Here is a 115343-nt window from a genome sequence, read left to right as displayed (position 1 = left end):
GCCTTTCCACTCTCTGGATGTGGTGTACAAGTGGTACCCTGATTTTAATACCACTGTCACATTGAAAGTGCAGAATATGCTTGATCAGGAAAAGAAAATTGAGTTTGAGGACACACTCCTAAGGTCCGAAACCGTAGGAACGTCTTTCAGTCTGGCTTATCGCTACGACTTCTAAAATCAACTCAAAAAGAGCCGCATCAGCGGCTCTTTTTTCGTCACCTCCCGTCGGATTATGACAGAGGAAATATGACAGTCATGTAATAAAACTGTCATAGAAAGTTCCTATCCTACGCGCAGAAATTTACGCTCGGTTAAATCCGATTCCTTTTAACAGTAAGGTTTGAATGTATGAAGCTTTTCAACTCGTTGCTGCTGGCGAGCGCCCTGACGGCCACTACCGCCATGGCACAAGACGATAGCGTCTTGAAACCCGTTGTCGATGAGGCTGCAAAAATCAATGAAAGTGCAGCTAAATCACAAGACAAAATCAACAATATCGCTGACCAAATCGATAATAAACTTCAAACGTTCAAAACGTTGAATAAAGAAATCGAAGGGCTGGAAGTTTACAACAACCAGCTGCGCAAACAGATTGCCAACCAGGAACAGGAAATGGCTGATCTGAACGCATCAATCGACGAAGTTTCGGTTATCGAGCGTCAAATTACGCCGTTAATGATTCGCATGATTGACGGTCTTGAGCAATTCGTTGCCCTGGACGTTCCTTTCCTGGAAGAAGAGCGTGCCAAGCGTATCGCTGACTTAAAAGACATGATGGACCGTGCCGATGTGTCTGCCTCTGAGAAATTCCGTCGTGTAATGGAAGCCTATCAGGTTGAGATGGATTACGGCCGCACCATGGAAGCTTACACCGGTATCCATGAAATTGACGGTACAGAGCGTGACGTTGAGTTTTTACGTCTTGGCCGTACTGCACTGATTTACCAAACCCGTGACGCTGGTAAGCAAGGTGTTTGGAATAAACAAACACGTCAGTGGGAAGAACTGGACAGCAGCTACCGTACACAGATCACTAAAGGTCTGCGCATGGCGAAGAAACAGCTTGCACCAGACTTGTTAATGCTGCCTGTTGCAATCACGGACTAAGAGGTATTGACCATGTTAAAGCAGATTAAATTTTTAGCAGCTGGTCTTGCCGCTGCAACATTAAGCTTCGGTGCACTGGCGGAAAACGACCGCGCACTGGACCTTGATGCCCTGTTGAAGCAATTGGAAGAAGGCCAGTTCGCTCAATCACAACAGAATAAGCAACGTGAACAGGAATTTACTCAACAGCGTGCTCAGCAGGACCAGATCCTGGCTGATACCCGCAAGAAGCGTGATCAGGCGCTGGCGAATTCAGAAAGTCTGGAAACTCAGTTTGAAGAAAACGAATTTAAACTGGCCGACCTGAATGCCGCTCTGGATACCCGTTTAGGTTCATTGAAAGAACTGTTCGGTGTACTGCAGCAGGTTGCCGGTGATACCAAGAGCAAATTCCAGAACTCTGTTGTTTCTGCTCAAATCCCCGGCCGCGCTGAGTTTCTTGACAACATGGCACAGTCAATGGGTAAGAGCTCAAAGTTAGCTTCTATCGAGGAAATTGAGCGCGTATGGTTTGAAATGCAGCGTGAAATGACTGAGTCAGGCAAAGTGACTAAGTTCGACACGTCTGTTGTTGAAGCCGGCGGCGAGAAAGTTAACAAAGAAATCGTACGTGTTGGCCCGTTTGCACTGGTTGCTGACGGTAAATACCTCGACTTCAACGGCATCACCGGCACTGTAGCTGAACTGGTTCGCCAGCCGGCTGACCGTTACGGCGATTCTGCACAGGCGCTGCAAAACTCAAACGGCGAACTGGTTGAGTTTGGTATTGACCCTACAGGTGGTTCTATCCTGGGTCTGCTGGTTCAGGCTCCTGATCTGAAAGAGCGTGTAGAGCAGGGCGGTGAAGTGGGTTATATCATCCTTATCGTAGGTGCTATTGGTCTGCTTCTGGCGATTGAGCGTCTTATCAGCCTGACGCTGATTAACGCGAAAGTACAAAAGCAACTTAAGCGTAAAGAAATCAAAACTGACAACCCGCTGGGCCGTGTACTGAAAGTTCGTGAAGATCACCCTAATGCGGATGTTGAAGCGCTGGAACTGCACTTAACAGAAGCGATTTTAGGTGAAGTACCAAAACTGGGTCGTAACCTGACCATTATCAAGATCATCTCAGTGGTTGCGCCTCTGATGGGTCTGTTAGGTACAGTAACCGGTATGATTAACACCTTCCAGGCAATTACACTGTTTGGTACCGGTGACCCGAAACTGATGGCAGGTGGTATTTCTACCGCACTGGTAACTACAGTACTGGGTCTGGTTGTAGCAATTCCTATGACATTGTTATACGCCATGCTGAATACCCGTAGTAAGAATATCGTGTACGTGCTGCAAGAGCAGGCGTCTGGTGTTATCGCAGAGCGCGCTGAGCGGGGCTAAGCCATGATCGCATTTCTCGAAGCCATTCGTGATTTTACAGAGACAGGGGGCCAGGTTCTCCTGGTCATCGGTCTGCTGATTTTCATCATGTGGTTACTTATTCTCGAGCGTGCGATGTACCTGCTGATTTGGCACAAGAACTTTAAGAAACAGGCCGTAGCTGAATGGAAAGCCCGCAGCGATCGTTCCTCCTGGTTTGCTGAGCAAGTACGCCAGAAAACGATTTCTGCACTGACCATTCGTTTACGGGGCAGTATTCCGATTATTCAGGCGCTGGTGGCATTGTGTCCGCTGTTGGGCCTGATGGGTACGGTTACTGGAATGATTGAAGTTTTTGATGTAATGGCCATCTCCGGCTCGGGTAACGCCCGCTCTATGGCATCTGGTGTATCTAAAGCCACTATCCCGACAATGGCGGGTATGGTTGGCGCGTTGTCAGGCGTATTCGCCTCGACCTGGCTGAACCGTATGGTGAAGACCGAGCGCACACACTTAGAAGACGCCTTGATTATTGATCGCAAAGGCTAAGCCTTTCTGTCAGGAACCTTATTATGAAGCAGCATTTTCAAAATCTGATTGACGAAGAAGAAGCCACAATTGATATGACGCCCATGCTGGACGTTGTTTTCATCATGCTTATCTTCTTCATTGTAACGGCGTCTTTCGTGAAAGAAGCCGGTATCGATGTAAACCGTCCTGAAGCGGCCACCGCAGTAAAACAGGATCGCGCTAACATTCTTATCGCGATTTCTGATACCGGTGAAATCTGGATCAACAAGCGTCGTGTTGACGTACGTGCGGTACAGGCCAACATCGAGCGTCTGCATGCTGAGAACCCGCAGGGTACTGTGGTGATTCAGGCAGATCAGAAGGCCACCACCGATACGCTGATCAAAGTTATGGATGCCTCCCGTGCGGCGGGTGTTTACGAAGTTTCAATCGCAGCACAAGAGCCTTAAGCCATGCCACGATTTATCATCGCATTTGTCATTTCGCTGGCGATTACGCTTGGCCTGTTCTTCTTGATGCAATCACTCATCAAGATGGGCGGCAGTGCGTTAACAGAGCCACCAAAAGGCAGTGTGCTTGACTTTGTGCGGGTGAAGAAAGAGGAAACGGTTGAACAAAAAGACCGTAAGCCCCGTAAGCCACCACCGCCAAAAGAGCCACCGCCGCAAATGAGTTCACCGCAAATGGATTCGCCTTCGCCTGACGCCAATGGTACCTCTATGGACTTCGGTGGTGATGTTGGCGCTGACGTAGCCCTGGACGGCGGCTTAGCACTTGAATCCGGAGACGGTGAGTATCTGCCTATCGTTAAAGTTGCGCCGGTCTATCCCCGTCGTGCATTGCAGCGTGGTATCGAAGGTTTCGTTATTGTGGAGTTTACGGTAACTAAGCAAGGCACAGTGCGCGATCCGATAGTGGTAGAAGCGAACCCTTCGGGCATATTTGAGCAGGCTGCGATGGATGCCGCCATGAAGTTTAAATATAAGCCCCGTGTTGTTAACGGTGAAGCGACTGAAGTGTCCGGCGTGCAGAACCGAATCACCTTCCAGATTGACGGGTAAGTACTATGAAGAATCATTTATCCAAACGTTTGGTTTGCGCTTTTTCACTGGCCTTAAACCTGGCTGTTGTACCCGCCGTTGTTATCAGCGCGCAGGCACAGGAAGTGAAAGCCAGTGAAAAGAAAACCCGCAAAGTACCGACTTTGCGTGGCAAAGTTTACGAACAGTTAGCCCGCGCTCAGGCGGCCGGCGATGAAGGAAATATTCCTGAAGCCATTGCCATCCTGGACGAGGTGAAAGACAAAGACAGTTCGATGAACAGCTACGAAAAAGCCATGATGTATAACTTCTACGGCTTCATCTATTACAACGATGAGCAGTACGATAAAGCATTAGACAGCTTTGCGCAGGTGGTGGAGCAGCAGCCGATCCCTGAAAAGTTTGAGATGACGACCTTGTTCAGTCTTGCTCAGTTAAACCTGATGCAGGGTAACTACGACAAGAGTATTGCCTATCTTGAGCGCTGGGAAGCATTGAACGACGGCGTCGTTCCGCCTAAGAATCTGATTTTAAAAGCTCAGGCTTATTATCAGAATAAGGAGTACGCTAAAGCCGAACCGTTCATCACTAAAGCGATTGCCGATCATGAAGCTGAAGGCATGCTCCCTGATGAGAACTGGCTGATTCTGCAGCGGGCCATTTACTATGAACTTAAGCAACCTGAAAAGGTGAAGAATGTTCTGGTTAAACTGGTGAAGTTGTTTGACGAGCCCAAGTACTGGATCCAGCTTGCCGGCATGTACGGTGAACTGGGTGAAGAACGCAAGCAACTGGCAATCATGGAATCAGCTTATCAGCAAGGTTACGTGGAATCGTCTGCCGACATCTTCAACCTGGCACAGCTTTATTACTATCACAAAGTCCCCTATAAAGGTGCTTTGCTGATGGAACAGGCGATGAAAGACGGTACGCTGGAAAAGAACCTGCGTAACTTACGTTTCCTTGGCCAGAGCTGGACCCTTGCCAAAGAGCAGGATAAAGCCATTCCGGTGATGCAGTCTGCCGCTGAATTGTCAGAAGACGGTGAACTGGATGCCCAGCTCGCACAGGTATTGCTGAATGCTGAGCGCTGGGATGATGCCATTACCGCTGCTGACCATGCTATTGAAAAAGGTCAGTTACGGAATCCGGGTATTGTGTATCTGATTAAAGGCATGGCGCTGTACAACAATAAGCAGTACGCCAAAGCACTGGATCAGCTTGCTGAAGCTGAAAAGCATCAGAAGAGCAAAGCAATGGCACAGCAGTGGAAGCGCTTTGTACAGTCTGAAAAGACTCAACAGGAAGCGATGGCTGAAATTTGATAAGTGTTAAATGCTAAGCCCTTTGCCTGCCTGATGGGCACAAAGAGGCCGGTTTTCCTGGTAAAAAAGGGATAACCGGCCTTTTTTATGTTTGTAAGATGTCATTTTACTTTCATTTACATAGCGCATGTCAGCGACTATGCTCATGGCTCGTGATTCCGGCTGTCCGGCATAGTATTTACTCTGCGTATTGCGGATTCATTCCTATGTATATGTTTGGTATACGTAGTTTTTTCTCCACCTGATGTATAGTTTTGTAAAGCGTGGATAGTAGCCCGTGTTCGTTAGCAGGGCTGTCTGTCGTCATGATAGCTGAATATGAACGGCAGTTTTTTGAAAGAGGGCATTTTGTCATGTCAGATGAAAGTATCATTAATGAAAACAGTTATAACCTGACGCCGATGCTTTATGACGTCCGTGGTTTTTTTATTCTGACCCTGGCGTACCGCAATACCTTATCTTCTCAGGTCCGTTTTTTTGCCGAGAACCTTAAAGGCAAACATCTTGAATGTGCTATCGGTACCGGTACATTCACCCAAATTTGCATGAAACATGCGCGAAAAAAACAGAAAGAACAGCCATTTTCACTGGTAGGTGTAGATTATTCCAAAGCCCTGATGGGGGGCGCGAGGAAGAAGCTGAAAGGGGCTGAGCTGGCCATCGAAGATCTGAGAAATATGAGCTTCGAGGACGAAACGTTCGATACTGCGAACCTGCCAAATGGTTATCACACCATTGGCGGGATTGAAAAGGCCATGCATGAAATTGTCAGAGTGCTGAAAAAAGGCGGTACCCTCTACATGAACGTGCTGCTATATCCCGGTGAAGGGTTTATGAATAAAATCAGTACGAAGGTGAACGATTACGGACAATCTATCGGTATCCTTAACCGTCCTTACACACGGGAAGAAGTGCTGGCCAGTTTACCTGAATTCGGACTGCGTCTTGACAGTGAGCACATCAGCCAGAATTGTATTTTCCTTAAAACCACAAAAATCTGATATTCCCTTCCAACAAACCCGGCCAGCAAGCCGGGTTTGCTTTTACTGCATCATTTCACTACAGTGAAAACTCACTAATGAACAAGGATGCTGTCATGAGTGGTCTTAAACGACTCGCACAAATCACACTTTTCTCTTCTTTGCTTTCAATGTCTGCTGCGGCTGATGAATTCAGTGAGGTCTACCGTGCGTTTAAGGAGGCGGTGGAAAAAGATGACATCGTACTGAGTACGGCGCTGGCGAAACAAGCCTGGCAACTGGGTCAGCAAAAATACGGTGCTGACAGCGAAAATGCGGTGAAGCTCAGGCATTCGTACGCCAATATGCTCGCACAGCAGGATTATGTGGATGAGGCTGTCAGCCAGTTCAAAGCTGTACTGGAGCAATATGATTCGCTGTATGACGAAAATTCCCCTGCGTTACTGAATATGCACATCGATATCCTCAGTGCAGTAAATAAGCTTAAGGGCATGGATAAAGCTAAGGTCAGCTTTTCACAACGGTTGAGTCGTTACATCATTCTCAACATGGACGACATCCAGTTTGAAGATGACGCTCAGAAGGTTACGACGCATTACCTTGCTGCCACAGTAGTTATCAATTCAATCTTAGGAGTGACCAACAACGCAATATTGCGTTTCTATAAAGACAACCTGAGTATCGTCGATGGCTTTTGGGGGGATAAAGATTTACGGACTCTGGAATCCCGCTTATTACTGGCACTGGTCTACGAACGCTTTAATCATTCTTCTAAGGCCATCGGGAACTATGAAGTCGTTGCTGATACCTTCGACAGTAATCTTGATTTCTCCCATCCGTATGCACTGAATGCCCATGCGAAACTGGTCGGGTTGTATGAGAAGAAAGGAGAGTCAGATAAGGCTACAGAGCACTGCCGGGCGATTGGAAAAATGAAGCCGTGGTCTGATGATCAGGAGCCCGAACCGCTTTATCGTGTAAACCCGGATTATCCGGTGTCTTATGCAAGGCGGGGCAAAGACGGCAGTGCAGTCCTGTCATTTACTATCGATGATGAAGGTTTTGTCCGTGATATTGAATTGATAGAAACTGACGGTGGCAGCATGTTTGGTACCGCAGCCATAAAGGCGCTGGAACACTGGCGTTATGCTCCCAGATTTGTCGGTGGTAATGCGGTTGCAACGAAATCGCGCATGGTCAGAATGGATTTTAAACTGGGCTGAGTAGGATTCGGCGGGGTTATTTCTCTTCCACAAATCCGGCGTAAAAGACTGATTCTTCATTCTCAGAAGAGGCATTATCCGCTTTTTCTTTAATGCTGATAATGTCATCTTTTATGGTCAGGAATTTCTCTGCCAGTGCCGGATCAAAATGATAACCTGCGTTATCGCGGATGTAGTCAAAAGCGTCGCTGATGCTCCATGCTTTTTTGTATGGTCTTATCATGGTCAGCGCGTCGAACACATCAGCGATAGCAACGATACGGCCTGACTCGGGTATATCCGTCCCTTTTAGTTCATTCGGGTAGCCAGAGCCATCCCAGCGCTCATGATGACTCACCGCCACTTCAGCAGCCAGTTTGAACAACGGTGAATGGCTGTTAGATAAGATATCGTGACCGATTTGAGCATGGGTCCGCATGATCACCATTTCTTCGTCTGTCAGCCTCCTGGGCGCTTTCAGAATGCTGTCGGGAATGCCTATTTTTCCCGTGTCATGCATAGGAGCTGCATGTTCCAGCAATCTGGCTGCTTCCACAGACCATCCCGCGGCAGTGGCCAGCCTTCTCGCATAAGCCGCCATCCGCCAGATATGCAGTCCCGTGTCGGTATCGTTATAGTGACCCGCTGCAGCAAGCATACTGATAGCACTCAACTGACTTACCTGAAGTTCTTTTGTCCGTTCCTCCACTTCCTGGCGGGTGACCCGTTGCTGATGGGCGAGTGAAATATGGGTTTTTACCCGGGCCAGCACAATGGCGGGTACAATAGGCTTGGCAATATAGTCCACTGCACCGGCGGCGAATCCGCGCTCTTCATCTTCACCTTGCCCGAGCGCCGTGACAAAAATCACCGGGATGGAGGCCGTGGCCGGATCCGCTTTCAATCTCCGGCACACTTCCAGACCATCCAGATGGGGCATCATGACATCAAGCAAAATAAGATCGGGCGGGGCTTTACTGACAATTTTCAGTGCAATTTCCCCCGACGGTGCCACCTTTACCTGATATTGATGGATCAGTATATCTTTGAGAATATCAATGTTTGCCGGTTCGTCATCAACGATTAAAACACTAAACGCTTTCACATTACGCCCACAATTATTGCCCGTTTACTAATGGCTGCAAGAGCACAGCCGCAGCTTCAAAATCGTATTGAGATACTTTCTGTATTGCCTGTTGCAGCACCCAGCGATGGGGAGACTGCTGATGTTCACTATAGAGTTGTTGCAGGTTGTCCGATGCTTTTGCATCGTAGTCTTCCAGTAAGTTTAGTATAAATTGAACTTGTGACGTGAAATCCTGTTCATTTTCTTGTTTTTCCTCAACATTGCTCAGTGCGTCCAGACTGGCGACGACTTTCTTCAGCGTCATATCCAGCTCTCCGGCAAGTTTGGGAATGGCGGCCTGAACCAGTTCAGCGGGAGTATCCTGCTGCAGCAATGCGCCGAGCATTTTCTTCAGTGGCTTCGCGCCAATCGTTGAGGCATCTTTTCTGATCCCTGCAAGAATTTCCACCGGCACTGATGACTGTTGCTGCAAACCTTCAACAAGGAAGTCAAAGGGGGTATTTCCGCTGACACTGTATTTCCGGTAAAAACTCTGAAGCAGTGACGCATAGGGATCTTTTATGCCGTCGAAGTCATCGCCGGCGTGTTCTGCTTCGCCGGTATAAATCATGTAGTTATCGAGAGTACGGAGCAGATCATCATTACTTACCGGCTTGGTGAGCAAGGCACACATTCCGGAATCACTGATTAAATCTTCAATGGCAGAGGCATCTTCTGTGGAAGTACAGATAATCGGGGTGGTCAGGCTGTTACCAAATACAAGACTTTCAGCCACTTCCCAGCCGGGAATGTCGGGTAATTTATTGTTCAGAATAATGGCGTCAAAGGTCAGTTGTTTACACAAGGTGATACAGTCTGCACCGGAAGAGACACTGGTGGCTTTAATACCGGCAGAATTAAGTTGTTGGGACATAACGGTCTGACTGATGTCGTCGCTGTCAGCTATCAGTACGTGTTTGCCGCTTAGCCTGCGCTCAACCAGGCCAATGTCGTCCAGTGAAGTGAAACCTGTTTGAGTGTCCTTAAGCATTGCTCCCTGATTGAGGAAGTCGTGCATAGAACGCTGGGTAAACGGAAGTTGCATCACGGCGGCATCAGACAATCCGTGACTCACCAGAAGATGACGCATCTCCTCCTGATTGCCCGGGGTGAGGATGCGCAGGTGAGAATAATCCAGTTGTTTCGAGCGGAATGCCTCAGCAAGTTGTTTCATCCGCTCTTCCGTAATTTTATCTGCAACCACCAGCAGGTGGGTGGTTTGTTCCGGCAGAGATTCAGCACGGTGAGTTGTGCAGTGTTCATGAGGAACCATCAGCGTCGATAACGTTTTTTCCACCAGTCCCACTACCGGTAAAAGGGCATCGTTCAGACAGCAGAGTGTAAGAAACTGATGTGCACCTAAAGGCGGCATTGTATTGCTGGTTCCGGCCAGAGGTAACAACAGTTCAATATTGAACTTACTACCTTCACCGGGTGCGCTTTCAACCGAAATGGTGCCGTTCATCTGTTCGACCAGGTGGCGCGTAATACTCATGCCCAGACCGGTGCCGCCGTATTGTCTGGATATAGACGCGTCGGCCTGAGTAAAGGGGTCAAACAGCTTTTGTTGATGGGCATCACTGAGACCTATACCGGTATCTGTAACGCTTAATTTAACCGATACCTGTTGTCCCTGACGGGGTTGTAATTCAACCGACACAATAATTTGACCCTGCCGGGTGAATTTGACGGCATTACTGACCAGGTTATTAAAAATCTGCATCAGGCGGTTTTCATCGCCCAGCAGGGGCAGACTCATATCGCCGCCCATATCAAAAAGCAGTAATAACCCTTTGCTGACAGCTCTGTCCTGAAACAAATTCGACACTTTCTCCAGTAAATCATCGAAGATGAATGGCTGAATATCTAAATCCAGCTTACCCGCTTCAATTTTTGAATAGTCCAGAATGTCGTTAATGATGCCCAGCAGAGTGTTGGCACTGTTGGTGGCCTTTTGCAGATAATCTTTCTGTTGAGTACTAAGAGACGAGTTCAGCACCAGATGAGTAAGGCCCAGTACGGCATTAAGCGGCGTACGGATTTCGTGACTCATGTTTGCGAGAAATTCACTTTTCGCGTTATTTGCCCGCTCAGCCTGAGAGAAGGCGTCCCGCATGGCTTGCTCAATATTCTTACGTTCGCTGATATTCCTGAACACACCGACGTGTCCCCGTATGTTACCCCTGTCATCCTCCAGTGGCACGGCAGTGATAGATACCGGAAACATAAGCCCGTTCTTATGGGTGAAATAAGTTTCTTCAGAGAAATAGATTTCACCTTTCTTAATGGTTTGAATAAGAGGGCTTTGCTGTACCGGAATGAACTTTTTATCCGGTGACTGGAACTGCACGGTGTCGTGGAAACGTCTGTTTTTCAGTCCATCCATAGTCCAGCCGAGCAGACGACTGGCCTCCGGATTAAGAAATTCAATAGTACCGCTGCGGTCAACTGCGAAAATGCCCTCACCGATAGAGTCGGTAATACTCTGATAAAAACGCTGACTGTCGGATATACGTTCCTCCAGCAGTTTCTGATGGGTAATGTCTGTCATGATGGCGACGTACCGCTCCGCTTGCCCGGTATTGCCTTCGATTGGCACAATGGTGGAGGACACCCAGAATGTCTCGCCGTTTTTTCTCAGATTGTGCACTTCGCCGTGCCACACCTCGCCAGCCCGCACCGCGCGCCAGATTGGTGTATAGAAACTTTCATCGTGATAACCGCTGCGGATAATTTCGAGGCTTTTGCCGTTAAGCTCCTTCTCCTCATAGCCTGAAATCTCACAGAACTTACTGTTGGCGAAGAGGATTTGCTTTTCATTATCCACCACCACAATAATCGCATGCTGGTCGATGGCACGGCGCTGAACTTCTACTTCATGCAGTGCTTCATTACGTTCTCTGGCGAGGTCAGCCATCAGCTCTGCCAGTCCGTTCAGTGAGTCTGTATCTTCTGATAATTCCGGCTTGGACAGGCCTTTCAGCAAGTCATTTGCCGCTATTTTCAGTTCCCGTACCGCCTGCTTTTGCTTAACCGCATCACGGCGGGCCAGCTCCAGTGATTCAGTGAGTTCCTGAGAGCTTAAGCGGATACTGCGGTCGCGGATTTCCATGTCTCTTTCATGGGATTTGTAACTGCTGTCGACCCTGTCGACGAAAGGCATCAGACCTTGTAATAACGTCTGAACTGCCGGTGGCAGTGAATCGTCAAGGGCATGCTCCAGCAGCGTATCAAGCCATTGTTCAGCCTCTTCAATGGTCTGAAAGCCCATGGTTTTCTTGATTTGTCTGAACAGCAGCCTGTGCATCAGTCCGTCGTTCCGAAAAGCGTGACAATCATTGTCTGGTTATGCAATTTGCAGGGGCCCGGGGCCGTGAGGGGGCCAAACTCGCCGTTTGAATAGAATCCGCAAACCGGCAGGTCCTGCCCGAGCGCACTGGTGATGGCCTCTACTTCTTCTTCCACCTGATCACCCATGACAATTTTGCGGGCAAGACAACTGACTACCAGCGCAAAAGCCGGCTTAAACTGATTTTCAACACTGAGACTGAAGGACTGCGCTGCATCTTCCACACCGCTTATCAAATCATTTGTGGAAGCATGCATGAGTCTGAGATAGGCACCCTGTTCAATCTTTCCTCCCAAAATCAGGCTGCCGTCTGATTCGTCGACATCATAGAGAGCGCGGAGCAATCCGGAAGGCTCGTCGTAGCTGTCCATCATCTCCAGGGGGAAAAGCAGCCCTGATACGGGCAGGCGACTGGCTGAACGGCCCAGGTATTTTTTGTAAATATCCAGAGCCGGTGTGCCGTCCAGTTCATACAAAATGTTATTTTCACTGCGGGTAACCTGACGGATCGGACCGAAAGACTGCCACCCTCCGATAACGGCCTGGCTGACGGCAAGATTGTCTCCGTAGAGCCCGGCTGCAACCACATCATGATCACTGATCCCTTGCGGAGAGAGTGTAAAGGTCTGCACATAACTGGCGTTGTCACCGGCCATGCCGCCACTTATCAGCAAATCTGTTCCGAGCACATGGTGTAAGCCGTCGAACATTTCACCGGGTACGAAGTCGATTCCGCGGGTAAAAATAATAACGGCTTTTAGGTCGTCGCCACGAAGCGATTCGCCAAGGGCTTTACCGCAGTTAAAATAATCTTCTTCATGCACCTGACTGACGGCAATGCGGGCAAATCCTTTACCCTTAAGATCGATGCGGGTGAAAACTGCGCTCTGTTCGCGCACATCGCCGGCGGTAATTTCTCCGCTGGTACCACAACCTGCCACCGGTATGCCCGAGGCGATGATGTCAGTGAGCAAAGATGATGAGGAGAAAAATGCAGGGCTTGCGAATACCAGCAGTAAATCGCAGGGCGCTTTAATTGCCTGCAAAATAGCATCATCTTCCGTTTGGGTACTGCGAATAATATGTTGGGTAACTTCCATTCCGCAACATCCGTGGCTAACATAAAAAATATAAGATAAATCTAGCGCGACCTTACAGGTAACGCCATAAATTTACTGAAATTTAATGCGCAGGATCAACCGGGACGGAATATTCGCAGGAAGACAAGTCCGCCAAGACAACCCGCCAGACATTGTAAAGCCAGGCCGGCAGCAGAACGGGCGCCGGCGATAAGTGTGACATGCATTACCGGATACATGGCCATCAACAGCACCAGCATCGCCACGCCACCGGCCAGCGGCAGCAGCCACCTCCGACGGGTGAAGTTTCCTGTCAGCCAGCCGCACAGGGAGAAAGCGATAAACAGGGCGGCGGCCGTGGCAGAACCATACACAGGTAACAGACCAAAGATATCTTCGAATGTTGTTTGTAACCAGAGCGGGAGAGGAATGACTACGTCTAACCGGAGCAACTCAAGCAGTACCATTTGCGTATGGAAAACGCTTGCCAGGCAGTAACAAAGCAGCCAGGCGGGGAAAAAAGCCAGTGAAAACGATTTTGCAGTTGCTAACGGCATGTTGTTCAGACGATTTTTCGATGTATAGTGCGAAACTGATTTACCGCATCTTTTCACGCCATGCTACAGATCACAAGAGGAACGATACAATTCCATGTTTAAAAACACGCTCGTTGCTATCACTCTGACCATCTTTGCTTTGCCCGCATTTTCTGAAGACATTCGTTATCAGGCAAAGCGTATTGCACCATGGACATTACACTATCCCAAAGCGCTGGAATCTTTGCCTGATGGCAGGTTACTGGTCACTGAGCGTGAAGGCAATGTGGTGATCCTCGGGGGAGAATCCCGGCTGGTCAGGGTACCGCTGGCATTGCCCGACCTGTACGTAGCCGGGCAGGGGGGGCTGCTGGATATTGCGCTGGCGCAGGACTTCGACTTGTCCGGACGTATCATGCTGACATTTTCTCAGGGAACGGAAACGGCGAATCATCTGGCAGTGGCCACAGCAACGCTTCAGAACGATACCATTACCGGTATCAACGTCGTGTTTACAGTATCACCGGATAAAGACACGCCGGTTCATTATGGTGGCCGTCTGGCAGTGCTGAATGACGGCACCTGGCTGGTGTCATCCGGTGACGGTTTTGATTACCGTGAGCATGCACAGCGGACTGACAGTCAACTGGGGAAAATTCTGCGAATCCGCGAGGATGGCGCTGCGCCGCTTGATAATCCTTTTTATGACACTGCGCCCTATATTTATTCAACGGGCCACCGCAATCCTCAGGGACTGGCTATCGATGAAGAAGCCGCAGTCATCTATGAACACGAACATGGTCCCGACGGAGGCGATGAGATAAACATACTCCGCCCGGGACTCAATTATGGCTGGCCGGTAGCGACATCAGGCAGAGACTATTCCGGTGCCCGTATTTCACCATTTACAGAATATGCCGGCATGGAGTCTCCGCTGGTTGACTGGACTCCTTCTGTTGCGCCGTCTGCCATGGTTTTTTATAACAGTGATCTGTTTCCGGGTTTGAAAGGCCAGTTGCTGGTGACTACGCTGAAAGACCAGTCCGTCATCGCTGTGGATATGTCAACCACGCCTCCCCGCAAAACAAAATTGTTTGCTACTATTAATCAGCGTTTGCGGGACATTGAAATTGATCGTAAAGGCGCAATCTATGTACTAACCGATGGTGAAAACGCCACCGTTTTGCGAATTGCACCCCTCTGAATCTAATAATCATTATTTTTGTAGCTCCATATATTTATAAGTTTTGTGAATGGTGGTAACAGGCGTAACAAGGGTGCAGTCCGGTGTTATTTTATACTGTGCGCCGATATAATTCCGGCGTCGATAACGTGTAGTCAGGCTCAGGACCGTTGAATCCTTCCAGCCTGAGTAACAAGGAGGAAGCAATCGTGTTAAGTGAATATCGTAAACATGTTGAAGAACGTGCTGCTCAGGGCATCCCCCCTAAACCCCTGAATCCGGAGCAGGTTGCCGGTCTGGTCGACTTACTGAAAAATCCGCCTGCTGGTGAAGAAGAGACGTTATTAGAACTCATTTCTGAGCGTGTTCCTCCGGGCGTTGACGAAGCGGCTTACGTTAAGGCCGGTTTTCTGAGTGCCATTGCGAAAGGCGAAGACAGCTGTCCCCTTATTGATAAAGAAAAAGCGGTTGAACTGCTGGGTAACATGCACGGCGGTTATAACATCGCTACACTGGTAGAGCTGCTTGATGATAAAGAACTGGCTCCGCTGGCGGCGAAAGAACTTAAACATACCTTGCTGATGTTTGATGCTTTCCATGATGTGGATGAAAAGCGTAAAGCGGGCAATGAATATGCTGCTGATGTGATGACATCATGGGCAGAAGGCGAGTGGTTTACTGGCCGTAAACAAATGGAGGACAAGATCACTTACTCTGTCTTCAAAGTTACCGGCGAAACCAATACTGACGACCTTTCTCCGGCCCCGGATGCATGGTCACGCCCTGATATCCCTTTGCATGCCCTTGCGGCTTATAAAATGACCCGTGACGGTCTTGAACCGGAAGAGCACGGCGTGAAAGGCCCGATGAAGCAAATCGAAGAGGTAAAAGCCAAAGGTTATCCGGTCGCTTTCGTCGGTGACGTTGTGGGTACCGGCTCCTCACGTAAGTCAGCCACCAACTCTGTTTTGTGGTTCTTCGGTGAAGATCTGCCGGGTGTGCCTAACAAGCGCGGTGGTGGTGTCTGTATCGGTTCTAAAGTAGCACCAATCTTCTTCAATACCATGGAAGATGCCGGCGCACTGGTATTCGAAGCCGATGTAGAAAAAATGAATATGGGTGATGTTATCGACATCTATCCCTTCGAAGGCAAAATCACTAATCACGAAACCGGCGAAGTGCTGGCAGAGTACAGCTACAAATCTAAGGTAATTCTGGATGAGGTACGTGCCGGTGGCCGTATTAACCTCATCATCGGTCGCGGTTTGACTGAGCGTGCCCGCGAAGCGCTGGGTATGGGGCCTTCTGATCTTTTCCGTAAGCCGGAGCAACCAGCAGACACAGGTAAAGGCTTCTCCCTTGCACAGAAAATGGTTGGCAAAGCTTGTGGCGTGGAAGGTATCCGTCCGGGTACTTACTGCGAACCCAAAATGACCACTGTGGGTTCTCAGGATACTACAGGCCCGATGACCCGTGACGAACTGAAAGACCTGGCCTGTCTTGGCTTCACGGCGGACCTGACCATGCAGTCTTTCTGTCACACCGCGGCTTATCCTAAGCCGGTAGACATCGAAACTCAGCACACCCTGCCTGACTTTATCATGAATCGCGGTGGTGTCTCCCTGCGTCCCGGTGACGGTATCATTCATAGCTGGCTGAACCGTATGCTTCTGCCTGACACTGTCGGTACCGGCGGCGACTCGCACACCCGTTTTCCTCTGGGAATTTCCTTCCCTGCGGGTTCCGGTCTGGTTGCTTTTGCTGCGGCTACCGGTGTGATGCCGCTGGATATGCCTGAGTCAATCCTGGTTCGTTTCAAAGGCGAGCGTCAGCCTGGTATCACTCTGCGCGACCTGGTACACGCGATTCCTCTTTACGGTATCAAGCAGGGCCTGCTGACGGTAGAGAAGAAAGGTAAGATTAACGCATTCTCCGGCCGCATCCTTGAGATTGAAGGTCTGGAAGACTTAACGGTAGAACAGGCCTTTGAACTGTCTGATGCCTCTGCAGAACGTTCTGCTGCCGGTTGTACTATCAACCTGTCTGAAGAGTCTATCGCTGAGTACCTGAAGTCTAACATCACCATGCTGCGCTGGATGATCAACGAAGGTTATGGCGATCCCCGTACGCTTGAGCGTCGTGCGCTGAAGATGGAAGAGTGGCTGGCGTCACCTTCTCTGATGCGTGCTGACGCAGATGCTGAATACGCAGAAGTGATTGAAATCGACCTGTCAGAAATCAAAGAACCCATCGTGTGCTGCCCGAACGACCCGGACGATGCGAAAACACTGTCTGAAGTTGCCGGCGACAAGGTGGACGAAGTATTCATCGGTTCCTGCATGACCAACATCGGACACTTCCGTGCCGCTGGTAAACTGCTGGAGCAGTACAACAAAACCATTCCAACCCGCCTGTGGATTTCTCCGCCCACTAAGATGGATAAAGCCCAGTTGATGGAGGAAGGTTATTACAACATTTACGGCCGCGTGGGTGTTCGTACCGAAATGCCTGGCTGTTCACTGTGTATGGGTAACCAGGCACGTGTTGATGCCGGTGCCACGGTACTGTCTACATCGACCCGTAACTTCCCTAACCGTCTTGGTGATGGCGCCAACGTATACCTGACTTCTGCTGAACTGGCAGCTGTCGGGGCGATTGTTGGCAGGATTCCCACGGCGGCAGAATACATGGAATATGCCGGTAAAATCGACTCCATGGCAGCCGATGTATACCGCTATCTGAACTTCGATAAGATGGAAAGCTTTAAGAAAGCAGAAGAGGATGCAAAGGCTAAGATCATTCCGACATTGAATGTTGCCTGACTTGAGTTATAAACTATCGGGCCGGGTACCTCAGGGACCCGGCTTTTTTTGTCTTTGCAAGGAAGAAATAATGAAATCATTCATGGTGCTGAGAAATTGCCTGCTTATCTTGTGTGTTGCCCTTGCTGCATGTCAGAGTGCTGCGCAGGAGCCGGTTGAATTTGACACTGCCGCCATTGAAGTGGCAGGTAAGTCGCTGCCGGTGGAGTTTGCAAACACACCAGAGCAACGGGCACGTGGCCTCATGTATCGCCAGTCTCTATGCGAAGATTGTGGCATGCTGTTCAGGTTTGTGCCGGTGAGGCAAGCCAGTATGTGGATGAAAAATACATTTGTACCGCTGGATGTGGCATTTATCGACGGGAATGGCGTGATTACAGATATAAAACCGCTGATGCCGCATGACTTAACGTCTGTGGGAGCATCGAAAGCGGTGATGTACGCGCTGGAAATGAATCAAGGGTGGTTTGCGGCAAATAATGTTCGTGTCGGCGACCACATTAGTATCAAAATTTAACACATCAACGTGTTGGGAAAACCGGAGAATACCGTGACGAATCCTCTTAATATCGCCAAATTTGGTGGTACGAGTGTTGCTACTTATCAGGCTATGCAAAACTGCGCCAGAATCGTGGCTGGCAATGAAGCGACACGCATTGTTGTCGTCAGTGCTCAGGCAGGCGTAACAAATCACCTTGTCAGCATTGCGCACACAGCGTTGACCAGCGAGCAAATCAAGGACACCTGCCAGGCTATCATCGACATCGAAATGGCTGTGCTGGCACAAATTAAAAACAAAGATTCGGTCAGTGACAAACTGGAAGACTTGTTTGAAGAACTTCGCGGTCTGGCGAATCATGAAGAAATTTTGCACCGCGACGATTTAAAAGATCAGCTGCTCTCTATGGGCGAACGTATGTCGTCGTTGTTGTTCAGTGCGGTTCTGGCAGAACAGTCGGTGACTACTCTGAACTTTGATGTGCGTAAAGTACTGCGTACTGACAGTGAATTCGGGGAAGCGGTTCCGCAACTGGAAGACATTGAGCAGTTAGCTGAACAACTGCTGCGCCCGGAAATTAAAGACGCAATCGTAGTGACTCAGGGATTTGTCGGTGCTAACGAAGAAGGCAAAACAACCACATTGGGTCGCGGAGGCTCAGATTTCACGGCTGCCTTACTGGCTGAAGCACTGAAAGCTGATACCTGCGAAATCTGGACCGATGTAACGGGGGTTTACACCACGGATCCCCGTATTGTTTCTGCAGCCTATCCGTTACCTGAACTGAGCTTTGAAGAAGCGGCAGAGATGGCCACATTCGGTGCCAAAGTTCTTCACCCGGCCACTATGGAACCGGCGCTGCGTAAAGATATCAAAGTGTTCGTGGGTTCCAGTAAAGAGCCTGAAAAAGGCGGCACATGGATCATGCGCGACTGCGAAGTTGAGCCTCCGTACCGTGCGATCACCCGCCGTAAAGAGCAGGTGATGGTAACGGTTAAAACGCCGAAGATGATGTATGCTCAGGGCTTCCTGCAACAGGTTTTTGCTATTATTGCCAAGCATAAACTCAGCGTAGATCTGGTAACGACTTCAGAAATTTCTGTGTCATTCACGCTGGATAACCCGGCTAACTCTGTAGCATCCCGTTTGAATAAAGAGACCATTGCAGAGCTGGAAACGATTTGTGATGTCACCGTTGAGAAAGGTTTCGATCTGGTTACTGTGGTCGGCAATCACATGCAAACAGCGAAAGGTGTATCCAGCCGTATTTTCGCGGCTGTACATGATTACAATTTGCGGATGATTTGCTTCGGCGCAAACCCCCACAATTTGTCGTTCCTGGTGAACGAAGAGAACAGCACTGACATCGTGCAGAAACTGCATAAAGAGTTGTTTGAATAATAAGAGGAGGGCAGTCATCAGACTGCCCTTTTTAATGCATGCCTGATTCCCTTTCAATCCGTTCTTACAGCAAGCAAACAACGGGTCACAGTCACGACTTTCATCAGCTCGTGCTGCCCCTCAGTGGTGTTATCAATATTGCCGCAGGGGATATAAAGGGGAAGGTCGCGCCCGGTGAATGTGTAGTAATCCGGCGTAACACCCTGCACATATTTACTGCCGAAGAACAGGCCCGTTTTGTTGTGGCAGACTTGTGTCAGTTACCTGATAACCTCTCAGACGCAGTAGCCAGTGTTTTTGCTGTCAGTAAGCCCATGACATCCCTTTTATCTTTTATCGCAACTCAGCTTGAACGCAGGGTCAGCTGCGAGGTGGAAACACTGATGCTGCAAACTTTTCTGGCAGTGCTTGCAGAACAGGAGCTGGGTGTTGCACTAGACCCGCGGATCAGGAATGTGGTGGAGTTTATTGAAATCCGGCTCAGTGAGTCTCTCACCATTGAGGAATTGGCTTCTGTGGCGTGCATGAGCGCGACCCAGTTCAAAAAGATTTTCAGGGCACAAACGGGGAAAACGCCGGCACGGTATATCACGGCATTAAGAATGGAGAAGGCGAGAGCACTGCTTATTCATACCGATATGCCGGTACAGCGGGTGGCTGAAGAAGCCGGTTATCAGGACCTTTCTGCCTTCAGCCGTCGTTTCTCTGCCTATTTCGGACTTCCCCCGTCTAAAATGCTGCAATAATAAATGCCTTTAATTGCGTCTTTGCAACACCATGAAGCGTCCTTTCAGCAAAGTGCTCTTCAATTCGCCTGTTTATACTGTCTTTAAATTCATCACTCATTAAATTTTTCATGTCTGAACAGCAACACCTCTTCCGCTGCGTGCTGGCTATAATCATCGCCAGTTTTTTATGGGGAACCACAGGGACCGCCGCCAGCTTTGCGCCGGATGTCAGCCCCCTCGCCATTGGCGCTGTGGCAACGGGTGGTGGCGGTTTTCTGATGCTGTTGAAATCCTCCGGTCCGCTGCTCAGGCAACGGGGTTTATTGTTTTCTCAGTTTAAATACGTTTTCTGGGGAGGCCTTAGCGTGGCCGTCTATCCACTGGCCTTTTACTCTTCAATGCGTCTGGCCGGCGTCGCCATCGGTACAGTCATATCCATTGCCAGTGCTCCGTGCTTCGCAGTCTTAATGGAGCGGTTTATTAACGGCAGGCCTGTAACGGCAAAATGGATGCTGAGTTTTTTGCTCGGGTTTGCCGGGATCTTGTGCCTGGTCATGGCTAAGCCACACGCTGAAACTGCTGTAGCCGGTGATCAACGGGAATGGGGAATTCTGCTCGGATTGTTGGCAGGCTTAACCTATGCCGCCTACTCATGGACGGGTAAAAGTATGATAGTCAACGGCGTGCGTTCAGATGTTGCCATGGCAGTTCAATTTGGTGTTGCTTCCTGTCTTCTGCTGCCCTCATTGTTCTTTACCGGAGATAATCTGCTCGCTTCTTCCGGTAATATTACGGTTGCCCTGTATATGGCTTTTATCCCTATGTTTGGCGGCTATCTGTTGTTCGGATACGGATTACAAAAAATAGATGCAAGTATTGCCACGCTGATCACGCTGCTTGAGCCGGTGGTCGCCACATTATTGGCTGTGTGGATGTTGTCTGAACGGTTTTCACTGACCGGATGGGGGGGCATTGGACTTATTGCGGGTTGTATTTCTGTGCAGATGATAAAGGGCGGACGGAAAGCTAAGCGCCGCCGGCACGCAGAGGTGCTTCAGTCTGATCCTCAGTAATAAAGCAGTCCCGTCCCGATGACTTCGCTCTGTACAGGGCGTCGTCTGCTTTCTTAAGCAACTTTTCCGGTAGCAGGGGTTCCCCCTCTGTTTGCCAGGCAATACCGGCAGACATAGTGATTATGTGCATACTGTCATCTCTGCTTTCATGGGGAATATTTCCCAGTCTGATCTCGTGCAGTAAGGTTTCTGCAACCTTGACAGCTCCCTGCGCAGAGGTTTGCTGAAGCACGATAAGAAATTCTTCTCCGCCGTAACGGACAACGATATCTGTGCCGGTGCGTGTATTTTTACGTAGTAACGCGGCAACCTGTTTTAATACTTTGTCACCGCCTGCGTGGCCATAGTGGTCGTTATAACGCTTGAAATAATCTACATCGGCCAGGATAACGGCAATATTACCGCCTCCTGCTCTGACCGGCAGAGGGAGGTTTCTGAAATAACAGTCCAGGTGCCTCCGGTTCGCAAGCCCTGTCAGGGGATCGGTATTGCTGATCTTTTCCAGTTGTTTGTTATGCTGAAGAACTTCGTTGCGCTGATGATTTATCAGGGCGAACATCTCATTGAGTTTACGACCCAGCCGGAAAGCTTCATTACGGCCTCTGTATGGCGTCTGACGGGAAAAGTCCCTGCTACGCATAGCGAAGCTCACGTTATCGTGAATACTGGCTATCGGCGCGATAAGTTGCCGGTTTACCCATAAATAGAACACTGCAATCACAGTCAGCGTGATCACAATGCCTGCAATGAGGCTGGCATCAAACAATGAATCATCATATTGCCTTGGTCTGGGTTGGATAGACAGAGCAAAAAGCGGAGTGTTCTGCAGACTATTGATGACCAGATACAGTCTGCCTTTAAATGGCTGTGCATGCACCGGGCTGCCGGACGCAACGTTGAGTGAAAACGCTTCAGGGTTATCAGGCAAAGTTTTTTGCGAATGAAAGATAATGTCACCTGCCATACCCGGCGTAAGTGAATCGACAAACTGTTGATCGATAAAGCGCCACAGCACCAGTGTACCGGCTGGTTCGCCATTTTCATCAGAAGGTAACACGGGATGAAAAATTGCAACCGCAGGATTCCCGGCAATGCGGGTGAAAAGAGTGTGGGCAGATGGCTGTGCCGTTGCTTCATTACCAGCTCTGTTCAGATTCAATTTTGTAGAAGATGACAGGTTCTCCGGCACTAGTTCTGTGCCGTCGTCACGATAACTTCTGCCACTGATTAATTCACCGCTACTGTCATAAAGATACCAGCCATTGATATGAATACGCCGGTAGGATTCGGGGATAAGATAATTTTCTTCAAACCAGTCACTGTCTTTGTTCATGGCGGCGTTATACATTGCATCCCATACGGCACTGTCGTAGACCAGTTTGTGCAGGGACTCCAGTTCCTGCCGAACCTGAGAGGCAACCCTTTCAAGGTCCTGACGATCCCCCTCCTGCGCCATCGTTTCAAATACTGGCAGGATGTAGTAATAGCGGATCAACGCTTGAGCAGTGAGAATAGTCAGGCACGCCAGAAGGATGCCCAGCATAAGCTGGGTGCGCAGCGTGTTGAATTTAATCATTCGTCGGAGCAGCATTGGTCGTTTTGCATATTTACAGTATAAACGCTGTCAGCAGCTTTGCCTGAAAGGCAGGCTGAAAATAAAAAAGGCGCGTCCTTGCGGACGCGCCTTTGCATTGAAAAATGTGAAAAATTACACTTTAAACTGTCGGATAGATTGCTGCAGTTCTTCAGCCAGACGGGCCACCTCTGAGCTGGACTCAGACGTTTGCTGTGCACCGATAGTGGTTTCTTCAGCAATGCCGACGATGGTTTCCAGTTTTTCACTGATTTCCTGGGAAACTGTGTTCTGTTCGCGGGCTGACTGCTCAATTTGCGTACTGACATCATAAGCCTTGCGAACCGCATCTGAAATCACGTCCAGCGCTTTCGTTGCATTATCTGTTTGTTCAACACACACAGCCGTCTGCTCTTTACCCTGATTCATGACTGACACGGCTTTTTCTGCTCCGGCCTGCAGCATTTCGATCATAGAATTAATTTCCTGCGTCGATTGCTGCGTGCGTGAAGCAAGGGTACGCACCTCGTCAGCAACAACCGCGAAGCCACGACCTTGCTCACCGGCACGGGCAGCCTCAATAGCTGCGTTCAGAGCAAGCAGGTTGGTCTGATCAGCAACACCACGGATAACATCCAGAATGCCACCGATGCTTGCACTGTCCTGATGCAGTTTATTGATAACTTCAGCGGCCTGCTGAACGTCCTGGGCAAGTACTTCAATAGTGCGTTTGTTTTCCAGTGAAATAGTACGCACTTTTTCGGCTTCGCTGTCCGCGTGACGGATTTCGTTCAGCGTGTCTTCCGCACTCTGACTGACCAGTTGAGAAGTGCTGTGCATCTCTGTCGTTGCTGTTGCCACCTGGGCGATTTGCGACTTCTGGTTCTGAATAGAATGTGTCGTTTGCGTTGTTACCGTTGATGTTTGCTCGGAAGCTGCAGCCAACTGCTCTGCACGGGTATTGATACCGGTGATTAATGACTTCAGATTGGCAATCAGCTTGTTACAATTCTTCGCTAACTGACCAAATTCGTCCTCAGCAGTGTCATCCAGACGGCGGGTTAAATCACCGGAAGATGCTACGGTCAGCAGTTCGTTCACGCGGTTTAACGGACGGGTAATGGCAATCACGGTCCAGTATCCGATAACAATGGCTGCTGCAAGCGATGCAAGAGCGACAATGATAACGATGGTATTACCTGAGGTAACTTTCGAAGATACCTGCTCATCTATATCATCTGCTTTCTTGTTTGCCTGCTTAAGTAAGGCTTCCAGAGCAGCAATACCTTCCTGACCATTTTTGTCAGAACGGGCCAGTGCCTGTTCGGCGGCATTGCGGAATTCCAGACGCGCTTTTTGTAACTGCAGCACACCGTCTGAGCCTGTGATGGCATCAATGGCGTCGTCCACCAGGCCTGAGATTTCATCCAGCGTACCTGAGGTGTCACTGCCGGCTGCCGTCGCCTGCATATTGTTCATGAGTTCGCGGACTTTACCCACGGTGAGTTCTACTTCATTGCCTAACACCTGTGCCCGCACCAGCGTCTGGGTTTTGGCATATTCGTTAGCAACGGTAATAAGACCAAGCAGAGTGCTCTCCAGCTCACCACCGATATCTGAAGCCTGCTGAAGGGCGCGGTTTGCAGCGACTGCGTCAGACTCAGAGAAATCCAGCAGGTAGGTAGAGGCGTCGTCGGCATTATCTTCAACATCGCCAACCTTGTCGAAAATAGCATTACGCATTTCCATAGACTCACGGTGATTGCTGTACATGGCTTCGACGTTAGTCACGTATTCATTATAAGATTCACGGACACCGGTAAGACTGCTCTGCATGGCACTGTCATCAGACAATACGGAATTCAGCGCTTTCAATTCAGCATCAAAGTCGGCTTTGCTGTCGGTAAACCGTGCATATTTGTTTTCCAGACCGGTGACCTGCTCTTCGATATAAGCTTCGAAGGTGACCCGGCTCATATTCAGAAAACTCGCTTTTAATGAGTTGCTGCTTGAAAGGGTAGGTACCGCGACCCGGTTAACCTCATCAACCGCTGATCCCACAGAGTTGAGGTTAATGAGTGACGACACACTGATAATAATTAACAACAGACTTATAGTAATAAATCCGCCGATAATACGCATTGCTACCGTGATTTTCATCCGAACTCCTGAAACACAGTTTTATTTATTGTTGTGGTCTATCAGTTGTGTTCTTTATGACTGATATTAAGGACGTGACATGACCTGCCATCTTTTAGTTACTCTCCGCAAGTTTTTATCGACAAAATATTCCTATACTTTAGTCGGAATTGTTGCGGTTTAAAGTGATTGTAAACAGATTTTGCACGTAAGAGCCATAACTATCGTATAAACCAACGTATCTTGCCAGTTTCTGAGGTATTCAGGCTGATACACTAACCAGTTCATTAGTTTCCAGTCGCAGCGCTGTCAGGGTATTGCCCCATACGTAGCCGGTATCAAGCCCGGTGATTTGTTCTGAACCGGTTTCTCCCTCTAGTGCCGCCCAGTGTCCGAAAATGATGCGTTGTTCAGCGCTTAATGCAGGGTTGGGGATAGAAAACCAGGGGGTGAGGTTGGCCGGAGCGTCATCCGGGTGATGCTTACAGGCAAAATCGAGATATTTCTGATCCTGTATAAAACGCATGCGGGTACAGGCGTTGATAATAAAACGCTGCCTCTGTACACCTTTCAATGTGTCTTTCCATTCGAAAGGACCATTGCCATACATATTTTCCAGCAACGTTTTCCAGCCGCTTCCTTTGAGAACCGTACTGATTTCATCACTGTAAGCGAGTAATTGGGCGGGAGACCAGCCGGGATAAAGCCCGGCGTGAACCATCGTGGTGTTTTCGCTGATAGCCAGGGCCAGCGGGAACTGACGAAACCAGTCAACATAGTCGCCCAGTTTTTTGCTATTTAACAGCGGGTCAATGCGATCGCTTTTTTTGGCCTTTTTAATGCCCTGAGACACGGCCAGGAAGTGCAGGTCGTGATTACCCAGCACCGTACGAAAGCGGTCGCCGAGATCCATCAGGTATTTTACCGTGGCATGGGAGTCTTCTCCCCGCGCGAGCACATCACCCACCGCAAGAAGTGTATCTCTTTGCTCATCAAAACCGGCTTTTTCTAAAAGGGCCATCAGGCCACCGAAGCAGCCCTGAATATCCCCGATAACGAGAGTTTGTGATTCACTCATGGCAGCATCCTGTCTTATTGATTACGGGCATGTGCCGGTATATCAGCTAGTTGAGCGCGTTCGGCACACTTAAGCTGAATATATGAATGGGCACACGAAAACGCTGACCGTTTTCATCTTCCATTTCGTAATGGCCCTGCATACTGCCCACCGGCGTATCCAGTAATGCGCCACTGGTATACTGATATTCACTTGCCGGGTCGATATGGGGCTTTTTGCCAACAACTCCTTCACCCTGAACTTCAGTATTCTTACCGTTACCGTCGGTGATAAGCCAGTAGCGGTTCAGCAACTGAACGCGGGCATCACTGTGGTTACGGATAGTAATGTGGTAAGCAAAGGCGTATTTGTCAGGCCCGCTGGCCGGGTGATCCGGCAGGTGCCGTGTGGAAACGGAGACGATAATGCCTGGCGATGCCTGCATATCAGCATTCCCCGTCCCGTTTCGCTACCAGGTTGGCGACGGCAGCAAAATCTGTCAGTGATAAGGTTTCAGCCCTGGCTGTCGGTGACAGTCCCAGCGCTACTAATTCTTCTTCGCTCACCCAGTCGCCCAGACTGTTACGGATAGTCTTCCTGCGTTGATTAAACGCTGCAGAACAGACTTTTTCCAGTAACGTGACTGATGTGACTTCTACAGGAGGCTGGCTGTGGGGGATTAACCGTACCACCGCAGAGTCTACCTTCGGGGGCGGCTTGAACGCACCGGGAGGTACATGCAGAACCGGTACTACTGCGCAGTAGTATTGTGCCATAACCGACAGGCGGCCATAGCTTTTAGACCCCGGGCCGGCGGCAAGGCGGTTAACCACTTCCTTTTGCAACATAAAGTGCATGTCCTGCACTTTTCCGGCAAAACTGAACAAGTGGAACATCAGCGGCGTGGAAATGTTGTAAGGCAGGTTACCGAATACTCTGAGTTTACCTTCCGGGTCGGGCATGTCGGGCAGTAACGTGGAGAAATCGAGTTTCAGCGCGTCTTTTTCTACGATCGTCAGTTTACTGCCATGAAAAGGATGATGACGCAGCCGTTCGGCAAGGTCCCGGTCCAGTTCAACGACGGTAAGCTTTGAAACTTCTTCACAAACCGGATCGGTCAGTGCACCCAGACCCGGTCCGATTTCAACCAGATTTTCGCCATCAACAGGGTTAATGGCGCTGACAATATTGCCAATGACATAATCGTCATGCAGGAAATTCTGGCCAAACCGCTTTCTGGCGGTATGGCCTAAATGTGTTTTGCTCATTGTTGTTTGTTCGCTAACTCAATAGCTTTTTGCATAGCTTTTCTGAAGCTGCCTGCATCTGCTTCACCGGTGCCGGCTAAGTCACAGGCAGTGCCGTGGTCTACCGACGTCCGGATAAAGGGCAGGCCCAGCGTGATATTGACCGATGCGCCAAATCCTTTGTATTTAAGCACCGGTAAACCTTGATCGTGATACATTGCCAGTACGACATCGGCATTGTCCAGATATTTAGGTTGGAAAATCGTATCGGCAGGTAACGGACCGGTAAGATCAAGACCTTCTTCCCGCAGTTCATCAAGGGCAGGGATGATGGTGATTAACTCTTCAGTACCCAGATGCCCACCTTCGCCAGCATGAGGATTCAGGCCGCAAACGTAAATTCGTGGCATCTGAATGCCGAATTTAAGTTTCAAATCCGTGTTGATGATATGAATCACTTTATTCAGGCGATCTTTGGTGATGGCTTTGGATACATACTCCAGAGGAATATGGGTGGTGGCGAGCGCTACATTAAGGCCGTCAGTAGACAACAACATCACCACATCCATCGTATTCGACTGATGAGCGAAGTATTCTGTGTGACCACTGAAGGAAACACCGGCTTTGTTGATGATACTTTTGTTTACCGGTCCGGTAACCACCGCATCAAAGCCTTCTTCCATATTCGCCTGACAGGCCTGCCGCAGGGTTTCAACTACGTAATGACCGTTGTCGCTGTTCAGCTCACCGGGAATAACAGCTGTCGCTGTATCAATTTGTTGTAAATACAGTGTGCCCGCCGGCTGGATGGCATTGTTGCCGGCATCATACGGTTGCAGCTGAAGGGGCAGCCCGAGCAGTTGTGCACGGGCTTTAAGCATGTCGCCATCACAGAACACTACCAGCTGGGCATCCCACTGCTCCTGTGCCAGAGCAATGATGAGGTCAGGACCGATACCTGCAGGTTCGCCGGGAGTGACTGCTATTCTGATTGGCTTCATTTAACTAACCTGTTTTATTCCAGTACTTCGATGTAAGCAGCATCACGCATTTCACGCAACCAGGCTTCTGACTCTTCTTTAAATTTACGGTTGTACAGCAACTGAGAAGCTTTATCTTCTTTGCGTTTTTCTGTTGCATCGTCAAAGCGGCGGTCTAGTAGCTGCATTAAGTGCCAGCCAAACTGCGAGCGCACAGGCTGGCTGTATTCTCCGGGCTCAAGGCCTGCCAGCGCTTCACGGAATGCCGGTACATAGATGCTTGGATCTGACCAGCCTAATTCGCCGCCTTTCAAAGCAGAACCCGGGTCTTCAGAGTATTCTTTTGCCAGCTCACCGAAGTCGGCTTCACCGTCGATAACTTGCTGACGGAATTTCACCAGCATCTCACGGGCTTTTTCATCGCTTAAAATGATAGACGGTTTTATCAGAATGTGACGGGCATTCACTTCTTCAATGGTCACTTTTTCAATACCGCGGGTATCGATGACTTTCAGAATATGGAAACCTGCACCACTGCGGATAGGGCCAACCAGTGCTCCTTTCTCTTTACCCTGAACCGCTTCGGCAAACAGGGTCGGCATAGAGTTAATGTTCAGCCAGCCCATATCACCACCTTCCAGAGCGTTAGAGCCTGAAGATGAAGTAATAGCTATTTTGGCGAAGTCTGCGCCACCTTCGAGGATTTCGATAACTTTGTCTGCACGGTCGCGGGCGCTGGCAACGTCTTCGTCAGTGGGGCTGGAAGGCAGGCCAATCAGAATGTGGCCAAGGTTATATTCAGCCTGCTCGGCACCCTGCTGGTCCATTAATTTCACCAGACCACTGATTTCCTGAGGTGTGATGTATACCCGGCGGCGAACGTTAGCACGGGTCACTTCGCCTACGATAAGCTCTTCACGCACATCTTCACGGTAATCGTCGTAAGCAATGCCCTGCTGACGAAGTTCGTTGCGTAAATCTTCTACCGACGCGCCCTGTTGTTGAGCGATATTGGCGATGGTTTGCTCTAGTTGGGGATCACTGACCTGTACACCCATCCGTTCAGCCATTTGCATTTGCAGACTTTTGGTGATCAGGCGTTCAATTGCCTGAGTACGTAAAACACGGTCTGAAGGTAAAGCTTGTCCCTGTGCTTCTGCGTTACGCTTAACATCTGCAATCAGGTCTTCTATTTCACTTTCCAGAATAACGCCCTGGTCAACGATAACCGCTACGCGGTCAAGTGAAACAGGTTGCGCCATGCTCATAAATGAAAACAGGGCACTGATACAGATAGCGCGGATAATGAACTTCATAATCACTCTTTTTATCGGTTTATGCTTTGCTGCCGGCTGCGTTTAACAGCCGGGCGCATTAATTTAAACTATATGGCTGCCGGTAGCCAAATAATCCGTTCGACAACATATTATTGCCGGTGCTTCCTGAACCCATTCCTTTGAAAATGAATTGCATGGAAATACCGGAATCGAATTCATCGACAGATTGCGCACCGTCGGCGGCATAACGGTTACTTAACTGACGCTGGGCAACAATCTGAATAGCCCAGCAACAGGATTCATACTGCACGCCGAAGTAGTTTTCCACACTCCGGTTCAGGTCTAAATCACGGTATGTCCGGCCGACAAGTTGCCAGCGGTCGGATAAAGGCCAGGCGGCAGACAGTCCTACTTGGTCAATGGTTTCGCCGGAGAGTTCCCTTACATAGCGGTGCGTCAGCTGAATCAGCTTACTGCTGCTTTCCCTGTATTCAAACGTGGTGCTTGCGCGCTCTACTTTATCGGTTTCTGTAGCGATTTGAAAATCAGTATGGAAGAACCATTCATCATTTACCCGCCAGTCCAGCTCTGCGGCCAGTGCTGAACGGTCACCTTCTTTTGTCGCGGCAATGACTTTGTTTTCATCGAGGTAGAATATCTGACCCACACTGAGTACGAATTGTTCCCTGTTAGTCTTATCCAGCAGGCGGCTGGTTAACGCCACGGTAACCTGATTATTGTCGCTGATACGGTCAAGACCGGTAAATTCCTGACCACGGAAAAGACCTTCAACGTCAGTCAGCCACAGGGTGGTGTCGTAGAATCCGATCCCCTTCTGATCTTCGTAACTGGTATACAGATACTGGATCCGCGGCTCAAGGGTCATCGACATGTCTTTACTGAACCAGCTTTCGTCATTCTCGAAATACAATGCGCCGTAAAGTTTTCCCTGTCCCAGCGTCCGGTTCACTTTCTCTTCCAGTCCGGTTCCTTCGATATTTTTCTGGCGATAATATGTATTCAGCATGCTGGCTTCTGCGGAAAATTCTCCCCACTGTCGCTGAAAAGGTATCGCCAGTGTGGGCGCAGCGTGGAATCGCATCGCCGTCGGCGCATCCGGTGAGGTATTGTCAAACCAGGCAAGCTCTGAATCCAGGCGGAACTCAAGATAACGGGCCAGCGGATGAACATAATTCAATTTGGCTTCAGGCAGTGCACGGTAGGTGTCTGTGTAATCACCAATAATTTCGAAGTCTCTCACGTTCACCGAGAAAAGCACTTCATCAGAACTGTAACTGACAGACCCTGTCCGGAACAGGTGAGTATCAGCCCGGTTATAAAAATCACTGCCTAAATCAACAATGTAGTTGTCGTCGCTCAGTCCGTTAACATTCACTGAGGCGGTCCAGTTATCTGCAAAGTTCCCTTCGTGGAATACGCGGTAGAAATAGCGGTCCGGATTCTCTACCATGTCATTGTCCTGTGGCAGATATTCCATATTCAGCTGGCTGTAACTGGCTGTTGACATATGACGGAATTCCGTTTTCAGCTGCACGCCACGGGCACTCATAACCCTGGGAGACAGCGTCATGTCATAGTTCGGTGCCATATTCCAGTAGAAGGGCTGTTCGTAATCAACGCCGGTATTACTGGAGTTAGACACCTTAGGAAATAGAAAGCCGGTCTGACGCTGATTTGTGATCGGGAAGGCAAAATAAGGCAGATAAAATACCGGCACATTGCCCAGATAAAAGCGGGTGTGCTTGGCTTCACCCCAGGCTTTGCCCCGGCGGATACTGATTTCAGAGGCGCGGATTAGCCACTCTTCTTCACCTTCAGGACAGGTTGTGAAACTCACATCACGCAGAACAAGGCCATCCTGAGTATTTAACGCAATGGTACTGGCATCGCCGTGGCCATTTGAACCGTTAAGATGATAAACCGTGTTTGACATAGTCAGGCTTTCATCTTTGGAATCAACATCCACGCTGTCAGATGCCACATGCAACTGCTTATCTGCGTATTCAACATCGCCCTTGGCATACAATTGCTGACCGTTGTTATTGATCTGCGCCTGATCGGCACGGATAGTGGCAGAGTCTGAAGTAATATCGACGTTGCCGGAAAACAGAGCAACTTCCCGTTCAATGATTTCAGCACGGTTAGCCTCAACTTTCACTTCACCGGCCGGCATCAGCTTTTTACTGGAAAAACTGACCGGTGGCACAGGGCAAAATTCGGGCGAATCGTCATTTTTTTCGGCCGGAGACCGTGATTCTTGCGCCAGCGCGGCGGTGCTGCTCAGTGCGACAAGCAGAAAGGAGGCACAGGTTTTTTTCATGCGTCTGTGGGAGGCCTGTTTCGTGATCACAATGATATGTGACGGTGTCCTGAATCGTGGGTTCACTAATGCTTTCGCCAGCGAACCATAAAGTAAGCAATTCTAAGCACTTCTGGTGTCTGAGCCAACCGTCAAAGCTAAAAAATTGAAAAGTTTTACAGAGTTTTTGTCAATTCAGTGTTTTTTGACTTTGATCTTTACGGTTTGACGCCATATCTCATCGTTAATGTCATAAATTCCGTTTACTGTGCCGTCAGGGCAGAGTATCAAGTCAGGCAGCATTGCTATACAGTATTCATCAGCTGCTTTACGTCAATCAGGAGAAAGGTTGTATGTCTTTTTGGGGGAAAATCCTCGGCTTTGTATTTGGTTTTATGTTCCTGAAAATACCGGGAGCGATTCTGGGTTTAATCGTGGGGCACTTCTTCGATAAGGCTTACAGTCAGGATTTTAATCAGTTGGGCGGATTTGGTCGTTTCTTTACTGACCAGTCCGGAATGAAGCAGCAGGCAGTATTTTTTCATGCGCTCTTTTCTTCACTGGGCCACCTGGCTAAATCCGATGGTCAGGTTACCGAGCGGGAGATAAAAATTGCTACAGTACTGATGGATGATATGCAGCTGACCGGCGATGCCCGCCGTGAAGCCCAGCAGGCATTCCGTGAGGGTAAATCATCCGCTTTTCCGCTGGCAGATACACTTAAAGGCCTGGTTGAGTCCTGCCATGGCCGCCGGGACATACTGCAAATGTTCCTGGAAATCCTGATTCAGGCCGCGTTTGCTGATGGCACGCTGTCCACACCAGAATACAAAGTGCTGGAAAAAGTCGCCATGGTGCTGAATTTCAAGCGAAAAGATCTGGATTTTCTGATTTCTGCTTATGAAGCGGAAATTCGATTCCGTCAGCGCGGCGGGCAGGGTGGTCAGCACGGTCATCAGCAACGGGCGCAGTCATATTCTGATACCCAGTCTCTGGACGATGCTTACAGTATTCTCGGTGTAACCGCGTCGGATGATGAGAAAACCATAAAACGTGCTTATCGCAAGCGCATGTCTGAGCATCATCCGGACAAACTGGTATCAAAAGGCTTACCGCAACAGGCGCTGGATATTGCCAAAGCCAAAGCGCAGGATATTCAGGCTGCCTATGAACTTATCAAAGAAAAGCGCGGGTTCTGATCCGACATGGCAAAAGAGGTACTGAGCGACAAAAACCGGGCGTTAATTGACGAGTTCACCGATATGCTCTGGTTAGAGAAAGGGTTGAGTGAACATACCCAGCAGAGCTACCGCACTGACTTATCAAAACTGGCTCTGTTCTGTCAGGCGAAGGAAAAGATAGACGATATCAGCCTGCTGTACACTGAATCAGTGCAGGCCTGGTTACAGTACCGTCATGAGGCCGGCCTGTCTGCCCGCAGTACCCAGCGGGCCATGTCTGCCATGCGGGCGTTCTATATTTACCTTATCGGAAAGCAGGTACGTACCGATAACCCGGTGACTCAGCTGGCTAATCCGAAGTTGCCGAAAAAATTGCCTTCGTCATTAAGTGAAGCTCAGGTGGATGATTTGCTCAATGCGCCAAACCCCGAAGATCCGGTAGAGTGCCGTGACAAATGTATGCTGGAAGTGCTTTATGCCACAGGGTTGCGGGTCAGTGAACTCATTGGCTTACGGCTGGATCAGGTGAGTATTCAGCAAGGTGTTGTCAGGGTGACCGGTAAAGGCAATAAAGACCGTCTTGTGCCGCTGGGAGAGGACGCTGTCGACTGGATTGAAACCTACTGTAAAACTGCCAGACCTGAACTGATAAAACACCAGACAGATGTACTTTTTCTCAGCCTGCGGGGCGTGCAGATGACCAGGCAGACGTTCTGGCACCGCATCAAGCACTACGCCTCTGTTGCCGGTATTACACAACATTTATCGCCGCACACGTTGCGCCACGCATTTGCTACACATCTGTTAAACCACGGGGCTGATCTGCGGGTAGTGCAAATGTTACTTGGTCACAGTGATCTCTCTACCACACAAATTTACACCCATGTTGCCACCGAGCGGCTGCAAAACCTTATTCATACCCATCACCCGAGGGGATGAAGGTATTCTCATACGCTTTCTGCGGTGAAAGAATGATCACGGACTTTCAGATAACTTTTGCCGTGGTGAGATTGTGATAGTATTGCATAAGAATCTGTTTACGTATTTACACATGCGGGCGACTGGCCTGCGTTCCGGGAGTTTTTGTGAAAAATATTCGTTATGCCGTAATGGTTGCGTTAGGTATTGTGCTTTCAACAGGGTGCTCGGCAGAATCTGATGCATCATCTGAATCCACCGGAAAGGCGGCAAGTCAGCCTGCGGCGACTGTAAACAGCAGTGCAGAGCAGGCGGTCAACGATAAAGTAAAAAGCATTGTGGGTGTGGAACCTGAAGCGATTGCAAATTCTCCTGTCGATGGTTTGCTGGAAGTGACTGCGGCGAATCAGGTGTTTTACGTAACAGAAAACGCAGATTATATGATGTTCGGTCACATGTACGATGTGAACGCGGGTATGAAAGATCTTACCGAAGTTGCGCTGGGTCAGGTTCGTCTTGATGCCATTGCACCGTTCGCTGATCAGGGCATCGAATTTAAAGCTGAAAACGAAAAACACGTGATGACAGTGTTTACCGACTACACCTGCGGCTATTGTAAGAAGTTACACCGTGAAGTAGATGAGTTAAATGAGGCCGGTATCACTGTACGTTATCTTGCCTGGCCCCGTGCCGGACTGGGTACAGAAAACTATGAAAACATGGTTTCTATCTGGTGCGCAAAGAATCCGCAGGAAGCGTTGACCCGTGCGAAATCAATTGCTAACCCGACCTTTGCAAAAGAAGATTGCGATAACACTGTCGCCGAACAATTTGTTGCCGGCCGTAAACTGGGGATCCGTGGTACGCCTGCCATCATTTTTGACAACGGTACCATGTTGCCGGGTTATAAGCCTGCAGACGTCCTGATCCAAGAAATCGCACAAACTGAATAATATGTCGTTACCCATTGTGAGACGGGAGCTTTGCTCTGACTCCCGTTTGAGTACACAACTGCACCCTGTACTTGACAGGGTGTACCGCGGCCGCGCTATCCGGAATATTGACGAGCTGGATAACGCCGTAAAACAACTCTCCCATTACAACCTGCTTAAAGGCATCGACGCTGCGTCGGCTTGCCTGGTTGATGCTATCAAAATGCAAAAGCGGGTCACAATTATCGGTGACTTCGATGCCGACGGTGCAACTTCCACCGCTGTTTGTGTACTGGCGCTGCGCCAGTTAGGCTTGCAGCAGGTGAACTATCTTGTGCCTAACCGGTTTGACTTCGGCTACGGCCTCAGTGAGCAGATTGTTGATGTCGCGTATGAGCAGGGTACCGATATCTTACTAACCGTTGATAATGGTATTGCCTGCCTTGCCGGTGTGAAGAGGGCGAAAGCGCTGGGACTCACTGTTATCGTGACGGACCATCATTTGCCGGGAAACACGCTGCCTGATGCCGATGCGATTGTGAATCCCAACCAGCCGGGCTGTGAATTTCCTTCAAAGAATCTGGCCGGCGTTGGTGTAGCCTTTTATCTGATGCTGTCTTTACGGGCAGCGTTACAGCAACAAGGCTGGTTTGAAGGCAAACAGCCGCCTAACCTGGCGACGCTTCTGGATATCGTTGCAGTAGGCACCGTTGCCGATGTTGTTGCGCTGGATAAGAACAACCGTGTTCTGGTGTATCAGGGCCTGCAACGCATTCGCAGCGGACATTGCCGGCCGGGCATTCAGGCTCTGTTCGAAATTGCTAACCGCAATAAGCCGCTGGCTTACCTCACCAGTACCGATCTGGGATTTGTTATCGGGCCCAGGCTGAACGCAGCAGGACGGCTGGACGATATGGCGCTGGGAATAGAGTGTTTACTTTGCGATGATCCGTTGCAGGCACGCCATATGGCAGCAGAGCTCGACCGTCTGAATCTACAACGGCGGGCCATAGAAACCGAAATGAAAGAAGAGGCCGAAGCGGCACTGGCTTCTGTTTCTGTGGGCGAGGACCTGCCTCCTGCACTGGTGATGTACCAGCCCCATTTCCATCAGGGCGTCATTGGCATTGTGGCCGGGCGCTTAAAAGAAAAGCATCACCGGCCGGTTATTGTCTTTGCCAACCAGGACGACAACACCATTAAAGGCTCTGCGCGCTCCATTCCCGGTTTGCATATCCGTGATATTCTCGATGAAGTGAATACCGGCTGGCCGGGTGTGATCGACAAGTTTGGCGGCCATGCTATGGCGGCGGGTTTAAGCCTGGCAACAGATGCGCTGGCTCAGTTTGAAAAGGCGTTTCATCATGTCACCCTGCGTCATCTGGCTAATATTGATTGCGAAAGAAAAATACTGTCTGATGGTGAGCTGGCTGCTGACGAAATAGATTTAAGCCTGGCCCATGCCCTGCGTCAGGCCGGTCCGTTCGGTCAGGGCTTTGATGCCCCTAAATTTGACGGTGTGCTGGATATTGTTGATCAACGCATGGTAGGCGAAAACAAAAATCACCTTAAGCTGGTATTCCGTAAGGCAAACGGCGAAGAAGTAGACGGCATTGCATTTGGTATAGACACCACAGTATGGCCAAATGCCGGGATCTTGCGCGCACAGGTGGTGTATCAGCTCGATATAAACACCTTCCGGGGACGGGAATCAGTTCAACTGCTTATTGAAGAGATCGTACCCGGTGAATGACGGTAAAGCACTCACAGAGAAGCACCAGGCGCTGACCCACAGTGAAAACTGTAAAGTCGTGTCTCACGTTCAGCGTGAAGAAGGCGAGTGGGTGCGTCATACGTTGATGCTCGAAGGCGTGGACGTACCCTTTATTTTCCGGCGTAAACAACAGTATCAGTCACTCAAAGGGGCCAGGGTCAACCTGACCTATTACCGTCAGCAGGAGGAAGTGGCGGGTATCCCTTTTGAAACAATGAAAGTGGTCCGGATCAAGCGGAGTTAACCCACAGATGAGTCAGCCAGACTGGTCAGATGCTTATGTGCTCCACCGCCGTCCGTACCGGGAAACGTCTTATATTGTCGATTTCTTTTCCTTGCAAACCGGTAAGGTCAGCGCGGTAGCGAAAGGCGTGAGAAGCAGCAAGAATGAGCGTAAAAGCCTGTTGCAACCCTTCCGTAAAGTGCGCATCCAGCTCAGCGGAAAAACCGATCTTAAAAACCTCAGACAAATTGAAAGTGGCGGGCCGGTGCCCATGCTGGCAGGGAACGATTTGTTTTGTGCCATGTATTTAAATGAAATACTTAACCGTATCATGCCGGCTGGCCTCGCCAGTGATACAGTGTATGCACAATATGAGCACGCCCTGAATTCCCTTATCGTTCAACCTGATATTGAAAAAACATTACGTGAGTTTGAGTTTTCTCTGTTAGAAGAAATGGGTATGCTCGCGGACTGGTTTACTGACGGGCTGAGCGGTGAAGCCATTGAACCTGATGGCTGGTATTTGTATTCGCCGGAACAGGGGTTTGTGGCCTGTCATCAGCCCGGACATAAACACCGGTTGCCGGGAACGGCGCTTATCGAATTAGGAAACGGTGAATGGACTGCGTTGTCGCGACGGGCTGCGAAACTGATCAACCGCCAGGCACTGCATCAATTGCTGGGCGGTAAACCGTTAAAAAGCAGAGAATTATTTCGCGCTTAAGCGGTGGCTGACGCCTATTTTCCTGAGTCAGCGGGGAACTTCTTTGCTACAATCTTCACACTTTATTGCCAGGGTTATCTATCCATGAACGACATCTTACTGGGCGTTAACATTGACCATATTGCCACGCTGCGAAACGCACGGGGTACGAATTATCCCGATCCTGTACATGCCGCTGATGTGGCAGAGCGGGCAGGCGCCGATGGGATCACTGTGCATTTACGGGAAGATCGCCGTCATATTAAAGATCGTGACGTGGATTTATTGGCACAAACGATCAACACCCGTCTGAATCTGGAAATGGCAGTGACAGACGAAATGCTGCAGATAGCGTTGAAAACACAGCCTGCTTTTTGCTGTCTGGTGCCGGAAAAGCGTGAAGAGCTGACCACAGAAGGTGGTCTGGATGTCGCCGGTAATTTTGAGGCAGTGAAAAACGCTTGTACCGTGCTGGGTGAAGCGGGTATTCAGGTTTCCCTGTTTATTGATGCAGATGAGAAGCAAATTGATGCGGCCATTGAATGTGGTGCGCCTTATATCGAAATTCACACCGGTCAGTATGCTGAAGCAAAAAATGAGCGTGAACAGGAAGTGGAACTGGCACGGCTTAAAAAAGGTATTCACTATGCCGCTAAAAAAGGCCTGAAAGTTAACGCCGGTCACGGCCTGCACTACCATAACGTGAAGCCTGTCGCCGCCATTCCTGAAATCATTGAGCTGAATATCGGTCACGCCATTATTGCCCGTGCGGCGTTTGATGGTCTGGCAAAAGCCGTCGCTGATATGCGTGCGCTGATGCAGGAAACCCGTGCAGGAAAAGCAGGCTGAGCATGGCCATTGTGGGAATGGGCACGGACATTGTCGAAATTGCCCGTATAGAAGACGCTCTGTCCCGTTCAGCGCGGATAGCCAGCCGTGTACTTACTGAGCAGGAAATGGTTATCTTCGGAGCGAGCCCTGAACCGGCAAGATATCTGGCTAAGCGGTTCGCGGTGAAAGAGGCAGCGGTCAAAGCATTGGGCACGGGGATTGGCCGGGGGATCAGCTGGCATCATATCTGTGTGAGTAACAATGAGTCCGGCGCCCCTTTTCTGACCTTTAGTGATGAATTTGCAAAACGCTGTAAAGAAAAGGGCGTTGTTCGCAGTCATGTCTCCATTTCTGATGAGCAGCATTACGCTACTGCTACTGTTATTTTAGAATCATAATTATGGTCAGTTTCTATAAGCCGGCAAAGTCGTCGAAAAAAACACAAACCGGTAAAACAGTCACCGTTCAACGTTGGGACATGACTGGACAAGGTGTGTGTAACGACAGCAAACCAGTACTGTTTGTAGATGGTGCGCTGCCCGGCGAAAAAGTTGATGTGCTGGTTACACAACAACAAAAGCGCTTCGCAAGAGCGTCGGTAAAAAAAATCCTCACGTCCAGTCCTCATCGGGTAACACCCTTTTGCGACCTCGCTGATCGATGTGGCGGTTGCCAGTTGCAACATGCAGATGCCGGTGCGGCACTCACATATCGTCAGGAAGCGCTGGATAGCTGGTGGAAATTACAGTTTGGGTTAGATCACATTCCCTGGACCGCAGCGGTTACCGGAGAACGTCGAGGTTATCGCCGGAAGGCCCGGCTCGCCACAGACGCACGAAATGACAAACAGTTTAAGTTAGGTTACCGGGAAGAGCAGGGTAAGCAGGTGGTGGATGTTGACCTGTGCCCTGTACTGCAACCCGGATTATCTGCGCTGATCGCGCCTTTAAAAGCACTTCTGTCGGGTCACTCTGCCCGTAAACATGTGGGCCATGTCACCTTACTTGCCGGCGATAATGTGAATGCTGTTTCTGTGCGGCTGACTAAACCCATGTCCCCGGCATTCGGCGATGCACTGATAGCATTTGCTGTTGAGCATAAAGTAAACATGACCGTGGAAGGACAGGAAGGCACGCTTACATTGCATAAAGAAGCGGAGCTGTATTGCACCACAGAACCCGGATTGAGTTTGTCTCCGGCGGCAGATGATTTTGTTCAGGTAAACGGGCCGGTTAACGCTATGATGGTGGCACAGGCCATGGAGTGGTTGAATCCGCAGCCCGGTGAAAAAATTGCCGACTGGTTCAGCGGGCTGGGTAACTTTTCCCTGTCGCTGGCAAAACGGGGAGCACAGGTGCAGGCCGTTGAGGGCGTGGCTGAAATGGTGCAGCGGGCTAAAGAAAATGCGTCAAAACAGGGCGTAGACAATGTGAACTGGTTACATCTGGATTTGTCTGATGAACAGGTGGTAGCTCAGGCTCTGAGCGGCGGTGTTGATAAACTGTTGCTGGATCCCTCGCGGGAAGGCGCGTATGCCGTATGTGAAATCCTGACACGACAACGGGTAAAATCAATTTTGTATGTTTCTTGCAATCCGGGTACTCTGACAAGAGATGCGCAGTGCCTTCTGGCGTCCGGGTATGCAATCGAGCGCGTGGGGCTCATTGAAATGTTTCCCCATACCCGACATCTGGAAGTCATGATGTTATTAACGGACCACAAGAACAAAGCATAAGCGAGTTGATGTTTTATGGTATCAACACGAAAAGTACATGAGCCTGACAGACCCTCATTTGAAGCCTGGTTAAATAGTCTGTCGTTAAGTGATACTACAAAAGAAAAATTAAAAGCAGTGTCCCATATGCCTGACCGTCTGCTGGTCGGGCAGGAAATGGTGGAAATTCTGCATCAGCTGAACATGGATGATGCCACGCTGCAGGCGGCACTGGTGTACCCGTATTGTGAAAAGCATAATCTCACCGATACTGACGTGCTGGCGGAATTTGGTGAAGAGATCAGCGATCTGATCAATGGTGTCCGCCGCATGGACGCTATCAAAACTCTGCACAGCCGCCGCCGGAACGAATCTTCCCTGTCTGTTCCTGACGAACAACATATCGACAGCATCCGCCGGATGTTACTTGCTATGGTGGAAGATGTCCGCGCCGTGGTAATTAAGATGGCTGAACGGATTTGTGCACTGCAACAGGTTAAAAAAGCCGACGAAGAGACCCGGGTGCTGGTTGCCAGAGAGTGTGCGACGATTTATGCGCCGCTGGCAAACCGTCTGGGTATCGGTCAGTTAAAGTGGGAGCTGGAAGACCTGGCTTTCCGCTACCTGCATCCGAAAACTTATAAAGATATTGCTCAACAGCTCGATGGTAAGCGCAAGGAGCGGGCAACCTACATTCAGAATGTCGTGTTTGACTTACAGGCACTGGTGGATAACGAGCACATCAAAGCGGAAGTCTACGGCCGCCCTAAGCATATCTACAGCATCTGGAAAAAGATGCAGAAAAAGCACCTTACTTTTGAGCAGCTTTTTGATATTCGTGCGGTACGCATCATTGCTGAACGGTTGCAGGATTGTTATGCCGCATTGGGTACCGTTCACGCAAACTATAAACATATTCCCAAAGAGTTTGACGACTATATCGCCACACCAAAACCGAATGGATACCAGTCTATCCATACGGTCATTGTGGGGCCGGAAGGCAAGCCCGTTGAAATTCAAATCCGTACTCAGCAAATGCATCAGGATGCAGAACTGGGTGTGGCAGCCCACTGGAAATATAAAGAAGGGTCTACCGGAAAGGCATCCGGTTACGATGAACGCATTAACTGGCTGCGCCGCATTCTTGCCTGGCAGGAAGAAGTGGCGGAGAGCGGCGACCTGGTCGAAGAATTACGTAGTCAGGTATTCGATGACCGTGTGTATGTGTTTACCCCTAAAGGGGATGTTGTCGACCTGCCACAGGGCGCAACGCCGCTGGATTTTGCCTATTACATTCACAGTAACGTCGGTCACCGGTGTATCGGCGCTAAAGTAAACGGGCGTATTGTGCCATTTACCTACCAGTTGCAAAGCGGAGACCAGGTAGAAATTCATACCGGTAAAGAGCTCAACCCGAGCCGTGACTGGATGCATCCCGGGCTTGGCTATGTGCACTCATCCAGAGCCAGAGCGACTATTCACTCGTTCTTTAAAAAGCAGGATAAAGAGAAAAACCTGCTGGCCGGAAAGGAAATGCTGGAACGGGAATTATCCCGTGCCCACTTGCCGGTGAAAGTTCCTGCCGAAGCGTGTGAGAAGTACAATCTCCAGCACGTGGACGATCTCTACGCCGCCATCGGTGTGGGTGACATCCGTGTGATGACGGTGGTGAATCATATTCAGCATCTGCTGGAGCCGGAGCCGGCAGAAGAGCCGGAAATCAGTCCGAAGGTGAAAACCCGCAAGAATGCCGGCTCTAAAGGCAAGCAGGATACGGTAGTCATTGAAGGGGTTGGTCACCTGATGAGTCAGCTGGCGAACTGCTGTAAACCTGTACCCGGTGAATCCATTATGGGTTATATCACGCAGGGCCGGGGTGTCAGTGTGCACAAAGAAAACTGCGATCAGTTGCAGCATTTGTTAGAACAACATCCTGAAAGGCAAATCGAAGTCAGCTGGTCGACACAGTTAAATGTGGGTTTTGAAACCGGTATCGATATTTTCTGTTCAGACAGGACCGGTCTGCTCAGAGATATCACTACTGTACTGGCAAACGAGAGTGTGGCACTGCTTGGTGTTAACAGTCTGAGTGATAAAACCCGCCAGACGGCGATGATTTCTATTTCGGTAGAAGTGCCGGACCGTCAGGTTTTATCAAAAGTGATGACCCGGCTGTTGCAGTTAAAAGGTGTGGTTGATGTCAAACGTAAAACCGGTTAACGGTAACGCTGAGGCGTTCTTCAAAGCCACCGATCCCGCATTGCCTGCGCTAAAATATGCGCAGGCCTTGCAGCAGCGCTGTCGGGACGTGGGCTTTGACTGGCATGAAACACAGCCGGTGCTGGATAAAATAAAAGAAGAAGTCGATGAAGTTCAGCAGGAACTGGATGCAAGCCCGGTGGACAAAGTCCGGCTTCAGGAAGAAATTGGCGATGCTTTGTTCGCCATCGTCAATTTAGCCCGCCATATGGATATTGATGCCGATCAGGCGCTGCGTGAAGCCAGTGAAAAATTCCGCCAGAGGTTCGAACACGTGGTTGCGCTGGCCAATGAAGAAGGCCGGGCGTTAGGGGATTACGACTTACCGTCTTTAGAAGCGTTTTGGGTAAAAGCTAAAGCGGCTGAGCTTGCAAAGCAGAGATCTCGTTAAGTAACTCATAAGGTGCTTCAATCCAGTCGGGGTTTTCAAAAGAGTATGACAACACATTTGATTCCAGCAGATGCACAACCCGCTTCCCCTTTTTTACCATGTCCCATGCTTTGCGGTGCTCAGGATAGCGGTTAAATATTGTCGCCAGTTCTCCGGATTTCAACAGCCTTGTCAGTCCGTCCTGCAATCTTTGTTGTAATTCGGGCGCATGGGGGGCGACAAAAAAATATTCGTAGCTGGGGTAAATGATCAGATGATTCTGCTCGATAGTCAGCTTATCGCTGTTGTGATAGGACAAATCTCTGTATACCTCCACCACATTACGGGGAAAATAATCGATGATCCCTTCTTCGAGACTGCGGTACATGGTGGTGTACCAGTCACTCCAACTGATACTGGCAACTGTAAAATCGTGATACTGCAAAATTTTGGTGTCCGGCCAGTCACTCCCCTGAACCGATGTCATCAACTTAATACCATCAAGGGTCTGTCCCGGGCCAAAGGCATTTTGCTTATTTTTATTGATTACGAAAATACGGTGACCGCCTAACCCTTGCAGTAAAGGGAACCTTACCGGCAGTAGTTGTTGTTCAAGTTCATCAGTGGTCACACTCCACATGATGTCGCTTTCACCCCGAAGCAGCGTGAGAATTTGTCGCCCCTGCGGCATGGGGAAAGGATGTCTCTCAAGGGTCACAGCACCGTAGTCTTTTTCAGTGACGCGCAGTGCCGCGCGCAGCACATCTATATGGTACACGCCGTAGGTCGGGCCGGCGAAGGATTGAGTAAAGGTATAAGTTTGAGACAACGCGGGAGCGCTGCACATGAAAGAGCACAGTAGAGTAATGCACAGAAGCAGCCTCTGGCAGATATATCGTATTTTTATAAGCAAAGTTTGTTGTCTGCCGGATGTGTGCGTAAACACTATTTAATCTAGCTTAATAATTGAGCAATGCCAATTTTTTATTTAATTGTCAGAAATTTCCCGTCAGGGGTTCGCTTTTTATTCAAATCCTGTATAATTCGCGCCCTGCCCAGTTACACCCACCTTTGGGAAGGTGGAAGAATCAATGGGCTCGAAGGGGTCCGGTCATTGATTTTAATTAGATTTCCGGCTGTTCCGGTAATCTGTAACGAAGAATTTTTCGGGTGATTTTGAAATGAAAACTTTTGTTGCTAAACCAGAAACGGTACAACGTGACTGGTACGTGGTAGATGCCACTGACAAAACTTTAGGTCGTCTTGCGACTGAAATTGCACGCCGTCTGCGTGGTAAGCATAAAGCTGAGTACACTCCTCACGTTGATACTGGCGATTACATCGTTGTTATCAATGCAGAGAAAGTGACTGTAACCGGTAATAAAGCGAAGGGCAAAATGTACTACGCGCACACTGGTTACCCTGGTGGTCTGAAAGAGACAAACTTTGAAAAGCTGATCGCTCACAAGCCAGAAATGGTTATTGAGAAAGCAGTTAAAGGAATGTTACCAAAAGGCCCTCTGGGTCGTGAAATGTTCCGTAAAATGAAAGTTTACGCTGGTGCAGAACACAAGCACGCAGCTCAGCAACCACAAGTTTTGGACATCTAAGGAGCATTTGACATGGCAGATACTCAATACTACGGCACAGGCCGCCGCAAAAGTTCTACTGCTCGTGTGTTCCTGCGTCCGGGTACAGGCAGCATCGTAGTTAACCAACGCGCGCTGGATACGTACTTTGGTCGTGAGACTGAGTGCATGGTTGTTCGTCAGCCTCTTGAGCTGGTAGAAATGACTGAGAAGTTTGACGTTTACGTTACTGTAAAAGGTGGCGGTTCAAACGGTCAGGCTGGTGCAATTCGTCACGGTTTGACTCGTGCTCTGATGGAGTATGATGAAGCGTTACGTCCTGCACTGCGCAAAGCTGGCTTTGTTACTCGTGACGCTCGTCGCGTTGAACGTAAGAAAGTTGGTCTGCACAAAGCACGTAAGAAGCCACAGTTCTCCAAGCGTTAATTCGCTTACTACTGTTATCAAAATCCCGGTCATCGACCGGGTTTTTTTATGCCTGTATTTTATTTACTGACAATTTTGTCCGGTGTTTCTGCTGCACGCTGAAACACCGGAAATACTCTGATTAGTCGCGCTAATCGCGGTAATTCAGCGCCGGCTTACGATCACCCAGCAGAGCTTCATATTCCACGTCTGATGCACGACGGTCGAATTCTGCTTTTGCTTCTTCAATGACCGCAGGTTGTTCGAATAATTTTATCGCAGTGAGAGCCAGTGTGCTGGCCGCAAGCGTCATACCTTTCTTACCGATGGACATGCCTCCGGCAGCAACCGCCTGCCAGCTGTGGGGTGGTGTACCCGGAACCCAGGTTGCTGCACGCAATCCGGCTGTAGGTACCTGCCAGCTTACATCACCCACATCTGTTGATGCAGACCAGACTGGGATATCCTCTGAAAACTCAGCAACCTCACTTTGCTGGCCTTTCGCTTTCATGGCCGGTTTACCCAGTGACGGACGAATTTTATCTGCGAAGTTCTCTTCTTCAGCGCTGTAACTGATCCCGCCGAATGCGTGCATACTGTTATCCATCTGGCGGGCCAGCGTCAGATTAGGCAGAATGTTCCATGTGCCGCCAACGACTTCCTCTTCCATTTCTGTTTCCGTTCCCAGTGCTGCGGCTTCTGCTATTTTCTCCAGACGTTCCCATAAAGACAGCACCACTTCAGGTTCGGGGGAGCGCACATAGTAATAGACTTCAGCAAAATCGGGCACGATGTTCGGAGCGGCACCACCATTTGTGATCACGTAGTGGATGCGGGTGCGGTCAGGTACATGTTCACGCATCATGTTCACCATCATATTCATTGCTTCTACTGCATCCAGCGCGGAGCGACCCCGTTCCGGCGCAGCCGCAGCGTGAGCCGCAATACCACGGAAGCGGAACTTTGCACTCTTGTTGGCAAGAGTGGAAGAAGCTTCGGCAGAGTTTCCGTCTCCCGGATGCCAGTGAAGTGCCACATCTACAGCATCAAACAAACCTTCACGTGCCATATACACCTTTCCGGAACCACCTTCTTCCGCAGGCGTACCATACACGCGGATTTGGCCAGCGGTACCGGTGGCTTCCAGCCAGTCCTTTACAACCAGCGCAGCTCCCACCGAACCACCGGCAAACAGGTGGTGGCCGCAGGCATGACCGTTGTGCATGCCGCTTTGTGGTTTTTTCTCAGGAATCGCCTGTTGAGACAGTCCGGGCAGAGCATCCATTTCTGCCAGCATGCTGATGACCGGACCATCGCGACCCCAGGTGGCTACGAAAGCGGTAGGCATACCAGCCACACCGGCTTCAACGTTAAAGCCGTGCTCACGGAGGACAGTCTGCATTAATGCTGAGCTTTGTGTTTCTTTATAGCCAACTTCGGCCCAGTTCCACAACGAGTCTGAAATGTTCTCCATTTGAGATTGATGATCAGCAATGGCGTTTTTAACAAACGTTGTGTCATCTTGCGCAGCAAAAGTGAAGTATGTGCAAAAGGGCAGGGTAACCCAGAGAATTTTACTGAGTGTTCTCATGATATTAGTGACGCTCCTTGCTTTAATTAACCGGTTAATTGTGCATTTCGGGGCTAAGGTTTAATTATTATTAAATTCCCGCCGGAAAAACGGTTTTCCGGAACTGATAGACTATACTGAAGTCCGGCTGAAGATTTGACTCCTGTTCCGGCTTATTATTGAAATTGAACGGCAATCCGTTCGGGTTTCATCATTGTGTGACAATCACCATACATCATGTCACTACAATGATAATAACAGGACAGGAATCATTAAATTTTTAAAAGGTCTTTGATTAAGCGCAGGTTATCGTTTTTTAATCGTTGATAAAACCTTGTAACAATAAGGGCTTTTCACTTATCATCTTTGGTCGAAATAATTATAAAGCATCGTGACGCTCACAGCAGACGGGCGCTGACAGTGCAAATCAAGACAGGCCGACTGATACCGGTACGTAACTTTAATGTTAAAAAGTTGCTCCGGTATCAAAATCCAAATCTGGAGAATTGTGGATGAGTAACGTATCAGTAGATGCAAAAGACTCTGCACTCAACGGAAGCCAACCGGACAACACCCGCCGCCGTTTTCTAACGGTAGCAACTTCGGTGGTTGGTGCTGTTGGTGTTGCAGGTGCAGCGGTACCTTTTGTTACTTCCTGGAACCCGAGTGCGAAAGCCAAAGCCGCCGGCGCAGATGTTGAGGTAGACATCAGTGCGATTGAGCCGGGACAGTTAATTCGTGTTATGTGGCGAAGCAAACCGGTCTGGATTGTACGCCGTACCCCGGAAGTGCTGGAAGAGCTGGCTACTCATGAAGACAGTCTTCGCGACCCTGAGTCTGAAACAGAGCAGCAACCTGCATTTGCTAAAAACCGTTACCGTTCTCTGAAAGAGGAATACCTCATTCTGGTAGGTATCTGTACTCACCTTGGCTGCTCTCCGCAATACTTGAAAGACGGTGCTTTCGAAGAAGCGGTAGAAGGTGTACCCAGCGGATTTTTCTGTCCTTGTCACGGTTCCAAATTTGATATGGCCGGTCGTGTATTTCAGGGCGTACCTGCACCACTTAACCTGGTGGTTCCGCCTTATCAGTATGTTAACGACACCACCGTTATCATTGGTTCAGAAGCGGAGGCAGTTTAATCATGAATGCTTTTTTAAACTGGATTGAAGAGCGTATCCCGATGATGCGTGTGGCAAATATGCACGCCATTCAATATCCCGCCCCCCGTAATATGAACTTCTGGTACGTATTTGGTTTTCTGGCCACCATCGTGCTCGTCAACCAAATCGTAACCGGTATCTGGTTAACCATGAACTTTAACCCGACGGCGGAAGGGGCTTTCTTCTCTGTCGAGTACATCATGCGAGAAGTCGATTTCGGCTGGATCATCCGTTATATGCACAGTACCGGCGCGTCTGCGTTCTTTATTGTGGTGTATATGCACATGTTCCGCGGCATGATTTACGGCTCCTATCAGAAACCCCGGGAGTTGCTGTGGGTTTTCGGTATGTTTATCTACCTCGCGTTAATGGCTGAAGCCTTTATGGGCTACGTACTTCCCTGGGGACAAATGTCATACTGGGGAGCACAGGTTATCGTGTCTCTGTTCGGTGCGATTCCGGTGATTGGTCCTGACCTGGTCATCTGGATTCAGGGCGATTATGTTATTTCCGGTGCTACGCTGAACCGCTTCTTTGCCCTGCACGTTATCGCCCTGCCACTGGTTATCGTCATTCTTGTGTTCCTGCATATCATTGCATTGCACGAAGTGGGCTCTAATAACCCTGACGGCGTGGCCATCAAACACAAGAAGGGTTCTCTGCCTGAAAGTGAAAAGACGAAATACGAAATCCACGAGTACTACACCAGTAAATACGACATCGCTGATGATGTGGTGCCCTTCTTCCCGCACATCGTGCTTAAGGATTTAGTGGCGTTCAGTATCTTCCTTTTCGTATTCTGTTACATCATGTTCTTTGCGCCGGAAATGGGGGGTAAGTTCCTTGAACATCCAAACTTTGAAATTGCTAACCCGTTGAAGACGCCGGAGCATATTTTCCCTGTGTGGTACTTCACACCTTTCTACGCCATCCTCAAAGCGGTACCGGATAAGCTGTTTGGTGTTATTGCTATGTTTGGTGCCATCGCGGCCCTGTTTGCACTGCCGTGGCTTGACCGTGGACGGGTGAAGTCATGGCGTTACCGCTGTGGCCTGCACAAAGTCAACTTGCTGCTTTTCGCTGCGGTATTCGTATTCCTGGGTTACCTGGGCGGTACACCACAGGAAAACTGGAAAATCATTGCTTCTCAGGTGGCTACCGTGTTGTATTTTGGTTTCTTCGTGGCACTGTTCTTATACAGTAAAAATGAAACGACGAAGCCTGTACCAGCGAGGATCCCGAAATGAGAAAACTAATGTTGTTACTGGCATTACTCGTACCGGGTATGGCGATGGCTGCCAGCGGAAATGTCCATCTGGACAAAGCGCCAGTTGATTTAACCGATAAAGCGTCGTTACAGCGCGGTGCCAAAATCTTTATGAATTACTGCCTGGGTTGCCACTCTATGCAATACCAGCGCTATCAGCGTACCTTCACCGATTTAGGTATTCCTGATGAGATTGGTCAGGAAAACCTGCAATTTACCGGTGAGAAGGTGACGGATTACATCACCCGCTCAATGCCTGAAGAAGCTGCAGCTACCTGGTTTGGTGCGGCGCCGCCTGACCTGACGCTGGTGAACCGCGTGAGAGGCTCCGACTGGATTTATACTTACCTGCGCAGCTTTTATGTTGATGAAAGCCGTCCGTTTGGTGTGAACAATGTGGTATTCAAAGATGTAGGTATGCCACATGTCCTTCAGCCGCTTCAGGGCACACCCCGTTTAACCCATGAAGAAACCATGGTTGACGGTGAAATGAAAGAGCAGTTTGTGGGTATTAAAACCGATGGTGACGGTGCGCTGAGCACAGAAGAGTATGATCAGGCGATTGCCGACCTGGTTAACTTCCTTGCATACAGTGGCGAACCGTTCCGCCTGCAATCCGAAGCTATCGGAAAGTGGGTACTGGTGTTCATTATTGTGCTGTTCATCTTCGTTTTCTTACTGAAGAAAGAATACTGGAAGGAAGTGCACTAATTTCTGTTAATTTGTGTATAATACGCAAGGGGGCATTCCGCCCCCTTTTTTAGCATTTGTTTCTGGTCGCAATACGGCCGGGCAAGGTAACACTCTCGACGGAGGAAAATGAATGGCCGTAGCCGCGAATAAGCGTTCAATCATGACGTTGTTCTCAGATACTATTGACATATATAGTCACCAGGTTCGTATTGTTTTGGCGGAAAAAGGTGTGGGTGTTGAAATTAGCTACACTGATCCAACTAACCTGCCTGAGGATCTGATTGATCTGAACCCCTACGGTACTGTGCCAACCCTCGTTGACAGAGAGTTAGTGTTATATAAATCCCATATCATCATGGAATACTTAGATGAGCGTTTCCCTCATCCTCCATTGATGCCGGTATACCCTGTTTCCCGTGGTCAGAGCCGCCTGATGATGCACCGTATCGAACAGGACTGGTATTCTCTGGCTGCACGTATTTTCCGTAATGAAGGTGATGTAGAAGCTGCCCGTAACGAATTACGTGAAGCGTTACTTTCATTAGGTCCTATTTTTGCTGAAATGCCATTCTTCATGAGTGAAGAGTTCAGCCTGGTTGATTGCTACCTGGCACCGCTGTTGTGGCGCTTACCTGCGTTGGGGATCACCCTGACCGGTAATGGCAGTAAAGAAGTGAATGCATACATGAACCGCATTTTCTCACGCAGTTCTTTCAAAGCTTCTCTGACTGATCAGGAACGCGAAATTCATAATCCGTTATGAGTAAAATGACATCCAATCAGCCGTATTTGCTGCGTGCATTTTACGAATGGATTGTAGACAACCAGTTAACGCCCTACATTGTAGTAGATGCCACGGTGGAGCGTGTTGATGTTCCGCAGGAATTCATTAAAGACGGCCAGATCGTGCTTAATGTTTCTCCCTCTGCGTGCGTTAACTTCTCGCTGGATCTGGACGCTATTTCGTTTCAGGCTCGTTTTGGTGGGCAACCCCGCCAGATCTATATGCCTTGTCATGCTGTACTGGCAATCTATGCCCGTGAGAATGGCGCAGGAACTGTTTTTGCTGTTGAAGATGAAATGCAGGCGCCTGAACAGTTGAGCGGTGACGATACTGACACGCTGAACGGACCGTCTTCCGACGTTACCGATGGCGATTCTGAGAACGCACCGGTGCCGCCGAAGAAAGGCAAACCTACGCTGAAAATCATTAAATAAAAAAATCCGGCCTGCGCGCCGGATTTTTTAATTCTGTTTAATACTGTTTCTTAAAAGTGCTGCTGTTGTGATCTGGCCGTGAGCAAACCGGGAGGATCCTGCGCCAGGATAAATGCTCCATACAACAACAGAGAGCTTTATCATGGCAAACAGAACCCTTCGCTACACAACCCTCTGCATGGCCACCCTGCCGGCATTTACTTTAAGCGCCGCTGAAGTAGAAATATCATTGGAAAACCTCACCCGGGGTATCGCATTCACACCTTTATTCATAGCAGCACACAGTAGCGACACCCATCTGTTCGTGACCGGTGAAACAGCAAGCACAGAATTGCAGGCTATGGCGGAAGGCGGTGATATCTCAGGGCTGGAAACAATGGCTGCCGGAGCATCTGCTGATATGGTCAGTAATCCCGCTGGCGGATTACTTATGCCGGCAATGACCACATCTGCCATGCTGACCACCACTGACGGCAATACCCAACTGAGTCTGGTAGCCATGTTGTTGCCCACCAATGATGGCTTTGTCGGTTTAGACAGCTGGACCATACCGGAAACTCCCGGCACCTACATGATTTACTTAAATGCCTATGATGCCGGTACCGAGGCCAATGATGAAGTTCGCGGGAGCGGCGTACCCGGTGAAGCAGGTATGCCGGTTCCTCCTCCTCTGGAAGCGTTAGTCGGTACGGACGGCACCGGGGTGAATGCCACTATCACCAATGCGACCGTTCATATCCATCCCGGCAATCTGGGAGACGATATGCTCAGCGGTGGTATGAGTGATGTTCAAAACACGGTACAGCGCTGGCTCAATCCCGTAGCCAGAGTGGTTGTTACGGTAAGTGAATAGGAGTGGATATGATGAATCAACGGATAATTCGCCTCAGCGCACTGACCGTCGCTTTATTCACCCTGGCGGCGTGTTCAGATGACGATGATGAAACCATCGTTGAACCCCCGGCACCTGAAATGCGGACTTATGAAATAACCGTAACCAATCTGACAGCTGCACAACCATTCTCGCCGGTCGCGGTGATTGCCAGTGACTCTGTGACTCTGTGGCAAACCGGCAGCGCTGCATCGGACGGGCTAGCCATGCTTGCTGAAGGAGGAGACAGCAGTGCACTGACAGCACAGGACGAGACGCTGGTTGCAGAAGCCGGTACTGAGCCATTGATGCCCGGAAGCAGCGAAACCTTTATGCTTACCATGGAAGCCAGTGATTCTGCTTTGTTGAGTGTGGTCACTATGCTGGTAAATACCAATGACGGATTCACAGGAATAACCGGGTTGGATTTATCTGCGCTGGTGACAAATGACACGCTTACCATGTTTCCCCATGTCTACGATGCGGGTACAGAAGAAAATACGGAGTCGGCGGGCACTATACCTGGTCCGGCAGATGGCGGGGAAGGTGTCAGCGACGGCAGAGAGGCCCTTGATGCTGTCACATTTCATGGCGGCGTTGTCAGTGCAGAGGGTGGACTGACAGACTCTGTTCTCGGTTCAGAACACCGTTTTGACAATCCGGTGATGAAATTAATTATCACCCGGATGGAATAAAATACAGGCACCTCCGGTCTGTTTCTATGCGAGTCATTGCATATGAAAACAGCCGGAGGGAAGATGATTTTGTTAACTCAGCATGATCAGGCTCAGTCACAGCGGATCCGCAAGTGTCTGGAGGCACTGGGACACCAGTGTGTGACAACGCTTAGCGACCCCTGTGAGGCAATCGCGGCAAATCAGTTTAGTCTGGTGGTTCTGGATATTGTATTGCCCGGCCGCTGCGGACTGGACGTCTGCCGTCAAATACGCCGGCAATACCCTCTGCTGCCTGTCATTATTGTTACCGCATCTCAAAGTGAAACTGACCATATCCTCGCGCTGGAACTCGGCGCCGACGATGTGGTGATGTTGTCGTGCCACGACAGGGTTTTACAGGCAAGAGTGAAAGTGCAGCTTCGCCGCTATCGTCCTGGACATGAGGAAACTACGCCGGGTTGCCATCTTTTGCAGTCTGGCAGGTTATCTCTGGACATCAGATCCCATCAGGCAAGGATCGGCGAAAGTACTCTGCCGCTTACCGCTACGGAATTTATGTTGCTTACGCATTTTGTCCGTCATCCCAATCAGGTATTCAGCCGTAATCAGCTACTGGAAACAGTGTGGGGTCATCAGCTCGACTGCTACGAACATACCGTGGTGTCACACATTAACCGGCTCCGAAGTAAGCTGGCTGCAGATAAGAGCGTGGCTGCTATGCTGGAAACCGTCAGGGGAGTGGGATACCGCTTTACGCCCCGGCCGCCGGTAAGTAGTCGCCGGCTGCATCATGTGCCGGCTGACAGATATCCGGCAGCCACATTTTAAGACGTGGCTGCCGGGGCGTGAATATGCTCAGGTTAAAAGCAGTGACGCAGTTCCCAGGAAGGCAAAGATACCCACTACATCGGTAATGGTTGTCAGAATAACGCTGCCGGCCAGGGCAGGGTCGATTTTCAGACGTTTCATGATCATGGGTAAGGTTGCACCGGATAGCGCAGCGGCAATCATATTGACGAGCATGGCGAAGGCGATAACGAGGCCAAGCATAAGATCCTGCTTCCACAGACCTATTACAGAAGCAATAAGTACTGCCCACATCACGCCGTTTAACAGGCCGATTGCCAGCTCTTTATTAACCAGCCACTTTGCGTTGCTGCCATTGACATGGCCCAGTGCCATACCACGGATAACCAGAGTGAGTGTCTGATTACCGGCTACACCACCCATGCTGGGAACGATGGTATTCAGGATAGCAAGCACGGCCATCTGGCTCAGTGTTGCTTCAAATAAGTCGCTGACCGCTGCGGCAAGGAGGGCGGTGACCAGATTCACAGCCAGCCATACGGAGCGGCGCTGGGTAGATTGTAACACCGGCGCGAAAGTATCTTCTTCATCATCCAGACCGGCCATACTCATCATCGAGTGCTCCGCATCCTCGCGGATAATGTCGACCACGTCATCAATGGTAATACGACCGGCAAGGCGGTTTTTTTCGTCCACAACAGGGGCTGACAACCAGTTGTAACGTTCAAACAGACTGGCAACCTCACCATCAGGCATATTAACAGGGATCGCTTCGGGATCATCATCCATCACCTCTGACACTTTATCGTCGGGATCCGCAGTCAGCAGGCGTGCTACCGGCACAATGCCAACCAGATTATCCGTGCGGTTGACCACGTAAAATGTATCCGTGTTTTCCGGTAGATCCCCTTTCAGTCTGAGATAGCGCAATACCACATCAACAGTTACGTCAGGACGCAACGTAATGGTGTCGGTGTTCATGATAAAACCGGCGGTTTCTTCACCGTAAGACAGTGCCTGTTCTGCCCGGTGTCTGTCCTGAGTATCCATGGACTGCAGAATGTCCTGCAATACTTCATCCGGCAGACTGCTTAAAGTTTCCGCCAGGTCATCGGTGTCCATTTCTTCAAGGGCATCAACAACCTTTTCGGGTACCATCTTGCTGATAATACCGTTACGTACATCTTCTGACAGTTCTTCTAAGATATCGCCGTGAAAATCGCCGTCTATGAGGTCCCAAAGTTCATCACGGGTTCGGGTCGGGCTGGACTCAAGAATCAGGGCAACATCGCTGGGTGGCAGCTCATGCAGCATTTTGCGCACAGAAACAAAACGGCCGTCATTTAACGCCGCATTAAGAGCCCATAGCTGGCTTTGTGCTGATTTGCTTTCGAGTGCTTCTGCCACGGAAATCCTTTGAGAAACAAACAGGGAGGTAAATAAAGAATACCTTACCCTCCGGAAACTGTCATCGGGAAAGCGGCGTATATCTGCCTGCGAATCGCCACAAACCGTCCGTTTGCGCAAATTGTGAGCATCGGGTCGATTTATTGCTGCTGCGCTTCGCTTTGCTCTCTGCGCATCTTTTCAAACAGGGAGGGTTCCCAGGGACGCATCGCCAGCAACATACCAATATGCGTTCGTTCTGAAACCGGTAAAGATGAGTCAGCATCGTTTAATTCTGCCGCTTCCGTTGACAGTTGCTTCAGGCGCTTTTCAATGATCCGGATGGATTCCTCTGAATAGCGGCCACGGATGTATAACCTGAACAGCCAGGGTTCACCCCGCTTCGGCGCCATGAACTTCACCATAACTTCCTGTTCCATAAACTGTGCTAACGGTCCTCCCGGGATCCAGCGGAAATTCTGGCCAATTCGCAGACGGTAGCGGTTGCCGGGTAAAAGTTCTATCAGCCTGAGTTTATCGAGCTTTGCCAGCAGCCTGACACCTTCCAAAGGGTCTATCGCATAATGCCCGGTGATATCGTCAAACTGCCATCCGTCCCTTACCAGCACGGCCATAAGCAAAAGCTTCGGGTTAGCCAGTAACTCTTTTTCCTGTTCTTCAGTTAACTGGGACAGGGCGGGCTGTTCCCGTTCGCTGAGTTGGAACAGTTCACTGAGGGTCAGGTCCATCACATCGCAAATTTGTGCCAGTCTCTCCAGAGTAAAGGCTTCCTGTGCAAAACATCTTTTAATGCTTGCCTCACTCAGGTCAAGGCGCTCCGCCAGAGATTTATAAGTAAAACCCCGCTGCTTCAAACAGCGCTTCAGGGTACCGATGAGTTGCTTAATCTGCTGCATAGTATTAATAAGTGATACTTTTGGTGTTGAAATAGTCTACATCAATTATTTGAGTTTATTAATGTTCTTCTCCGGACTACTGTGAATACACAGTCACTACTGAGGAACTGGAAATGAAACATGGATTGATATCAGGTTTAGCAATACTGACACTGAGTTGCGGCGTAATGGCCGACGATTCAATACAACACAGCGGTCAGGCAAGTAAACACAGTGTGCTTGCAGCAACGGAAAGTGTGCAAACAACAGCATCAGTGGCCAGCGCGGTATCGGTTGCACCGGTCGTGTTAAGTGTGGGAGTGGCAGTGATTGCGGCAGATTCAGCGCACTCCGTTCACCATAGCATTGAGAAAAGCAATAAACCTTTACCGGTGACAAAACGGGTGATTACTGCAGACCCGGCACCTAATGTGGTGATAAACCAGACTATCGTGACACAGGGGAAAGCTCAATGAGGTCCGCGATAGCAATGCTTGCATGTCTGGCGTTGCCTGTATTTGCCGGCAGTCAGGAAGAAGCACCCCGCCGGTATGCGCCGGAGGCGATTATAAAGTTTGCAAAGCAAACTGAGCATTACCTGGCTGAGCAGGGAGCCTATGCGGCCATTATTGCGCGGGTTGGACGGGCACCTGAAGACTTGCCTGAAGGTATTTCATTTACCCATACGGCAATTGCACTGTATTCCGATATTACGCTGGATGACGGCACGGTAGAGCAGGGGTATGCAATACACAATTTATATCAGCTGGCAGATAAGCCGGGTACAAGCGTACTGAAAACGGATTATCCGGTGGATTTCTTTTGGGGAGCAACGGAGTTAAAAACCGGCATAATTATTCCCGATTGGGAAGTGCAGCAGAAAATCGTTGCCTTGTATGCGCAGGACAAAGCGAAATTGCTGCACGAACCGGCCTATTCCGTTATTGCGAGTCCGTTTACGGAAGGAAAGCAAAATTGCACTGAGTACACCCTTGATGTGCTGAATGCTGCTATTTACGACACCACTGACAGTCATCGCCTTAAAAACAATACGCAGGCATGGTTTAAAGCACAGCCGGTGAAGGTTAACAAAATGAAGTTGCGGCTAGGCAGTTGGGTGAGCAGCGGCGTGTCGTTAAGCGACCATCCGGGCGCGATACAAACCGCTACGTTCACCACTATTGCTAATTATCTGGAAAACAATCAACTGGTGGCACATCAAACCGTGCTGTATGCCAGTCACTGATACAAAACGGAGATCATCATGAACGCAAATAAACCTACGAAAGCCTTTTTTATTGCTTCTGTTATTGCACTGCTGACAGGATTTGCCGCTTACATAACCGGACTCCTGAATGCCGATATGCCACTCAATGAAAAAGGCTACTACTTTGCTGTATTTCTGTTTGGACTGTTTGCTGCTGTGTCTGTTCAAAAAACAGTGCGGGACAAAATGGAAGGCATACAGACAACGAAAATATATCTGATGTTGTGCTGGTTTGGCCTTGGTGCTGCTATTGCACTGTTAGTGATTGGTCTGGTAAACGCCAACCTGTTGCTGAGTGAAAAAGGATTCTATGGAATGGCATTCGTCCTGAGTTTGTTTGCCGCGATAACGGTGCAAAAAAATGTCAGGGATAATACGGCAGCAGAATAAGGTGTGAGGTTGAAGGCTCAGCTCGCAGGATCCGGGTCTTTAACATAGCCAGACAGGACGTGATTGAATTTATCGATGAAGCCCGGGTCCACAGATTGTTTACTGAACATGAAGTGGACGTCCTGCACGTTCACGGGATTATCACTGATTTCCAGTTCGAGATGCAGCAGTTCAGCATTAAAGCTAATCACTCTGATATCGTCCAGCACCAAATCGACACGGCCTCTGTTCAGAAACTGTAACCGCCGGTTAATGGAATCCAGATGAATAAGCTGCGCGCTGTACTGCTCAGTGACTGTTTCATTAAACCAGTCGCCATACCATCCGCCGGTATTTAACGCCAGGGTTTTGCCTTCCCTTAGTAAGGTTTCAAGAGATTTGCCGGCATATTCGTCATGATGGGAAGGATGAAAGGCAAAGCTGATGGTTTCTTTGCGGTAAGGAACAGAAAAATAGTTTTTCAGTGCTCTCGCCGGTGTGAAAGCTGCACCTGTAACTACATCAATTTGCCCCAGTTCTATTTGCTGAGTGACCCGTCTTTCAGGCAGGATCTGGCTTTCCAGTGCATAATCCAGCTTGCCTAAAACCGACTTCAACAATTGGTAGTCTTCACCGGCCGGCTCATTATTGTCTGTTATGTACAGATAAGGAGGCCAGGCCGTACCACCGGTTATCAGACTTTTTCTGTGCTCAGCACACCATACTGAGCTTTGAGAAGCCATCACTGTCAAAAAGATGATTAAACTGATGAAACGTTTCAACGGGATTGCCTTTAAGCCTTCGCCGGCACTGCACACTCAGTGGTGTGCCGGCGCTATTCATCTTCGTTAAATCTGCCTGCAATTAATGCCTCGACGGCATCCATTGCAGCTTCAGCATCCGGACCTTCAGAGATCACAGTAACCTGTTCCCCCTGATGACTTTCCATCATCATCAGTCCCAGCACACTATTGGCATTAGCCTGCTTATCGCCTTTTTGTAAAATAACTTCGGCATCAAACTGATTCGCCAGTTGCACCAACTGCGTTGCAGCTCTGGCATGCAGGCCCAGTTTATTAACAATAGTCAGAGATTTCTCTATGCGCATTATTTACTTTGCTCCCTGTGGCGGATCTGGACATCAGGATGAGATTCCCGGAAGTTTTTCGCCAGTGATTCCGCTACATAAACTGAACGGTGCTGTCCGCCTGTACATCCGATAGCGACTGTCACATAACTGCGGTTGTTCCGTTCAAGGTGTGGCAACCAGGTCGTGATGAGGTTCTGAATCTGCCAGATAAATTTGGTCACTATAGGCTGGGAACTGAGGAAAACCTGAACCGGTGTATCCAGGCCTGTCAGGTGTTTTAAATCCGGCTCCCAGTGAGGGTTTGGCAGAAAACGGGCGTCAAACACATAGTCTGCATCTTTGGGAATACCGTGTTTAAAGCCGAATGATTCAAATACCAGAACAAGTCGTGAGCTTTTCTTACCGAGGATACGCTCGCGGATTAATTCTGCCAGCTGGTGGATGCTCAGAGAGTCGGTATCAATATTCAAATCCGCTCTTTCCGCTACAGGCGCCAGCAGTTCACGTTCTGTCTGGATGGCATCTGACAATGACTTATTCAGTTTGGCCAGCGGATGTAACCGCCGGGTTTCGCTGAACCGGCGCACCAGCATATCGTCACTTGCGTCAATATATACGATGGTGACAGTCCATGACTCCGGCAGGTAGTCGAGAATTTCAACCAGCTCAGAAGGCTCTTTAGGCAAGTTTCTGACATCAATACTCACAGCTACCTGCTCGTATTCATCGGCGACAGTGTGTGTCAGGGCTGGTAACAGATTAACCGGAATATTATCGACGCAGTAGTACCCCAGATCCTCAAGGGCACGAAGTGCTACTGATTTTCCTGAACCGGAACGTCCGCTGATGATGATTAACTTCACGCCGTTTCTCCTGAAGTCACGTGTTGTCGGTGCGTATTACACTAAGTTACTGTAATGCGCGAATAATATCATCACTTGTCTGAGCTTTGCGGATAGTTTTTATGGTTTCTTTATCGCTGAGTTTTCCGGCAACCATGGCCAGAGTTTGTAAATGTCCTTCGGTTTGTTCCTGAGGGACAAGCAGAGTAAAGAAAATATCCACAGGTTTGTTGTCGATAGCATCAAAATCGATGGCGGGTGTGCTGGTAACTACGATGGCGATGACATTTTCCAGTCCGGCCAGGCGACCGTGGGGGAGGGCAATGCCGTTACCTATACCTGTGCTGCCCATTCGCTCACGGGCCAGCAGGCTACTTAACACGGTGGCTTCATCAACATCGGGGTTATTTTTAGCTGCAATCCCGCTGATGATTTCGAGAATGCGTTTTTTGCTATTGCACTGGACCGCACACTCGGTGCGGTCCAGGCTGACTATGGCTTGTATATCCATGAATTCAATTAGTGCTTTTTAAGCTTTTCCTTGTGTTTCAGGACCTGCCTGTCGAGCTTATCGACCATGCTGTCAATGGCAGCATACATGTCCTGATTTTCGGAAGAGGCGAAGACTTCCGCGCCGCTAAGATGAACCGTTGCTTCTGCTTTTTGGCTAAGCTTTTCAACATTTAAAATAACGTGCACATTTGATATGTGGTCAAAATGACGTTCCAGTTTGCTGAACTTAGTATCGACATAATTACGCAAAGAATCAGTGATCTCAATGTGATGACCAGAAAGGTTGATTTGCATATTTCGTCTTCCTTATTTTGAGCAGCCTTAAGTTAGATAAGGCTTTTGCGTTGGTTAGACGGCGGGATCGACAAGGATTCCCGGTACTTTGCTATTGTTCGCCGGGCAACCATAATGCCTTGATCGGCCAACAACGAAGCAATCTTGCTGTCACTCAGTGGCTTGCTTGGCTTTTCAGCGGCAACCAGCTTCTTAATCAGGGCGCGAATCGCTGTAGATGAACACTCACCACCTGATTCAGTGGCAACGTGGCTGGAGAAGAAATACTTCAACTCGAAAATACCACGGGGCGTGTGCATGTACTTCTGCGTTGTTACCCTGGAAATAGTAGATTCGTGCATATCTACCATTTCTGCGACATCATTCAGCACCATTGGTTTCATCATTTCAGGGCCATGCTCAAAAAAGCCCATCTGTTGCTGAACAATACAATTTGCTACTTTCAGCAGCGTATCGTTCCGGCTCTCAAGGCTCTTAATAAACCATTTTGCTTCCTGCATGTGAGAGCGGATAAATTGTGAATCACTGCTGTTTCTTGCTTTACGGCTCATTGCAGCATACTGCTGATTAACACTGAGCTTAGGCAGGCTGTCGGGGTTTAATTCTACAACCCAACGGCCATTTTTCTTCGCAACCGATACATCCGGAATGACATATTCGGGTTCTTTCGTAATTAATGCACTGCCCGGACGGGGATTAAGCGTTTGCAGCAAACGCATCGCTTCCCGTAACTGATCTTCTTTCAGGCGGGTTTTACGCATTAACGTACGGTAATCTTTACTGCCTAACAGATCGGAATGCTCTCTGAGCAGTAGTTTGGCTTCTTCCAGCCACGGTGTTTCCGGTGCAAATTGCGCCAGCTGAACTAACAAGCACTCCTGCGGTGTGCGGGAGCCGGAACCGAGAGGATCAAAAAGCTGAATACGTTTAAGTACGCACTCAACTTCATCTTCTTCAACGGGCTCTTCCATATCTTCACTGTTAACGCTTTGCAAAATGTCGTCAACGGTAACCGTGAGATAGCCGGACTCATCAATAGAATCGATGATCGCCAGTGCGATGGCGCGGTCTGTGTCAGAAAAAGGTGTCAGACGCATTTGCCACAGCAGATGGTCCTGAATATTTTCGGTGGTTTCACCCTGAAAGATTTGTTCATCGTCGCCACCGGAAGGGCCGGGCGCGGGTGCAGAAGACGCAGAAATGTACTCATCCCAGGTACTGTCGATGGGCAGCTCGTCCGGTAAATCATTCTTTTCCAGTGCTTCACCGGTATCCATACTGTCAGAAGATGAGGCTGATGCAGACTCTTGCATGCTGTCATCATTATCGATGTTATTTTTCTCAATTACATCGTTGTCGGAGCTGTCGTCGACTTCCAGCAAAGGATTAGAGTCGAGGGCTTCCTGAATTTCTTGTTGTAAGTCCAGCGTAGACAACTGCAATAGCTTGATCGCCTGCTGAAGCTGAGGCGTCATTGTCAGTTGTTGGCTAAATTTTAACTGTAAAGATGGTTTCATCTACGTCTTATATAAACTCTAAAAAGGACATCCGGTTGTAGCGGTGTGAGTGCCGGTGGCGAAATCTCCGCTAAATGCTCATCCCGATATCTTAACTATAGCCTGAATTGCTCACCAAGGTATACATCACGAACTTTTTGATTACTTAATACCTGTTCTGCGGTGCCCTGAGCAATCAGTTCTCCATGACTGACGATATAGGCCTCTTCACACACATCAAGGGTTTCCCTGACATTGTGGTCGGTGATGAGGATACCGATACCTCTGTCCCGTAAGTGCTGAATGATCTTCTTTATATCATTAACCGAAATCGGGTCAACTCCGGCGAAGGGTTCATCGAGCAAAATAAATTGCGGATTGGCTGCCAGTGCGCGGGCAATTTCAACCCGGCGGCGTTCGCCACCCGACAAACTCATACCTGTACTATTACGTATATGGTTAATATTAAATTCATCAAGTAGTGCATCCGCTTCCTGTTCACGTTGATGACTTTTTAAGTCTTTACGCGTCTGTAATATCGCCATGATGTTTTCATGTACGGTCAGCTTGCGGAAAATGGATGCCTCCTGGGGTAAATAGCCAATTCCCCGGCGGGCACGTTCGTGCATTGGCTGGTGCGTCAGCTCCTGCTCATCAATGAGGATTTTGCCTTTGTCCAGCGGCACAAGACCGACAATCATGTAAAACGTTGTGGTTTTACCTGCACCGTTAGGACCCAGCAGACCTACTATCTGTCCGGTAGAAACCGATAAACTAACGTCACGGACGACCTGGCGTGATTTATACGACTTTGCCAGGTGAGTCGCACTCAGGGTTGCCATGTAACTCAGTTACCCTCGTTTTCGTTGCTGTCTGAAGTCTTGTTCTCTTCCTTCAGCTCTTTAACTGTGTCAGGACGGAAAACCGTGGTTACCCGGCCGTTGCTGTTACTTTCACCGCCGGTTGCCAGAAGTTGCTCTTTTGACATGTCATAGGTGATACTATCTCCCTGGACCATGCTGGTATCTTGCTGGATTTTCGCATCACCTTGCAAGGAAATGAGTTGTTTGGCTACTTCGTAGCGAATTTCATTTGCGCTGGCTTTTACTTTTGCGCCGTCATCCAGCGTTTGAGAATAAGTGGCTGGTTTTCCGCGGGCAATAAAAACCTCTTTCCCTTCGCCTTCACTGGCGATGGCTTCAACTTCATCTGCGGCAATGATGAGTGAACCCTGGGTAATCTTCACATCGTCTTTAAAAACCGATTTCTTCTTTTTACCGTCAATAAACTGTGACTTAGCATCCACGGTAATAGGCTTTTCAAAATCACCGGAGCCGGCCATTGCCTCACCGGCAGCAGCAAGCAGCGCTATTGCTGCGAAAAGGCTAACTGCCCGGGGAATAAATTGTCTGCACATGATCAATTAACTCATATTGTTGGGTACGCAGGTTTGCATTGAAACCGTTACTTTTAATGATGGTCTGTACACCGCGTATATCTACCGGCTGGTCTGAAGTCATGGTTTTGTCATCCAGATTCACCTTAATAAAATTGGTTGTGATGGTCTGGATAAACTCTTCAGGGTTCAGGCTTTTTATCAGCACATTGTCTTCCAGCTGGATCAGGTCATCGTTGTAGAGTGTGCCTTCATCAGCGGTGACTTGCCATGGGGCCTCGTCATCATTCACATAGACAGTGTATTTGGGTTGGTCGAATAACACAAAGCCTAGTTGGTCGTAATGCTCCATAGAGGCGGCAAAGACTTCGTGGTTGAGTTTGCCTTCTTCGTTATACAGCGTAGTTGTCAAATTCTTTGCTTTATAGGCAGGGCGTAAGGCGTCTGCACCGGCTTTTTTCGCCGGAGCCTGCTCTTCTGCCATCCAGACCGGAAGGTACATCAGCAGCGCCATAACAAACAGCGCAGAAATACTGATCCCTAAACGGTTCATACGCTGGCCCCGTGTATGGTGTCCAGCGTGCCGAGCGCCTGTAAAATCACATCACAGACTTCCCGTACTGCGCCGAATCCACCATTTTTTGTGGTGATCCAGTTCGCTTCGCGGGTGACGGCCGGATGGGCATCTTTCACCGCAATTTTTGTTTCGGCAAACCGGTACATGCCAAGATCCGGCATATCATCACCGATGGCTGCGACCTCTGATGGCGCCAGATTCAACTTTTCGCACAACTGAGCCATAGCCGTGGCTTTATCTTCCTGACCCTGAATAATGTGCTTCACATTCAGGGCGGTCATGCGATTCTTTACAATGGCCGAGTCGCGGCCGGTAATGACAGCAACGTCCACACCACTGTTTATTAATGCCTTAACGCCATAGCCATCGCGGGTGTGAAAGGCTTTTAACTCTTCACCATTGTTGCCAAGATAAATTCTGCCGTCAGAAAATACGCCGTCGATATCACAAACGAGCAGTTTCAGCCCTTTGAGTTTTTCAAACCGCTCTTCACTGATCACACCGTAAAAAGTGACTTCATGTCCCATCAGAGAACTCCTGCTTTAAGCAACATATGCATGTTGAATGCGCCCACGGGGTGATCATTTTCATCCACCACCATCAGCGCACTGATCTTGTGTTTTTCCATTAAATTTAACGCTTCCACTGCCAGTGTACCGGAGCGGGTAGTTTTCCCGCCGCGGGTCATAACATTGGCTACCGGAGTGGTATGAATGTCGGTTCTGGCGTCCAGAATTCGTCTCAGATCGCCGTCGGTAAAAATACCGCTGAGTTTGCCGCTGTCATCTGTAATACCTGTCATTCCCAGACCTTTAGAAGATATTTCCAGCAGAGCCTGTGAAATGGTCGCGGCAGACGATACAAGAGGAAGAGCGTCGCCGGTCAGCATGATATCGCCCACTTTGAGTAACAGTTTCCGGCCCAGACTGCCGCCCGGGTGAGAGAGGGCGAAATCATCTGAAGTAAATCCTTTAGCATCCAGCAGTGCAATGGCCAGCGCGTCACCCATTACCAGGGTTGCTGTAGTACTAGAGGTCGGTGCAAGCCCCAGCGAACAGGCTTCTTTTTCCACACTGACATTGAGTACCACATCGGCATGCTGGCCGAGGGTGCTTGATTCGCTATTCGTCATCGCGATGACAGGCACAGACAGCCGCTTGACCACGGGAAGCAGGTTCACCAGTTCGCCGGTTTCTCCGGAATTTGAAATGGCCAGCAATATGTCTGTCTGACTAAGCATGCCGAGATCGCCATGATTGGCTTCGCCAGGGTGCATGAAAAAGGCTGGTGTGCCTGTACTGGCAAGAGTCGCAGCAATTTTACGCCCGATGTGGCCGGATTTCCCCATGCCGCACACGACTACTTTGCCTTTGCATTCAGACAACAAGGTACAGGCTTGCTCAAATTTATTGTCCAGCCGGGATGCCAGCGCACTTACTGCGCTGGTTTCAATTTCTATGACCCGTCTGGCTGACGCGATATACGGTGAATTACTCATTTAACCAAATAACCAGAATTGATACGCCACAAAGCATAGTACAAAGATGCCACCTTCCAGGCGGCCTAACTGGCGTTTGCCGATAAAATTAAAGCTCAGGAAAAATAATAACACTGTGAGACCAAACATCACCCACATGTCTCTGTTATACACATTCTCGTCCAGTAGCCCGGGAGCAATGAGTCCCGGCATACCTAATACTGCCAGCAGATTAAAGATATTCGAGCCGATAACATTTCCCAGTGCCAGGTCGCTTTCACCTTTCAGTACACCGGCCACACTGGCGGCCAGCTCCGGTAAGCTGGTGCCCAGCGCTATGATTGTCAGGCCGATCACCAGGTCGGACACACCGAAAAAATGGGCGATATCTACTGCCGCATTCACCATAAAATGGGCGCTGAGTGGCAGTAACACAATACCCACGCCAACCCACAACACTGCAGAACCGGTATTTACACCGTCAGGGATTTCTCCGTCGGTTTCTTTCACCAGCGGATCTTCCTTATCTACCTGTAACGATATCCAGGCCATACCTGCGAGTACAAATACAAACAGGCCGAGGAGAATCATGCCTTCCAGATGAGCCAGTTTGCCGTTATTAAGAAAGAACATGGCAAGCACGGTTACACCAAGCAGAACCGGGAATTCACGTTTTAATGTAGAGGAAGAGACGACGAGCGGTTTTACCAGGGCCGTGATACCCAGCACGAGGGCAACATTAGTAATATTTGAGCCCAGCGCATTACCTACCGCTGTGTTCATATTGCCATTTGAGGAGGCGATAGCCGATACAACAATTTCCGGTGCTGATGACCCCATAGCGACAATGGTTAAACCAATCATCATGGGGGAGATTCCGATATTTTTCGCCAGTGCGGAAGCGCCATAAACGAAGCGGTCGGCACTCCAGCTAAGTACAGCAAGACCCAGCAGGAAAATACAGATAGAAAGTATCACAAGTTACCATTCGTCCTTTGTTTTTTCGGATTGTCGCAAAAAGTACAGCATTTGCATACGGTTTAGATAGAATACCTGCTAATACGGTTGCAACTGGTTATAAGTGCAACAGTTGCTGTTGCTTTTCCGCTATCTGCAAGCATATTTCTGCTCTGTATCAACAACATCAATGTGATAAATCATCCGGATTGTCAAAAACTGTCAGCATGATGACAAAAGTGTAATCGCGCTGTGACGGGTTTTTTTACGTACAAAAGAGAGTGGTCAGTCTTGAGGCTGGCTCTGATGGCATGATTCTCGCTGGCTAACTTGCCGGAACCGGAGAAATTTGTGCAGACAGTGGCAATAAAAGCAAGCGTAAAGTTTTCGAAAAATGCGAACACACCTTGTAACTTTTTCGTTTTGGCGGCTGTCCTCAAATGAAGATACAATGGTGTATGTAAAATCGGGTAGTAGCATTTTCTGCTACTGCCGGCAAAGAACATAAAGGGAAGGCGCGTCTTCAAGAATATGGGAAATTTAGTGGAAATAGACAACATGACATTCCGGCGCGGATCCCGCGTTATCTATGACGGAGTGTCGATTGTTGTTCCCAAAGGCAAGATTACAGCGGTAATGGGCCCGAGCGGAATCGGCAAAACAACGTTGCTGAAATTGATTGGCGGGCAGCTCCCGCCGGATGAAGGCGATATCCGCTTCGATGGCGACAGTATTGTTTCTATGAGTCGCAGCGAGTTATATAAAACCCGTCGTCGCATGAGCATGTTGTTTCAGAGCGGAGCGCTTTTTACTGACATGACGGTACGCGACAACGTAGCGTTTCCGCTCAGAGAACATACAAAACTCAGCGATGATATTATCAACACCATTGTCGCACTTAAGCTACAGGCTGTAGGGTTACGTGGTGCGGCAGATATGATGCCCAGTGAACTGTCCGGTGGTATGGCCAGACGTGCTGCATTGGCCCGTTCTATTTCTCTGGATCCGGATCTCATCATGTATGACGAGCCTTTCGCTGGCCAGGACCCCATCTCCATGGGGGTGCTGGTGAAATTGATTCGTGAACTGAATGATGCCCTTGATGTCACCAGTATCGTAGTGACACACGATGTCACGGAAGTGCTTACCATTGCTGATTACATATACATCCTGGCGGATAAGCGCATTATCGGTCAGGGCACTGCCGAAGAAATTCAAAACAGCGATTCTGCGCTGGTTCAGCAGTTTCTGAATGGTGAAGCCGATGGACCGGTGCCATTTCACTATCCGGCGAAAGACTTATCCGACAGTTTTTTCGGGGGTAAGTCATGAAGTTTCTTCAACAAACCGGCGCTGCAACCATTGCCAAAGTCGCTGCAATTGGCCGTGCAGGCATCATGCTTTCCGGTGCCTTATTTGCAGCTCCCAAAGTTAAGAATATCTCACTGACCATTCGTCAGCTTTATGTTGTAGGTGTGCAATCACTGCTGATTATTCTGGTATCAGGCCTGTTCATTGGCATGGTAATGGCTTTGCAGGGCTATACCATTCTGGTGGGCTATGGAGCTGAAGGCAGCCTTGGGCCCATGGTCGCACTGTCATTGTTACGGGAACTGGGACCGGTGGTCACCGCATTACTATTTGCCGGTCGTGCAGGTTCTGCATTAACCGCCGAAATCGGGTTAATGAAAGCCACAGAGCAATTATCCAGTCTGGAAATGATGGCGGTGGATCCTCTTCGCAGAGTGGTTGCTCCCCGTTTCTGGGCCGGCATGATCGCTATGCCGTCACTGGCAATGATATTCAGTGCGGTTGGTATCCTGGGTGGTCACCTGGTTGGTGTCGACTGGCTGGGTGTTGATGGCGGTAGTTACTGGTCGTTGATGCAATCAACGGTTGAATGGCAAAAAGATGTGGTCAACGGCGTCATAAAAAGCCTCGTGTTTGCCCTGGTTGTGACCTGGATTGCCATATTTAAAGGATATGATTCGGTTCCGACCTCAGAAGGCATCAGTAAAGCCACGACGGAAACCGTTGTTTTTTCATCATTAGCTGTATTGGGGTTGGACTTCGTACTCACTGCCCTGATGTTCGGAATTGAGTAGAGGATAGAAATGAATAAGTACAAAACGGAAGTGATGGTTGGTGTATTTGTGGTGCTGACTATTGCAGCCACCTTATTGCTGGCTTTGAAAGTGGCAAACCAGACCATGACCAACGCAGGCGACACGTATAACCTCTACGCCAAATTCGACAACATTGGCGGCCTGAAAGTGCGCTCTGCGGTAAAAGTGGGCGGTGTGACAATTGGTCGTGTAACAGATATTCATCTGGATAAAGAAGACTACACGCCGGTTGTGACGCTGAGCATTTCTACCAGTTACGAAGGATTTCCTGATACCAGTTCGGTATCCATACTGACATCCGGCCTGCTGGGTGAGCAATACGTCGGATTTCAGCCCGGTTTTTCCTTCGACGGGGTTGAAGAGCTGAAAGACGGTGACTATTTACAAGACACCAAGTCTGCGCTGGTGCTTGAGGATCTGATTGGTCAGTTCCTGTTCAACCGCGGCGGCAGCAGCGACAGTAACGAATAATTGAAACAAATTCCGTGATGCGGGGGTCTGATTCCTTAAGGCTACCGCACCACAACAAGGACACAATTTTAGGAGATTAAGTGTTGAAAAAGCTTTTATTGATTGCCGGCTTACTGGTTGCAAGTGTAACTGGCGGGGTGCAGGCCCAGGAAGTTAACGAACAAAACCCGTACGCACTGGTTAAAGAAGCCGGTCAGAAAACCTTTGATCGCATCAAAGCCAGTCAGGCGCAGATCGAGAAAGATCCTGAAGAACTGCGCACCATCATGAAAGAAGAGCTGTTGCCTCATATCGATTATCAGTTCGCGGCTTTTAAAGTGCTGGGTAAATACTTCAAGTCAGTACCCAAAGATAAATTATCAGAATACGTTCAGGTATTCAGACAGTACCTTATCACGACTTATGCGGTAGCAATGGGTTACTACGATAATCAGAAAGTGACTTTCGAGCCTGAAGGAGACTTTTCAGATAAGAAGTCTGTGACTGTACGTGCTGTCGTTCAGGATCCCGGTCGCCCGGACATTAAAGTGGCATTCCAGGTTCGTAAGGACAGCCGGACTAATGAATGGAAAGCCTATGACATGGTCGCTGAAGGCATCAGCCTGCTGGACAGCAAGCGCAGTGAATTCGAACCTATTCTGCGTCAGGAAGGCATTGATGCCGTGCTGAAATTAATGCGCGAGAAAATTGAACAGCCTGTGGGCGAGCAAGTTAAGCAGGCACAAGATAAGGATGCTGCGTGAGTCTTTTTCAGCTAGGTGAAAATGGTATTGTGCATATTCACGGTCACCTCGACCGTGATACACTCGCTAAAAATTGGTGGGACATGTTAAGTTCCACCGAAAAATCCGCTCTGGCAAAGCAGGGGCGCTGCATACTCGATTTAGGGGATGTAGAGCGAATCGACAGTGCCGGTCTCGCCTGGTTGATCAACGCTGTGCGTGACGGCAAAGGCAATCACGTAGATGTATTACTGGCACAGGTGCCGGAGAAACTACTGAAACTGGCTAAAATCAGCGACGTCGACACCCTGTTGCCCGTAGAATAATACGTTTCCAAATCTAAGAGTTAGCAGACCATGGAATTATCTGATATCGAAACTTTGCTGAAAGACAAGCTGGGTTTAACTGAAGTACACGTTAAAGGCGAAGGTTCACATTTCACAATTATTGCTGTCAGTGACAGCTTCAATGAAATGAGCCGCGTGCAGCGCCAGCAGGCTGTTTACGGTCCGCTGCAGGACAAAATTGCTGATGGCTCAATGCATGCCATTTCTATTAAAACCTTCTCTGAAGCAGACTGGCAGCGTGAGCGTCAGTTCCACGTACCTCAATAACGGTAAATACATCTGTGGATAAACTCGTAATAAAAAAGAGCCCGCCACTGAATGGCGAAGTACGTATCAGTGGTGCTAAAAACGCTGCGCTGCCGTTATTATTTACCCCGCTTCTTACCTCTGACACGTGTCGTTTTACTAACGTACCTGCACTCAGAGATATCAATACCACCACGGCTTTACTGAAAGAACTGGGTGCAGAAGTCTCCCGGCCGGCAACGAATGAAGTCGTTATCTCATCTGCATCACTGAACAGTGTGACTGCATCGTATGACCTGGTAAAGACCATGCGTGCGTCCATTCTGGTTTTGGGGCCTTTACTTGCGAAGCAGGGAAAAGCGAATGTTTCCTTACCCGGAGGCTGTGCTATCGGCGCACGTCCGGTGAATTTGCATTTGTCTGGCCTGGAGCTGATGGGGGCAAAAATTGAAGTCGACGAAGGTTATATTCGCGCTGAAGTAGACGGCCGCCTGAAAGGGGCGCGAATCTTCATGGATATGGTCAGTGTTGGTGCCACGGAAAACCTGATGATGGCAGCAGCGCTGGCAGACGGTATCACCGAGCTGGAAAATGCTGCACGTGAACCGGAAATTGTCGACCTTGCTAACTGTCTGAACCAGATGGGGGCAAAAGTTAAAGGTGCAGGTACCGATCATATCACCATAGAAGGCGTGGAACGATTAAACGGTTGTGATTACCGTGTATTGCCGGACCGTATTGAAACCGGAACGTTCCTTGTCGCTGCTGCGGTATCAGGTGGCAAAGTTAAATGCCTGGATGCTGCACCGGACACGCTGGAAGCCGTACTTAATAAGTTACGACAGGCTGGTGCCGTCATCACCACAGGTGATGACTGGATTGAACTGGATATGCAGGGCAGAAAGCCTAAAGCGGTGCAGGTGAAAACCGCCCCTCATCCGGCTTTCCCGACAGACATGCAAGCGCAGTTTGTCACGCTGAACTGCGTGGCAGAAGGTTCCGGTGTGATTACTGAAACTATCTTCGAGAACCGTTTCATGCATGTGCCCGAGTTACAACGTATGGGCGCTGAAATCGCGCTTGAAGGTAACAGTGCGCTGACGAAAGGGGCATCGCGACTTAAAGGTGCGCCGGTGATGGCCACAGATTTACGGGCATCAGCAAGTCTGGTTATTGCAGGTTTGATTGCTGACGGTGAAACCCACGTGAGCCGTATTTACCACCTTGATCGTGGCTACGAAGGCATTGAAGAAAAGCTCAGTGGTTTAGGGGCTAACATTACCCGCGAAAAAGAATAACCTGACAAGGGCATCGTTACAGTTTGCCTGTTTACGATTGCCCTTACCGGAACTTCGGAAAACGTAATAAAAAGTCAGCGCCACCAAGCTGACTTTTTTGTACCTCACATTCCCCGTCATGCCACAGCATAATGCGCCTGACGATGGCCAGACCCAAACCGGCACCGCCACGCTCACGGCTTCTTGCTGTATCAGGACGGTAGAATGGGACAAAAATTTTCTCTTTGTTTTCTTCGCTTACCCCGGGTCCGTCATCTTCCACATGCAAAACAATATGGGCCCGGTTGTCGCTCACCCGGAGCCGCACTTCCGTTCGGGCGTAGCGGATGGCATTTAGCAGCAGATTTTCAATAGCTCTGCCAATGTAATAATCGTCTCCCAGAACCACTAAACCGTCATTGTCCGCAGTAACTGAAACTGAGATGGCGGTATTTCCGGCAGTCCGTTCTGCTAAATTTTCCGCCATCGCCCTTAACGGGATCTGGCTGACATTCAGTTCAGGCTGACGTCCGTCGTGACGCAAATAGTCCAGCATTTCCTGTACCATACGCTCAAGTTCATTCACGTCTTCCCGCATCGCCTTCCATCCTTCTTCATCAGCGGGACGTTCTGTTGCCAGCGCAAATTTAAGCCGGGCCAGCGGGGTACGCAGTTCGTGCGCGACTGCACCGGTCATTTCTTTATGCCGGTTAAATAATTCGGTTACCTGTGCACTGAGCTGATTTAACGCTTTAGCGATAGGCGCAACCACCGAGCGTTTAGGCAGCCATATTTTCCCGAAAGACCCATCGGCGTTCACATTGCTCAGGCCGCGGGTAATGGTGGTGAGATCCCGCCAGAGTGGCCAGAGCCAGAGCGCAATCAATGCCCCGAGCAGAACGTAGAAAACCGTTGAATACCACAGGGCGCGTGAAAGAGAGCCGGTAACCGGCAGGGTCAGTTCATACAACGTGGTGTCGTCTGCGCGGGCGTATAACTGTATTGAGTCCTGATAGAACAGAGGAACGACTTCGCCGTTTGCCAGCGCCTGTTCCGATGCCGGACTGAAAGCCAGTGAAGCGGCAGGGATCACTCTGGGTTCCAGTTTTGCGCCGGCAAGCCAGGCGGCTCTTTCCTCCGGTTTCCTGGCAACAGTTTCAAGTGCTCTGACAATATCCGTTGCCTCGTCACTCAGGCCTTCGTCTGATGTAAAAAATAACGGCTCCAGCGCGGCACTTAACCCCGCCAGAGCAAGCGCGATAAAAAGATAAAGGCTCAGGAAAAGGCGGGTCACTTTAATCCCACGCGTCTGCAACGAAGAAGAAGCCTTTACCCCAAATCGTTTTTATACGGTAAGGGTTGCTGGGATTATCGTGAAGCTTTTTCCTGAGTCTCGACACCCGAACGTCAGCGGAACGGTCAAGGCCATCATATTCTCTGCCGATGATCTCTTCGTAAATGGTGTTCCGGTCCACTACTTCAGAGGGGTGACTGGCGAGCAGCCATAACATATCGAATTCGTGACTGGTCAGGGTGATTTCTTCACCGTGTAATAATACCTGTCTGGCCGCTTTATCGACGGTAAGGTTTCCATAAGTCAAAACCGGTTCACGTCCCGCTTCATTGAGCCGTCCGGCAGATTTGATACGACGCAGGAGTGCATGAACACGTGCCAGCAGAACTCTGGGTTCTATGGGCTTGGTGACATAATCATCTGCGCCGATTTCCAGTCCCAGCACCTGGTCGAAATCATCATCCCGGGCGGTCATAAACAGTAGCGGGCCTTCATAATGACGTCTCAGATGCTTGCAGAGTGTAAAGCCATCATCACCCGGTAACATCACATCCAAAATGACCAGTGACGGCTTCTGCAGCTTTACTGTTGAGATAAGCTGACTACCGTCAGCCATTGCAGTGACTTCAAAATGATGCTGCTGAAGAAAATCTTTGACCAGCGTGCGTAAACGGGCGTCATCTTCCACCAGGACAATATGTGACATCAGAACAGACTCCATGGATCACGAACCCGTTTTCGCTTTTCTTTTTGTTTCCATTTCACCAGCAATTTTTGGGAATAGATAACATCGCCACGGGTATTTTTTATAAAAATCCAGCTGTCCTGCATTAGCCGGACAGTCTGAGGCGGCAGGATCCCTGTACCGCAGAAAAGCTGTTTCTCATCTGCATAAACACAAAATTCATTGTCAACCGCATGTTGTGGTACATGAATAGTGATGCGCATTTCACAGGGCTCTGTTTGTTGTTCTCCAACACATATCTGGGGCATGATCTCCCAGCTTTCTCCCCGTGCCGTGTTGCAGAGCAGAAAAGTAAATACGAGTATTATTGTTATGATCTTCCCTGACACACCCGGCTCCGCTAAAACTGGTATGTCAGGCCGGTGAAGACCGTGAGAATATCATGACCGGTCAACAACGGGCTTTCCGTCACCGCGTCGGGAAGATACTGATAACGGGTAAAGGCCAGTAAGCCCCAATGTTTGTTAAATTGCCTGGTTACCGCTACATTGACACCCGGCCTGAATCCGCTGCCGGCACTGTACCAGAGCCGCTTATCTGGAGTGTCCTTTCCATCAATACCATAGTAATAGTCGTTAAATGTCCTGTTGTTCCATACCAGTTGCGGACTGACACTGAACAGCCATTTCTGCCAGCGGTGACTGAAACGCCAGGCAATACGGGCCTTTACACCCTGATGGATCCCTGCGATGTCTTTCTCTACTGAAAATTGCCACTCGTTGGTTGGTGAGCTGCCGGCGTGGAACCGTACTCCTGCATGTCCGCCATTTCGGCGATCTGCGATACTGTCTACGTTGATCTCTGTATTGGCTTCGGCGGCCGGAGTGACAGCCAGCTGCTCACGGGAAAACAGCTCTGCCGGGGTGGCATCGAAACCTTCATAGGAAAAGAAAGGGCGGGCTTCACGATCGATAACCAGATAGGCATCAACAGACAAACCCGGCTGGTTACTTTGCCATTGATAACCGAGTTCAAAATTATCAAAATAAAAGGACTCAGCGTACCAGGCTATATCGCCAATCAGAATCAGTGACTGTGTATTGCCGCCTCTCAACGGATTAGTCCGGCCGCCTGCACCAACGGCCGCGGCTACCCGCCACTGACCTGTATCAATGCATTCACCTTTACTGTTGCATCCACTCGCCGCGAGGGCAGGGCCAGTGAAAAGGGTGCAAATGAGAATGAACAAACGAATTTTCAACAAACAAAACTCTTCAGGTGACGTACCGGTAATCTGATGCAGCCAACAGATTAGCCTGCCGGCGGATTGCAAGAAAGGGGCAGTTACAATTTAAAACAAATCTGTACGCTTTGGATCTGACGAAGTGTGTCAAGGCAGGTATGCTGGCTGCACATCTTCTTAAACTGAATTAACAAGTGGTTTACATCGTCAGTAAACGTTACGGGATAGTTCGGGAAAATCACTGAAAAGAATATTAAATAATACTGAATTGCTTTTGCTGGCTGTCAATTTTTTGCAATCTGTGGTACATATACTTTTGTCTGAGTTGACAGTTATCTTTTTAATCTGTCTACCGGTCGAAAAAGACAAAAAAATAACAAGTCCATAGGCATTTCTGGTTTGTATTAAGAGGTAACTGATTACCCGGTTAAGCATTTCAGAGATAGACCTGACGAATCCATCTCAATTTGTTTGTATAGACACAATACAAGTATGTGGTTCAGGGAAGTGTCAAAATTAATGGATAAGATTGAATTTATTGGGGTTCGCGCGTGAGTAATGTAATTTCAGTCCGGCAACAGTTCCGGCGGGTACTGAGTACTGATCCAAAGGATGCTATACCAGCAGTGTTGTTCAGCCTGATGGTGGCCACTATCGTATTTATCGGTGAGCCGCCTTATGCACTGGCTAAAGAGCCTGATTTAGAGAAAACAGCACAGACAGAGAGGCATTGTCCTGACAATCTTCCCTGCCAGACAATGAAAAACCGGAGTTAAAGCTCCGGTTTTTTGTTTCAGACGAACGTCTCCGGCAACAACCGGAAAGCATCAGGCGGTCTTATGATGCCGGTTGCCCCAGCTCTGCCACCGTTGCTGAAATCATCATATTCTCCCCGCCACGGCTGACGTTCAGCTCGAGTGTCGTACCGGGGTCTGTTTCGGCAATCATATCCAGTGTTTTCGATGCACTTTCCAACTGTATGCCGTCAATGGCCAGAATCACATCTCCGGCCCGTAAACCTGCCTGATCAGCAGGGCTACCGTTGGCCACTGCCGTGACTTCAATACCGGGCGTTCCACGATATTCGCTTCCAAGGAAGCCCAGTTGTCCGCGGATCACCTTGCCATTCTGGATGATGTCATCCATTACCCGTCGCGCCAGTTCATAAGGGACAGCAAAGTTAATACCGTCCACGTTACGCACGCCGTTACGGGAATCCCTGACCTGGAAGTTGGCATTGGTGATGCCTACCAGAGTACCGTTGCTGTCGACCAGTGCGCCGCCGGAGTTACCCTGATTCAGTACCGCATCTGTCTGAATAAAATCAACGTAGTTAGACAGTCCGTTGCGTCCGGCGCGGCTGACAATACCATGAGTAATCGTTTGACCGAGATCGAAAGGGTTGCCGATGGCCATGACCATGTCACCAACGTGCAAATCAGGCTCGTCCATCTGAGGAATAACATGCAGGCTGTCCGCATTCACTTTAAGCACGGCAAGGTCAGTAAGCTGATCAGTACCGACAATCTGTGCTTCCAGAACCCGGCCGTCCTGCACAGCAACAAAAATGCTGTCGGCGTTTTCGACTACGTGGTTACAGGTTAACAGGTAACCATTTTCTGTCATGATGACGCCGGACCCCAAACTGGCCCGTTCACGTGCACGGTTACGGAAAATACCGGTGTCGTTTTCAATACTGACACTGTAGATGTTTACAACCGCAGGCGCGGACCGGCTTAATGCAGTGTAGTGAGATTGCCTTGCCGGACGGGTAGTGTTGCCGGAGAAAAAGTTGTCACCAAAGCCTGTACCGCTTCTTAAATCCGGCATGAAGACCAGCATAAGTGCTGCTACTACAAGGCCCAGTACGATAGATTTGACGATAAATAAAAAGAATTGCTTGCCTGCCACGCCTGACTCATTCCATTTTGCCTCTTAACATTATGAACTATGAACGAGGCGGGGTTCATTAATGTTAAGGATATCACCTAAATGATTGAATACCAATCAGGTCATCGGTTTAGCAAAAACAAAACGGGCCGGCAGTATTTGCTGCCGGCCCGCTGTATCTTCACTGCATTTTAATTGCTTAGCGAATGACCAGATAAATGGTGGCTGTGCCCCGTCTGACATTCAGTGCAATGACATTTTCACCGGAATCATCCAGTTTCTCACGGAACTCCGCGACAGTGGTCACTCGTTGGCGGTTAACACCAATGATCACGTCTTCAGGCTGAAGGCCGATACGTGCTGCAGGCGTGTTGCGCTCGATTTCAGACACTTTCACACCATCGTTGCCGGCTTCGTCTTTTCCGTTCACCAGTGTTGCACCTTCCAGCGCAGGGTGAATGGTTGCGGCAGTCACTTTGCTGTCTGCAGCGTCGTCGAGCACCACGTTCACGGTTTTTTCTTCGCCGTCACGAATAATCGTCAGCTCAACCTCAGCGCCGGCACCCATACTGGCAATTTTGGCAGCCATTTCGCGGAAACTGTGAAGACCACGACCATTCACTTCAGTGATAATATCACCGGCTTTCAGGCCGCCTTTTTCAGCCGCAGACTCCGGCGTTACTTCACGTACAAAAGCTCCGCGGTTAGCACTTACGCCCATTGCTTTTGCCAGTCCGGCATCCACATCATTGCCGGTAATTCCCAGCAGTCCGCGACGCACTTCACCAAATTCAGCAATCTGATCCACGAGGTTTTTCATCATATTGCTTGGAATAGCAAATCCGATACCTACGTTGCCACCGTTGGGCCCGAAAATGGCCGTGTTGATACCTACCAGCTCACCACGCAGGTTTACCAGGGCACCACCGGAATTACCACGGTTGATGGCTGCATCGGTCTGAATGTAGTCTTCATAACCGCCAATGTTCAGGCCGGAGCGGCCCATGGCTGAAATGATACCGGAAGTAACGGTTTGTGACAGACCGAACGGATTACCGATAGCTACTACGTAGTCGCCAACACGCATTTCATCTGAGTCGGACAGGGGTAATGCCGTGAGTTTTTCCGCTTCAATTTTCAAAAGTGCGATATCACTTTGTTCATCAGCACCCAGCTTTTTGGCTTTAAATTCGCGGCCGTCACTCAGTTTTACGGTAATCTCGTCGGCGTTTTCAACGACATGGTTATTCGTTACTAGGTAGCCTTTTTCCGAATCGATAATGACGCCGGAACCTAGCCCTTTAAATGGTCTTTCCTGAACCTGCTCCTGCGGGCCGCCAAAGAAGTAGCGGAACATTTCCGGTACCTGCCGCGTGGCAGTTTGCGTACCTTCAACGGAAATGCTCACCACAGCCGGCATGGCTTCTTCAAGCATGGGTGCCAGTGAAGGCACTTCCTGTTTTTTATCATCGCCGAAGAAAGGTAACGCAGCGCCTGCCGTGGCAGACATACCCAAAGTACTGGCGACAACACTGGAGACAACCAACATCTGGCGTAGAGATTTCTTCATATTCGCTTACACTCCTCATGTTTCATGCGATATGGTTACTATCACTGACAGACTCAGGTAAGTGAGAAAAAGTTCCTGAATCAGTCCTTTTCTGCGGTAGAACGACCGGCGTTGCCGACAAACAAACCGGAACTTGCGTTAGCAAAGTCTTTAGGCTGAGTGTCAGAAACCGGTGCAGGTTTGGACTTTTCTCTCCCCTGCATATTGTTACGTAAATAGGTAGTAGCCTGCTCACCATAGAAAGGTACGCCGGGCGCATCACCGTCTTCGCCCTGAGTAAGCAAGGTTTCATAATCAGCAACCTGTTGCTTCAATGCCTGGCATTGCTTTTCAATTGACTCAACCGCCTGACGGGTCTGGTGAATGTGATGTGTCGCTTGCTGTGACATCAGTTCCTTAATGTTTTGCTCTGCCTGTTTTGCCGAACCGGAAGCGCCGTCACGGGTATACATATAGCGGGCAACAAAGAAGCCGATAATCAGGCCCGCAATCAGCAGGGCAACAGGAATTAAAACGTCCATTCATTTCTCCAAAAATCTCTGTGTTCATAACTATTTGAGTTAAGCACAGTAAAACAATCACTCATGCCGACTATAGCAAGTAATGAGCGTGAATGCGCATTGCGAATTGTTGCAAAATGCGGATATGGCGATAAAGTTTGATTTCGTCGTTTTTTTCGACGATTCAAAGCAAATCATTGCCTGTAAACCTTATCTGCAGCCCGGCATTGCGTTATGATAGTGGCTTATTCAGGTTTATACGGTATTTGGTTTTACTTCGACCAATACCACCCCGCATAACACACAGCGCTGCGATTCTACCTGTATTTATCCGGAATTTAAGATCAGATTTTGTTTTTTCAAGGAGGTCGGTGCAGCGGACCTTCTGCCTACCTTCTATCGGGAGTAGTTTCGGCGATGACGCCATGGGAAAAATATCAGCAAGATTTGCAGTTGCCCACGTTTAAACATGATCCTGCGCAGGAAAATGCAGTCAGAGCGCTTCAGCGGTTATACGATGATCTCATCAAAGCGCCGTCATCTTCCGGATTCGGTGCAAGTATCAAAAAACTGTTCGGCAAGCAGCCAGTATCAAAGCCGGTAACCGGTATTTATTTTTACGGCGGTGTAGGCCGGGGCAAAACGTATCTGGTCGATACCTTTTTTGAATGTTTGCCTTTCAGTAAAAAATCACGGGTGCATTTCCACCGTTTTATGCACCGCGTTCATGACGAGCTGAAAACTCTGCCTAATGAACCGGATCCGCTGAAAATTGTGGCTGACAGGCTTGCCAGTGAAGCCCGTGTGATCTGTTTCGATGAATTCTTTGTGTCCGACATCACCGATGCCATGATCCTTGGCACACTGATGCAGGAGTTGTTTTCCCGTGGAATAACCCTGGTAGCGACATCGAATATTGTGCCTGATGAACTGTATAAGAACGGCTTACAGCGGGCCCGCTTCTTACCGGCTATTGATCTCATTAATAAACACACTGAAGTCATTAATGTGGACAGTGGTATTGATTACCGGCTTCGTACTCTGGAGCAGGCAGAAATTTTTCATTCACCGCTGGATGCCGATGGCGATAGGCACCTGCATGAGTATTTTGAGCAACTGGCGCCGGAAAATTACCAGACCGGCGAGATGATAGAGGTGAACAACCGTAAAATCCCTACCCGCCGCAGTGCTGAAGGGGTATTGTCTATCGAGTTTTCTGCACTTTGTGAAGGGCCGCGCAGCCAGAGCGACTACATTGAACTGAGCCGCTGTTATCATTCGGTACTGGTTGCCAACGTGAAGCAAATGGGAGCAAACAACGATGACACCGCCCGCCGTTTCATTGCGATGGTGGATGAATTCTACGAACGTCACGTTAAACTTATAATGACCGCCGAAGTGGGACTGGAGCAGCTTTACACTGACGGCCGGCTGAATTTTGAGTTCCGCCGTTGCCTGAGCCGCCTGAAAGAAATGCAATCCAGAGAATATCTGGCCAGGGAACATTTGCCCTGAGTTGGCGGGGCGAACACTTTTTTAGCCGGGACACTTATTGCAAATGAAACACGGCGTGAACCCATCCCTGGGGCCTCGGCTGCCGCATCCATGCGGCAGACGGTTTCATTTGCAATAAGTTTACCCGTCAGCAGCGTTCGCAGTAGGGTGACCAAAGCGACCCGGCGAAAAAGCGCTCGCTCCCGCCAGCCCCCGGCGCCCGGAAGTCACGCAAAACTGTTAACTCAGCGGCAAAGCCGGTAAACTGCACGACAATTTTTTAAACTGTGCCTGAATTTTTTCACGGGCATTGTCAGATAAAAGTACGATACAGAGACCTAAGATGGGCAGAGCATTTGAAGTAAGAAAGAACGCCATGGCCAAAACGGCTGGCGCAAAAACCAAAGTTTATTCTAAATACGGTAAAGAAATTTACGTGTGCGCGAAGAACGGTGGTCCTGACCCGGATACCAATCTGTCGCTTAAGCGTCTGATGGAAAAAGCGAAAAAAGATCAGGTGCCGAGCCACGTTATCGAAAAAGCCATTGATAAAGCTGTAGGTGGTGCCGGTGAAGATTTCGTACCTGCACGTTACGAAGGCTTCGGTCCGGGTAACTGCATGGTGATTGTTGACTGTCTGACTGACAACAATAACCGTACCATTACCGATGTGCGTAATTGCTTCACTAAAACCAATGCCAAAATCGGTGGTCCCGGTGCAGTAGCTCACATGTTCGACCATCAGGCGATTTTCCAGTTTGCCGGTGATGATGAAGATGCTGTGCTGGAAGTATTAATGGAAGCCGATGTAGACGTGACTGAAGTGGAATGTGAAGACGGTAAAATTACTGTTTATGCACCCCATACAGAATTCTACAGTGTGAAAACTGCATTGACTGAAGCGTACCCTGATATCACATTAGATGCTGAAGAAATCAGTTTTATTCCGCAGACTGAAGTAGAGATCAGTGAAGAAGATATGCCCATGTTTGAGAAATTCATGGATATGCTGAACGATTGCGATGACGTGCAGGACGTTTATCACAACGCCATCACGCCAAACTAAGTTGTAAAGAAAATAAGCTATTCTAGATTAAGGAAGCCCACGTCAGTGGGCTTCCTCATTTATAAATCGACGGATTCGGTTTCAGCTTTTATTTAATAGTCAGACATGACTATGTTGCATCAGGCTGATCTGGATTCGGAAGCACCAACAACCAGCTAATCTCCCCTGAACCCGTCTAATTCACTAAATCCGTCTGGAAAACTACAAAAAAATATCAGTAGCATGAGATAGCAACTCCTCTTCGTATGAGTTTCAACCTTTGATTAAAAATTTTCTTTTGGAGACAGTTAAGGCTAGTCTGTTATTTGCACAAAATTGCTTACTGAGCTCAGGAATTAGTGCTTGTAAGTACGCTCGGCCATAAATTAAAGGGATTTAAATTGAACAGATATTTAATTGTGTCAGTCTTTTTAGCAGGTGTATTTTTTTGTCAATTAAGCTTTGGAAAAACATCCTTACCTGAGCTGCCCAAAGACTGGATAGGACTGGCTGTTGAACAAGGCAATATAAAACGAATAACCCTGCATTTAGATGAGAACATTGCGTCCACACAACCAGTTCCTAAGGTGTCAACCGCGCCGGAACGCAGGAGTGGGAGGACGGGAGCTCAACACGAGGCAATGCAATTGGGTAAAGGCGCCCCCTTAAGTGGCAAGGTAGTATTCGATGTCGCAAAAGTTGATGACCTGAATACAATACCTGCGCCCGCTACTTACCCGCTTACCGGTGAGCTTATTTCTGAGCTAAACCTTCTCAAAATACAGTATCAGCCTTATAGGCAACCAGCCGTAATGCTTTTTGGTGCAATTAGCAAAACTAAAGATGAGATTTATCTGTTTTTTGGCGGCCCGCAAAGTAACCAAAAAGCACCGGTTTTGCTGGTGGCTGGTAAAACACTTCCCGAATACATGCAGAGAGCTTTGCATATGGGGGCAGATGTAGATGAAATCAGACAACGAGGTATTGAGGCAAAAGCAAAAACAGATCTGATTAACCAGCAGGTTGAGTTACTCAGAATTCAGGGACAACAAGCCAGAGCCGACGGCAATACAGCATTAGTTGCTGAGCTGCGCCAAAAAGTTAATGACTTGTTTAGCGAGAGCGCAAAAATTAATGCTGAGCAGAACCGTTTGCGGCAAAAGGCTATGGCTGCAAAGCAAAAAGCCCAACGCGAAAAACAACAGCAAAAACAAGCCCGCCTGGTTCAAATCAAAAAGGAAATGGAAAAAGTACAAACAGAATTAGCGCTACAGCAATCAGGGGGAAACAAGGACGCTGTAGATTCGCTAACCCACCAAATGCTTTTGCTTCGATCCCGTCTACAGCATGTTTCCAGTGGCCGGCATCCAGATTTGCAACAAAAAGCTGGTTCAGGCTGTATGCCTTCTCTTACCGCGTGGTTAGACGAGCTTAATAAAAATCCCGGAGCGCCGGCGCAAAGCGTCCAGATTATTCAACTGATTAATTTGTTCAGGCCTTCGGTCTTTAATAGTTACTTTGAGCAAAACCTGTTAGATATGGATGATGAATTGCGTGAAGGGTATGTCTACGAATTAGGGCGTGTTTGTTCGCAGCAGAATAACTTACCGGTAAGAAGATCGCACATTAACGTCTTATCGGGCGGCTTTGGCGAGATACCGCGGGTTTTGCATTACATGAGTGCCGCCATTGGTGGCATGGCGCTTGATGGTGCAGCCGCGTGGCAGGCTTACACTATGGATGAGTTGGCCAAAACGAATGAGTCTGAGGCATTGAGCGAATTTGAAGTGCAGTCTGTTTATGTTCGCAATGCATTGTGGCCTGAAGAAAAAACTCCGGCTGAAACGAGGTTGGTTGAACAAAGGAAAAAGACACAGAGTGAATCTAAAATAGTAACGCCTGAAGAAAAAATACAGGCCGAAACAAAGCGGGTCGAGCACAAAGAAAAGCCGCAGAGAGAAGACGTATACGCTGAAATTAATGCGCGCATTCAACACGCTCAAAATGGAGAGTTGAAAGCACTGATGAGCGCCGTAGAACCGCGGACATTGGCCAGTTGGAATGATCTGAATATAAGAGCCCGGGACGAGGTCAGAGGGTATATTAACAGTGAGCTTCCCGCTTTATTAACTAATTATTTTTCGATACATACTTTGCCTGCGGATTCGGACTATACAACGCCGGAAGAAGCACTTCTTGCCTCCGGAAAGTGGTTTGAGCAACATAAAGATTTGTATGTCGGATTCAGAAATCAGCCCGTAGTGAGCAACACTTTCGCCAGGCTATTTAAAGCGCGTGAGCCCTTTCTTAAACAAGCCAGCCAGAAAGTTATCGATGAAATCAATAAAATTACCAGTATTGATGAACTAAACCAATTTACTACAGACCTGTTTATACGGCCAGATAAGCAGCACTCCTCTACCTGGCAAGTGATTAACGATGCTAAACAGCGCCGCCTTGCAGAACTTGAAGTTATTGCGTATCGGGTAAGGGTAGGAAATGGTCCGTTTAGCGCCGGTGATGATGGCGCCGTTTACATTAACGCGCTGTACCGGAACGACATGCGAATTATTGCAGAGGAAGACAAAAATTTTGAAAAAGCAATGCTCGAATTGACTGAGCTTACGCTTAATTCGGGCATAGTGGAATTCGCGTCTCTATTCGCTGGCCGGCATAGTGAGCCAGAAAACATGAAGCAAGAGATGCGAGACAGCTTGAAGGGTATTAGCATGAGTACAGCAATGACAGGTTTTTTCATTGTTTCATATGAGCACCTGGCAGCCAAATGCTTAGGCCCCGATCCTATCGACTTTACGCGTACCGAAGTATGGGATGATATAAGTCGAACGATTATGGGGGAAGAGGTATATCGCAATACATATAGTAAAACGTATCACTATACAATTGCCAGACGCCATGCCGACATATTCACCCAGTTGGGTAAAGGGACCAGCGCCGGGCACATTGAGACGATGGCAGGCATATATGGCGCTTTAGGAATCATTTCTAAAGATGCACAAGAGTCTTTATTTTCAATGAGTGATAACTTGCGGGGGGTCGCAACGTTTATGCAGCGATATGCCTGCGACAGTGAGGAAATGAAAACATTGGAGAGTGCGTTAACTGGTATTACCCGTTCGCATTTATAAAGTACTAAGCAAATCTGCGGGTCGACTATTTTCTGATGTTAGATGTTAATTAACCGGACCAGTATTATCGTATCGAAATTCCCAACCAGTTTTTTATTGTCGCTTACGCTTAAAAACTTCTGTAGAATGCGCGCCGGAGCTGGCCTGGCAATCGCTGCTCTCGCAAGAGAGGGGAGGAAAGTCCGGGCTCCACAGGGCAGGGTGCCAGATAACGTCTGGGCGGCGTGAGCCGACGACAAGTGCAGCAGAGAGTAAACCGCCTAAGCGCGCAAGCGCCGGTAAGGGTGAAAGGGTGCGGTAAGAGCGCACCGCGCCACTGGTAACAGTGTGTGGCATGGTAAACTCCACCCGGAGCAAGACCAAATAGGCCTTCTATACGTGCGGCCCGCACGGAAGGCGGGTAGGTTGCTTGAGCCTGTGAGTAATTACAGGCCTAGAGGAATGATTGTCCACGACAGAACCCGGCTTACGGCCAGCTCCCACTTCTTAAAACGCCAAAAAAATCTTTTAGATCCTATCTCGTTGAATTGGCTGGTTTTCGGTCAATATCTCATAATAAAGTATAAGTTAAGATAATATTTAGCTGTAGAGAACTAATACAAATCGCGCTTTAATACGTAGGCAAAGGGACAAATTAAATTGCAGGACAGAATAGCCAGAGGTTATCTGAAGCAAATTACTACAATAAGTATTTACCCATAAGGAGATCTCATGGGACAGGCAAAGTTAAGCATTCTCGCTACCGCAGTTGTGTTGGGATTAACAGGTTGTGGTGGTTCAAGTTCAAGTGTTGATGATTCCCGCGAACCGACAAACACCGCGCCGGTTGCCGAAGCCGGCAGTGCGCAGGACGTGGCGACAGGCACTGAAGTTTCTCTGTCAGGCGCAGGCAGCTCTGATGCCGATGGTGATTCTTTAACATACACGTGGGCATTTACATCTGTGCCTTCAGGCAGTGATGCAACCCTCTCCGGCGCGTCCGCTGTTTCAGCTGCGTTCACACCGGATGTAGACGGTGAGTACATCGTCTCTCTGGTGGTTAACGACGGCACAGTAAACAGTGCTTCCGACACTGTCGTGGTAACTGCCACCGCTGCGAATACCGCGCCGGTTGCTGATGCCGGTGCCGATCAAAACGTTCCTACTTCTTCAGTTGTTACTTTAAATGGAGGAGACAGTACAGATGCAGATGGCGACAGTCTGACTTTCAGCTGGTCGTTTTCTTCCCAACCTGCCGGCAGCAGTGCACAGTTAAGTAATGCAGCATCTGCATCACCTACCTTTACTCCGGATGTTGACGGTGAATATACCATTGCTCTGACAGTCAATGACGGCACTACAGACAGTGAAAGTGATGACGTTGTTGTAACAGCCAGTACCGAAAATTCTGCGCCTGTAGCAGAAGCCGGTGCTACTCAGAACGTTACACTGGCAACTTTGGTGACATTAGACGGTTCCGGCAGTAGTGATGCTGATGGTGATACACTGACTTATTCCTGGACCATTGCTTCAGCACCTGAAGCTAACACTGCAGTACTTGGCGGAGCAACGACTGCTGCCCCGACCTTTACGCCGGATGCAGAAGGTGAATATGTTGTTTCACTCATTGTAAATGACGGCACGGTTGATAGTGCTGAAGACAGTGTGACAATTAATGTGGCGAGTGGTAACTCGGCACCTGTAGCGAATGCGGGAGAAGATCAGAATGTTGCAACGGGCGATACTGTTCAATTGGACGGTGCTGCAAGTACTGACTCGGATAATGATGCATTAACTTACGCATGGAGTTTTGTTTCAAAACCCACAGACAGTACAGCGACACTGAATGACGATACTGCTGCAGATCCTACATTCACTACAGATTTGGCGGGTAGCTATGTATTGTCGCTTGTGGTTAACGATGGCACGGTCAGCAGTGCTGCAGACAACGTGCAAATTGAAGCCGTTGATCCACGGGTGAGATTATTCCGCAAGAGCGGTTCGTCGGATACATATAATGAGTTCAGCGTAAGCTCTCAGTTTGCCGGTAACTTCTCCCGTGAAGTCTCTGATCCGCCTCCTGAGTCTGTTACTCTGGTTACCCTGAAGTTGCTTGCCGAAGGTGGCGATTTCACCGTAACAAATGTGTCAGCCTCAGATTCACGAAACGTAGTTGTCCCATTCTTTAGTGGTATCGAAAATGGTACGGTACTGACTAAGGGCACCGAAGTGATTGTGACTCTGGACTCTCCGCCTACAGGTGGTCAGGCAACCTCATTGACCTACACATTTGAGATTGAAGAAACAGGCGAAACATTCCTGGCGGTATACCAGTTCAGTACCACTACACCATAATGTGATACTCACTGAAAAACTAACAGAAATGCGCTCTTATGAGCGCATTTTTTATTGGAAGCGTTTGTGATGAATCGTGTTGTCGTTTGCGCTGTTGAGCATGAAATCAGGTACTGAACGATAGCCGGGTGAACTGTTTGCACCGTTGTTTTGTTGTGCACTGTGCCAGCTGAATTGGAATAATGTCATCTTTCCATCCTGACCGGATGCGATAATAACCGGCGTTTTCTTTGTCAGTGCGCCGCAACTTTCTGTAATTAAATCCTGAACCTTTTCCTCAATAACGGCTTGTAACGAGGTATTAAGGAAGACGGCATTACATACATTAACTTGTGCGGTTAATGAAAGTGCACTGGTGGCACTGAGAGGCATAACACGGCTGGTCAGTCGCAAAGGGTCATTGTCTTCAGTGGCTCTCAGTTCATTTATCCAGTCTATATTCACCGGGAGCCAGTGGATGTCGTGCTGAGGCGGGTTTAACTGCCGGCAGGTTTGTTTGACTGTGCTCATAAGATTGCCTGCAAACGCCCTGTGATGCTCACCGAAACCGTGAATAACAACAGCTATAACGTGGTTTGACATCTTGTCCTCTCTGACATTCTTATTTATTTAAAGTGTTTATGCAGATACCAGTGAGCCATTCAGGCGGTTTCTCCCACACTTTTTAAGAATAAATCTCATTAATTTTCAAATAATCAATGGTGATTTAAATTTGTGCTTTCTCTGCAGGTGTTGTGTTTCAATGGCTTAGCTGACACAAGATAGCCATATTGTGCTTTTTTTCTTATATATAGAGTGCTGTAAATAAGCCTTTCAGAAGCGGTCGCGATCTTCGATAGGCATTGATTTAACTGGCGTTAGCCGATATGGTTGGAAGCACAAAAGCAATAAAGCACTCAAAAATTTTTACCCGGATTAGGAACACCCGTGACGCACCCCGCCGCACTTATTGAACGCATCGTTCAGGGTGATAAAAATGCAGAAAGGCAGCTCGTAGAAAATTACTATCAGGGGCTGCTTTTTATTTTATACCGACAAACCGATTCATTATCGCTGGCTGAAGATCTCACTCAGGATACATTCGTCGTTGTTCTCAGAAAATTGCGGGACGGTGATCTCCGCAATCCGGATGCGCTGTCTTCTTTTATTCGCCAGACAGGCATTAATACGCTGATAGCCTACCGGCGTTTGCAAACCCGCAGACAAACTGATGTTTCCGATCTTACCGATACGTTTGCTGCGCAAAACCCGACTTTGCTGCACCAGCTGCATGAGCGTGATGCGTCAAATCTGGTTCTCCGGGTGTTAAATCAACTGGGTACAGAAAGAGACCGGGAAATTCTCAGTCGTTTTTATCTGCATGATGAGGACAAAAGCACGATTTGCGACAGCCTGGATTTGACGCCGGCTCACTTTGACCGTGTATTATTTCGTGCAAGACAGCGTCTCAGACAACTTATCGAAGGTGATGATGAAGCGGCTTCCAATGTCAGGCAGATTATCGATGGTGTCATCGTGCTGATGCTGCTAGCGCCGGCAGGCGGGCAGAATGCTTTTTCTCCGCAATTTATATCTTTTACGGAAGAGGTGAGAGTTTCCGTCTCTCACAAGCACTTTAATGAACAGAATGGCCGGATACCACAATCAGGCCAAAAAACTGACCAGGCCTTTTATGTCTGAAAAATATAATGATGAATTCACCCGGCGTTATCTTGCTAAGCAGCTGACTCCGGATGAAGAAATTGCCTTTGAAGTTGCTATGCTCGATTCACATGAGCTGACGGAACAAGTGATACTTAGCCAGTCACTAAGTCAGGCTGTACCTGATGTGGCCGTATTACCTCAGAAAGTCAGAAAGACTGCCTCGTTGCCTGCATGGGGAGCTTTTGCTCTCGCCGCCGGAATCTCAGCCTGGATTTGGCTACCGGCAGCTCTGGTAACATCCGAACCGGAAGTTAGTCCGGCAATTGTTTATCTTGAAGATTTTCGTAGTCACGTGACTCAACCTGTGACTTTACACTTCAATGACGGTGAGCAATTTAAAGTCATTGTCAGTGATGCCCCGCCAGATTTTAGCGGCTCTGTTTACGCTCTTCTTACCAGTGCAAAGGGAGAGGAAATTGAGTCGCGGCTATTGAAGCCGAATGACAATAATGAAATCACGATGGTTATCCGTGCCGGAGATATCGATAACGGAAATTATCAGCTGATTCTGTCCCGTCATGGCGGCAATAATGATAATACTGAGATCAACCGGTTCTCCCTGGAAGTAAAAAAGGACTAAAAAATGGGTGGTGAAGATAGGGATTATCTTTTCGGAAAAACACGGATGCCGCTGCCTGATAAAGAGGAAATTGCAGAGATGGTGGCTGCAATTATTCCCTGGTCCGATCCGATTTCCGAAACGCCTGAGGCTCCTTACACCTCTGCTGGCATGCAAGCGTTATTGACACCGGTCAGTGAAAACCCTGTTCACCCTCCGGAGCCGGCAGGAAGCGAAAAAGTTGTCAAAATTCCTCTGAATCCCGGCAAGTTACCGGCAGGATTTACGTATTGGGGGCAGTGGATAGCCCACGACATTATCTCACCCACCCATCCGGCACAGAATCACTATTCATCAAGGCAGGTTTCTCCGGCTTTGAATATGGACAGCCTCTACGGTGAATCAGGGGGCTTACCTCCGCACTGGCTTACCGATGAACAGGGCTTTTTCAGATTGCCTGATAATGACTGGGATTGTCTGCGTGATAATTGCAATACGCCCCTGCTGTTTGAACCCCGTAATAACGACAATGCGATAATTCTTCAATTTCACAGTCAGTGGCAGCGCATTCACAACCGTATACTGGGAAGCTTATGTCAATCGCCGGAGCAAGACTTGCCCCATCTCTGCGAGGACGTGTCATGGTTTCGTAAAGCGCAACAAATTACTGTCGCTTTGTTTCACCATCTGGTTATTCATGAATGGTTACCTGCTATTCTGGACCGGCAGGTTTATGACTATTACTTTTCTGAACAGCCGCCCGCTGTCACCATACTCGGGAGCGACGAATACATTTCAAGAGTGCCCTATGAATTCAGTCACGCAGCGTTTCGTTTTGGGCACAGTATGGTGCGCGAAACCTATAAACTTCGTGGAAATGACAGTTTCACATTGCATGCACTGCTGACTCATCAGGCTGAAAGAGGAAAGGCCATTCCGCCCATTGACTGGTCATTGTTTTTCGGCGAGTTTGCTCAGGAAGTTCAGCCTATCAACTTAATTGTAGTGTCCGGCATGGGTGGGATACCGGTTTCCCGTAATATCGCAGAGCGTAATATTGCCGCTGGCATGAAAGCAGAATTAATGACTGTTCAGGAGTGTAAACAGTATCTTGAGGGAGAATACCCTGAACTGTTTAAGGGCTGCGGATTGACTATGGACGACAGCGAGTCACTGCTGACAGAGTTGAAGATGGATCCGATGAACCAGGCATCACTGTTTTATACCCTTCACAGGGAAAACCGCCTTCCGCTTTGGCCATTTTTGCTGGCCGAATCTTCCGCTCAGGAAGATAATCCTGGCCACAGAATGGGGAAACTGGGCAGCGTAATCATCGCTGATGTATTACTGCATGCTATCAATGCCGCGAAAAAACAGTTATTCCCGCTAAAAGAAACACAACAAGAACTCGCCATTTGTCTGGATCACTTCAGCAAGCAGTGTGGCGTAGAAAACGCAGCATCTCTTACTATGTCTGCAATTTTATATAAAAAGGAGTAAACCACCGTGGAGTCTTTGAAAGACGGATACTGGCAAACCAGTAAAGCCGGCGTCAACTATGTTAATCACCGCACAATTGTCCCTTCTTTAAGTAGTTATCACCCTGAAGGGCTGGGACAAAACTATCCGGTAAAGTTCATCTTTGATGAGAAAAAAGGCACTTACCAGGTGGTTCTTGGCGGGTTATGGAATGGTACCGCGCAAGCTATTATGAAACTCAGCGAATTTAAGGTTATTGATAAATCGGGTATTTTTATTTCTAACACTATTCCTTTAGATACAGCGCAAGGCACTGATGTGGCAGGTTTTAAATCGGTACGGGTATCTATTGTTGCCTATGAATATGAGCATGAAGAAAAAACGGTACGGGAGTACACGTCAACACTCGCCTGGTTGAGAGATGGCCCGGCGGTCAATGACGGTGATCCGTCAGAGCTCATTCTGACAAGCTATCGCTGGAAACACGACGACTAAAAAAACGGCAGGAACTGACGAATGCGTTTTTCTACAAGGAATTCATTTATTGCAGGTATGCTCCGCAGAGCAGGCTTTGCAGCGCCGGTCTTCTTTGTATTTGCGACGTCAGTTTTTGCTTCCTCTTCAGCTCCGCACACGTTGTGTGGGGAACCTGCCGGATGGGCTGCGCTTAATCAGGTTTATGAGCAGGATGGTGTTTTATTTCAATGTACCGGCCCTTCCGCGTCAGCGTTAAACGTCAATGACGTTCAGCAGGCCTCTTTATTAGCTTTAGTGGCAAAGTTTGATACCGTGTATGTTCAGCACGGCTTGTCACTGCCTGATGATTTTGCGGATCAGATTGGAGCGCTGTCTGTCAGTAGCAAAGACCCTTACTATCATGAGTGGTTGATAAGAAATCTGCTGATAAAACTGGAAAATATGGCCTACAGGGAAGCAGCTTCGCTTGCGGCGGAAGCTATTTCAAGGGATGTTTTCGCCGGGTCTGCTTATGAAAACACAATCAGGCTGATATACCTTCAAAGCACCTTTTCTATAGACCAGTACGATAAAGTTGCACAGGTTTGTACTTCCCCGGAGCTGCTGGGCAGCGCAAAAAACAATCAGCAGGAAGCCGCATTCTACGGTTTTTGTGGTTTTCATGATGTACTTTCTGAGGACTCGTCAGTCAGAGAGTCCGGATACGCACAGTTGCAACTTGGTAGCGCGAGGATAATGGCCGGTACCGATCCCCATCTTTGTGCACAAATAAATAATGGTCTGGCGAGTTATTTTCAGTCGGTAGCAGATTTACCCCGCACTGAACAGTTTCTGGAAGAGGGTATTGCCTGTTTACCTGCTCCGGAAAATTTACAACAGCAGGAGATGCTGGACGATCTCACCAACAATCTGGCCTGGGTATACCGGCATCAGGGGAAGCTGCCTGAGTACCTTGCCACACTCAGAGAGTCGGTTTACCGCCATACTTATAATCTGGCACCGGAAAAGCTTATCGTCAGCTATGCTAATCTGGGGCGGGCTTATATGCTGGTGGGAGATATTGAAAAATCTGAACGATATTATCAGCAGGTATTGCAGGTAAGTAATGCAGAAAACTTCACTACCGATTTCGTAGATACACTAATCTCTCTTGCCGGCATCGCGATTTCGAAAAATGATCTTGCATCCGCTCAAAGCTGGCTGGACGAACTGGCTCCTCTGCAGCGCACCAGACTTCAGGAATCACGATACGAGGTTTTATTTGCAAGAATAAGAGCACGACTGTCGCCTGCAGAGTTTGACGAAGACGCCTGTGTAAGAGCATTAGGACATCTCACCGGCCAGTATTCTGTGACTCAACGTTCACAGCTGATGAGTGACTGGCTGGAGGTGCTGTTACTGGTTAAGCGTTACGGGATGGCTAAAACACTGATAGAAGACATCAGTCAGCACCGCCGGATGACACTATCAGTGAGCCTGGCGCTTGCGAATGCCAGAATGACTCTGTTAAAGGCCGGTGGTGGCGAACATCTTCCTGAAATCGCCGGCATTTTTTACGATGCATTCGCCAGTATTACGGATGCTTCAACAAAATTCAGCAGTAATGAAACCGGGATGAGCTGGTTAAGTCAGTCCCGCAGACTGATCAACAATTACCTATCGGCCATTCTGCCTTCAGACGATGAGCGCATTATAGAGGAAGCTTTGTTTATCTCTGAAAGGTTCTCCGCGATCGTTTTCAACCGTCACAGAATGGCTCTGGCCAGCCAGAGTTATGAAAAAGTGGATGAGACATTGCAAAGCGAGTGGATGTTGGCAAACGCCGCTATGCCTGACCCTCAATCTTCAGCAGAGAATGATGATAAGCAATTTCTCAAAGATAAACTCTGGGAGCGTGTTCAACTGGCCGGCCAGCAACGGGAGCTTAGTGATAGTGAGCCTGTGCAGACATTCTCGTTAGATAAAATCCGTCAGAGCCTCGGAAATAAGCGGGCTATCCTGAAAATTTTTGCACTGGAGAATAAGAGTTGCGCCTATCTTATTTCAGGCCCTTACATAGAACAACAATGCGCATTCAGCCCGGATGCGCTGACTACGTGGATAAGCGGCAGGCTGACGGAGTATCATGGCTTTAAAACCCTGTATTTACTGCCTGAAGGGCCGTGGAGAAATAGTTCTTTTGCCGCTTTGAATGATAAAACCGGAACCCGCTATCTGGGGTTTGAAATGGGGATCGTCAGGATCCTGTCTCTGATGGACTATCAGAGCGCCGGAGATGTAAACAGCGCCGCCGGTAATATTGTTGCTTTTACCAATCCCTCTAATCCGTCACCTGAATATATGTCTGACAGTGAGGCAATGCAGTGGCGCGCAGGGTTTCCTCCGTTACCATGGACAGCGAGAGCTGCGGATGTACTGGCAACTTCCTTTCCTTCAGCCCCCTTACAAGTGTTTACCGGTGATGATGCAACAAACGAAAGCATCACTTCTGCGGCTGCAAGAGATGCTTCCTTATTGCATGTAGGCAGTCATGCCTGGTATTCGCCGGAGTCGCCGGAAACCGTGGGGCTGGTTACTGCAACAGGCGATGAAAATGAACATCAGGGCTATATCTCCTATGAAAATCTGTTCTCTCATGTTTTTCACAACCGTTTAGTCGTTATCAGCGCCTGTGAAACGGAAATGGGCAAATCCTATCAGGGGATCGGGATGAGAAGTTTAAGCCACGGATTTCTCTATCAGGGGGCCGGAGCAACCATTTCAACGCTCTGGAAAGTGCCGGACCGGGCAACAGCTGAATTTATGCAACATTTCTATGTTTCTTTGGCCGGTAACGGAGGCGACATCGCAGATGCCATGCGAAATGCCAGGGTGCTGCTGGCGTCAAAGCGTCGATTCCGCGATCCGAGATATTGGGGGGCCTTCGTGTTTACTGTCACCGGTCCTGACTACGAATTCCTGTCATTAGAGCATTAATCTGCTTTTATTCCGGAGTCCGGTACTGCAAACTTTTCGCACAATACGAATGCTGCTGTCAGTACCGTTATAAACAGCAAAGGCAGGAAGTATATTCCTGCATTAGTATCATAAGCGGCCTGAAATAAATAAGTCGCTATCGCTGCCCTGCAACCTGTCAGCAGGCCATTGAAGGCACAATCTACAGGCCTGAAAATCCGCCAGAGCATATACCCCAAAGGTAATGCCAGTATCAGGAAACCCACAATACCTGTTGTCGCCATGGTTTCGAGGTAGTCATTGTGAGCCCGCTTAGACATTTTAGAAATGCCCAGTGCCATCGGTTTGTAGACATGCTGAATATAAGGGTAAGTACCGGGACCTGTGCCTGTCACCGGATGATCACTGATAACACTGATAGCAGTATTTCTGAGGTGCATTCTGCCATTGTCGGCCATTTTCTGGTGAGCAAAACGGTCATACACAGATGACTGCATAAAAAGAACGGCAGCTGCCAGTAACATTACCACACCGGCGGCAATGCGCTTTACAGACAACCATTGTTTGACGAGTGATTTATGACGCAGCAGGAACAATGCGCCGGCGACTCCTGACCCGCCGGCTAAGGCGACAATAACGCCACGACTGCTGGTATTAATAAGGGTAAGAGTAAGCACTATCAGAGTCAGAATCAGCGTTACAGTAACCATTCGATTGCGGCGGCTTCTGATATTATCGGCCAGCATACCTGCAGAAAGTGCAATACCCAAAGCAATGTAAAGTGCATATTGGTTTTTATAGCTGAAGGTCCCTCTTATGCCGTCTTGCCACTTCAAATCCCATGGCGGAATGTTACCCACCAGTTCAAATTGACCTCCACTGAAGAAATTGAGCAAAGAATACAGTGCTGTGATGGTGCATCCGGTCACCAGAATAATAATTAGTTTGTGCAATCTCTCTTCAGAATGGCAAAGAAGCCATACCGAAAGCAAAAGTAGTGCTATTCCGAGAAATTTTATCCATTCAATCAGACTGGCCTGATAGTAAACCGTCATCCGTACTTCACTTTCCGGGCCATTTAACATGTACCAATGGCTCATGTGCGGGGACAAAAAGTCAGTGACGGTAGCGGGAAGCGGGATCAGATACAAGGCTGCGTATAACAGCCATGCTGCGAACATTATTAAAACGTAGCGGATGCTGCCTCTGAAATGGAAAGAGGATGAGAGAACGGAAAGTGCAAAAAAAACACTGATGCAAGCCGCAGCAAGGATCTGTTCCCATTTTAAATCAAGTCCGTGAAACCAGGGGAAAACTACAAACAGACTACCCAGCATTACAAAAGCAGCGCGATTTACAAACCTGTTTATCATTGATTTGCATCCGGATTGCCGGTAATCGCTTTTAATTTCGCCGTTGTTGCTCTGTCAGGTGAAATTTTTAAAAAAGGGCGTATCAAATTATGGGTTTTCATGGCCTGAACCAGAATACGTTTCACCGGCTGTTGTCTTAATCCGCTTTGAATAACAGGAAGGGCGAGCTCCTTAATATCTGCAGGTAATTCCTCCCAGTGCGCAATCAGATAGCGACCCGCATTAATTTGCACTTCTTCTTCATTTGGCGCCAGCGGTAGCCATGTTCTGAGTAAATTATGGTATGCGGTGACAGGTTGATCGTTTAAAGATGCATTCGCCATGGTAAGGGCAAATGCCTGATAATGTGCCGGCTGTAGTGCGTGAATTCTGGTGATAAACGCATTAAAAAACTCCGGCACGTTGTTTTCACCGCCAACCCGTGCAATCTGCAATTTGTGCAGGGCAAGTGAAGCCTGCAGATACGGGATCTCTGCTTCTCCCGGTTGCCGCATTGATAACCCGGTTAATGCTTCGCTGTAATTTTCAAACGGAATGAGTGAATCTCCGGGACCCGGGAGCGCTGACCGGGACAACGCTTTTTCACCGGAAATCGTTTCAGTCAGCCGGTGCAGTTCAACGTAATCTGACGCTAAAAACAAACACCAGCCGGCAAAAAGTAATGAGCCCGATGCCACAACTAGCCTTGTAAGCGATAGGGTAAGCGGCTCGAGTCCTTGATTTTCTTTGTTATCCAGAGTGACCTGATTCAAAATAGGGTACGCCATAAAGTAAGACTGGTGTGGCATCCGGCGGGACAGCGACCGGTTTACCTCGTATATCTACATTCTCGCAACTCGTATTCCGTTGCAACGAGTATTCCAGCTTTAGTAGTTCGGGAAAAGATTTAAAAAGTTGCGCTTTAGATGAAAGGTATAGGTAAAAAGCAAATGTAATTAAATTACACACTTTAAGTCTTTACGTAGGATCTGTATCCTCAAAGTGTCGTAAAAATTTACACTGAAAACATTAAAGCCCTTAGGAAAATTGTTTTTAGAAAAATTGAATATTCGCATTAATAGCCTTTAAACACCCAACATTTGTTTTGTGCCAGCTACTTAACTGCAAGTATTTAATTTGAGACTATCTGTTTTATGTTTATAAATGTTTCACAAGACAACATGAAATGTTCTTATTTTGTTAATTTTTGGTGAGTCTTTCACCTTGTTGTCAGCATTCTTTACAAAGCGAATTAAAGATACAAAATTTGGGCAGTAAAACACGCCGAAAATGGTCAGTTTCTGATGCATACATCAATATGTAACAATATGCTGTCAGGTTCACCTTATTATAAATAAAATAATTCACGCAGTTACTTCAAGGTTTTTTCACGGAAGAGATACATAGCCTTTAATTGAAAAAGTTGGTATTTGTTTTGCTTTGCTTAGACTAATGGAGCAGGCGCATTCACGAGACTTCAAACAAATACCGTGAGTAACCGAATTATAGTTACCCAAAATTTAACGTTACACGCAAGGATGGTTCATCATGGGAAACGGCTTCGTTAGAAACAACATAAATCAATTTGCCGTAGTATACCGCTTTGTTGATTTTCTGATCATCCAGCTCACTTTGCTGGCTGCATGTAATTTATATGGTGTGCCCATCGACGTGCACTATCATTTGCTTGGCCTGATTGGAAGTACTACCTACCTGCTGTCTGCTGAACTATTCTGGCTGTATCGTTCCTGGCGTTCAGGTACCTCTAAAGAACTGATTTTTTATACCGTTGTAAGCTGGTTTGTCAGTACTGTTGTGGTGCTTTCCTATCTCTTCCTGTCTAAAACGTCTGACGACTATTCCCGCGTTGCGTTGTCATCATGGGTTATCGTTGCCCCTGTTTTCCTGTGCTCCTGGCGTATGTTTATGCGGGCCTTCTTGTATCATGTGCGCAAGAAGGGCTTTAACAGCCGTTCCGTTGGTATTATAGGGATGAACGAGAATGCTGTTGCGCTGGCCAATGAGCTGAAACGTAACCCTCATACAGGTTTCAGAATCGACGGTATCTTCGATGATCGTGATACAGACCGTCTGGCGATTCCTGATGGTATGAAAGTAGAGGGCTCAATTAACGACGCCATTGCAGCAGTCAGAAATGGTGAGTTTGATCAAATATTCATAACATTGCCGATGACAGCCAACAAACGCATTGAACAAATTCTGCATCAGTTGGGTGATACAAACGCTGAAGTTCACTTCGTTCCGAATTTCTTCATGTACAACATGGTTCATTCCCGTCTTTGTAATATTGGTAATTTACAAACAATCAGTGTGTTCGATACGCCCATGCGCGGAGCGACAACTGCGATTAAACGTGCTGAAGATATTTTCCTCGCAACGTGCATTCTGGCTGTTATTGCAGTCCCTATGTTATTTATCGCAGCGGCTGTGAAGCTGACATCTAAAGGTCCGGTCATTTTCAAACAGAACCGGTACGGGGTAGACGGGAAGAAAATTAAAGTATGGAAATTCCGTTCTATGACCGTTACTGAAGATGGTGATAAAGTTACTCAGGCAACCAAAGGCGACGCCCGGATTACCAAAGTCGGTGCATTTTTACGCCGCACATCGTTGGATGAATTACCCCAGTTTATTAACGTTTTGCAGGGCTCAATGTCTGTTGTCGGTCCCCGTCCTCATGCTGTCGCGCACAATGAGATGTACCGCAAAACTGTTAAATATTACATGCTGCGTCACAGAATCAAGCCGGGTATCACGGGGTGGGCGCAGGTAAATGGCTGGCGTGGTGAAACAGACACCGTTGAAAAAATGCAAATGCGTGTGCAGTACGATCTGGAATATATTCGAAACTGGTCTTTGTGGCTCGACTTTAAAATTGTTATCTTTACTTTCTTTAAAGGCTTCGTGGGCAAAAACGTTTATTAACGGGTCTTCTCCCGAAGTCAGTTGCAGTAACAGTATCGGATAAACATGTGGACTAAAAGCCTGTACTTTGGCAGGAACATATTTCGGCACTACAGGCTTAGTTTTCTGTTTATCTTCGCCATCCTGATGGCAGAAACTGCTCTTAATCTTACTATTCCTTATGTTGTTGGTAAGCAATCAGCCGCCGCAGTAAACAGCAATTTCACTTCTTTAAACGAACTCACACTTTACCTTGCAGCATGGTGTGTGCTTTTCGCTGTTCAGTCACTCCTGAAATTCTTTTCTACTTACCAGTTGAATGTATTGGGGGCCAGGTTAATGGCCAACCTTAGCTGCAGGTTATATGACCACGTGCAAATCATGCCGATGAAGTATTTTCAGAATACGAATAAGGGCGATGTGTTATCGCTGCTTACCTACGATTTAGGAACAGTGAGTTATTTCGTTACCAGTGTTCTGACAACCTTACTTCCCAATGTACTGGTGCTGGTGGGGAGTGTGGTCATGATGTATCTGATTGAACCACTGGTCGCCGTGCTTATCATCACCCTTGTGCCTCTGGTTTATGTCGTGACCAAACTGGTTGGCAGGCAGATTCATCCTCTGTCTAAACAAATTGTCCAGAAGCAGGCCGATACACTGGCTATTGCCAGTGAGAATATCAGCACAATTTCCCTGATAAAGTCGTTTAACCGCGAAGAGGCAGAGTCCAGCAGGTATAAATCTCATACAGGTGAAGTGCTGTCATTAAGAACCAGACAATTTCGTTATCAGGCCATGCTGCCGCCGCTGATTCAGTTTCTCGCCTCAGTGTGTATTATCACAATTATCGGGGTATGTTTGTTGCAGTTTAAAGCGGGCAAAATTGATGTATCAGACATTGTCAGTTTGCTTCTTTACGGCATGATTTTTACACGGCCCGTAAGTGCGCTCGCCGGGTTATACGGGCAGACGATGCAGATGAGTGGTGCTTTATCACGTTTACTCGCAATGCACGCTCAGGAAAGGGAGCCTACAGAAACAGGGCTTGCTGAACTGGCTGCAGAAAGAGGCGAGGTGCGTTTCGACAATGTCTGTTTTTCCTATCAGGACAATGCAGATATATTGTCAGATATTTCTTTTACATTAAAGGCCGGTGAAACGGCGTTGATAACGGGTGAGAACGGGGCAGGTAAATCTACCTTGTTGCACTTACTCATGCGCTTCTTTGAGCCGTCCAGGGGACATATCAGCATTGACGGTCAGGATATTTTTAAAGTCACCACCACGTCAGTGCGGGCTTGTATAGGTCATGTCTCTCAGGATGTCGTATTATGCAATGGCAGTATTCTTGATAACATTACTTACGGTGTTGAGAAACCAGAACCGGATGATATCGATAAAGTATGCAAATTGTCCGGACTTACTCATATTGTGGCGAAGATGCCGGCAGGAATGAGCACTTTAGTCGGCGAAGGCGGTATCAGGCTATCTGGCGGGCAAAGGCAACGTATCGCTCTGGCCAGAGCATTACTGAAACGGCCAAAAATCTTATTGTTCGACGAACCTACATCGATGCTGGATGAGGGAGGAAGACACCGTTTTAAAGACGAATTTGAACATCTCTTTAAGCACTATACGGTATTGATGATTTCCCATGACCCTACAATTGCCGATGTGGCAGACCGGTTGTTTGAATTGCAAAACCGGACATTAACTGAATTGGTAGTAAAGGAATAACATGACAGCTTATAAATTGAAAGAAGACGTCCTCGCTCAAAAAGTCGTCGATGAAATGGTGATCCTTGAGCCGGAGAACGGTGAGTATTTTACAGTTAACGGTGTCGGCACCGAGATGATTTCATTACTTGAAGAGGGCAAAGATGAGGATGATGTGGTATCAGCAATGGTATCCCGTTTTGATGTATCTGAAGATGAAGTCAGGAAGGACTACGCTGAGCTTGTGACTTCGCTCCTTGAACAGGGTCTCATTGAGAAAGTGTAAGCATGATGGCAGGTGCTTTCTTTCGATTACCGTTGAGCCATAAAAAGCTTTTCATTAAGGCATGGCTGATGTTTCTGATATGGGACTGGCGTATTTCAAAACAGCCGTATCAAAAATGGAAAGGACATATTTTTACCCCGGATCAATTTCAAAGTACGAAAACGCCGCTTCCTGAATCGTTTATCTCTGTCATTGAGAAGGCGGGCAGGCATCATATCCGGAAAATGAATTGCCTGAGAAGGTGTCTGGTGACCATGTCATTACTCAATGACCTTCAAATTTATCCCGGGTTACATTTCGGGGTGCGGGTAACGGCGGGGAAAACGGAGGCCCACTGCTGGCTGACACATGACGGCATAATCATTAATGATAGTCATGATGTTGTCAGCACTTATACAGAATTGAGAACGAAAAAAGGAAGTGAGCAGGCTTTTCTCAGCGCTTTGACTTAAACATGAAATGCCTGAATCCAGCGCTGGGTCAGGATGACAAACAACAGGTCCACATGTACACCGCCATGCCGGTTATATACCGCATCATCAAAAGCTTTAAGCACTTTCTTATTATCAATCAGTCCACGATCGCTCAGATACGGGTGTGACAAACATGCCCGGAGCTCACCAGCATTTTCTCTGACAAGATTGCCGAAATGATGATCAAAGGTGGTTTTCGTTTGACGCCAACATACTGAATCCGGCAAATGGCGGCTCATCGCATTACGTAAGACGAATTTTGGATAAGGCCCGCGTATCAGTTGTGAGGGTGGCACTGCGAAAGAAAACTCAGCAAGCCGGTAATCGAAGAAAGGATGCTTCACCTCTATATCAAATTCGGCAGCAATGGCATCGTAAGATCTGACAGAATTGAACGTGGTAGTCGTTTTGAGCGCAAAGTATCTGGCATGGCTGGCTGGTTCTTTGACAGGATCAAAAGGATTATGGAACCCGAAAGCTTCGTTGGCCAGCAGGCGAGATTTATCTGTTAACCAGGCTGGTAGTGGCAGCACACCGGGTGTTTTTCCTTTCAGACGTTTGGCCATATTCAACAAGGCAGTGGGTACGAAAGGTTTAATGAAGAGTTCACGGGCAACAGATTTAAAAGACATGCCAGTTTCTACGCAGGCTTTGTACACTTCAGTTAGAACACCCCATTCCCCTTCACGCAAACGCTGGGTGTATGCACTGGCATGCCCCCAGCAAATTTCGTCGCCCCCGTTTCCGGTAAACAGTTTACTGATACCCATTTGCTTTAAATCTGAGAGTTCATCCCGGTAACGGGGAGACAGAACAATACCCGGATGATCAAAATGTGGCGGGTAAAGACTCAGAAAATTACGATATCGTGATTTGTCCACATCCTGAAAATGAAACTCTTCTAACTGAAGATATTCGCGCATGTCACGGATTAATTCTGTCTCATCTGATTTAGGATCGTGCTTATAGTAATGCGAAACCGCAATACAGCGGCGTTTATGCTGCTTCTGATACTGGTGTACAAGAGAGGTAACCGAGGTAGAGTCCATCCCGCCGCTCATCTGGCAACCCGCTACTTCTGTTGTTCCAGTGTATTCTTCCACCACAGAAATAAAGAGCTCGCGAAATGCAGTCGCATACTCATCATCACTGGTGAGTCTGATCCGGTTTTCCGGTTCAATATCCCAATATTGATGACTTGTTACCTTATCCTTACTGCATCGCAGGTAGTGGCCTGCCGGCAATATCTGCAGCCCTGAATAAATACTTAGCTGAGGGACTGGCTGACCGGCAAGCCATCCGGCTATCGCAGTGTCTGAAAGTACCGGCTTTAGTCCGGATACATTCAGCGCATGAGCAGCACTGTTACTGATGACGGTGAAATCAGGTGTAGACACGAAGTACAGAGTAGTCAGAGAAAGCGCGTCCGTACCGATGATAACAGCATCATTTTCGAGTTGTATAAAAAATGGACAGTTTATAGATGCTAACTTTTCTGCAGTCCGCTCGTCTGCCTGAACGGGTAATTTAGTGTCACCACTGTTTGAAAAACCACTAAGTCTGCCGTTGCGAACAAAGCAATGGGTAAAAAGCTGGCTTTCAAGCCCGCCGGACTGAAGCGGACCCGGGGACTTATGGCTGTATATGAAGAGAAATGGTTTCACAAAGTTCCGTCTTGTTGCGTAAATGCACCATTACTGAGCGATCAGACAAAGTAACAGGTTCTGCTGAGTATGCCTGAATGCTAACATTAATAAAATCTGGAGAAAAATTAACATTGCCAATTTAACTTCATAATTTATAATCTGTTTTCTGCGTCAGTTCGGGAGAAAAATCGGTGCAGCAGATATGATCTGAAAGGATCTGTCTGAATTTTTTACAGATCTGTTTGTAAATATCATCCATTAACATCAAATTCACATTACTATTTTTTAAATAATTGAAAATATTAATATTTTTAAATGTGGCGTGATGCTTGCTTTTCTATTGTGTACAACAATAATTTATACCACGTAGTTTTATACTTACAAGGAATATGGAATGAAAAAGTCGGCTTTACTTGGGGCAGCAGCAGCCCTGCTTTTAAGCGGTCAAGCTTCAGCTAGCTACATCAGCACTGTCACCGGCGCTGACATGGCAGGCATGGAAGTGACTGTTACTTACTCTGACCTGAGCACTGAGACGTTAACTTGGGGTGTAACCTCAAGCGACGCGACTGTACCTTATATGGAAGGTTACAGCGGCGGCGTTACCGGTACTTCGTGGTCTTTAACACAAACTGGCGATACTATCGCTGATCAGCCTCCTGGTGCCGCATATGTTTACGGTGCATGGACTTTCACCTATGACGGTACTGGCCTGAGCATTGCATCTGTTTATGTTGATGCATATGCTGCTGATGTTGTTTTTGATACTGTTTCAGGCGATGCGAGTGCTAATGGATCTCTTGCTGGTCGTGAACTGGTTACAGACGGTTATGTGTTAGATGCTTCATATTCAATGAATATTGAAGACGAGCTTTTTGGTGGTTTAACACTGAGTGGCGTTAGCGGTAACCTGATGGACGCTGCAGGCAGCTTCCAGTTTGTTGTTGATACAGACAAAGTAGCTGTACCAGCACCTGCAACTCTGGGTATCTTTGCCGCTGCTCTAGGATTTATGGGCTTCAACCGCCGTAAAAAGGCATAAGGATAGAAAACATGAAAACTTTTGAAAATGCTTCCGAAAGCAAACAAGAGTATGTAAAGCCGGAACTGCAAAAAGTAGGTACCCTGGCTGAACTGACTGAAGGTTTCGCAGGTAGCATTCCTGACGAACAAGGCGGTCAGACTAAGCGTAACCCATTCCAGGGTTAAGTTGATCGAATAAAAAAAGGCCAGTCATACGACTGGCCTTTTTGTTTTGCTCTGCAGCATGTATCCGTACCCATCATTCAAGCGCTGCGTCTCTACCCGTTCTTCGCTGAAATCCATTCATTAATTTGCCTGCAAACTTCAGTCAGTCGTTCAAGTCCATCAGGATATTTTATTTCATAAACCGGAAGCGTATTTATCAACGTAGCAAGTGAGCCAACCCGTTGTTTGTCGATTCCCAGCGCTTTATAAGCGTCACCCAGCATGCTGTTTTGCATGAGTAATATGAGCGCTTTACTATTGGCTATGCGTGTTATTTCAACAGGTCCGGTATAATTCTCAGCTCTGTTTAGAAAATACAATGCACTTATTTGAGCGGGTTTATCTTCTGACATCTGCCCGGCGAAAGTGATTTCATTTTTTGCGAAGCGATCGTGTACTTTCTTAACCGTTGTTTTATCAAATGAGGCACTGTCTGCAAAATACTCTGTGCTATCTGGCCACAGACGAACTTTAGGCCAGCTGGGATATACTGAAAAAGCATTGCCGTCAGAAAACAGGGCTGCCATGTCATCAGTCGTGAGAGTAAATCCTTCGTGAGTTAATGCTGTGGTTAATGTCGACTTCCCGGTCCTGCTGGGAGCAAGAAACAGATGCGCCCGTCCTTCTTTTACCAGCGTATTAGCATGCAGGCAAAGGTGACCTTTTTGTTCAAGAAAAACAGATAAACCGATAGTTTGCAGGTAGTGAGCAGGTCCTGTGCCATTGGCATGCCAGTCCACTTTTATGCCTTCTTCAGTGAATTCGAATGCACCTTTGCCTTCGCAATCAATCATCAGCACCTGCCGGTCATTTTCCCGGTGGAGCTTGATTGTTGATGTATACCTTTCACCTTTGTCGGTCAGTTTCCATACCGCACTTTCTTGTGATGGTGATTCGACTTTGCCACTACTGAGCCGCAGTGCGTATTTGTTCTTTATTGCCGGCATTGAATCCGTAAATAAACTCACCCCGTGCAAGGGCACACTGCAAAGTGAATAAAGCGCCGTATTGTTATCCATTCCATTTCTACTTCAGATATTGAATTGCCGCAACACACTTAGCAGTGCTACTCCGTAAAGCGCGCATCAATGTGCTTTTGATTGATTGTACAGTAATTAAATCAGGAATGATCCGCTGAAGCCACAGGAAGGAAGCTTTCTTGCAGATCCGGAGGTCAAGTTTTCGTAATCAAACAGTCAACGAATCAAAACAACCTTGTCATATTCCCTGCGTACGCTCTTCGCGATTCACTTTTAATCAGAAGAATAAGCGCAAGGAAAACACATGAAACACACTCTCACTTGTAAGAAGCATATACTGGCGATCTCTGTACTGTCAGCAATCGCAGCAAGCACCTCAAATGCTTTTGCCGAAGAGATGGCTGCAGAGTCACGTGATGGCGAAGTTATTGAAGAAATTCAGGTTATCGGCCGCAGCGTGTCTTATGCCAACAACGCCACCGACGAAAACATGAAACAGCAGCAAACGGCGATGACCAGCGTGCTGGCGACAATTGATAACCTGCCGGGTGTCCTGATTAACGAAGGCGATACATTCGGTGCCGATGACTGGTCTACCAGTATTTCCATTCGTGGTTTTCAGGTGGATCTGGATCAGCAACAAATCGGTATGACGGTAGACGGTATCGCTAACGGTAATTCAAACTACGGTGGCGGCTCGAAGGCCAACCGTTATATGGATACAGAAAACCTGCGGGCGGTAGAGGTGTCTCAGGGAACGGCTGATATCGCTTCCCGTTCGAACGAAGCACTGGGTGGTACGCTTAACTTCACAACCATTAACCCCGGTACAGAAGAAGGTCTTATCCTGAGTGGTACGCTGGCTGAATATGAAGGTCAGAAAATCTATGCCCGTTATGAAACCGGAGAGCTGGTAAAAGACACCTACGCATGGGTGAGTGTATCGTCACAGGACAGTTCAGACTGGATGGATCAGGCGGCCGAAAATACCCGTGACCACTTTGCTGCCAAAGTTATCAGCTATGTGAGTGGTATCGATTTTACCGGCTATGTCTCTTACGACGATACTCACGAAGACAACTATCAGCGCATTTATGGCAACGAACAATTTGCCCAGAACCCGGAATGGGACCAGCTTACCAGTGACTGGTCGGGTGTGCCTTATCAGGATCAGGCATATCGCCGCGGATGGTCAACATTGCGTGAGAACTTTTTCACCTATCTGAAAGCTGATATGTCGGTAGGCGCAGTGGATTTCAGTGCCAACGTTTATTACCACAATCAGGAAGGGCGGGGCGACTGGTTGCCTCCTTACGTGGTTGATGTAACTGACGACGGGCTGAATCAGCCTAATTCTGAACTGGTTTCGGGTAACACGGTATACGGCGGTTCTCAGTTAGGTCAGCTTTTCTATGTGTCTCCTGAAGGCGCGGCGTTATCGCCTGCAACAGGCTGTGTCAGCTCGCTTAAATTCCCTTACGGCGGCAGTTCTGCCGAATACGATCCTGCCTGTTACGACAGCAGCGCAGTGCCAGTGGGCTCTTATCGTCATACGCATTACAAAAAGGAACGCACCGGCTTCAACGCTGACATGATCTGGAATACACAGATTGGCGATATGGACAACGTGTTACGTGCAGGCTTGTGGTATGAAGATTACAACCGCGAAGAATCACGTGACTGGCACAAGATCATCGATTCGAAAACCAGTTTCTATTATGACCACATTCCTTACTGGGTGCAGTACAGCCGTGAATTCCCGGTTGAAACCATCATGTATTACCTTGAAGACGAGCTGGACCTGGGCGTGGCAAAAGTACGCCTTGGTGCTAAGCAATTCAATGTAGACGTAAAGAAAAACGATTTGTTTGATGCCAATAACAACCTGGCTGTATCGTCTGATTCTGATGTGCTGTTCTCTGCCGGTTTTGTTGCCCCTCTGGCTGACAACCTGGAATTCTTCGGTGGCTTCGCGCAAAACTACGCAGCAATCAAAGATGCAGTGCTTGAGCGTGATGACGCTGACTTGTCAGTGATTGAGCCTGAAACTGCAGACAATATAGACCTGGGTGTGCGCTACTCAACCCCGGGCCTTAACGCCAGCCTGACGTACTACACAATCAAATTTGATAACCGCATTCGTTTTGTCAGTGCCGAGCAGTCTGAAGGGATCGATTTCCTTGAAGAAGGTGCCGGTGGTTATGTTAATGACGGTGGTGTTGAGTCAGACGGTATTGAAGCATCCGTACAATGGCAGGCGACGGAATACCTGAGCGTGTACGCATCGTATACCTACAACAATTCTGAATATGCAGAATCCCGTTACGAAGATATTGAAGGCAATACTGTTCTTGGCACCGCAAAAGACATGGCTGTTCTTAGCCTGGACTATGCGAAAAGCAATTACATTGCCGGTCTGAGCACAAAGTATGTGGGCCCCCGGTTTATGGACCAGGCGAATCTGACAGAAGTTGAGGAGTATGTGGTCAGCGACTTCTACGCAGGTGTCGTGCTGGACAATGTGGCAAGTGGCATTAAATCACTGGATGTACGCTTAACGGTTAATAACCTGTTTGACGAGAGCTATCTGGGCACAGTAGTCGCCGGTGCAGGCTGGATTGGTGCACCGAGAACAGCCGCGATAAACGTGAAAGCGGCATTTTAAAACGCTTTGAAAGTGTAGCAAAGGCCGGAAATTCCGGCCTTGTTTGTCTCTGAGAAAGTGTTCAGCAGTTTTCATGACCTGAACGTGGATAAAACAGCTAACCTTCAGCACATCCGTGCAACAGCACTCAGTAAGTCTTCTGCGGAAAAAGGTTTGCTTATGTAATCGTCCATCCCGGCTGCTTCACAGCGTTCTTTGTCACCCTTCATGGCATTAGCGGTAAGGGCAATGACCGGTACATTCAGGTATTTCTCGCCGGCGTCTCCGGCGCGAATACGCCGTGTTGTTTCAAATCCGTCCATTTCCGGCATGTGACAATCCATCAGGATCACATCAAAAGTCAGCTTCATTCTGTTCAACGCTTCCAGCGCTTCTTTACCGTTGCGGGCTGTCATGGTTTTATGCTGGCTCAGGTGTTCTCTGGCAATAAGCTGGTTTATTTCATTGTCTTCGACGATGAGAATTTTGGCGCAGAAGTCTTTAGCCGGAAGCAGAGGGGCAGGGGCCTTAGAGTCGTTGTGGCTTTGTGCCGGTTGTGTATCTTCAGCATTACCCTGAAGCATCACAAAGCTGAAACAGCTGCCACGGCCCTTCTCGCTGGTGACGGTTAAATCTCCGCCCATCAACTGACATAACTGCCTGCTGATGGATAACCCAAGCCCGGTACCACCAAATTTACGGGTTGTGGACACGTCTTCCTGGCTGAATACTTCAAAGATGCTGTCCAGATTCTCAGGTGCAATACCTATGCCGGTATCTTCGACATCTCCCCGTAACGCCCATTTCTGTTTGTCACCAACAGTCAGAGCAATGCGCAGAGTAATGGTACCTTCTGATGTAAATTTCACTGCATTGCTTAGCAGGTTACCCAGTACCTGTCGTAATCTTACCGGATCGCCGGTGACCATAGTCTGACCATTCAGATCGCTTTCCAGTTTCAGTGTCAGTCCTTTCTCACCACAACTGATACAGAACTGGTCGTAAATGGTTTTTATCAGCAGTTCCAGATTAAACGGAATGGCTTCAAGATTGAGCTGACCCGCCTCGATTTTCGAGAAATCGAGTATGTCGTCCACAATGTGCTGCAAGTTCTTAAGACTGTCCTTTGCCAAATCGACATAGCGTCTCTGTGTACTGTCCAGCGGTGTTTTATTCACCAGTTGCAGTGCACCTGATACACCATGCAGCGGGGTGCGGACTTCATGACTCATGCTGGCAAGGAAGCCGGATTTCAAACGGGCAGATTCTTCTGCCTTTAAGCGGGCGTCTTCAAGATACTGCCTTGTTCGCTCACGGTCTGTAACATCCTGAAAGAAAGCCACGAAATGCGTTAGCTTATCCTCAGTGTAGACGGGTGTCAGGATCAACTGGTTGTAGAAAACAGAACCGTCTTTCTTATGACAAATCAGCATTTCGTCAAAGGCATGACCATGTCGGAGGGCATATTTAATTTTATGCAGCTGACTTGTTTCAGCTTTCATCTGATTTAACATCAGGAACGTCTGGCCCATGACCTCATCTTCATCAAAGCCGGTGATCAGACTAAAATGAGGATTAACGTAGATGGCAGGGAAGCCCGCTTCCTGAGCATCGACAATGAGTATCGACACTGTGGCAGATTTCATGGCATGACTGATTACATTTATCTGATTTTCCAGCACCCGCCGCTGAGTCAGGTCATTGCCCACCAGAATACTGCCAACCTGCTTACGCTCATCGTCTATCAGAGGAAGCACCCGCCAGCTTAAAGTGACCGGCTTCTTGTCATTTAAAGAGGCATAATGGCCGGTAAGAGACTGTTTATCACCGGATAAGTCGCCTTTTATATCTCTGAGGGTGTTGTCTGACAAATCATAATAAAGGGCGTATCGCTTATAAGCACGGTTCGCCAGAATGTTGTCACCGGTTTCGTCCTGCACAACCAGGATCTCTTCCAGTGAATCCAGCACATTCGAAAATTGTTTGTTGGACAGGGAGATAGTAGATAAATTGATGATTAATTGATTGAACGCTGTCCGGATCTCGTTAAGTTCTGCAGGTTCATTTTCACTGCCGGTGCTGGTTCCTCCTTTCTTCCTGCTGGTACTGCGCTGAATATCATCGTGAAGCTGGCGCAGGGTCACTGCGCTCAGTTTTGCAGCATGACTGGATGCGTAAACACTCACGATCACTGCAAAGGCCAGGGTGATCAAAATTGCCGGAATTAACCAGAGTACATTAGAGTAAGCTTCCAGTGCCGGCGCCTGACTGATAAGAGTCAGTCCACGCCATTGCTCTGATTCAGACTCCCAACCGGAATAGGCTGCATGGTCAAATAGACTGCCTGGTCTGAACATCGCCGGTTTATTTGAATAAAGGATCTTCCCTTCATTGTCGAGAATTAACTGGCTTGCATCACTGTCCCGTTGATAAATTAATGCTTGCAGAGCCGGAATATGGAGTACCAGTGCACCTTCTGCTGAATCCGCAAGTAATACTGGTACCGCGATAATTGCGCCGTCACCGGAAATATTATTGTAAGGTTTCGATTCGTTCAGTACCGTTTCCTGCCACGCGCTGGCCATCGATGCCGGCACCTGACCTTCCCAGTTGTTTGTGATGAGCGGTTCACCATTAAACTGAAACAATCCGAGACTGAAAGATCGGGCACGGGTAAAGCGCAAAGACTCAAAAAAGATGGGCAGATAATTCTGCCGCTGCTGAATATCAATAAAACTGTTTATCAGCAGGTCGTTAGCCGCGATACCCTCCATTAGCTGTTGCGTGCTGTCGAGGGTGAATGTGAGATCTGCCTTAAGGTGTGAGATATAGGTTTGCTGTTCATTCGCCACCTGCTTCTGTACCACATAAAAAATACACAGGCACAAGATTATGCTGACAGCAATCAGTGCGACTAATAGCCGTGGGAGTATGGTTTGCTGCAGCTGGGTATACAGCGAGGGGCGGGTACTCACCGGATATCTGAAACCGGGATAAGGTGTCCGTCTTCGTTAAACATCGCCATAAAATAATCCTCCGCCATTAATGCATCATGCATATTTTCCGTAAACGCCGGCGCATATTGTTTCACTGCGCCTTGCAACACCGGCAAGTTCTCAAGGGCCTGACGAACAGCATCAGCTTCAACAGAGCCGGCTTTTTTCACTGCAGCAATCAAAATATGGACCAGATCATAGCTATGAGCAAGGCCCACAACAGCCGGAATTGCCTGTGGAGCAATATCGTCATAACGTTCGCGGTACGCTTTCAGTAAATAAGCAGAGCGGCTATTGTTCTGATATAAAAAGCTGAAAGTTTGAATGACAGACAAATCGAGTTTAGATAGATCTGTCAGGCCTATTTCCGCGACAAAATCCCCACCTGCCAGACCCCAGTGAGCAATTATCGGCATTTCTGCTGCTTCCAGTTTGAGCAGAGTTTTGCTGACAACAGCAGCTTCAGGCGCATTAGATACAAGAATAATAGCCCGTGCACCAGACTGGATAATCGCCGACATCTCATTAGTAAAATCTGTCTGCCGCCAGTTTATCCATTGTGTGCTCACGATTTTCAGGCCCTGTTGTTCAGCCGCTTTGGATAATGATGTTAAATTTGAACGACCCCAGCCTGTACGCTCAAGTACCAGGGCAATTTCTTTAACTCCCCGTTCTCTGGCTGTCTTTATCAGAACTTCCCCTGCCTGCTCATCACGGATGGAGACACGAAAAACGTTGTTTGGCGTGTAATGATTATCGACCAGTGATGTACCAGCGGCCCAGGGGCTCAGGAACAGCATATTGTTCTTATGCACAGCATCCAGCTCGGCCAGGGCTACCGGTGTGTGTACGCCACCAAAGATAGCCAGTAAATTCTGCCGCTTTGCCAGTTGTTCAACGTTATATACGCCGCGGGCCGGGTTACCACGGTGATCCGTTGTGACCAGTGAGAGCTGGTGACCAAGAACGCCGCCATTGTCGTTGACTTCTGAGATGGCAATTTCCATTCCCCGGCGTATCGCGGTTCCGCCTTCCACGGCAACAGCACTGAGATCGGCATCGAGTGCCAGTACCAGCTGCGCTTTTTCCTGTGCCACGGCCTCGCTGCCGGCACCTGTCAGAGTAAGCAGAAAGATTAATAGAAATCTGGTCATATTCAGTCACGGAAACGTAAAGGAAAACGGTTGTTTAAAAAGGGTTCGGGATTATATTAGTATTTGCATGTGATTCTGCAATTAGACAAAGGATGGTGGAATTTATCAGAATAAAAACTTGCACCTTTCAGGATAGAGACTTAGTTTTAACGTATAACAAATAAATCAAAATTAGCGTGCAAAATCATTATCCTCCTACCATTTTGGATGTCGAAGCCAGCGGATTCGGCAGCGGCAGTTTTCCCATCGAAATCGGTGTGAAGCGTTCTGATGGTGCGCGTTTTTGCCGTTTGATAAAACCCTATAAGAGATGGACGCACTGGAACAGCGAGGCCGAATCTTTACACGGCATAACCCGTGATGTGCTTTCCCAATACGGTATTGACGGCAGGGAAGTGTGCATTCAGCTCAATGCCTTCATGCAAAACAGTACCGCTTATTCGGACGGCTGGGTAGTGGATTATCCCTGGCTGATAAAACTCTATGCAGAAGCTGGTATAGAGATGAACTTTAAGCTGACAGCGCTGGAATACCTGTTATCTGAAAACCAGATGCAACACTGGCATGAAGTGAAACAGTCTCTGGTCAATCAGCAGTGTGTTAAACGCCATCGTGCCAGTGTAGATGCGGAGCTCATCCAGCAAACCTTCATGACTACAGCATCCATGCCGATGCCGGTACTGGCAAGATAATACGGACAAGGAACTTCAATGAAGCAGATTGGTATTATCGGTGGCATGAGCTGGGAATCATCGGCAACGTATTACCGCCTGATCAACAGCTATGTGAAGCAACGTCTGGGTGGGCTGCACAGCGCACGCATATTAATGAACAGCGTGGATTTCGCAGAGATTAGCCAGTGGCAGCATGAAAATAACTGGGATGCACTTACCCGGGCGATGGTTCAGGCAGCAAAACAACTGGAAGCCGGCGGCGCAGACGGCGTTGCTATTGCGACTAATACGATGCACAAAGTCGCTCCTGAAGTAGAAAAGGCGCTGAACATACCCTTACTCCATATTGCTGATGCGACAGCCAGTGTGTGCAGGCGCGGGGGTATAAATAAAGCAGCTCTGACAGGCACCCGGTTTACCATGGAACAGCCTTTTTACACTGAGCGCCTTCAAGACTTCGGGATCAATGTGCTGACGCCGGACATGGCCGGCCGGCAGGTCATTCATGACATCATTTATAATGAACTGTGCAAAGGCGAAACACGGGCATCCTCAAAAGAGATTTATCAGCAAATTATTGAGCAAATGGCAGCAGACGGTGCGCAGGCTGTCATTCTCGGCTGCACGGAAATTGGTATGTTGATAAAGGCCGGAGATGTCAGTATTCCGGTACTGGATACCACTGAAATTCATTGCGAAAGCATTGTGGATTTTATGCTGGGTTAACGCAGCCCGTTGTCTTAGTAAGGGTCAGAAATAGTACTGAACACCGAGCAACAATGAATTGATGTCTTTATCACTTACTTCCCTGTACTGGTACTCCACTGCCATTTTCACCGAATTTAATTCTCCGATTTGCCAGCCAACGCTGGCGGCGGTGCCTGCGTTGTAAGGCAGATAAAGCCAGTCAGAATAGGCGGCCTGTTGATCGTTACTGGTTTGCAGCGCTGCGAATATGCGTTGACTGGAGTCTTTTAACAAAGAGCGGCTGGCCGAGACCCTCACGGAGTCTACTGAGTGATATGTACTGATCTTGTCAACCCACTGGTCGTGATAAGGCAGCTCGCGGTTGTAGCGCACCCCAAATCGCCAGGCCGGCAGGCGCTGACTGCGAAATGAAATTTCAGACTGATAGGGGGAGGCAACGTATACTGGCTGACTTCTTTTCGTATCAGAAAGCACACTGCCGCCTGCATGACACAGCGTACTTAATAAAGTCAGACAACTCACTAGCCAGAAGTATTTCATGGCATGGTTCCTATGTGTGTGCCTGAGTCTGCAGCTCAGTTAGGGATTGATTATCGGGCAGGCAATGCGATTTATACTTAAGTGTAGTTGGTTTGGATGATTATCCCAGTGAGAAAATGTAATTATTTTTAAAATAATTTAAATTAAAAAAAGCGGCATGTGGGAACATGCCGCCTTCCTTTTATTTTTGTCTTTATACAGAGGCTTTAAGCGCTTCTGCTTTGTCTGTGGCTTCCCATGGGAATTCATCACGGCCGAAGTGGCCGTATGCAGCCGTTGGACGGTAAATCGGACGTTCCAGATCAAGCATCTTGATCAGGCCGTAAGGACGTAAGTCAAAGTGTTCACGTACCAGTGCCACCAGTGTTTTCTCATCAACCACACCTGTACCAAACGTTTCGATACTGATAGATGTTGGCTCTGCTACCCCGATAGCGTAAGACACCTGAATTTCGCAACGCTTCGCCAGACCGGCTGCAACGATATTCTTCGCCACATAACGACCTGCGTATGCCGCCGAGCGGTCTACTTTTGATGGATCTTTACCGGAGAATGCACCTCCACCGTGACGGGCCATACCGCCGTAGGTATCTACAATAATTTTACGGCCAGTCAAACCACAGTCACCCATTGGTCCGCCGATAACAAAACGACCAGTCGGGTTAATGTGGAATTGAGTGTTTTTGGTCAGCCATTCCGAAGGCAGTACAGGCTTAATCACTTCTTCCATAACGGCTTCGCGAAGTTGCTCTGTGGTGACCTTTTCATTGTGCTGAGTAGACAGAACAACGGCATCAATACCCACCGGTTTGTCGTTCTCATAAATAAAAGTCACCTGACTTTTTGCATCAGGGCGCAGGAAATCAAGCTGACCGGACTTTCTCACTTCGGCCTGCTTTTGCACCAGGCGGTGTGCATAGGTGATCGGTGCCGGCATTAATACGTCAGTTTCGTCACTGGCATAGCCGAACATCAGACCCTGGTCACCGGCACCCTGTTCTTCAGGGCGGGCACGGTCAACACCCTGATTAATGTCAGGAGATTGCTTACCAATCGCATTCAGCACAGCACAGGAGTCAGCATCAAAGCCTACATCTGAGTGGTTGTAACCAATTTCTTTTACCGTCTGACGGGTCAATTCTTCAATATCGACCCAGGCGGATGTGGTGATCTCACCACCTACCAGTACCATACCGGTTTTTACATACGTTTCGCAGGCAACCCGTGCTTTGGGATCCTGTTCTAATATGGCGTCAAGCACAGCATCTGAAATCTGGTCGGCAATTTTATCCGGATGTCCTTCTGAGACTGATTCCGATGTGAATAAATGTGCGGCCATAAATCCTCCGTTATTTCTGGGTTAACCAATACATCACTATCATAAGCTTAAGTGACTGGCTGGTTGGGTATATTCGTTCGCCCCCGGGTATATTCTGTCGTCCCGGACGATGAACAGCATTGTACCGGGTTCGTATGAAAATACCATCTTTACTTCTGGACGTCTAAAAGTCTATTTGTTACGTTTCGTTGACAGTCCGGTTCGTTATTACGTGAGTAAGACGAAAAACGATTTCTGTCAGCAGAGAACCTGTTTTGCGCAACGACTATCCGAATAATTGTTATAAGTTAACTAAATTCGATAAGTGCACCCGGTATAAAACACATTGAACTGGTTATGCGCTTAGGTAAGAATAGTCGCCAGTTTGAAAATTCATAGTCGGCAGCAGGAATTCCTATCCGTTTCCGGATTAATCTCCGGGTTGTCAGTGTCAAAGTTTTAAGCAAATTATTAAAGGAGTTAGCATGCCAACTCGTCGTGAACTTGCCAACGCTATCCGCGCACTTAGCATGGATGCAGTTCAGCAAGCCAAATCAGGCCACCCGGGCGCCCCTATGGGTATGGCGGATATCGCACAGGTTTTGTGGTGCGATTATCTTTCTCATAACCCGTCTAATCCCAACTGGGCGAACCGCGACCGTTTTGTGCTTTCAAACGGTCACGGCTCTATGCTGCTTTATTCATTGCTGCATCTCACGGGTTATGATCTGCCGTTAGAAGAGCTGAAAAATTTCCGTCAGTTACATTCTAAAACCCCGGGTCACCCTGAATATGGCTATGCGCCGGGTGTTGAAACCACCACCGGTCCGCTGGGACAAGGGATCAGCAACGCCGTAGGTATGGCGCTGGCAGAGAAAGTGCTGGCTGCACAGTTTAATCAGGACGGCCACGATATCGTCGACCATTATACCTACACGTTCCTGGGTGACGGCTGCCTGATGGAAGGTATTTCTCATGAAGTATGCTCGTTAGCCGGCACATTAGGTCTTGGCAAGCTGGTAGCGTTCTACGATGACAACGGCATCTCTATCGACGGTGAAGTTGAGGGATGGTTCACCGACGATACCGTGAAGCGTTTCGAATCATACGGCTGGCATGTCATTGCCGGTGTTGATGGTCACAACCCTGATCAAATCCGTAAAGCGGTTGATGAAGCCCGCGCGAATACCACACAGCCTACACTAATCTGCTGCAAAACCATTATCGGTTTTGGTTCCCCTAACAAGCAAGGTAAAGAAGATTGTCACGGCGCTCCGCTGGGTGATGACGAAATTGCATTAACCCGCAAAGAACTTGGCTGGACCCACGGTGCCTTCGAAGTACCACAGGATATTTACGCTGAGTGGGATGGCAAAGAGAAGGGCAGTGCGGCAGAAGCGAACTGGAACGAAGCGTTTGCAGCCTATGAAAAAGCGTTCCCTGAACTGGCAGCAGAAT

Annotated in this window: 111 protein-coding genes and 1 other RNA gene (2 of these 112 cut by a window edge); 67 read left to right on the top strand and 45 right to left on the bottom strand. The window is 48.5% G+C overall.

Annotation, left to right across the window (positions count from 1 at the left end):
• The 7 genes from ACXAGC_RS14640 to ACXAGC_RS14610 all read left to right on the top strand — a co-directional run.
• Positions 1 to 175, top strand: the end of a protein-coding gene (locus tag ACXAGC_RS14640; RefSeq protein WP_474844961.1) for a TonB-dependent receptor domain-containing protein. 2477 nt of this gene lie to the left of the window's left edge; 175 of the gene's 2652 nt are visible here — the last part of the coding sequence; its start codon lies off the left edge, out of view; it ends in the stop codon at positions 173 to 175.
• A 173-nt stretch (positions 176 to 348) separates the two neighbouring features.
• Entirely contained in the window at positions 349 to 1107 is a 759-nt protein-coding gene (locus ACXAGC_RS14635) for a DUF3450 domain-containing protein (protein WP_119500128.1), read from the top strand.
• A 12-nt stretch (positions 1108 to 1119) separates the two neighbouring features.
• The gene (locus ACXAGC_RS14630) at positions 1120 to 2484 is read left to right on the top strand and encodes a MotA/TolQ/ExbB proton channel family protein (protein ID WP_474844960.1); all 1365 of its coding nucleotides are present in this window, start codon (positions 1120 to 1122) and stop codon (positions 2482 to 2484) included.
• Positions 2485 to 2487: 3 nt separating this feature from the next.
• A complete protein-coding gene (locus ACXAGC_RS14625) occupies positions 2488 to 3012 on the top strand; it encodes a MotA/TolQ/ExbB proton channel family protein (protein WP_119500130.1) in 525 nt (174 codons plus the stop codon).
• A gap of 23 nt (positions 3013 to 3035) precedes the next feature.
• Positions 3036 to 3443, top strand: coding sequence for an ExbD/TolR family protein (locus tag ACXAGC_RS14620; RefSeq protein WP_070123859.1), 408 nt, complete (start codon positions 3036 to 3038; stop codon positions 3441 to 3443).
• A 3-nt stretch (positions 3444 to 3446) separates the two neighbouring features.
• Positions 3447 to 4055, top strand: coding sequence for an energy transducer TonB (locus tag ACXAGC_RS14615; RefSeq protein ID WP_474844959.1), 609 nt, complete (start codon positions 3447 to 3449; stop codon positions 4053 to 4055).
• Between the two features lie 5 nt (positions 4056 to 4060).
• Complete coding sequence (locus ACXAGC_RS14610) at positions 4061 to 5359, top strand: tetratricopeptide repeat protein (RefSeq protein ID WP_474844958.1); 1299 nt, start codon at positions 4061 to 4063, stop codon at positions 5357 to 5359.
• A gap of 6 nt (positions 5360 to 5365) precedes the next feature.
• Here the strand turns inward: ACXAGC_RS14610 and ACXAGC_RS14605 are convergent, their stop codons facing one another.
• Positions 5366 to 5506, bottom strand: coding sequence for a hypothetical protein (locus tag ACXAGC_RS14605; protein ID WP_303573722.1), 141 nt, complete (start codon positions 5504 to 5506; stop codon positions 5366 to 5368).
• Positions 5507 to 5712: 206 nt separating this feature from the next.
• Between ACXAGC_RS14605 and ACXAGC_RS14600 the strand changes: the two genes are divergently transcribed.
• Together ACXAGC_RS14600 and ACXAGC_RS14595 are read left to right on the top strand one after the other, a co-directional pair.
• Entirely contained in the window at positions 5713 to 6360 is a 648-nt protein-coding gene (locus tag ACXAGC_RS14600) for a class I SAM-dependent methyltransferase (RefSeq protein ID WP_474844957.1), read from the top strand.
• A 95-nt stretch (positions 6361 to 6455) separates the two neighbouring features.
• Positions 6456 to 7562, top strand: a complete 1107-nt coding sequence (locus ACXAGC_RS14595; RefSeq protein ID WP_474844956.1) for an energy transducer TonB — start codon at positions 6456 to 6458, stop codon at positions 7560 to 7562.
• Between the two features lie 16 nt (positions 7563 to 7578).
• Here the strand turns inward: ACXAGC_RS14595 and ACXAGC_RS14590 are convergent, their stop codons facing one another.
• The 4 genes from ACXAGC_RS14590 to ACXAGC_RS14575 form a co-directional block, all read right to left on the bottom strand.
• On the bottom strand, positions 7579 to 8646 hold the full coding sequence (locus ACXAGC_RS14590) for a response regulator (protein WP_474844955.1): 1068 nt from the start codon (positions 8644 to 8646) through the stop codon (positions 7579 to 7581).
• Positions 8647 to 8659: 13 nt separating this feature from the next.
• Positions 8660 to 11974 (bottom strand): PAS domain-containing hybrid sensor histidine kinase/response regulator, encoded by a 3315-nt coding sequence (locus ACXAGC_RS14585; protein WP_474844954.1) that lies wholly within the window; start codon positions 11972 to 11974, stop codon positions 8660 to 8662.
• On the bottom strand, positions 11974 to 13116 hold the full coding sequence (locus ACXAGC_RS14580; protein WP_474844953.1) for an FIST signal transduction protein: 1143 nt from the start codon (positions 13114 to 13116) through the stop codon (positions 11974 to 11976). Before ACXAGC_RS14580 ends, ACXAGC_RS14585 begins: the two co-directional genes overlap by 1 nt.
• A gap of 95 nt (positions 13117 to 13211) precedes the next feature.
• On the bottom strand, positions 13212 to 13652 hold the full coding sequence (locus ACXAGC_RS14575) for a hypothetical protein (protein WP_474844952.1): 441 nt from the start codon (positions 13650 to 13652) through the stop codon (positions 13212 to 13214).
• Positions 13653 to 13746: 94 nt separating this feature from the next.
• Between ACXAGC_RS14575 and ACXAGC_RS14570 the strand changes: the two genes are divergently transcribed.
• From ACXAGC_RS14570 to ACXAGC_RS14545, 6 genes are all read left to right on the top strand, one after another.
• Positions 13747 to 14835: a PQQ-dependent sugar dehydrogenase gene (locus ACXAGC_RS14570; RefSeq protein WP_474844951.1), complete on the top strand. Its 1089-nt coding sequence runs from the start codon at positions 13747 to 13749 to the stop codon at positions 14833 to 14835.
• 188 nt (positions 14836 to 15023) lie between these two features.
• Entirely contained in the window at positions 15024 to 17636 is a 2613-nt protein-coding gene (gene acnB / locus ACXAGC_RS14565; RefSeq protein ID WP_474844950.1) for a bifunctional aconitate hydratase 2/2-methylisocitrate dehydratase, read from the top strand.
• A gap of 67 nt (positions 17637 to 17703) precedes the next feature.
• Entirely contained in the window at positions 17704 to 18153 is a 450-nt protein-coding gene (locus ACXAGC_RS14560) for a DUF192 domain-containing protein (protein WP_442858450.1), read from the top strand.
• 33 nt (positions 18154 to 18186) lie between these two features.
• Positions 18187 to 19536 (top strand): lysine-sensitive aspartokinase 3, encoded by a 1350-nt coding sequence (gene lysC, locus ACXAGC_RS14555; protein ID WP_119500141.1) that lies wholly within the window; start codon positions 18187 to 18189, stop codon positions 19534 to 19536.
• A 38-nt stretch (positions 19537 to 19574) separates the two neighbouring features.
• A complete protein-coding gene (locus ACXAGC_RS14550) occupies positions 19575 to 20282 on the top strand; it encodes a helix-turn-helix domain-containing protein (protein WP_474844949.1) in 708 nt (235 codons plus the stop codon).
• 110 nt (positions 20283 to 20392) lie between these two features.
• On the top strand, positions 20393 to 21337 hold the full coding sequence (locus ACXAGC_RS14545) for a DMT family transporter (protein WP_474844948.1): 945 nt from the start codon (positions 20393 to 20395) through the stop codon (positions 21335 to 21337).
• On the opposite strand, the gene ACXAGC_RS14540 is transcribed toward ACXAGC_RS14545, so the two are convergent.
• From ACXAGC_RS14540 to ACXAGC_RS14505, 8 genes are all read right to left on the bottom strand, one after another.
• The gene (locus tag ACXAGC_RS14540; protein ID WP_474844947.1) at positions 21291 to 22913 is read right to left on the bottom strand and encodes a sensor domain-containing diguanylate cyclase; all 1623 of its coding nucleotides are present in this window, start codon (positions 22911 to 22913) and stop codon (positions 21291 to 21293) included. The genes ACXAGC_RS14545 and ACXAGC_RS14540 overlap by 47 nt on opposite strands.
• Positions 22914 to 23045: 132 nt before the next feature.
• On the bottom strand, positions 23046 to 25070 hold the full coding sequence (locus tag ACXAGC_RS14535) for a methyl-accepting chemotaxis protein (protein WP_474844946.1): 2025 nt from the start codon (positions 25068 to 25070) through the stop codon (positions 23046 to 23048).
• Positions 25071 to 25311: 241 nt separating this feature from the next.
• The gene (locus ACXAGC_RS14530; protein ID WP_474844945.1) at positions 25312 to 26127 is read right to left on the bottom strand and encodes a symmetrical bis(5'-nucleosyl)-tetraphosphatase; all 816 of its coding nucleotides are present in this window, start codon (positions 26125 to 26127) and stop codon (positions 25312 to 25314) included.
• Between the two features lie 46 nt (positions 26128 to 26173).
• Positions 26174 to 26551 carry a Co2+/Mg2+ efflux protein ApaG gene (gene apaG / locus ACXAGC_RS14525; protein ID WP_303573707.1) on the bottom strand — a complete coding sequence of 126 codons (378 nt, stop codon included), beginning with the start codon at positions 26549 to 26551 and terminating at the stop codon, positions 26174 to 26176.
• Between the two features lies 1 nt (position 26552).
• Complete coding sequence (rsmA, locus tag ACXAGC_RS14520; RefSeq protein ID WP_303573706.1) at positions 26553 to 27374, bottom strand: 16S rRNA (adenine(1518)-N(6)/adenine(1519)-N(6))-dimethyltransferase RsmA; 822 nt, start codon at positions 27372 to 27374, stop codon at positions 26553 to 26555.
• On the bottom strand, positions 27371 to 28354 hold the full coding sequence (pdxA, locus tag ACXAGC_RS14515) for a 4-hydroxythreonine-4-phosphate dehydrogenase PdxA (RefSeq protein WP_474844944.1): 984 nt from the start codon (positions 28352 to 28354) through the stop codon (positions 27371 to 27373). Before pdxA ends, rsmA begins: the two co-directional genes overlap by 4 nt.
• A 14-nt stretch (positions 28355 to 28368) precedes the next feature.
• A complete protein-coding gene (surA, locus tag ACXAGC_RS14510; RefSeq protein ID WP_119500150.1) occupies positions 28369 to 29649 on the bottom strand; it encodes a peptidylprolyl isomerase SurA in 1281 nt (426 codons plus the stop codon).
• Positions 29650 to 29707: 58 nt separating this feature from the next.
• Complete coding sequence (locus tag ACXAGC_RS14505) at positions 29708 to 31951, bottom strand: LPS-assembly protein LptD (RefSeq protein ID WP_474844943.1); 2244 nt, start codon at positions 31949 to 31951, stop codon at positions 29708 to 29710.
• Positions 31952 to 32283: 332 nt separating this feature from the next.
• On the opposite strand from ACXAGC_RS14505, the gene djlA reads away from it, so the two are divergent.
• The 11 genes from djlA to ACXAGC_RS14450 all read left to right on the top strand — a co-directional run bounded on the left by djlA (position 32284) and on the right by ACXAGC_RS14450 (position 42856).
• On the top strand, positions 32284 to 33129 hold the full coding sequence (gene djlA / locus ACXAGC_RS14500) for a co-chaperone DjlA (RefSeq protein ID WP_474844942.1): 846 nt from the start codon (positions 32284 to 32286) through the stop codon (positions 33127 to 33129).
• A 6-nt stretch (positions 33130 to 33135) separates the two neighbouring features.
• Positions 33136 to 34050 (top strand): site-specific tyrosine recombinase XerD, encoded by a 915-nt coding sequence (xerD, locus tag ACXAGC_RS14495; RefSeq protein ID WP_474844941.1) that lies wholly within the window; start codon positions 33136 to 33138, stop codon positions 34048 to 34050.
• Positions 34051 to 34196: 146 nt separating this feature from the next.
• Positions 34197 to 34982 carry a DsbC family protein gene (locus ACXAGC_RS14490; RefSeq protein WP_119500156.1) on the top strand — a complete coding sequence of 262 codons (786 nt, stop codon included), beginning with the start codon at positions 34197 to 34199 and terminating at the stop codon, positions 34980 to 34982.
• A 1-nt stretch (position 34983) separates the two neighbouring features.
• Complete coding sequence (gene recJ, locus ACXAGC_RS14485; RefSeq protein ID WP_474844940.1) at positions 34984 to 36714, top strand: single-stranded-DNA-specific exonuclease RecJ; 1731 nt, start codon at positions 34984 to 34986, stop codon at positions 36712 to 36714.
• A complete protein-coding gene (locus tag ACXAGC_RS14480) occupies positions 36707 to 36979 on the top strand; it encodes a hypothetical protein (RefSeq protein ID WP_474844939.1) in 273 nt (90 codons plus the stop codon). Before recJ ends, ACXAGC_RS14480 begins: the two co-directional genes overlap by 8 nt.
• Positions 36980 to 36986: 7 nt before the next feature.
• Complete coding sequence (recO, locus tag ACXAGC_RS14475) at positions 36987 to 37682, top strand: DNA repair protein RecO (RefSeq protein ID WP_474844938.1); 696 nt, start codon at positions 36987 to 36989, stop codon at positions 37680 to 37682.
• Positions 37683 to 37766: 84 nt separating this feature from the next.
• On the top strand, positions 37767 to 38510 hold the full coding sequence (gene pdxJ, locus ACXAGC_RS14470) for a pyridoxine 5'-phosphate synthase (RefSeq protein WP_474844937.1): 744 nt from the start codon (positions 37767 to 37769) through the stop codon (positions 38508 to 38510).
• A gap of 2 nt (positions 38511 to 38512) precedes the next feature.
• Positions 38513 to 38890, top strand: coding sequence for a holo-ACP synthase (acpS, locus tag ACXAGC_RS14465; RefSeq protein WP_474844936.1), 378 nt, complete (start codon positions 38513 to 38515; stop codon positions 38888 to 38890).
• A 2-nt stretch (positions 38891 to 38892) separates the two neighbouring features.
• The gene (gene rlmD / locus ACXAGC_RS14460; protein WP_474844935.1) at positions 38893 to 40227 is read left to right on the top strand and encodes a 23S rRNA (uracil(1939)-C(5))-methyltransferase RlmD; all 1335 of its coding nucleotides are present in this window, start codon (positions 38893 to 38895) and stop codon (positions 40225 to 40227) included.
• A 15-nt stretch (positions 40228 to 40242) separates the two neighbouring features.
• The gene (relA, locus tag ACXAGC_RS14455) at positions 40243 to 42426 is read left to right on the top strand and encodes a GTP diphosphokinase (RefSeq protein ID WP_474844934.1); all 2184 of its coding nucleotides are present in this window, start codon (positions 40243 to 40245) and stop codon (positions 42424 to 42426) included.
• Positions 42404 to 42856 carry a MazG nucleotide pyrophosphohydrolase domain-containing protein gene (locus ACXAGC_RS14450; RefSeq protein ID WP_474844933.1) on the top strand — a complete coding sequence of 151 codons (453 nt, stop codon included), beginning with the start codon at positions 42404 to 42406 and terminating at the stop codon, positions 42854 to 42856. The genes relA and ACXAGC_RS14450 overlap by 23 nt, the downstream gene beginning before the upstream one ends.
• Here the strand turns inward: ACXAGC_RS14450 and ACXAGC_RS14445 are convergent.
• Positions 42819 to 43682, bottom strand: coding sequence for a hypothetical protein (locus ACXAGC_RS14445; RefSeq protein ID WP_474844932.1), 864 nt, complete (start codon positions 43680 to 43682; stop codon positions 42819 to 42821). The genes ACXAGC_RS14450 and ACXAGC_RS14445 overlap by 38 nt on opposite strands.
• Before the next feature lie 334 nt (positions 43683 to 44016).
• Between ACXAGC_RS14445 and rplM the strand changes: the two genes are divergently transcribed.
• Together rplM and rpsI are read left to right on the top strand one after the other, a co-directional pair.
• Entirely contained in the window at positions 44017 to 44445 is a 429-nt protein-coding gene (gene rplM, locus ACXAGC_RS14440) for a 50S ribosomal protein L13 (protein WP_070123948.1), read from the top strand.
• Between the two features lie 12 nt (positions 44446 to 44457).
• A complete protein-coding gene (rpsI, locus tag ACXAGC_RS14435; protein WP_119500166.1) occupies positions 44458 to 44850 on the top strand; it encodes a 30S ribosomal protein S9 in 393 nt (130 codons plus the stop codon).
• A gap of 130 nt (positions 44851 to 44980) precedes the next feature.
• Here rpsI and ACXAGC_RS14430 read toward each other — a convergent pair whose 3' ends face one another.
• Entirely contained in the window at positions 44981 to 46420 is a 1440-nt protein-coding gene (locus tag ACXAGC_RS14430; RefSeq protein WP_474844931.1) for an amidohydrolase, read from the bottom strand.
• Between the two features lie 491 nt (positions 46421 to 46911).
• On the opposite strand from ACXAGC_RS14430, the gene petA reads away from it, so the two are divergent.
• The 8 genes from petA to ACXAGC_RS14390 all read left to right on the top strand — a co-directional run bounded on the left by petA (position 46912) and on the right by ACXAGC_RS14390 (position 53116).
• Positions 46912 to 47541: a ubiquinol-cytochrome c reductase iron-sulfur subunit gene (gene petA / locus ACXAGC_RS14425; RefSeq protein WP_119500168.1), complete on the top strand. Its 630-nt coding sequence runs from the start codon at positions 46912 to 46914 to the stop codon at positions 47539 to 47541.
• 2 nt (positions 47542 to 47543) lie between these two features.
• A complete protein-coding gene (locus ACXAGC_RS14420; protein ID WP_119500169.1) occupies positions 47544 to 48809 on the top strand; it encodes a cytochrome b in 1266 nt (421 codons plus the stop codon).
• Positions 48806 to 49540 carry a cytochrome c1 gene (locus ACXAGC_RS14415; protein WP_474844930.1) on the top strand — a complete coding sequence of 245 codons (735 nt, stop codon included), beginning with the start codon at positions 48806 to 48808 and terminating at the stop codon, positions 49538 to 49540. The genes ACXAGC_RS14420 and ACXAGC_RS14415 overlap by 4 nt, the downstream gene beginning before the upstream one ends.
• Positions 49541 to 49652: 112 nt before the next feature.
• A complete protein-coding gene (gene sspA / locus ACXAGC_RS14410) occupies positions 49653 to 50285 on the top strand; it encodes a stringent starvation protein SspA (protein ID WP_119500171.1) in 633 nt (210 codons plus the stop codon).
• The gene (locus ACXAGC_RS14405) at positions 50282 to 50740 is read left to right on the top strand and encodes a ClpXP protease specificity-enhancing factor (RefSeq protein ID WP_474844929.1); all 459 of its coding nucleotides are present in this window, start codon (positions 50282 to 50284) and stop codon (positions 50738 to 50740) included. Before sspA ends, ACXAGC_RS14405 begins: the two co-directional genes overlap by 4 nt.
• A gap of 178 nt (positions 50741 to 50918) precedes the next feature.
• Positions 50919 to 51593 (top strand): spondin domain-containing protein, encoded by a 675-nt coding sequence (locus ACXAGC_RS14400; RefSeq protein ID WP_474845354.1) that lies wholly within the window; start codon positions 50919 to 50921, stop codon positions 51591 to 51593.
• Between the two features lie 8 nt (positions 51594 to 51601).
• A complete protein-coding gene (locus ACXAGC_RS14395; RefSeq protein WP_474844928.1) occupies positions 51602 to 52306 on the top strand; it encodes a spondin domain-containing protein in 705 nt (234 codons plus the stop codon).
• Positions 52307 to 52369: 63 nt separating this feature from the next.
• Positions 52370 to 53116 carry a response regulator transcription factor gene (locus ACXAGC_RS14390; RefSeq protein WP_474844927.1) on the top strand — a complete coding sequence of 249 codons (747 nt, stop codon included), beginning with the start codon at positions 52370 to 52372 and terminating at the stop codon, positions 53114 to 53116.
• Positions 53117 to 53143: 27 nt separating this feature from the next.
• Here the strand turns inward: ACXAGC_RS14390 and mgtE are convergent, their stop codons facing one another.
• Together mgtE and ACXAGC_RS14380 are read right to left on the bottom strand one after the other, a co-directional pair.
• Entirely contained in the window at positions 53144 to 54502 is a 1359-nt protein-coding gene (gene mgtE / locus ACXAGC_RS14385) for a magnesium transporter (protein WP_303573685.1), read from the bottom strand.
• A gap of 140 nt (positions 54503 to 54642) precedes the next feature.
• Entirely contained in the window at positions 54643 to 55398 is a 756-nt protein-coding gene (locus tag ACXAGC_RS14380; RefSeq protein ID WP_474844926.1) for a helix-turn-helix domain-containing protein, read from the bottom strand.
• Between the two features lie 113 nt (positions 55399 to 55511).
• On the opposite strand from ACXAGC_RS14380, the gene ACXAGC_RS14375 reads away from it, so the two are divergent.
• From ACXAGC_RS14375 to yiaA, 3 genes are read left to right on the top strand one after another with little or no spacing between them, the layout of a single operon-like run.
• On the top strand, positions 55512 to 55853 hold the full coding sequence (locus ACXAGC_RS14375) for a hypothetical protein (protein WP_303573682.1): 342 nt from the start codon (positions 55512 to 55514) through the stop codon (positions 55851 to 55853).
• The gene (locus ACXAGC_RS14370; RefSeq protein WP_474844925.1) at positions 55850 to 56623 is read left to right on the top strand and encodes a DUF2145 domain-containing protein; all 774 of its coding nucleotides are present in this window, start codon (positions 55850 to 55852) and stop codon (positions 56621 to 56623) included. Before ACXAGC_RS14375 ends, ACXAGC_RS14370 begins: the two co-directional genes overlap by 4 nt.
• Before the next feature lie 18 nt (positions 56624 to 56641).
• Positions 56642 to 57034 carry an inner membrane protein YiaA gene (yiaA, locus tag ACXAGC_RS14365; RefSeq protein ID WP_303573680.1) on the top strand — a complete coding sequence of 131 codons (393 nt, stop codon included), beginning with the start codon at positions 56642 to 56644 and terminating at the stop codon, positions 57032 to 57034.
• A 17-nt stretch (positions 57035 to 57051) separates the two neighbouring features.
• Here the strand turns inward: yiaA and ACXAGC_RS14360 are convergent, their stop codons facing one another.
• From ACXAGC_RS14360 to ACXAGC_RS14305, 12 genes are all read right to left on the bottom strand, one after another.
• Positions 57052 to 57795 (bottom strand): substrate-binding periplasmic protein, encoded by a 744-nt coding sequence (locus ACXAGC_RS14360; RefSeq protein ID WP_474844924.1) that lies wholly within the window; start codon positions 57793 to 57795, stop codon positions 57052 to 57054.
• 53 nt (positions 57796 to 57848) lie between these two features.
• On the bottom strand, positions 57849 to 58121 hold the full coding sequence (locus ACXAGC_RS14355; RefSeq protein WP_119500180.1) for an HPr family phosphocarrier protein: 273 nt from the start codon (positions 58119 to 58121) through the stop codon (positions 57849 to 57851).
• Positions 58121 to 58966, bottom strand: a complete 846-nt coding sequence (gene rapZ, locus ACXAGC_RS14350; RefSeq protein WP_474844923.1) for an RNase adapter RapZ — start codon at positions 58964 to 58966, stop codon at positions 58121 to 58123. The genes ACXAGC_RS14355 and rapZ overlap by 1 nt, the downstream gene beginning before the upstream one ends.
• Before the next feature lie 46 nt (positions 58967 to 59012).
• The gene (ptsN, locus tag ACXAGC_RS14345; protein WP_474844922.1) at positions 59013 to 59456 is read right to left on the bottom strand and encodes a PTS IIA-like nitrogen regulatory protein PtsN; all 444 of its coding nucleotides are present in this window, start codon (positions 59454 to 59456) and stop codon (positions 59013 to 59015) included.
• An 8-nt stretch (positions 59457 to 59464) separates the two neighbouring features.
• Entirely contained in the window at positions 59465 to 59752 is a 288-nt protein-coding gene (gene hpf / locus ACXAGC_RS14340) for a ribosome hibernation promoting factor (protein ID WP_119500183.1), read from the bottom strand.
• 32 nt (positions 59753 to 59784) lie between these two features.
• On the bottom strand, positions 59785 to 61269 hold the full coding sequence (locus ACXAGC_RS14335) for an RNA polymerase factor sigma-54 (RefSeq protein ID WP_474844921.1): 1485 nt from the start codon (positions 61267 to 61269) through the stop codon (positions 59785 to 59787).
• Positions 61270 to 61364: 95 nt separating this feature from the next.
• Positions 61365 to 62090: an LPS export ABC transporter ATP-binding protein gene (gene lptB / locus ACXAGC_RS14330; RefSeq protein ID WP_119500185.1), complete on the bottom strand. Its 726-nt coding sequence runs from the start codon at positions 62088 to 62090 to the stop codon at positions 61365 to 61367.
• A gap of 5 nt (positions 62091 to 62095) precedes the next feature.
• Positions 62096 to 62665, bottom strand: coding sequence for a lipopolysaccharide transport periplasmic protein LptA (lptA, locus tag ACXAGC_RS14325; RefSeq protein WP_474844920.1), 570 nt, complete (start codon positions 62663 to 62665; stop codon positions 62096 to 62098).
• Complete coding sequence (gene lptC / locus ACXAGC_RS14320; RefSeq protein ID WP_119500187.1) at positions 62634 to 63197, bottom strand: LPS export ABC transporter periplasmic protein LptC; 564 nt, start codon at positions 63195 to 63197, stop codon at positions 62634 to 62636. Before lptC ends, lptA begins: the two co-directional genes overlap by 32 nt.
• Positions 63194 to 63748: a 3-deoxy-manno-octulosonate-8-phosphatase KdsC gene (kdsC, locus tag ACXAGC_RS14315; RefSeq protein WP_474844919.1), complete on the bottom strand. Its 555-nt coding sequence runs from the start codon at positions 63746 to 63748 to the stop codon at positions 63194 to 63196. The genes lptC and kdsC overlap by 4 nt, the downstream gene beginning before the upstream one ends.
• Entirely contained in the window at positions 63748 to 64719 is a 972-nt protein-coding gene (locus tag ACXAGC_RS14310; protein ID WP_474844918.1) for a KpsF/GutQ family sugar-phosphate isomerase, read from the bottom strand. Before ACXAGC_RS14310 ends, kdsC begins: the two co-directional genes overlap by 1 nt.
• Entirely contained in the window at positions 64720 to 65676 is a 957-nt protein-coding gene (locus tag ACXAGC_RS14305; RefSeq protein WP_119500190.1) for a calcium/sodium antiporter, read from the bottom strand.
• A 510-nt stretch (positions 65677 to 66186) separates the two neighbouring features.
• Between ACXAGC_RS14305 and ACXAGC_RS14300 the strand changes: the two genes are divergently transcribed.
• The 7 genes from ACXAGC_RS14300 (at position 66187) to murA (ending at position 70865) form a co-directional block, all read left to right on the top strand.
• Positions 66187 to 66987 carry an ATP-binding cassette domain-containing protein gene (locus ACXAGC_RS14300; RefSeq protein WP_474844917.1) on the top strand — a complete coding sequence of 267 codons (801 nt, stop codon included), beginning with the start codon at positions 66187 to 66189 and terminating at the stop codon, positions 66985 to 66987.
• Positions 66984 to 67760, top strand: a complete 777-nt coding sequence (gene mlaE, locus ACXAGC_RS14295; protein WP_119500193.1) for a lipid asymmetry maintenance ABC transporter permease subunit MlaE — start codon at positions 66984 to 66986, stop codon at positions 67758 to 67760. Before ACXAGC_RS14300 ends, mlaE begins: the two co-directional genes overlap by 4 nt.
• 9 nt (positions 67761 to 67769) lie before the next feature.
• Positions 67770 to 68252: an outer membrane lipid asymmetry maintenance protein MlaD gene (mlaD, locus tag ACXAGC_RS14290; RefSeq protein WP_119500194.1), complete on the top strand. Its 483-nt coding sequence runs from the start codon at positions 67770 to 67772 to the stop codon at positions 68250 to 68252.
• 83 nt (positions 68253 to 68335) lie between these two features.
• Entirely contained in the window at positions 68336 to 68995 is a 660-nt protein-coding gene (locus ACXAGC_RS14285) for an MlaC/ttg2D family ABC transporter substrate-binding protein (protein ID WP_119503297.1), read from the top strand.
• On the top strand, positions 68992 to 69300 hold the full coding sequence (locus tag ACXAGC_RS14280; RefSeq protein ID WP_474844916.1) for an STAS domain-containing protein: 309 nt from the start codon (positions 68992 to 68994) through the stop codon (positions 69298 to 69300). The genes ACXAGC_RS14285 and ACXAGC_RS14280 overlap by 4 nt, the downstream gene beginning before the upstream one ends.
• 30 nt (positions 69301 to 69330) lie before the next feature.
• Complete coding sequence (locus ACXAGC_RS14275; protein ID WP_119500196.1) at positions 69331 to 69588, top strand: BolA family protein; 258 nt, start codon at positions 69331 to 69333, stop codon at positions 69586 to 69588.
• A 14-nt stretch (positions 69589 to 69602) separates the two neighbouring features.
• Positions 69603 to 70865: a UDP-N-acetylglucosamine 1-carboxyvinyltransferase gene (gene murA / locus ACXAGC_RS14270; RefSeq protein WP_474844915.1), complete on the top strand. Its 1263-nt coding sequence runs from the start codon at positions 69603 to 69605 to the stop codon at positions 70863 to 70865.
• Between the two features lie 43 nt (positions 70866 to 70908).
• On the opposite strand, the gene ACXAGC_RS14265 is transcribed toward murA, so the two are convergent.
• From ACXAGC_RS14265 to ACXAGC_RS14250, 4 genes are all read right to left on the bottom strand, one after another.
• The gene (locus ACXAGC_RS14265) at positions 70909 to 72138 is read right to left on the bottom strand and encodes an ATP-binding protein (protein WP_474844914.1); all 1230 of its coding nucleotides are present in this window, start codon (positions 72136 to 72138) and stop codon (positions 70909 to 70911) included.
• A gap of 1 nt (position 72139) precedes the next feature.
• Positions 72140 to 72844 (bottom strand): response regulator, encoded by a 705-nt coding sequence (locus ACXAGC_RS14260; protein WP_474844913.1) that lies wholly within the window; start codon positions 72842 to 72844, stop codon positions 72140 to 72142.
• Complete coding sequence (locus ACXAGC_RS14255) at positions 72844 to 73131, bottom strand: DUF3019 domain-containing protein (RefSeq protein ID WP_474844912.1); 288 nt, start codon at positions 73129 to 73131, stop codon at positions 72844 to 72846. Before ACXAGC_RS14255 ends, ACXAGC_RS14260 begins: the two co-directional genes overlap by 1 nt.
• 92 nt (positions 73132 to 73223) lie before the next feature.
• On the bottom strand, positions 73224 to 74087 hold the full coding sequence (locus ACXAGC_RS14250) for a MipA/OmpV family protein (protein ID WP_474844911.1): 864 nt from the start codon (positions 74085 to 74087) through the stop codon (positions 73224 to 73226).
• 530 nt (positions 74088 to 74617) lie between these two features.
• On the opposite strand from ACXAGC_RS14250, the gene ACXAGC_RS14245 reads away from it, so the two are divergent.
• The gene (locus ACXAGC_RS14245; RefSeq protein WP_150154233.1) at positions 74618 to 74842 is read left to right on the top strand and encodes a hypothetical protein; all 225 of its coding nucleotides are present in this window, start codon (positions 74618 to 74620) and stop codon (positions 74840 to 74842) included.
• A 61-nt stretch (positions 74843 to 74903) separates the two neighbouring features.
• On the opposite strand, the gene ACXAGC_RS14240 is transcribed toward ACXAGC_RS14245, so the two are convergent.
• The 3 genes from ACXAGC_RS14240 to ACXAGC_RS14230 all read right to left on the bottom strand — a co-directional run bounded on the left by ACXAGC_RS14240 (position 74904) and on the right by ACXAGC_RS14230 (position 78047).
• The gene (locus ACXAGC_RS14240) at positions 74904 to 75908 is read right to left on the bottom strand and encodes a trypsin-like peptidase domain-containing protein (RefSeq protein WP_303573931.1); all 1005 of its coding nucleotides are present in this window, start codon (positions 75906 to 75908) and stop codon (positions 74904 to 74906) included.
• 247 nt (positions 75909 to 76155) lie between these two features.
• Positions 76156 to 77526: a DegQ family serine endoprotease gene (locus ACXAGC_RS14235; RefSeq protein ID WP_474844910.1), complete on the bottom strand. Its 1371-nt coding sequence runs from the start codon at positions 77524 to 77526 to the stop codon at positions 76156 to 76158.
• Between the two features lie 80 nt (positions 77527 to 77606).
• The gene (locus ACXAGC_RS14230; protein WP_119500202.1) at positions 77607 to 78047 is read right to left on the bottom strand and encodes a ZapG family protein; all 441 of its coding nucleotides are present in this window, start codon (positions 78045 to 78047) and stop codon (positions 77607 to 77609) included.
• Between the two features lie 396 nt (positions 78048 to 78443).
• On the opposite strand from ACXAGC_RS14230, the gene zapE reads away from it, so the two are divergent.
• From zapE to ACXAGC_RS14205, 5 genes are all read left to right on the top strand, one after another.
• Positions 78444 to 79541, top strand: coding sequence for a cell division protein ZapE (gene zapE, locus ACXAGC_RS14225; RefSeq protein WP_474844909.1), 1098 nt, complete (start codon positions 78444 to 78446; stop codon positions 79539 to 79541).
• A gap of 322 nt (positions 79542 to 79863) precedes the next feature.
• Entirely contained in the window at positions 79864 to 80586 is a 723-nt protein-coding gene (locus ACXAGC_RS14220; protein ID WP_119500204.1) for a YebC/PmpR family DNA-binding transcriptional regulator, read from the top strand.
• Positions 80587 to 80966: 380 nt separating this feature from the next.
• A complete protein-coding gene (locus ACXAGC_RS14215; RefSeq protein ID WP_474844908.1) occupies positions 80967 to 83714 on the top strand; it encodes an OmpH family outer membrane protein in 2748 nt (915 codons plus the stop codon).
• 135 nt (positions 83715 to 83849) lie between these two features.
• Positions 83850 to 84198: RNase P RNA component class A (rnpB, locus tag ACXAGC_RS14210), an RNA gene on the top strand.
• Positions 84199 to 84425: 227 nt separating this feature from the next.
• Positions 84426 to 86048 carry a PKD domain-containing protein gene (locus tag ACXAGC_RS14205; RefSeq protein ID WP_474844907.1) on the top strand — a complete coding sequence of 541 codons (1623 nt, stop codon included), beginning with the start codon at positions 84426 to 84428 and terminating at the stop codon, positions 86046 to 86048.
• Positions 86049 to 86099: 51 nt separating this feature from the next.
• On the opposite strand, the gene ACXAGC_RS14200 is transcribed toward ACXAGC_RS14205, so the two are convergent.
• On the bottom strand, positions 86100 to 86558 hold the full coding sequence (locus tag ACXAGC_RS14200; RefSeq protein ID WP_474844906.1) for a hypothetical protein: 459 nt from the start codon (positions 86556 to 86558) through the stop codon (positions 86100 to 86102).
• Positions 86559 to 86975: 417 nt separating this feature from the next.
• Here ACXAGC_RS14200 and ACXAGC_RS14195 point away from each other — a divergent pair, with 417 nt between their 5' ends.
• The 5 genes from ACXAGC_RS14195 to ACXAGC_RS14175 are packed head-to-tail and all read left to right on the top strand — an operon-like array spanning position 86976 to position 93243.
• Positions 86976 to 87728, top strand: a complete 753-nt coding sequence (locus tag ACXAGC_RS14195) for an RNA polymerase sigma factor (RefSeq protein ID WP_474844905.1) — start codon at positions 86976 to 86978, stop codon at positions 87726 to 87728.
• Positions 87721 to 88332 (top strand): hypothetical protein, encoded by a 612-nt coding sequence (locus tag ACXAGC_RS14190; RefSeq protein ID WP_474844904.1) that lies wholly within the window; start codon positions 87721 to 87723, stop codon positions 88330 to 88332. The genes ACXAGC_RS14195 and ACXAGC_RS14190 overlap by 8 nt, the downstream gene beginning before the upstream one ends.
• A gap of 3 nt (positions 88333 to 88335) precedes the next feature.
• A complete protein-coding gene (locus ACXAGC_RS14185) occupies positions 88336 to 89811 on the top strand; it encodes a peroxidase family protein (protein ID WP_474844903.1) in 1476 nt (491 codons plus the stop codon).
• A 6-nt stretch (positions 89812 to 89817) separates the two neighbouring features.
• The gene (locus ACXAGC_RS14180; RefSeq protein WP_474844902.1) at positions 89818 to 90285 is read left to right on the top strand and encodes a hypothetical protein; all 468 of its coding nucleotides are present in this window, start codon (positions 89818 to 89820) and stop codon (positions 90283 to 90285) included.
• A 21-nt stretch (positions 90286 to 90306) separates the two neighbouring features.
• The gene (locus tag ACXAGC_RS14175; RefSeq protein ID WP_474844901.1) at positions 90307 to 93243 is read left to right on the top strand and encodes a CHAT domain-containing protein; all 2937 of its coding nucleotides are present in this window, start codon (positions 90307 to 90309) and stop codon (positions 93241 to 93243) included.
• On the opposite strand, the gene ACXAGC_RS14170 is transcribed toward ACXAGC_RS14175, so the two are convergent.
• Positions 93240 to 94595, bottom strand: a complete 1356-nt coding sequence (locus tag ACXAGC_RS14170; RefSeq protein WP_474844900.1) for an O-antigen ligase family protein — start codon at positions 94593 to 94595, stop codon at positions 93240 to 93242. The two genes, ACXAGC_RS14175 and ACXAGC_RS14170, sit on opposite strands and share 4 nt — an antisense overlap.
• The gene (locus tag ACXAGC_RS14165; RefSeq protein ID WP_474844899.1) at positions 94592 to 95362 is read right to left on the bottom strand and encodes a hypothetical protein; all 771 of its coding nucleotides are present in this window, start codon (positions 95360 to 95362) and stop codon (positions 94592 to 94594) included. Before ACXAGC_RS14165 ends, ACXAGC_RS14170 begins: the two co-directional genes overlap by 4 nt.
• Before the next feature lie 760 nt (positions 95363 to 96122).
• Here ACXAGC_RS14165 and ACXAGC_RS14160 point away from each other — a divergent pair.
• The 4 genes from ACXAGC_RS14160 to ACXAGC_RS14145 are packed head-to-tail and all read left to right on the top strand — an operon-like array spanning position 96123 to position 99956.
• Complete coding sequence (locus tag ACXAGC_RS14160; protein WP_303573652.1) at positions 96123 to 97520, top strand: undecaprenyl-phosphate glucose phosphotransferase; 1398 nt, start codon at positions 96123 to 96125, stop codon at positions 97518 to 97520.
• Between the two features lie 45 nt (positions 97521 to 97565).
• The gene (locus ACXAGC_RS14155; protein ID WP_474844898.1) at positions 97566 to 99239 is read left to right on the top strand and encodes an ABC transporter ATP-binding protein; all 1674 of its coding nucleotides are present in this window, start codon (positions 97566 to 97568) and stop codon (positions 99237 to 99239) included.
• Between the two features lies 1 nt (position 99240).
• Entirely contained in the window at positions 99241 to 99504 is a 264-nt protein-coding gene (locus tag ACXAGC_RS14150) for a PqqD family protein (protein ID WP_303573650.1), read from the top strand.
• 2 nt (positions 99505 to 99506) lie between these two features.
• A complete protein-coding gene (locus ACXAGC_RS14145; RefSeq protein WP_474844897.1) occupies positions 99507 to 99956 on the top strand; it encodes a lasso peptide biosynthesis B2 protein in 450 nt (149 codons plus the stop codon).
• Here ACXAGC_RS14145 and ACXAGC_RS14140 read toward each other — a convergent pair.
• Complete coding sequence (locus ACXAGC_RS14140) at positions 99953 to 101641, bottom strand: asparagine synthase-related protein (protein ID WP_474844896.1); 1689 nt, start codon at positions 101639 to 101641, stop codon at positions 99953 to 99955. The two genes, ACXAGC_RS14145 and ACXAGC_RS14140, sit on opposite strands and share 4 nt — an antisense overlap.
• Positions 101642 to 102017: 376 nt before the next feature.
• Here ACXAGC_RS14140 and ACXAGC_RS14135 point away from each other — a divergent pair, with 376 nt between their 5' ends.
• Positions 102018 to 102665 (top strand): PEP-CTERM sorting domain-containing protein, encoded by a 648-nt coding sequence (locus ACXAGC_RS14135; RefSeq protein ID WP_119500219.1) that lies wholly within the window; start codon positions 102018 to 102020, stop codon positions 102663 to 102665.
• A gap of 11 nt (positions 102666 to 102676) precedes the next feature.
• Positions 102677 to 102832 (top strand): lasso RiPP family leader peptide-containing protein, encoded by a 156-nt coding sequence (locus ACXAGC_RS14130; protein WP_119500220.1) that lies wholly within the window; start codon positions 102677 to 102679, stop codon positions 102830 to 102832.
• Between the two features lie 92 nt (positions 102833 to 102924).
• On the opposite strand, the gene ACXAGC_RS14125 is transcribed toward ACXAGC_RS14130, so the two are convergent.
• Entirely contained in the window at positions 102925 to 103890 is a 966-nt protein-coding gene (locus ACXAGC_RS14125) for a hypothetical protein (RefSeq protein ID WP_474844895.1), read from the bottom strand.
• A 265-nt stretch (positions 103891 to 104155) separates the two neighbouring features.
• Here ACXAGC_RS14125 and ACXAGC_RS14120 point away from each other — a divergent pair, with 265 nt between their 5' ends.
• Positions 104156 to 106516, top strand: a complete 2361-nt coding sequence (locus tag ACXAGC_RS14120; protein ID WP_474844894.1) for a TonB-dependent receptor domain-containing protein — start codon at positions 104156 to 104158, stop codon at positions 106514 to 106516.
• A gap of 104 nt (positions 106517 to 106620) precedes the next feature.
• Here ACXAGC_RS14120 and ACXAGC_RS14115 read toward each other — a convergent pair whose 3' ends face one another.
• Together ACXAGC_RS14115 and ACXAGC_RS14110 are read right to left on the bottom strand one after the other, a co-directional pair.
• The gene (locus ACXAGC_RS14115; protein ID WP_474844893.1) at positions 106621 to 109470 is read right to left on the bottom strand and encodes an ATP-binding protein; all 2850 of its coding nucleotides are present in this window, start codon (positions 109468 to 109470) and stop codon (positions 106621 to 106623) included.
• Positions 109467 to 110645 carry an ABC transporter substrate-binding protein gene (locus ACXAGC_RS14110; RefSeq protein ID WP_474844892.1) on the bottom strand — a complete coding sequence of 393 codons (1179 nt, stop codon included), beginning with the start codon at positions 110643 to 110645 and terminating at the stop codon, positions 109467 to 109469. The genes ACXAGC_RS14115 and ACXAGC_RS14110 overlap by 4 nt, the downstream gene beginning before the upstream one ends.
• A 176-nt stretch (positions 110646 to 110821) precedes the next feature.
• Here ACXAGC_RS14110 and ACXAGC_RS14105 point away from each other — a divergent pair, with 176 nt between their 5' ends.
• Positions 110822 to 111337: a hypothetical protein gene (locus ACXAGC_RS14105; RefSeq protein WP_474844891.1), complete on the top strand. Its 516-nt coding sequence runs from the start codon at positions 110822 to 110824 to the stop codon at positions 111335 to 111337.
• 18 nt (positions 111338 to 111355) lie between these two features.
• Complete coding sequence (locus ACXAGC_RS14100) at positions 111356 to 112045, top strand: aspartate/glutamate racemase family protein (RefSeq protein WP_474844890.1); 690 nt, start codon at positions 111356 to 111358, stop codon at positions 112043 to 112045.
• Between the two features lie 24 nt (positions 112046 to 112069).
• Here ACXAGC_RS14100 and ACXAGC_RS14095 read toward each other — a convergent pair whose 3' ends face one another.
• Together ACXAGC_RS14095 and metK are read right to left on the bottom strand one after the other, a co-directional pair.
• On the bottom strand, positions 112070 to 112567 hold the full coding sequence (locus ACXAGC_RS14095; RefSeq protein WP_474844889.1) for a hypothetical protein: 498 nt from the start codon (positions 112565 to 112567) through the stop codon (positions 112070 to 112072).
• 193 nt (positions 112568 to 112760) lie between these two features.
• On the bottom strand, positions 112761 to 113906 hold the full coding sequence (metK, locus tag ACXAGC_RS14090; protein WP_119500228.1) for a methionine adenosyltransferase: 1146 nt from the start codon (positions 113904 to 113906) through the stop codon (positions 112761 to 112763).
• A 464-nt stretch (positions 113907 to 114370) separates the two neighbouring features.
• On the opposite strand from metK, the gene tkt reads away from it, so the two are divergent.
• Positions 114371 to 115343, top strand: partial view of a transketolase gene (tkt, locus tag ACXAGC_RS14085; protein ID WP_474844888.1) — the 5' portion only. It continues 1019 nt past the right edge of the window; the window shows 973 of its 1992 coding nt (coding positions 1-973); its start codon is at positions 114371 to 114373; its stop codon lies beyond the right edge, outside the window.

The sequence above is a fragment of the Alteromonas sp. AWJ4_197 genome (assembly GCF_056160285.1).
This window is presented reverse-complemented; position numbering and strand designations above follow the sequence as displayed.

What these genes read in the sequence shown, in the direction of transcription:
- ACXAGC_RS14620 (WP_070123859.1), top strand. Translation starts at nt 3,036, where the DNA reads ATGAAGCAGCATTTTCAAAATCTGATTGACGAAGAAGAAGCCACAATT.
- ACXAGC_RS14175 (WP_474844901.1), top strand. Translation starts at nt 90,307, where the DNA reads ATGCGTTTTTCTACAAGGAATTCATTTATTGCAGGTATGCTCCGCAGA.
- apaG (WP_303573707.1), bottom strand. Translation starts at nt 26,551, where the DNA reads ATGCAGGCATCGCCAGGCATTATCGTCTCCGTTTCCACACGGCACCTG.
- ACXAGC_RS14605 (WP_303573722.1), bottom strand. Translation starts at nt 5,506, where the DNA reads ATGAGCATAGTCGCTGACATGCGCTATGTAAATGAAAGTAAAATGACA.
- acpS (WP_474844936.1), top strand. Translation starts at nt 38,513, where the DNA reads ATGGCCATTGTGGGAATGGGCACGGACATTGTCGAAATTGCCCGTATA.
- ACXAGC_RS14240 (WP_303573931.1), bottom strand. Translation starts at nt 75,908, where the DNA reads ATGCTGGTCTTCATGCCGGATTTAAGAAGCGGTACAGGCTTTGGTGAC.
- hpf (WP_119500183.1), bottom strand. Translation starts at nt 59,752, where the DNA reads ATGCAAATCAACCTTTCTGGTCATCACATTGAGATCACTGATTCTTTG.
- ACXAGC_RS14580 (WP_474844953.1), bottom strand. Translation starts at nt 13,116, where the DNA reads ATGGAAGTTACCCAACATATTATTCGCAGTACCCAAACGGAAGATGAT.
- yiaA (WP_303573680.1), top strand. Translation starts at nt 56,642, where the DNA reads ATGAACGCAAATAAACCTACGAAAGCCTTTTTTATTGCTTCTGTTATT.
- xerD (WP_474844941.1), top strand. Translation starts at nt 33,136, where the DNA reads ATGGCAAAAGAGGTACTGAGCGACAAAAACCGGGCGTTAATTGACGAG.
- ACXAGC_RS14545 (WP_474844948.1), top strand. Translation starts at nt 20,393, where the DNA reads ATGTCTGAACAGCAACACCTCTTCCGCTGCGTGCTGGCTATAATCATC.
- ACXAGC_RS14540 (WP_474844947.1), bottom strand. Translation starts at nt 22,913, where the DNA reads ATGATTAAATTCAACACGCTGCGCACCCAGCTTATGCTGGGCATCCTT.
- ACXAGC_RS14380 (WP_474844926.1), bottom strand. Translation starts at nt 55,398, where the DNA reads ATGCAGCAGATTAAGCAACTCATCGGTACCCTGAAGCGCTGTTTGAAG.
- ACXAGC_RS14430 (WP_474844931.1), bottom strand. Translation starts at nt 46,420, where the DNA reads ATGAGAACACTCAGTAAAATTCTCTGGGTTACCCTGCCCTTTTGCACA.
- ACXAGC_RS14185 (WP_474844903.1), top strand. Translation starts at nt 88,336, where the DNA reads ATGGGTGGTGAAGATAGGGATTATCTTTTCGGAAAAACACGGATGCCG.
- ACXAGC_RS14145 (WP_474844897.1), top strand. Translation starts at nt 99,507, where the DNA reads ATGATGGCAGGTGCTTTCTTTCGATTACCGTTGAGCCATAAAAAGCTT.
- ACXAGC_RS14370 (WP_474844925.1), top strand. Translation starts at nt 55,850, where the DNA reads ATGAGGTCCGCGATAGCAATGCTTGCATGTCTGGCGTTGCCTGTATTT.
- djlA (WP_474844942.1), top strand. Translation starts at nt 32,284, where the DNA reads ATGTCTTTTTGGGGGAAAATCCTCGGCTTTGTATTTGGTTTTATGTTC.
- ACXAGC_RS14530 (WP_474844945.1), bottom strand. Translation starts at nt 26,127, where the DNA reads ATGAGTGAATCACAAACTCTCGTTATCGGGGATATTCAGGGCTGCTTC.
- ACXAGC_RS14220 (WP_119500204.1), top strand. Translation starts at nt 79,864, where the DNA reads ATGGGCAGAGCATTTGAAGTAAGAAAGAACGCCATGGCCAAAACGGCT.
- ACXAGC_RS14100 (WP_474844890.1), top strand. Translation starts at nt 111,356, where the DNA reads ATGAAGCAGATTGGTATTATCGGTGGCATGAGCTGGGAATCATCGGCA.
- ACXAGC_RS14205 (WP_474844907.1), top strand. Translation starts at nt 84,426, where the DNA reads ATGGGACAGGCAAAGTTAAGCATTCTCGCTACCGCAGTTGTGTTGGGA.
- petA (WP_119500168.1), top strand. Translation starts at nt 46,912, where the DNA reads ATGAGTAACGTATCAGTAGATGCAAAAGACTCTGCACTCAACGGAAGC.
- mlaE (WP_119500193.1), top strand. Translation starts at nt 66,984, where the DNA reads ATGAAGTTTCTTCAACAAACCGGCGCTGCAACCATTGCCAAAGTCGCT.
- ACXAGC_RS14395 (WP_474844928.1), top strand. Translation starts at nt 51,602, where the DNA reads ATGATGAATCAACGGATAATTCGCCTCAGCGCACTGACCGTCGCTTTA.
- ACXAGC_RS14355 (WP_119500180.1), bottom strand. Translation starts at nt 58,121, where the DNA reads ATGCGCATAGAGAAATCTCTGACTATTGTTAATAAACTGGGCCTGCAT.
- kdsC (WP_474844919.1), bottom strand. Translation starts at nt 63,748, where the DNA reads ATGGGACATGAAGTCACTTTTTACGGTGTGATCAGTGAAGAGCGGTTT.
- ACXAGC_RS14150 (WP_303573650.1), top strand. Translation starts at nt 99,241, where the DNA reads ATGACAGCTTATAAATTGAAAGAAGACGTCCTCGCTCAAAAAGTCGTC.
- ACXAGC_RS14610 (WP_474844958.1), top strand. Translation starts at nt 4,061, where the DNA reads ATGAAGAATCATTTATCCAAACGTTTGGTTTGCGCTTTTTCACTGGCC.
- ACXAGC_RS14390 (WP_474844927.1), top strand. Translation starts at nt 52,370, where the DNA reads ATGATTTTGTTAACTCAGCATGATCAGGCTCAGTCACAGCGGATCCGC.
- ACXAGC_RS14310 (WP_474844918.1), bottom strand. Translation starts at nt 64,719, where the DNA reads ATGAGTAATTCACCGTATATCGCGTCAGCCAGACGGGTCATAGAAATT.
- ACXAGC_RS14445 (WP_474844932.1), bottom strand. Translation starts at nt 43,682, where the DNA reads ATGTGCAGCGCTCCCGCGTTGTCTCAAACTTATACCTTTACTCAATCC.
- ACXAGC_RS14505 (WP_474844943.1), bottom strand. Translation starts at nt 31,951, where the DNA reads ATGAAAAAAACCTGTGCCTCCTTTCTGCTTGTCGCACTGAGCAGCACC.
- rsmA (WP_303573706.1), bottom strand. Translation starts at nt 27,374, where the DNA reads ATGAGCAAAACACATTTAGGCCATACCGCCAGAAAGCGGTTTGGCCAG.
- ACXAGC_RS14535 (WP_474844946.1), bottom strand. Translation starts at nt 25,070, where the DNA reads ATGAAAATCACGGTAGCAATGCGTATTATCGGCGGATTTATTACTATA.
- ACXAGC_RS14110 (WP_474844892.1), bottom strand. Translation starts at nt 110,645, where the DNA reads ATGACCAGATTTCTATTAATCTTTCTGCTTACTCTGACAGGTGCCGGC.
- relA (WP_474844934.1), top strand. Translation starts at nt 40,243, where the DNA reads ATGGTATCAACACGAAAAGTACATGAGCCTGACAGACCCTCATTTGAA.
- ACXAGC_RS14630 (WP_474844960.1), top strand. Translation starts at nt 1,120, where the DNA reads ATGTTAAAGCAGATTAAATTTTTAGCAGCTGGTCTTGCCGCTGCAACA.
- ACXAGC_RS14420 (WP_119500169.1), top strand. Translation starts at nt 47,544, where the DNA reads ATGAATGCTTTTTTAAACTGGATTGAAGAGCGTATCCCGATGATGCGT.
- ACXAGC_RS14235 (WP_474844910.1), bottom strand. Translation starts at nt 77,526, where the DNA reads ATGAAGAAATCTCTACGCCAGATGTTGGTTGTCTCCAGTGTTGTCGCC.
- ACXAGC_RS14585 (WP_474844954.1), bottom strand. Translation starts at nt 11,974, where the DNA reads ATGCACAGGCTGCTGTTCAGACAAATCAAGAAAACCATGGGCTTTCAG.
- ACXAGC_RS14190 (WP_474844904.1), top strand. Translation starts at nt 87,721, where the DNA reads ATGTCTGAAAAATATAATGATGAATTCACCCGGCGTTATCTTGCTAAG.
- ACXAGC_RS14125 (WP_474844895.1), bottom strand. Translation starts at nt 103,890, where the DNA reads ATGGATAACAATACGGCGCTTTATTCACTTTGCAGTGTGCCCTTGCAC.
- ACXAGC_RS14635 (WP_119500128.1), top strand. Translation starts at nt 349, where the DNA reads ATGAAGCTTTTCAACTCGTTGCTGCTGGCGAGCGCCCTGACGGCCACT.
- ACXAGC_RS14405 (WP_474844929.1), top strand. Translation starts at nt 50,282, where the DNA reads ATGAGTAAAATGACATCCAATCAGCCGTATTTGCTGCGTGCATTTTAC.
- ACXAGC_RS14415 (WP_474844930.1), top strand. Translation starts at nt 48,806, where the DNA reads ATGAGAAAACTAATGTTGTTACTGGCATTACTCGTACCGGGTATGGCG.
- ACXAGC_RS14260 (WP_474844913.1), bottom strand. Translation starts at nt 72,844, where the DNA reads ATGTCACATATTGTCCTGGTGGAAGATGACGCCCGTTTACGCACGCTG.
- ACXAGC_RS14135 (WP_119500219.1), top strand. Translation starts at nt 102,018, where the DNA reads ATGAAAAAGTCGGCTTTACTTGGGGCAGCAGCAGCCCTGCTTTTAAGC.
- ACXAGC_RS14575 (WP_474844952.1), bottom strand. Translation starts at nt 13,652, where the DNA reads ATGCCGTTAGCAACTGCAAAATCGTTTTCACTGGCTTTTTTCCCCGCC.
- lptA (WP_474844920.1), bottom strand. Translation starts at nt 62,665, where the DNA reads ATGTGCAGACAATTTATTCCCCGGGCAGTTAGCCTTTTCGCAGCAATA.
- ACXAGC_RS14165 (WP_474844899.1), bottom strand. Translation starts at nt 95,362, where the DNA reads ATGGCGTACCCTATTTTGAATCAGGTCACTCTGGATAACAAAGAAAAT.
- ACXAGC_RS14170 (WP_474844900.1), bottom strand. Translation starts at nt 94,595, where the DNA reads ATGATAAACAGGTTTGTAAATCGCGCTGCTTTTGTAATGCTGGGTAGT.
- ACXAGC_RS14130 (WP_119500220.1), top strand. Translation starts at nt 102,677, where the DNA reads ATGAAAACTTTTGAAAATGCTTCCGAAAGCAAACAAGAGTATGTAAAG.
- pdxA (WP_474844944.1), bottom strand. Translation starts at nt 28,354, where the DNA reads ATGAAGCCAATCAGAATAGCAGTCACTCCCGGCGAACCTGCAGGTATC.
- mlaD (WP_119500194.1), top strand. Translation starts at nt 67,770, where the DNA reads ATGAATAAGTACAAAACGGAAGTGATGGTTGGTGTATTTGTGGTGCTG.
- ACXAGC_RS14570 (WP_474844951.1), top strand. Translation starts at nt 13,747, where the DNA reads ATGTTTAAAAACACGCTCGTTGCTATCACTCTGACCATCTTTGCTTTG.
- ACXAGC_RS14600 (WP_474844957.1), top strand. Translation starts at nt 5,713, where the DNA reads ATGTCAGATGAAAGTATCATTAATGAAAACAGTTATAACCTGACGCCG.
- rplM (WP_070123948.1), top strand. Translation starts at nt 44,017, where the DNA reads ATGAAAACTTTTGTTGCTAAACCAGAAACGGTACAACGTGACTGGTAC.
- lptC (WP_119500187.1), bottom strand. Translation starts at nt 63,197, where the DNA reads ATGAACCGTTTAGGGATCAGTATTTCTGCGCTGTTTGTTATGGCGCTG.
- surA (WP_119500150.1), bottom strand. Translation starts at nt 29,649, where the DNA reads ATGAAGTTCATTATCCGCGCTATCTGTATCAGTGCCCTGTTTTCATTT.
- pdxJ (WP_474844937.1), top strand. Translation starts at nt 37,767, where the DNA reads ATGAACGACATCTTACTGGGCGTTAACATTGACCATATTGCCACGCTG.
- lptB (WP_119500185.1), bottom strand. Translation starts at nt 62,090, where the DNA reads ATGGCAACCCTGAGTGCGACTCACCTGGCAAAGTCGTATAAATCACGC.
- ACXAGC_RS14120 (WP_474844894.1), top strand. Translation starts at nt 104,156, where the DNA reads ATGAAACACACTCTCACTTGTAAGAAGCATATACTGGCGATCTCTGTA.
- ACXAGC_RS14200 (WP_474844906.1), bottom strand. Translation starts at nt 86,558, where the DNA reads ATGAGCACAGTCAAACAAACCTGCCGGCAGTTAAACCCGCCTCAGCAC.
- metK (WP_119500228.1), bottom strand. Translation starts at nt 113,906, where the DNA reads ATGGCCGCACATTTATTCACATCGGAATCAGTCTCAGAAGGACATCCG.
- ACXAGC_RS14550 (WP_474844949.1), top strand. Translation starts at nt 19,575, where the DNA reads ATGCCTGATTCCCTTTCAATCCGTTCTTACAGCAAGCAAACAACGGGT.
- ACXAGC_RS14625 (WP_119500130.1), top strand. Translation starts at nt 2,488, where the DNA reads ATGATCGCATTTCTCGAAGCCATTCGTGATTTTACAGAGACAGGGGGC.
- recO (WP_474844938.1), top strand. Translation starts at nt 36,987, where the DNA reads ATGAGTCAGCCAGACTGGTCAGATGCTTATGTGCTCCACCGCCGTCCG.
- ACXAGC_RS14275 (WP_119500196.1), top strand. Translation starts at nt 69,331, where the DNA reads ATGGAATTATCTGATATCGAAACTTTGCTGAAAGACAAGCTGGGTTTA.
- rlmD (WP_474844935.1), top strand. Translation starts at nt 38,893, where the DNA reads ATGGTCAGTTTCTATAAGCCGGCAAAGTCGTCGAAAAAAACACAAACC.
- ACXAGC_RS14095 (WP_474844889.1), bottom strand. Translation starts at nt 112,567, where the DNA reads ATGAAATACTTCTGGCTAGTGAGTTGTCTGACTTTATTAAGTACGCTG.
- ACXAGC_RS14450 (WP_474844933.1), top strand. Translation starts at nt 42,404, where the DNA reads ATGTCAAACGTAAAACCGGTTAACGGTAACGCTGAGGCGTTCTTCAAA.
- ACXAGC_RS14160 (WP_303573652.1), top strand. Translation starts at nt 96,123, where the DNA reads ATGGGAAACGGCTTCGTTAGAAACAACATAAATCAATTTGCCGTAGTA.
- rpsI (WP_119500166.1), top strand. Translation starts at nt 44,458, where the DNA reads ATGGCAGATACTCAATACTACGGCACAGGCCGCCGCAAAAGTTCTACT.
- ACXAGC_RS14155 (WP_474844898.1), top strand. Translation starts at nt 97,566, where the DNA reads ATGTGGACTAAAAGCCTGTACTTTGGCAGGAACATATTTCGGCACTAC.
- ptsN (WP_474844922.1), bottom strand. Translation starts at nt 59,456, where the DNA reads ATGGATATACAAGCCATAGTCAGCCTGGACCGCACCGAGTGTGCGGTC.
- ACXAGC_RS14230 (WP_119500202.1), bottom strand. Translation starts at nt 78,047, where the DNA reads ATGGACGTTTTAATTCCTGTTGCCCTGCTGATTGCGGGCCTGATTATC.
- ACXAGC_RS14255 (WP_474844912.1), bottom strand. Translation starts at nt 73,131, where the DNA reads ATGCCCCAGATATGTGTTGGAGAACAACAAACAGAGCCCTGTGAAATG.
- ACXAGC_RS14615 (WP_474844959.1), top strand. Translation starts at nt 3,447, where the DNA reads ATGCCACGATTTATCATCGCATTTGTCATTTCGCTGGCGATTACGCTT.
- ACXAGC_RS14300 (WP_474844917.1), top strand. Translation starts at nt 66,187, where the DNA reads ATGGGAAATTTAGTGGAAATAGACAACATGACATTCCGGCGCGGATCC.
- ACXAGC_RS14595 (WP_474844956.1), top strand. Translation starts at nt 6,456, where the DNA reads ATGAGTGGTCTTAAACGACTCGCACAAATCACACTTTTCTCTTCTTTG.
- sspA (WP_119500171.1), top strand. Translation starts at nt 49,653, where the DNA reads ATGGCCGTAGCCGCGAATAAGCGTTCAATCATGACGTTGTTCTCAGAT.
- zapE (WP_474844909.1), top strand. Translation starts at nt 78,444, where the DNA reads ATGACGCCATGGGAAAAATATCAGCAAGATTTGCAGTTGCCCACGTTT.
- ACXAGC_RS14335 (WP_474844921.1), bottom strand. Translation starts at nt 61,269, where the DNA reads ATGAAACCATCTTTACAGTTAAAATTTAGCCAACAACTGACAATGACG.
- ACXAGC_RS14400 (WP_474845354.1), top strand. Translation starts at nt 50,919, where the DNA reads ATGGCCACCCTGCCGGCATTTACTTTAAGCGCCGCTGAAGTAGAAATA.
- ACXAGC_RS14375 (WP_303573682.1), top strand. Translation starts at nt 55,512, where the DNA reads ATGAAACATGGATTGATATCAGGTTTAGCAATACTGACACTGAGTTGC.
- recJ (WP_474844940.1), top strand. Translation starts at nt 34,984, where the DNA reads ATGTCGTTACCCATTGTGAGACGGGAGCTTTGCTCTGACTCCCGTTTG.